At 58.4% G+C, this 94897-nt stretch carries 67 protein-coding genes and 8 pseudogenes; 32 read left to right on the forward strand and 43 right to left on the reverse strand.

What is annotated here, in order from left to right:
* The first annotated feature begins 537 nt into the window (after positions 1–537).
* Positions 538–2361 carry an asparagine synthase (glutamine-hydrolyzing) gene (gene asnB, locus SO140_RS23935; protein WP_498543244.1) on the forward strand — a complete coding sequence of 608 codons (1824 nt, stop codon included), beginning with the start codon at positions 538–540 and terminating at the stop codon, positions 2359–2361.
* A 1495-nt stretch (positions 2362–3856) separates the two neighbouring features.
* Here the strand turns inward: asnB and SO140_RS23940 are convergent.
* The 5 genes and pseudogenes from SO140_RS23940 to SO140_RS23960 form a co-directional block, all read right to left on the reverse strand.
* Entirely contained in the window at positions 3857–4057 is a 201-nt protein-coding gene (locus SO140_RS23940) for a hypothetical protein (protein ID WP_498543245.1), read from the reverse strand.
* A gap of 129 nt (positions 4058–4186) precedes the next feature.
* Positions 4187–4392, reverse strand: a pseudogene (locus tag SO140_RS23945) (transposase); the annotation flags it as partial.
* Between the two features lie 511 nt (positions 4393–4903).
* A complete protein-coding gene (locus tag SO140_RS23950) occupies positions 4904–5767 on the reverse strand; it encodes a TauD/TfdA dioxygenase family protein (protein WP_498543246.1) in 864 nt (287 codons plus the stop codon).
* 571 nt (positions 5768–6338) lie between these two features.
* Positions 6339–7028 (reverse strand): ATP-binding cassette domain-containing protein, encoded by a 690-nt coding sequence (locus SO140_RS23955; protein ID WP_498543247.1) that lies wholly within the window; start codon positions 7026–7028, stop codon positions 6339–6341.
* Between the two features lie 498 nt (positions 7029–7526).
* Positions 7527–7760, reverse strand: a complete 234-nt coding sequence (locus SO140_RS23960) for a group II intron maturase-specific domain-containing protein (RefSeq protein WP_498543248.1) — start codon at positions 7758–7760, stop codon at positions 7527–7529.
* On the opposite strand from SO140_RS23960, the pseudogene SO140_RS23965 reads away from it, so the two are divergent.
* Positions 7669–7917, forward strand: a pseudogene (locus SO140_RS23965) (transposase); the annotation flags it as partial. The gene SO140_RS23960 and the pseudogene SO140_RS23965 sit on opposite strands and share 92 nt — an antisense overlap.
* Positions 7918–8389: 472 nt before the next feature.
* Here the strand turns inward: SO140_RS23965 and SO140_RS23970 are convergent.
* The 5 genes from SO140_RS23970 to SO140_RS23990 form a co-directional block, all read right to left on the reverse strand.
* Complete coding sequence (locus SO140_RS23970) at positions 8390–9202, reverse strand: enoyl-CoA hydratase/isomerase family protein (protein ID WP_498543249.1); 813 nt, start codon at positions 9200–9202, stop codon at positions 8390–8392.
* Between the two features lie 189 nt (positions 9203–9391).
* A complete protein-coding gene (locus SO140_RS23975) occupies positions 9392–9904 on the reverse strand; it encodes a hypothetical protein (RefSeq protein WP_498543250.1) in 513 nt (170 codons plus the stop codon).
* A gap of 496 nt (positions 9905–10400) precedes the next feature.
* Positions 10401–10607 carry a hypothetical protein gene (locus tag SO140_RS23980; protein WP_498543251.1) on the reverse strand — a complete coding sequence of 69 codons (207 nt, stop codon included), beginning with the start codon at positions 10605–10607 and terminating at the stop codon, positions 10401–10403.
* A gap of 226 nt (positions 10608–10833) precedes the next feature.
* A complete protein-coding gene (gene tesB / locus SO140_RS23985; RefSeq protein ID WP_498543252.1) occupies positions 10834–11694 on the reverse strand; it encodes an acyl-CoA thioesterase II in 861 nt (286 codons plus the stop codon).
* Between the two features lie 879 nt (positions 11695–12573).
* Positions 12574–13434 (reverse strand): MaoC/PaaZ C-terminal domain-containing protein, encoded by an 861-nt coding sequence (locus tag SO140_RS23990; protein WP_498543253.1) that lies wholly within the window; start codon positions 13432–13434, stop codon positions 12574–12576.
* Between the two features lie 753 nt (positions 13435–14187).
* Between SO140_RS23990 and SO140_RS23995 the strand changes: the two genes are divergently transcribed.
* Positions 14188–15423 carry an IS701 family transposase gene (locus tag SO140_RS23995; protein ID WP_498543254.1) on the forward strand — a complete coding sequence of 412 codons (1236 nt, stop codon included), beginning with the start codon at positions 14188–14190 and terminating at the stop codon, positions 15421–15423.
* Positions 15424–15975: 552 nt separating this feature from the next.
* On the opposite strand, the pseudogene SO140_RS24000 reads toward SO140_RS23995, so the two are convergent.
* Positions 15976–16356: pseudogene (locus SO140_RS24000) on the reverse strand (IS3 family transposase); the annotation flags it as partial.
* Positions 16357–16644: 288 nt separating this feature from the next.
* Between SO140_RS24000 and SO140_RS24005 the strand changes: the two are divergent.
* From SO140_RS24005 to SO140_RS24020, 4 genes and pseudogenes are all read left to right on the forward strand, one after another.
* Positions 16645–17994, forward strand: a complete 1350-nt coding sequence (locus SO140_RS24005) for an aminotransferase family protein (RefSeq protein ID WP_498543255.1) — start codon at positions 16645–16647, stop codon at positions 17992–17994.
* A gap of 1586 nt (positions 17995–19580) precedes the next feature.
* Positions 19581–20194 (forward strand): annotated as a pseudogene (locus SO140_RS24010) (transposase family protein); the annotation flags it as partial.
* A 1026-nt stretch (positions 20195–21220) separates the two neighbouring features.
* Positions 21221–22237, forward strand: a complete 1017-nt coding sequence (locus SO140_RS24015; RefSeq protein WP_498543256.1) for a D-alanine--D-alanine ligase family protein — start codon at positions 21221–21223, stop codon at positions 22235–22237.
* Between the two features lie 510 nt (positions 22238–22747).
* Complete coding sequence (locus tag SO140_RS24020; RefSeq protein ID WP_498543257.1) at positions 22748–23635, forward strand: MurR/RpiR family transcriptional regulator; 888 nt, start codon at positions 22748–22750, stop codon at positions 23633–23635.
* A 965-nt stretch (positions 23636–24600) separates the two neighbouring features.
* Here SO140_RS24020 and SO140_RS24025 read toward each other — a convergent pair.
* On the reverse strand, positions 24601–25653 hold the full coding sequence (locus tag SO140_RS24025; RefSeq protein WP_498543258.1) for a KamA family radical SAM protein: 1053 nt from the start codon (positions 25651–25653) through the stop codon (positions 24601–24603).
* A 1295-nt stretch (positions 25654–26948) separates the two neighbouring features.
* On the opposite strand from SO140_RS24025, the gene SO140_RS24030 reads away from it, so the two are divergent.
* The 5 genes from SO140_RS24030 (at position 26949) to SO140_RS24050 (ending at position 31287) form a co-directional block, all read left to right on the forward strand.
* The gene (locus SO140_RS24030; RefSeq protein WP_498543259.1) at positions 26949–27140 is read left to right on the forward strand and encodes a hypothetical protein; all 192 of its coding nucleotides are present in this window, start codon (positions 26949–26951) and stop codon (positions 27138–27140) included.
* A gap of 138 nt (positions 27141–27278) precedes the next feature.
* Positions 27279–28625, forward strand: a complete 1347-nt coding sequence (locus SO140_RS24035; RefSeq protein ID WP_498543260.1) for an IS5 family transposase — start codon at positions 27279–27281, stop codon at positions 28623–28625.
* The gene (locus SO140_RS24040; protein WP_498543261.1) at positions 28559–29212 is read left to right on the forward strand and encodes a LuxR family transcriptional regulator; all 654 of its coding nucleotides are present in this window, start codon (positions 28559–28561) and stop codon (positions 29210–29212) included. The genes SO140_RS24035 and SO140_RS24040 overlap by 67 nt, the downstream gene beginning before the upstream one ends.
* A 78-nt stretch (positions 29213–29290) precedes the next feature.
* A complete protein-coding gene (locus tag SO140_RS24045; RefSeq protein ID WP_498543262.1) occupies positions 29291–29953 on the forward strand; it encodes an acyl-homoserine-lactone synthase in 663 nt (220 codons plus the stop codon).
* A gap of 377 nt (positions 29954–30330) precedes the next feature.
* Complete coding sequence (locus SO140_RS24050; protein WP_498543263.1) at positions 30331–31287, forward strand: LysR family transcriptional regulator; 957 nt, start codon at positions 30331–30333, stop codon at positions 31285–31287.
* Here the strand turns inward: SO140_RS24050 and SO140_RS24055 are convergent.
* The 12 genes and pseudogenes from SO140_RS24055 to SO140_RS24110 all read right to left on the reverse strand — a co-directional run bounded on the left by SO140_RS24055 (position 31263) and on the right by SO140_RS24110 (position 41418).
* Entirely contained in the window at positions 31263–31502 is a 240-nt protein-coding gene (locus SO140_RS24055; RefSeq protein ID WP_498543264.1) for a DUF2274 domain-containing protein, read from the reverse strand. The two genes, SO140_RS24050 and SO140_RS24055, sit on opposite strands and share 25 nt — an antisense overlap.
* Position 31503: 1 nt before the next feature.
* Positions 31504–32706 (reverse strand): TraB/TrbI/VirB10 family type IV secretion system protein, encoded by a 1203-nt coding sequence (locus tag SO140_RS24060; RefSeq protein WP_498543265.1) that lies wholly within the window; start codon positions 32704–32706, stop codon positions 31504–31506.
* Positions 32703–33674, reverse strand: a complete 972-nt coding sequence (gene trbG, locus SO140_RS24065) for a P-type conjugative transfer protein TrbG (RefSeq protein ID WP_498543304.1) — start codon at positions 33672–33674, stop codon at positions 32703–32705. Before trbG ends, SO140_RS24060 begins: the two co-directional genes overlap by 4 nt.
* A complete protein-coding gene (gene trbF / locus SO140_RS24070) occupies positions 33674–34357 on the reverse strand; it encodes a conjugal transfer protein TrbF (RefSeq protein ID WP_498543266.1) in 684 nt (227 codons plus the stop codon). The genes trbG and trbF overlap by 1 nt, the downstream gene beginning before the upstream one ends.
* A 79-nt stretch (positions 34358–34436) precedes the next feature.
* Positions 34437–35678, reverse strand: a complete 1242-nt coding sequence (gene trbL / locus SO140_RS24075; protein WP_498543267.1) for a P-type conjugative transfer protein TrbL — start codon at positions 35676–35678, stop codon at positions 34437–34439.
* Between the two features lie 3 nt (positions 35679–35681).
* A complete protein-coding gene (trbK-alt, locus tag SO140_RS24080) occupies positions 35682–36059 on the reverse strand; it encodes a putative entry exclusion protein TrbK-alt (RefSeq protein WP_498543268.1) in 378 nt (125 codons plus the stop codon).
* Positions 36059–36793: a P-type conjugative transfer protein TrbJ gene (gene trbJ, locus SO140_RS24085; protein WP_498543269.1), complete on the reverse strand. Its 735-nt coding sequence runs from the start codon at positions 36791–36793 to the stop codon at positions 36059–36061. Before trbJ ends, trbK-alt begins: the two co-directional genes overlap by 1 nt.
* A pseudogene (gene trbE / locus SO140_RS24090) lies at positions 36793–39230 on the reverse strand (conjugal transfer protein TrbE). The gene trbJ and the pseudogene trbE overlap by 1 nt, the downstream one beginning before the upstream one ends.
* An 8-nt stretch (positions 39231–39238) precedes the next feature.
* Positions 39239–39499: a VirB3 family type IV secretion system protein gene (locus SO140_RS24095; RefSeq protein WP_498543270.1), complete on the reverse strand. Its 261-nt coding sequence runs from the start codon at positions 39497–39499 to the stop codon at positions 39239–39241.
* Positions 39499–39822 (reverse strand): TrbC/VirB2 family type IV secretion system protein, encoded by a 324-nt coding sequence (locus SO140_RS24100; protein WP_498543271.1) that lies wholly within the window; start codon positions 39820–39822, stop codon positions 39499–39501. Before SO140_RS24100 ends, SO140_RS24095 begins: the two co-directional genes overlap by 1 nt.
* Positions 39819–40787, reverse strand: coding sequence for a P-type conjugative transfer ATPase TrbB (gene trbB / locus SO140_RS24105; RefSeq protein ID WP_498543272.1), 969 nt, complete (start codon positions 40785–40787; stop codon positions 39819–39821). The genes SO140_RS24100 and trbB overlap by 4 nt, the downstream gene beginning before the upstream one ends.
* A 346-nt stretch (positions 40788–41133) precedes the next feature.
* A complete protein-coding gene (locus SO140_RS24110; RefSeq protein ID WP_498543273.1) occupies positions 41134–41418 on the reverse strand; it encodes a hypothetical protein in 285 nt (94 codons plus the stop codon).
* 175 nt (positions 41419–41593) lie between these two features.
* Between SO140_RS24110 and SO140_RS24115 the strand changes: the two are divergent.
* Positions 41594–42524: pseudogene (locus tag SO140_RS24115) on the forward strand (transposase family protein).
* Position 42525: 1 nt separating this feature from the next.
* On the opposite strand, the gene aptA reads toward SO140_RS24115, so the two are convergent.
* From aptA to SO140_RS24145, 6 genes are all read right to left on the reverse strand, one after another.
* On the reverse strand, positions 42526–43863 hold the full coding sequence (gene aptA, locus SO140_RS24120) for an omega-aminotransferase AptA (protein ID WP_498543274.1): 1338 nt from the start codon (positions 43861–43863) through the stop codon (positions 42526–42528).
* Positions 43864–43888: 25 nt separating this feature from the next.
* Positions 43889–44095, reverse strand: a complete 207-nt coding sequence (locus SO140_RS24125; RefSeq protein WP_498543275.1) for a hypothetical protein — start codon at positions 44093–44095, stop codon at positions 43889–43891.
* 411 nt (positions 44096–44506) lie between these two features.
* Positions 44507–45823: an MFS transporter gene (locus SO140_RS24130; RefSeq protein WP_498543305.1), complete on the reverse strand. Its 1317-nt coding sequence runs from the start codon at positions 45821–45823 to the stop codon at positions 44507–44509.
* 94 nt (positions 45824–45917) lie between these two features.
* Positions 45918–46571 carry a ribbon-helix-helix domain-containing protein gene (locus tag SO140_RS24135; RefSeq protein ID WP_498543276.1) on the reverse strand — a complete coding sequence of 218 codons (654 nt, stop codon included), beginning with the start codon at positions 46569–46571 and terminating at the stop codon, positions 45918–45920.
* 671 nt (positions 46572–47242) lie between these two features.
* Positions 47243–47545, reverse strand: coding sequence for a hypothetical protein (locus tag SO140_RS24140; RefSeq protein WP_498543277.1), 303 nt, complete (start codon positions 47543–47545; stop codon positions 47243–47245).
* A gap of 286 nt (positions 47546–47831) precedes the next feature.
* Positions 47832–48587 (reverse strand): integrase arm-type DNA-binding domain-containing protein, encoded by a 756-nt coding sequence (locus tag SO140_RS24145; protein WP_498543278.1) that lies wholly within the window; start codon positions 48585–48587, stop codon positions 47832–47834.
* Positions 48588–50024: 1437 nt separating this feature from the next.
* Between SO140_RS24145 and SO140_RS24150 the strand changes: the two genes are divergently transcribed.
* Positions 50025–52448, forward strand: a complete 2424-nt coding sequence (locus SO140_RS24150; protein ID WP_498543279.1) for a DEAD/DEAH box helicase — start codon at positions 50025–50027, stop codon at positions 52446–52448.
* A gap of 1543 nt (positions 52449–53991) precedes the next feature.
* On the opposite strand, the gene SO140_RS24155 is transcribed toward SO140_RS24150, so the two are convergent.
* Entirely contained in the window at positions 53992–55794 is a 1803-nt protein-coding gene (locus SO140_RS24155; RefSeq protein WP_498543280.1) for an ABC transporter ATP-binding protein, read from the reverse strand.
* Positions 55795–56515: 721 nt separating this feature from the next.
* Here SO140_RS24155 and SO140_RS24160 point away from each other — a divergent pair.
* From SO140_RS24160 to SO140_RS24180, 5 genes are all read left to right on the forward strand, one after another.
* Positions 56516–56689, forward strand: coding sequence for a hypothetical protein (locus SO140_RS24160; RefSeq protein WP_498543281.1), 174 nt, complete (start codon positions 56516–56518; stop codon positions 56687–56689).
* A gap of 629 nt (positions 56690–57318) precedes the next feature.
* On the forward strand, positions 57319–58254 hold the full coding sequence (gene cysD, locus SO140_RS24165) for a sulfate adenylyltransferase subunit CysD (protein ID WP_498543282.1): 936 nt from the start codon (positions 57319–57321) through the stop codon (positions 58252–58254).
* Entirely contained in the window at positions 58254–60146 is a 1893-nt protein-coding gene (gene cysN / locus SO140_RS24170) for a sulfate adenylyltransferase subunit CysN (RefSeq protein WP_498543283.1), read from the forward strand. The genes cysD and cysN overlap by 1 nt, the downstream gene beginning before the upstream one ends.
* A gap of 1006 nt (positions 60147–61152) precedes the next feature.
* A complete protein-coding gene (locus tag SO140_RS24175) occupies positions 61153–62544 on the forward strand; it encodes an FAD/NAD(P)-binding protein (protein WP_498543284.1) in 1392 nt (463 codons plus the stop codon).
* A 451-nt stretch (positions 62545–62995) separates the two neighbouring features.
* Positions 62996–63247: a DUF930 domain-containing protein gene (locus SO140_RS24180; protein WP_498543306.1), complete on the forward strand. Its 252-nt coding sequence runs from the start codon at positions 62996–62998 to the stop codon at positions 63245–63247.
* A 393-nt stretch (positions 63248–63640) separates the two neighbouring features.
* Here the strand turns inward: SO140_RS24180 and SO140_RS24185 are convergent, their stop codons facing one another.
* The 4 genes from SO140_RS24185 to SO140_RS24200 form a co-directional block, all read right to left on the reverse strand.
* Positions 63641–64192, reverse strand: coding sequence for a GNAT family N-acetyltransferase (locus tag SO140_RS24185; protein WP_498543285.1), 552 nt, complete (start codon positions 64190–64192; stop codon positions 63641–63643).
* 34 nt (positions 64193–64226) lie between these two features.
* Positions 64227–65339 carry a hypothetical protein gene (locus SO140_RS24190; RefSeq protein ID WP_498543286.1) on the reverse strand — a complete coding sequence of 371 codons (1113 nt, stop codon included), beginning with the start codon at positions 65337–65339 and terminating at the stop codon, positions 64227–64229.
* A gap of 77 nt (positions 65340–65416) precedes the next feature.
* Complete coding sequence (locus SO140_RS24195; RefSeq protein WP_498543287.1) at positions 65417–67114, reverse strand: coproporphyrinogen-III oxidase family protein; 1698 nt, start codon at positions 67112–67114, stop codon at positions 65417–65419.
* Between the two features lie 503 nt (positions 67115–67617).
* A complete protein-coding gene (locus SO140_RS24200) occupies positions 67618–68844 on the reverse strand; it encodes a M15 family metallopeptidase (RefSeq protein WP_498543288.1) in 1227 nt (408 codons plus the stop codon).
* Positions 68845–68923: 79 nt separating this feature from the next.
* Between SO140_RS24200 and SO140_RS24205 the strand changes: the two genes are divergently transcribed.
* Positions 68924–69343, forward strand: a complete 420-nt coding sequence (locus SO140_RS24205) for a hypothetical protein (RefSeq protein WP_498543289.1) — start codon at positions 68924–68926, stop codon at positions 69341–69343.
* Between the two features lie 205 nt (positions 69344–69548).
* On the opposite strand, the gene SO140_RS24210 is transcribed toward SO140_RS24205, so the two are convergent.
* Entirely contained in the window at positions 69549–70637 is a 1089-nt protein-coding gene (locus tag SO140_RS24210) for a DUF3616 domain-containing protein (RefSeq protein ID WP_498543290.1), read from the reverse strand.
* A gap of 620 nt (positions 70638–71257) precedes the next feature.
* Complete coding sequence (locus SO140_RS24215; protein ID WP_498543291.1) at positions 71258–72175, reverse strand: hypothetical protein; 918 nt, start codon at positions 72173–72175, stop codon at positions 71258–71260.
* A 1226-nt stretch (positions 72176–73401) separates the two neighbouring features.
* On the opposite strand from SO140_RS24215, the gene SO140_RS24220 reads away from it, so the two are divergent.
* The 3 genes from SO140_RS24220 (at position 73402) to SO140_RS24230 (ending at position 76342) form a co-directional block, all read left to right on the forward strand.
* Positions 73402–73644 carry a hypothetical protein gene (locus SO140_RS24220; protein WP_498543292.1) on the forward strand — a complete coding sequence of 81 codons (243 nt, stop codon included), beginning with the start codon at positions 73402–73404 and terminating at the stop codon, positions 73642–73644.
* A gap of 258 nt (positions 73645–73902) precedes the next feature.
* On the forward strand, positions 73903–74178 hold the full coding sequence (gene rpsU, locus SO140_RS24225) for a 30S ribosomal protein S21 (RefSeq protein ID WP_498543293.1): 276 nt from the start codon (positions 73903–73905) through the stop codon (positions 74176–74178).
* 1297 nt (positions 74179–75475) lie between these two features.
* Positions 75476–76342 (forward strand): radical SAM/SPASM domain-containing protein, encoded by an 867-nt coding sequence (locus tag SO140_RS24230; RefSeq protein WP_498543294.1) that lies wholly within the window; start codon positions 75476–75478, stop codon positions 76340–76342.
* Between the two features lie 491 nt (positions 76343–76833).
* Here the strand turns inward: SO140_RS24230 and SO140_RS24235 are convergent, their stop codons facing one another.
* Complete coding sequence (locus SO140_RS24235; protein WP_498543295.1) at positions 76834–78597, reverse strand: alpha,alpha-trehalose-phosphate synthase (UDP-forming); 1764 nt, start codon at positions 78595–78597, stop codon at positions 76834–76836.
* Positions 78598–79302: 705 nt separating this feature from the next.
* Between SO140_RS24235 and SO140_RS24240 the strand changes: the two genes are divergently transcribed.
* The 4 genes from SO140_RS24240 to SO140_RS24255 are packed head-to-tail and all read left to right on the forward strand — an operon-like array spanning position 79303 to position 83490.
* Positions 79303–79965: a GMC oxidoreductase gene (locus SO140_RS24240; RefSeq protein ID WP_498543296.1), complete on the forward strand. Its 663-nt coding sequence runs from the start codon at positions 79303–79305 to the stop codon at positions 79963–79965.
* Positions 79965–81275: an aminotransferase class III-fold pyridoxal phosphate-dependent enzyme gene (locus SO140_RS24245; RefSeq protein ID WP_498543297.1), complete on the forward strand. Its 1311-nt coding sequence runs from the start codon at positions 79965–79967 to the stop codon at positions 81273–81275. Before SO140_RS24240 ends, SO140_RS24245 begins: the two co-directional genes overlap by 1 nt.
* A gap of 29 nt (positions 81276–81304) precedes the next feature.
* Positions 81305–82246 carry a sulfotransferase family protein gene (locus SO140_RS24250; RefSeq protein ID WP_498543298.1) on the forward strand — a complete coding sequence of 314 codons (942 nt, stop codon included), beginning with the start codon at positions 81305–81307 and terminating at the stop codon, positions 82244–82246.
* Between the two features lie 47 nt (positions 82247–82293).
* Positions 82294–83490, forward strand: coding sequence for an MFS transporter (locus SO140_RS24255; protein WP_498543299.1), 1197 nt, complete (start codon positions 82294–82296; stop codon positions 83488–83490).
* A gap of 615 nt (positions 83491–84105) precedes the next feature.
* Here the strand turns inward: SO140_RS24255 and SO140_RS24260 are convergent.
* A complete protein-coding gene (locus SO140_RS24260) occupies positions 84106–84615 on the reverse strand; it encodes a hypothetical protein (protein WP_498540601.1) in 510 nt (169 codons plus the stop codon).
* Between the two features lie 1050 nt (positions 84616–85665).
* Between SO140_RS24260 and SO140_RS24265 the strand changes: the two genes are divergently transcribed.
* On the forward strand, positions 85666–85917 hold the full coding sequence (locus tag SO140_RS24265) for a hypothetical protein (RefSeq protein ID WP_498543300.1): 252 nt from the start codon (positions 85666–85668) through the stop codon (positions 85915–85917).
* On the opposite strand, the gene SO140_RS24270 is transcribed toward SO140_RS24265, so the two are convergent.
* Entirely contained in the window at positions 85882–87111 is a 1230-nt protein-coding gene (locus tag SO140_RS24270) for a Fic family protein (protein ID WP_498543301.1), read from the reverse strand. The genes SO140_RS24265 and SO140_RS24270 overlap by 36 nt on opposite strands.
* 810 nt (positions 87112–87921) lie before the next feature.
* Between SO140_RS24270 and SO140_RS24275 the strand changes: the two genes are divergently transcribed.
* The 3 genes from SO140_RS24275 (at position 87922) to SO140_RS24285 (ending at position 90391) form a co-directional block, all read left to right on the forward strand.
* Entirely contained in the window at positions 87922–89469 is a 1548-nt protein-coding gene (locus tag SO140_RS24275; protein WP_498543302.1) for a Fic family protein, read from the forward strand.
* Between the two features lie 200 nt (positions 89470–89669).
* A complete protein-coding gene (locus SO140_RS24280) occupies positions 89670–89954 on the forward strand; it encodes a hypothetical protein (protein WP_498543303.1) in 285 nt (94 codons plus the stop codon).
* A 179-nt stretch (positions 89955–90133) separates the two neighbouring features.
* Entirely contained in the window at positions 90134–90391 is a 258-nt protein-coding gene (locus SO140_RS24285; protein ID WP_498543307.1) for a hypothetical protein, read from the forward strand.
* Between the two features lie 378 nt (positions 90392–90769).
* On the opposite strand, the gene SO140_RS24290 is transcribed toward SO140_RS24285, so the two are convergent.
* The 3 genes and pseudogenes from SO140_RS24290 to SO140_RS24300 form a co-directional block, all read right to left on the reverse strand.
* Entirely contained in the window at positions 90770–91279 is a 510-nt protein-coding gene (locus SO140_RS24290) for a hypothetical protein (RefSeq protein WP_498540595.1), read from the reverse strand.
* Positions 91280–91961: 682 nt separating this feature from the next.
* Positions 91962–92235 (reverse strand): annotated as a pseudogene (locus SO140_RS24295) (GNAT family protein); the annotation flags it as partial.
* Positions 92236–92263: 28 nt separating this feature from the next.
* Positions 92264–92731, reverse strand: coding sequence for a response regulator (locus SO140_RS24300; protein WP_449378463.1), 468 nt, complete (start codon positions 92729–92731; stop codon positions 92264–92266).
* Positions 92732–93204: 473 nt separating this feature from the next.
* Here SO140_RS24300 and SO140_RS24305 point away from each other — a divergent pair.
* Positions 93205–94147, forward strand: a pseudogene (locus tag SO140_RS24305) (LysR family transcriptional regulator).
* The last annotated feature ends 750 nt before the right edge of the window (positions 94148–94897 follow it).

Consider the following 94897-nt stretch of genomic DNA (forward strand, 5'->3'; position numbering starts at 1 on the left):
GGCGATGACAATCCGCAACAGCAAATGATCGCAAAAAATGACAGGCGTTAAAAAATGCACGCGCAGTCTGCGATCGTGTTGATGTAGTCCACACAGAAGTAGTGCCTCATCGCACCGCCGCGGTGCACCGGTCATGGGACTCGCTCGCGTGGCCGAGAGAGTCGCTCAGGACCTATTTAGAATTCACCAAATGCATGAGAAAGCCAAACACATTGGCTTGCTTCCACCTTGCAGCCATGAACGCAGCGTGACGTCCCATGAATGCTGGCTGTGGGCTGGAGCACCTGTTTGACACAGATCGAGTCGCCAGCACAAAAGTTGGGTGTCGCGTGCTACCGTCTTTTTGAAATCGAGCTTCACAACAATTGACGCGACCATCAGAACAGGTCGGTGCGCGTTGCGTGGTGGTGTGCTAGGAGGACAGTATGTGGAAATGAACCGTCCTGATCACCAAGTTTGGAGGCGGCCATTAAGGATTATCACGTTTTCGCGGGGGGCCCTGAAGTTGCGATAGGTACTTAAGGCGGGAACCAAGATATGTGCGGCATTTGTGGATGGATCGACTTCGATCGCGACCTAGGAGCTCCCGGCGCGCGACGAGAGCTTGCCCACATGACGGCCACCATGGCCTACCGCGGTCCGGACGACGAGGGGACTTGGATCGACGGGCCCGCGGCGCTGGGACACCGCCGCTTAGCAATCATCGACATCGGGGGCGGTGGCCAGCCGATGACGCTCCAGCAGGACGGCCGACCAGGGTTGGTGCTCGTCTACAGCGGCGAGACTTACAACTACCGCGAGCTGCGTCAACGGCTCGCTGCCCTGGGCCATCGGTTCGACACGAGCAGTGACACCGAGGTTGTATTGCACGCCCACCGCGAGTGGGGCCGCCGCGACCCCCGCATCGCCGTGACCGAACTCAACGGGATGTTCGCCTACGCACTCTGGGACACCGCCAAGCGCGAACTGCTTCTCGTACGCGACCGGCTCGGCATCAAGCCGCTTTACTATTACCCCACCGGGCACGGAGTGTTGTTCGGCTCCGAGCCAAAGGCGATCCTCGCGAATGGTCTCGCGGAACGGGCCATGGACGCCGACGGACTTCGTCGCACCCTATGCTTCGTCGCCGACCCGTACAACACCGTGTTCCGCGGCATGCGTGAGGTGCGGCCCGGCCACATCGTCCGCGTGACCCGCGACGGCATCCAGCAGATGACCTATTGGCAGCTCACGGAGAGAGAGCACTCCGACGACGTGCCTACCACCGTTCGGCGCGTCCGCGAGCTGCTCGAGGACACGATCCAGCGGCAGCTCATCGCCGATGTGCCGCTGTGCACGCTCTTGTCGGGCGGGCTTGACTCCTCCGCCCTGACCGCACTGGCCGCGCGCTTCAGCGATGAACGAATCCGGTCGGTCGCCCTCGACTTCGTCGGCTACACCGACAACTTTACGCCCGGCCCGATGCGCGCCACACCCGACGGGCCCTACGTGCAGGAGGTCGCAAAGTTCGTTGGTACCGACCACACGGACATCACGTTGTCCGCGGACGAACTCATGGACCCGAACGTGCGGGCCGCCACCCTCCACGCCCGCGACCTGCCGTTGACCTGGGGCAATCTCGATAGCTCGCTCTATCTGCTGTTTCGGGCGATCCGGCAACATTCGACGGTGGCCCTGTCCGGGGAGTCGGCCGACGAGGTTTTCGGTGGCTACCCTTGGTTCCACGATCAAGCGTATGTTCAGGCCGATACGTTTCCCTGGGCGTACCTCGTCGATACCGGCCAGCAGTTCCTAGACCCCGGCCTCGTCGAGAAGCTTGACCTTTCCGGCTACCTCGATGAGCAATACCGCAGAGCACTTGCGGAAGTACCGGCCCTGACCGGGCCGGCCTCGGCTGATCCGCACGAGCGTCGCATGCGCGAGGTCTGCTATCTCTTTCTCACGCGTTATCTGCCGACGTTGCTCGACCGCAAGGATCGGATGAGCATGGCTTTGGGTCTCGAGGTGCGGGTCCCCTTCTGCGACCACCGCCTCGTTGAGTATGTCTTCGGCACCCCATGGGGTCACAAGACTTTCGACAGGCGCGAGAAAAGCCTGCTGCGGGCCGCCACCGCGGACCTGCTGCCGCAGTCGGTGGTGCAGCGAGTCAAGAGCGCGTATCCGGCTATCCAGGACCCGACCTACGACAGAATGCTACGTACCCGGTTCGTCGCACTGCGGAATGACTGCAATGCAGCAGTTGCACCATTGCTGTCCGTCGACGGCTCCCGCGCATTGCTCAACGCGACTAACAGCGGTATGGAGCGTATCCTGACCCTCCAGGATTTCCTGACTGACTACAACGTGAGCCTCAGGGTCTGAGACGGCGGAATGCGCATAAGTTGTCAATGCTGCTGCAAATTTCCTCAGATGTGCCGAAGTAAAATTCCCTAACTGGCGAAGTTTTCGGCGATCGGCCGGTTAGGTGAATCTTGATCTCCTTTTTTGGCTGGCCGTCCGCGGCGCCTGTGCCTGGATTGGCGCGATAATGATAGCCAGTTAGAAGAGCAGATTGCGATCGCCATAACGTGGGATATCCGACGTCATCAACGATCAACGACGAGAAGCGGCACACGAAACTGATCCGTTCGCGCAGCTGGCCCGCCGGTTCGGCTTTGGCGAGTGTGCCGACGATATCGTCAGGGTAGCAAAGTAGTCACTGCGATCAGCCTTCACCGCCTCGGCGCCAAGTGGCGTGGCCTGGCAAGGTGACTGTGGCCCAAGGAAATGGATCATCTCGTTGTGACTGATGAAGTCGGGCTGCGCGAGAGCAAGAACCCGGTTCTTGTCGAGGGAGGGTTGAAGTCAAAGCTGGCGGAGGCGTTTTGATGCTCGAGAGCCGTGCTATCAGCAGCGCCGTCTTCACCGGCGTTCTCACTCATCGCGACGCCCACATCGCAGAAGCTCTCTTTTTGGCAGAGGCGCCATTTTCTTACTGAGTAGCCTAGCTCCCGATGCTGCCGGGCGGACCTGCAACGACTAAGGCGTGGCCGTGGTTGCCGACGGCCGAGCGGGAATTTGGGTTGCGTTTCGCAGCCCACCCGCGCTCGCACCTGCGTTAAGCTTGTTCATTGGGAAAACTAGGCATCAGCGAGTGCGGTTGAATATCGCCTCGTCGGCGGGGTGGACTTTCTGCTAAAGCAATAGACATGGACATGCGGCTGTGCGAGTCGATCCTCCGCGACATTGTTGTGATGGAGAGACCGGACAAACGAGCTTGGCTAGCTAAAGTAAAGTTTCTCGAGGGGCGGCAGCGACGACCCTTGGCCCTCGAGGTCCAGTCGTAAGGGCGGACGGGCATCTTGCGCGCGCGGAATCGGAAATCGTGGCGAGGTGAGGGGCAAGATGTTGGATCGCCCGGGCAAGCCGCTTTACTACTGCCCCACCAAGTACGGAGTGCTGTTCTGCATTTAAAGCATGAGCCGGTTCTGCTCGCCGCAAGATCGATTTGGGACGGGATCGACGGCGAGATCGCACCGCTCTCTAGTGGATCAAATCTAACTGCGTCTGGCGCTGGCAGGAACGTTTCATGCGCTGCGCGACAAGACGCGGCCCTCGCGCATTCAGCCACTCGGAGCTGATGCTGGGACACGAGTGATGGCCCTCACTGGGAAGACCGAAGTTTGTGTACGCGATTTCTGTGAAGGTGGGTTTGGTGTTTAAGACATTGTGGGTAGGTATCGACGGCATGGCCGACAATTCTGCTTGACCGGACCGAGCGGTCAAGTCCCCAAGCGGCGCGTCGTCGGCGCAGGGCTTGACGGCGAAAGTTCGGTCCAAGCGATCAGCGTCGGCGCCGTGATGGCGGTTGTGGTCATCAGCGCGCCGTTCCGGGAAACCGCGCGCCGAAGTGGATGGCGAACTGCCCCATCGCGGCAGTCCATTCGACCGGCCGCCGCCAATGAGCGCAGGCGCTCCCGAGGGCGAAATGCAACAGCTTGAGCGCCGCCTCGTCGATCAGGAAACTGCCCCGGGTCTTGATGATGTGCAGCGAATGATGCAGCGCCTCCACCGGCATTGGACGTGCAGATCATCTTGCCGATGCCCGGCGCGAAGGCGAACAAGGGCACCACGTGCCCCATGCATTGCGCCAGATCTGGCCGATGGCGGGATGGCGCTGACCCTTACGCATCAGCTACGAGGCACCACGGAAATACGGGTCGTAGACCCAGCCCTCGCAGACCTCCTCGTCGGGCAGGCCGTAAATGTATTTGAGCAGCAACAGCCAGGTCACGAACTGGCTTCCGATCCCCGGTCGCCCCTTCTCGCTGTAGACGGCGCGATCTCGCGATCGATCCGATCCCAGTCGATCTTGCCGCCAAGCTGCATCAGCTCGTGCTTCAGGTTAGCCAGCGCGAAACAGGTCACTTCCCTGTCGCATTTGGACTCTGCGGTCGCATCATCTCCTCAGATGCAACAACGGAATCACGCCGGGCGACTCGAGAACTCTTAAAAATGAGATCACAAGCTTCCTAGGCTCTGCACCGCGAAAGCTTGCAATCTAATACCCCTTCGTCAGAGAAATTTAATCTCTTCACGGGCGACCAGGTAGACTCGCCGCGACACGTGCCGCGATGCAGTCATCGACCGTGATCTCGACGTGGCCCTTATAGTTGAGCTCATAGCACGGCACGAGGGCAGGCTTTAAAAAACGCAAGTGGTTGAGGCGATGGCTTCGTGAAGTGCGCACCTTTGGGATGATCGACGTCAACGAGATTGCGTTGTAGAACAGCTTCATACGCGTATTGAGGCTCGGCATTCAAGTTTCAGCCCTGCGATACAAGAAACAGGTCCGAGGGCAGCGTAAGATCAGCCGCCCTCTTCCTTTCCAATGATCTTTATCAGCGTGTGGCAGCGGCGTGCTCTAAGAGACGTTCGCGAGAGGCTGCCTGGCCTTGACGCGCGTTACGCTGGACCGACCGTCGATGCTGACGGGCACTTCCCCATCGATCGTGGCACGACGAACGACGCGATGTTGATTGCCGTAATCGTAGACCGCATAATGTTGCGTGGCACGGTTATCCCAGATCGCGACATCGCCCTTCTTCCAGTTCCAGCGCACGACGTTTTCGGGCGCGGCAATATGAGACTGGAACAGATCGTACAATTTTTGGCTGTCATTTTTGTTTATATCAACAAAACGTTGCACAATATTGCTGAGTAACAGCGCGCGCTCGCCGGTCTCGGGGTGGACACGCACGACGGGGTGCTCCGCCCCAAAGATCATTCTTGAGCCTTCGTGGTCGTAGGCGTGGTTGTGAACGGCCCAGAGCTCGTCAGCAAGCCGTTGCAGTTGCGGTGGCAGGTCGAGATAAGCGGCCGCGGCGTTTGACCAGACCGTGTCGCCGCCGAATGGTGGGATCACAACGCCTCTTAGCACACAAATTTTGGGATAGGCATCGAGGTAGGTCCAGTCGGCGTGCCAATTGTCGGCCCGGTCCCCGCCCCGGGTATAGTCAAACTCTTGGATCGACGCACCGCGTACCGGGTGCGGTACAAGCTTTCCCAAACGACTTGCAAAGCGCTCCTGCTCGGCGTCGTCAAGATGACCCTGGTTACGGAAGAAGATGACCTTGTGCTCGAGCAGCAATTTGTTTATCGCAACGATTGTTTGGTCCGGCAAATCGCCCGATAGCTTTATATTCTTGATTTCAGCGCCGATGCGCGCCGTGCGTTTGACGACGTCCGCACGCGGAATGACATTATCGATCAAGGCCATTTCACTCATGTTGGCATTCTCCAAACTTGCGGTTCCTTCGACAGAAGTAGACAACAGCGCCGAGTTTCAGGCGTCGTTTATGGATGGCTCCTGGCAAGCATCGTGCCAGCCACGAAAAACGGGGCTGAGGCCGTTCATTTACCAAAGGCTAATCGTTGCACGGGCAGCGCAGCCGCGTTCAAAAATGTCAAGCTGTATAGTTGCGGATCGGACAGTGCAGGTCGAGCCGCGATCAGACCGCGGGGCGCTCTCCGTACGAGCGCAACACCCGTGATCTACGCATAAACGTCAGGTCCCGGCGCGATCCAACTGGGTCTCAGCAAACTTAGCCATCGTTCCACCCGACAATTATCGCGAGAAGAAACCGCATGACGCCCGATGAGACACCCAATGCCCGGGCGCCTCGACGGTGACGATCGCCATAGAGCACATCATCCTCAAGCAAATGTTCGAGTTCGGCAGAAAAGCGACCGCTTCATCTTAAGTTTCATCTTGTCAAATCATCCGCGTCCAGTTGATGACGCCGATGTCGCGAACCCGACAAACTATCTTGGCTGTTCCAGCGTGCAGTGAATGTCTGCTAATTCTGGGCGACACGCTCGCACACTAGGTCGGTCTGCTCGGTCCGTTCAGCACGCATGAAAATGATGCGATTCGATGGTGTGAGAGCCTCCTCCCGATTGGACATGACGAAAACGGTGGTTTTGGCGAACTCCCTGTACCGGGTCTTGATCTCGTCCTGCATCTGCTCGCGAGGATTACGATCGAGGGCGTCGAGCGGCGTATCGAACAGGAGAATCGACGACTCGGTGATCAGCGCGCGGGCAAGCGCCCACGCGCTGCTGCTGCCCCGCCCAGTTGCGATGGCAGGCGGTCGCGGAAGTCCTTGAGGTGCACGCGCTCGAGCACACGGTTGAATCGCATGGCCCACTTGGCGGCTTTCATGCCACGTGTTTCGAGCGGAAATTCCTGGTTTCCGCGCACCGTGAGATGCGGAAAACGCGCATCGTTCTGTAAGACGATGCCCTGGCCGGCAAGAAGGCACTGCGGCCACCGACTTACCAGAAATAAGAATGTCTCTCTTACTGGGTGTCACGAACCCGGCGAGCCGCATTAGTGCTGTGGTCTCGCCCGAACCACTTGGACCGAGAATTGTCAGGAGCTCGCCACGATGAAGCGTCAATGACACCTCTTTGATCGCAGCGACCGCCCATACAGCTTTTGTAAAGTCGCAGAATTCGATTTGCGCGGAACTGGTGCTGTTATCCAATACTTCAGCCCCAGCAAGTGGGATTTACTTCTGCGCGTTCTGCGCGTTGCAGCCGCCCTTTGGAATGATCCGGTAGGGTCAGCTTGGCCTGATGTAGCCGAAATTTTGCGCCTGCTCCACTCGACGCAGGCTAGTCAACACCGCAAGCGCGGTGCTCCCTACCAAAGACCGATATAGGTGCTCCCTACCAAGGACCGATACACAGATGTTTGCGATTGGATGGCAGATCGGGAGGATGATCGTGGTCGAGTAGCTCGGCTCTTGGCTTTGCCCTCACAGCTCCGGGCGGACGGCTTTGGCGAGTAGGCCGGTGGAATCTCACCGCCGGCCTCTCATAGATCCCAACGTGAGACTCGCGCCTCACTGGGCTCCCATCAGGCGAACGAGCCGCGTATGCCGATCTTCCAGCGCGCGAACAACCCGGGACGTTCTCGAGATAGTCGTTCGAGAATGCGGCCGGCCTTGGCTTGCGACCCGTAAAGCGTTTGAACTTCCGCATCATCCAGCCTCGATTGTCTGATTGACGTATCGAAGGATTGGCCCCAGAGCCGCCCTCGCGAATCGTCCGTAATACTCAATCCACGCCCGCAGGAGTGGATTGGGCCGCCGAGCGATGTCAGCCATTGACACATGGATCGTCTTCCCGCCCCAACATCGGACCAAGCTGCATTCGATCAATTCGATCGAGCGCCTCAACGGCGAGATCAAGCGCCGCACCGAGGTGGTCGGCATCTTGCCAATGAGGACGCCATCGTTCGCGTCGTCGGCGCGATCCTACTTGAACAGAACGATGAAAGGGCCGTCCAGCGCGCGCCCGCTACTTGACACTGGAAACTATCGCGCCTTTGAGCGATATCCCGCCGTCAGCTTCCCGGCTATCGCCAGCTGACCAATCCGGCTCTTGCCGGCGAACGCGGTGTACCACCGCCGCTTACATCACGCTCACGGACACGATCTGGGAAGATTGGCATCGGGTGCAGAGTCCCTGTATCCAACGCTGCGTCTCAATGCGCTCCATGACATCGTCAATTCCCAAGCACAGAGGCAAGGAGGAACCGGCCGTGCCGTCGGAATAGAGCTCTGTACTTGTCTTTAATACTCTTCGCATCTCTACGATCGACGCCCCCATGTCGGGCCCTGGCATCGGCCGGAAACACGACGCTCTTGGGCTACACCGTTGTATCGACCATGACGTGTATCGACCGTGAGGCCAGTTGACGTCGTCCAGCTTGATGCCTTGGATCTTGGCCGCAGTCGAAAGACTCTCCTGATTGAGCCCTGCAGCAGTTCAGCGTCACTGCGCGTAGACATAGCATTCATCCAGGTGGATTTCTGGGCTGATGCATCATTATCGTAACGAGCTATTCATAGTTCTTGAACTGGTCATCCCTCCAGTGCAGTGCTTCCTTCACGCCTTTTTCCTGGCGAATCCGCTCGAACTCCCTGTATTCTGGGGGATTGATCGCTTGGAGCAGCGCACAGGCCTCGATGCCGTAGGTTGTCGCCGCGCGGAAACCCATAATGTTGTAGGTTTGATTGATCGCCCTCTTGTTCCACTCCAGGCATGCCATGGCGATTAGCGACATGCGTTTGGCTACCTTCATGGTCTCGGCTTGAAGCCGATCCTTTGGAAATACCCGGTTGACGAGTCCCATTTCCTTCGCCTCATTGGCCCCGATCGTGTCGCCGGTATAGATTAGTTCGCGGCAGCGCGCGCCGATGATCCAGGGCATAGCGAGCGTCGGCACGCCGCCCGAGAATCTGCTCTCGACTACGCCGAACTTGGAATCCTCAGAGCAGTACCGGATATCGCACATTTGGGCGAACTCGAGCGCTCCGGCGAGGCAATAGCCTTCGATCTGCGCGATGACAGGCTTGGAGCAGGCCCAGACCGTGTAGGCGAAGTCGAAATGATCGGCGAACCGATTGCGCCAATCCACAATCGACTGTTGGGGGATGTCAGCGGCTCCAAGGTCATAGCCCGTGGAGAACGCCTTTCCGCCAGCCCCGGTTACGACGATGACTCGGATACCCTGGTCGTCACCCGCCCTGGCTATTGCGGTTCTGAACTCCTTCTTCATTGTCGAGTTGATCGCGTTGTAGCGTCCCGGATTGTTGAAGGTGATGGTCGCGACCCGCTCGTCGGTCTCATATTTCAGGAACTGAAAGTTCATGATGGCTGTCTCCTTTGCGTCATCGAAACTCAGACGTCTGATTGATCGTCACGATGGGCTCCAGGAGCACGTGCACGCCGACCGGACGGCGTACGAGCACAATCAGGGGACCGATCTCGATCGCGGCAACACTCTCTTTCGTGGTTTCTCTGAAAACCCGACAGGGCCGAGATGACGGCGGCCGGGCCGTCAACGAAGGCCCGTTAGACGCACGCCGCGCCGGCGCCCGCGCAACGGCTTCCTGCGCACTCGTCGCGACGTGGCAAGGGACCATCTGTCGCGGCGGATCTCCTCGAGCACTGTGCAGGCGATCCGCTCGCGATCGGAGCACTTGGCGGACAGCAATCCTTGCGCTTCGGCCCGGACGTGCACCTTTCGATATCTCAAATGTTCGAAATGCGCGCTCAGCTCTAGCTGCTTGAGATTGCGCTCGGGTTGTCCAGGGTGAATCCGGAGTCTTCGAGCACCCTCCGAGGTCGATCGCAGTGCCGACAAGATCCTTGTGGCTCTTGTTGTCGACGAATAACTGACGCTGCCTCGTTCGATCTCGGTCTGGTCACGCTTCGCACGTTCGGTGAGGCTGGCACAAATTTGAATGCGGCGCACTCGCCCGTTTCGACAGTGATCCGCAGTCTGGTCGTCGGCTCCCGAGGAGATTGCGCTATTCAACGACTTCACCGCGCGGTCGGTCAGGTTGATCATCGTTTGCCTCACTGCTCGGGTCTATTCGAGACGAACACAGCAAGCCCCATGCCAGCCATCATGCAGCCGAAAACGCTGCGCTTTTGCATGCAAGGCCGGTTGGCTTTACGGCGCATGTCGGATTTCGGACATGAGGACTGGCGTCGCCCGGAACAATCGCGCCGACTCTACAGCCGCCAATGCTTCATACTTGTCTGCAATTCGCGCCGAACGACCGTCGCTTTGACGTTCAACAGAGACGCAATCGATCGGCAAACAAAAAGCGCAACATATCCGACCGTCTGGGATGTGCCCGTTAGGTCTCACGGCTTTGTCATTTTGCCCAACCTGCGCCGACGAGGTTTCCACCGGTCGACGGCCGCGTGGGGCTAGCGCCGACCGCGGCAGTGGGGATCGCGGCGGCATGATGCTCCAATGGCTTGCGCCCGAGCGCACCTATGCGACGAGGACCGTCGCGGCCACAAATCGAAAAATCCGCGCCGAGTCCTCACTAAGCTTAGAACGCGGCATCTTCGGTGTAACCAAACGCGAGCTCAGGCGCCGCGAAGCCGTCGAGCCGGTGCTCGGTCACGTGTAGACCGATGGACATCTCGGCCGCTGATATCTCAAGTGCAGGAAGGCGATGCGCGTCGCTCTCTCCGCCCAATGTGCACATGACCAGCTTGGCAGCAGTCGGGAAGGTAATGGCCTTGGCCGAACTCATTGAACGGAAGTCAATTTTTCACGCGAGCGTGAGTTTGATATTGCTGGCTTTCGAGAGTTGAGGAGCACCGACGTCCAAATCATGGCCGAGTGTATACGTCATTTGATGCCCGTGCTCCGCAAAGAAGTAGGATTCGTAGTGATTGTCGTCGGTTATGGCGGGGCACCGAGAGCGGCATTCTCGAAGCGACCGAATCACCGGACGCGGTTGTGCCGACGTGCCTAGCTTAGCGCCGTTCGCGCACCGAGCCTTCCTGGGCTACGGACGCCACTAGCGTGCCGTCAGGCTTGAAGATCAGGCCGCGCGCGAGGCCTCTTCCGCCTTGCGCGCTTGGCGATTCCTTGGCATAGAGTAGCCAGTCGTCGGCGCGGAACGGGCGGTGAAACCACATTGCGTGATCGAGACTTACCGACGTCATCCGACCGTCTAACAGCGTGCGGCCGTAGCGCGCCATCACTGTATCGAGCAGAGAGGAATCCGAGGCATAGGCCAGCGCGCACATATGCAGCGCCGAATCATCAGGCAGCTTCGCGGCGGTCTTAATCCAAATGTGAATCCGGCCATCGTCGATTTTCTGGCCGATATAGCGGTCGATTTCGACTGGGCGCATTTCAACTAGACGATCAGGTTCATAATATTGGCGAATCATTTCCGGCAACTCGGGAAACATCGGTTGCTTGGACACTTCCTCCAGCGTAAACTTTTCTGGGGGCGGCACGTTGGGTATCTCGTTTTGGTGGTCGAAAGCGCCCTGCTCCTCGGCTTGGAAGGACACCATTATGGAGAAGATCGCGTTGCCGTGCTGGATCGCTGTGACGCGCCGGGTTGAGTAGCTCTTGCCGTCGCATAGCCGTTCGACCTGATACAGGATCGGCACCTGCGGCTCGCCGGGTCGCATGAAATAGCAATGCAGCGAATGCGAGAGCCGGCCTTCCACCGTGCGGCAGGCGGCGATCATCGCTTGCCCGATTACCTGACCGCCGAACACACGTTGCGAGCCGATGTTCGGACTCTTACCGCGAAACAGGTTCATTTCGATCGGCTCGAGATCGAGGATGGCAAGGAGGTCAATCTGTTTTTTGGACATTTGGCGTGTCTTCAGTTTCTTCGGGTCAATTCGGACTATGCCACACCATAAACCGACATGTTGATATCCCGGGGGGTGGCTCTTTCTCGCCGTCCTGGAATCACGGTACAGGTCCGTCCCGCTCTTGTTTTGTCTGTTTCTCGCCCATAGAAACGCAGCCAAGCTTCGGTTGGCGGAATTGGACTCAGCAGGGCGCTCCGTCTACGGCATTCCTTTGGATAAAATCGAGACGCTTCATTTGGACTCCTGGGCCGGGACCGCGAGACCGCGATTAGGTCCACCATCGCCCTGAGCAATCGGCGTGCCGCAAAAAGCCGCGGCGCGGGCCGCAGTTGAAAAGGCGAAAATCCATGCGCTTCATGTCGCGCCGACGAATGCTGACATTTTAGTGCCGCGCTCCGGACGTTGACGTTTTAAACTCGACACGAGCGGTCGCCTCGCATAGCGAACGTTTGGCACCGAGGTCCTAGGTCGTTCAGCGGAAGCTATTTATTGGAATAGAAGTTTCGTATGAACTTCGGTTTAGAACAAGGCTTCCGCGCGGCCCCGCCAGTAGCAGCACGATGACGATCACCACCATATTCGCGCCGAGATCAAGATTCTGATTGCGGCGGGCTGGCGCCAATTCCAAGAAGAAGATCCAGCAGGCATGATGGCAATCCAACAGAGGCCGGAAGAACATCCGTCAAGCAGGTGGCCAGATCTGATCTTTCCCTGCGAGAGGAGGCAATCTCCCGGTGGTTGCTCTCAGAATAGATCGTGGAGTGCTCAGGTCTTCGCACTAATGAAGATTCATGATTTTTTTGACCGTTCCGTATAGCGGCTAAAGCAAAAAGGTGTTTTGCCGCTTTTTTTGGGGGTGATGCGCCCCCAAAAGCCTCAGCCCAGCAGCGTCTGGCCATTCTTGGCGACGATAACCTGGCGCTCTCGAACATGAGCTTCGAAAGAAATCGACTCGGCGTCTTTCCAGAGATTAACCGTAATGGTCTCACCCGGGAACACCGGGGCGGAAAAGCGGGCCCGATGACGATGAAAGGCAGAGGGATCGTAGTCGGCGTATGTCTGCAAAACGGCCCTGCAGGTCAATCCATACGTGCACATGCCGTGGAGAATGGGTTTGGGAAAACCAGCCTGGCGCGCCAAGTCCGGATCGCTGTGCAAGGGGTTTCGGTCGCCCAATAGACGATAGAGCAGTGCTTGGTCGGGCCGGATCGGAAATTCGATTGACCTATCCGGCGCTCTGCGGGGTACTTGATGTGGCTGGGGCATCCCCTCTGATGGTCCGCCAAAGCCGCCGTCGGCTCTGGCAAAGGTGGACGAAACCATGGTGACGATCTTATCACCAGCACCATCTCGGACCACAATTTCGTTCTGAATGATCGCGCCTTTCTCCTTACCTTTGTCGTACACGCCGCACACGCGTGCATCCGCCGTAACGCTGGCAGCGACGGGTATCGGCTTGTGGAATGTAATGTCGCGTTCTCCATCAACGACCATGACAGGGTTGAGGTCGATGACTCCCGGGCGTGCCCCCCAGACGCAGACGGAAGCAAATGTCGGAGCCACCTTCAGTGCCTTGGGCATTGCATATGCCTCGTTGACAAACTGCAGCTCCTTGTCGTTTAGAGGATCGGAGCCCATGCCGATGCCGAGCGCATAAAGCATCACCTCACGATCGCTCCACGAATAGGGAGCGGCTTTGACCTTGAGATTGAGTACCGCAGGATAGTCGATCGGCATCAGTCCCTTCCCGTTTGCCCTTGGGTCAGCACCAAGATGTCATCGGACAAGTCCCTGCCATCGCAAAGCGCTCGACAGCCGGAAAGCGGGAGTTGTCGTTCGTCGGATCGAACAGTAGTCCATCGCTCCAGCTGTGCACACCTCTGATTTTTGGTCGATCGCGAACGAACTCGCACATAACCGGCAAGCCGGTCCGCATCGTGCATTGTGTGAAGCAACAGATCCGCAGGAAGCACGCGCAAGTTGGTGTCGTCCGGTCTCACGGAGATCCTCTTCGCGACCGAGGAAACTGTCCTTGCCCAATCCTCGGCCTTCATCGCCGGCGCACGTTTGGCGAAGATCGGCTTGGTCACCGCTCGTTCGCCCGCGCTACGCGTTCGTTTTCGATCAATCTGCTTCGTACCGGCGGCTTTCGCTTCATCGCCGGTGCGCCAGATGCATTGGAGCACTTTCGGCAAACGCTATCGAACCTATTCGGAGGGCCGCTAAAGGCGATGTGGCCGTCACCATCAACCATGAGAGAGGCCGGAATCCCAGAAACAAACAAAACTTTCGTTTCAACTCCACGCTGGAAAGATTTTCCACTCGCTCTAGATATCATTTCGGCTTTTCGCGGCCCAATTTTCCTTTCCCTTAATCGAAAGATCTGAGGATGGATAGTCGACTACCGATGAAGACAAATCGAGACGAATACGGTATCCCCCCTAGCATTACAGTTGCTTTTGTTGCGGGCTTCTGAATCCATGGGCAACCATGATTCGAATGTCGTGGGCGCGGGCCGCGTCGGTTGAGGAGACGCTTGCGTTGTGGGCGGCGTCGCTTCGTGAGATCAAGCAACGGATACGTCCGTTGTTCACGCAAGAGCGTGTTGCGACGAATGCAGGCCTATTCCTGGAAGGTCTGCTCGGAGATGAGCAGCGCAAGACCGGTTGGATGCGCGCAGAGGCGGCTGGCGATCCCGGCCCATGGCGGCAGCAGGCGATTCTGGGTCGTGGAGACTGGGACGCTGATGCCCTGCGCGATATCGTGCGCGACTATGTCATCGAGCATTTGGCGGATGACGATGCGGTGCTGGTGATCGACGAGACTGGTTTTCTCAAACAGGGCAAATCGTCATGCGGAGTGGCGCGGCAATACACTGGTTCGGCAGGGAAGATCACGAACTGCCAGATCGGCGTCTTCGCTACCTACGTTTCGCGTCATGGCCATGCGTTCATCGATCGCGCGTTGTATCTTCCGAAGGAATGGACCGACGATCCAGATCGACTGGAAGCCACTTATGTACCTGCCGACGTCAGCTTTGCGACCAAACCAAAGCTTGCGACGAGAATGATCGCACGCGCAATAGCCGCGTCTGTACCATTCAAGTGGGTTGCCGGTGATGCCGTCTACGGTGTTGGCAACATCGAACAGCAACTACGTCGGGCAGGCAAAGGCTACGTGCTTGGGGTCAGCAGCGCTCATGTGTTTCGATCCTGGGGCAAGCGACCGCCGGTCGCCGGTACGGCTGCAGACCTCGCCCGGACGCGGCACTCATCCGACTGGAAGCGCCTGTCGGCGGGAGCCGGAACCAAAGGACCGCGGCTGCACGATTGGTGCTATCTCGAATTGGCCGATCTCGAGGCCGAGCAGTTCAACAGTGCAAATGACGGTTTGTGGACACGCGGTCTACTGATCCGTCGTCGCATCGCCGATGACGACCTCGCCTTCTTCTCCACCTGGTGCCCAACGGGAACAGCCATTGAAACGCTGGTCGCGGTCGAAGGCCATCGATGGGCGATCGAGGACAGCTTTGAAACCGCGAAAAACGAGTTCGGGCTAGATCACAACGAGAGCAGATCCTGGCATGGCTGGCACCGTCATGTGTCCTTGGTGATGCTCGCCTTCGCCATGATGGCCGCGATCCGACATCGCGCTAATCCGCCACCGCCCAAAAAAACGAAACGGCGCCCCCCGGCAAAAGCCAAAGCACAACTACCCCACCACTGATCCGTTGGTCAATCCAGGAAATCCGCCGCATTGCTATCAGACTTGCTCGAAAGCGGATCCAACCCGCACACATCATCGCATGGTCTTTCTGGCGCAGAGCTCACCAGGCTGCCGCTCAACGCGCCCACTTCAAATCAAAAAAGCAACTGTAATGCTAGATTGAGAACCGTGTCCACTCCCAGATCCCCCAATTCGCGAAAGAAGCTGTCGATGATGCAAGTCTTGAGCATGACCTTGATGATGAATAACACGAGCCGCTGACCTTCGGTTCGATGTATTTTCCGCGTTCACTGAACAATTGGTCGGCCAACGGATCGCGAAAAAGCGCATCTTCGCGCTTCCTTTCGTTGGCACGATGAACCGCGACCCACAATGCCCTGTCCGACCCATCTTGACGACTCCGTCCATCATGCCCAGTTTTTGAGTTAAAGCAGCCGGACGGGAATATCAGGAACTTGCACCCAATAGGAGGCGAGCCACGCGCCGGCACGCGAACTATTTCCCACACGGTGTGATCCCGGCGCGCTGCGGCCATTCGAATTACGATCTCGTCAACTGGTCGTGAATAAAATCCATCGCCCAAGTCTCGTTCGACGTCGTCGTGGATCTGCGATCATTCCGTAAACTTGGGCTTGACCCGCGCTTCGGCGTCTTGTTGCGCAATCTTGAGGGCCAGTTCGCGGTAGGTGCGGAGCGTCCTGTTCTGGCCATGGTGCCAACAGGCCAAGCAGGACGTAAACACGACGACCGCCGTAGCGGACACGGACATGCCAGATCTCCCTGATCCGTTGTTCCAGCGTATGTTCCAGCGTAGCCTGACCGGAGCGACGCGACTTGTAATAGCAAGTCGATCTATCGAACTCGAAAGCCGCGCAGGTCCGGCGGATCACACTTCCACTCACGGGAAACCTCGTCGACGAGCTTGCGCTTCCGGCCAAGCTTGCATCCCATCTGATCTTCGTCGCAGACCGTTACCATCAAATCGCCGAGCCGGGATTCACCGTGAGCAATCGAACCATTGAGTATTTTTAGGTAGCACTCCGGCACTGCATCGAAGACTCGTCGATACCAGTGCAGTGCGTTCTCCACACCTCTAATTGTTAGTAGGGTATCGAGGCGGCGAAGCCCGCGGGTTTGTCTACCCGGGACAGAACTTCTCGGATAAACTTCGTCCCCGAGGTGCAAACTAGGCCATCAGCTTCGACTGGCGCTGGAGGGTGCTTGGCAGAGATCCGTGTTCTCCCTTCACGAACCGCCTATTCGACCCCAGGTGAACTTGGCGCGCGAATAGTGGGCGGCGAAGGTCCTTACCTCGTGGGCGCCGATGGGGCGCGCTATCTAGATGCGTCCTGCGGATCGGGATCTCTCATCTTCGGTCATGGCGACGAAAAGATCATCGAAGCGCTTCACGCCCAGAGTCGCAAGTTGACCCTTTTCCCTTCACGTCATTTTAGCTCCGAAATTGTCGAGCGTTACGCTCGTCAACTGCTGGAATTCGGTCCGCCGAGCATGTCGCGGGCGATTACTTTCAGCAGCGGCTCCGACGCAGTCGAGGCGGCGATCAAATTGGCGCTTCAACATCATTTCGCCGCCGAGCGGCCGCAACGGCGCAAGATCCTGGGACGCGCCGGCTCCTATCATGGAAATACAATCGCTGGGCTCGGCGCGGGAGGGTTCGTCGCACGTCGGAAGCCTTATGAAGGCGTTCTTGCGCCGTGCGCCAAGGCGTCCCACGCGCATTGCGCCGGCTGCGAGTTCGGACTTCGGGCGCAGACTTGCGCGCTAGAGTGTGCGCAATCGATCGAGGATGCGATCCTTGAGGAAGGTCCGGAGAATGTCGCAGCGGTGATCGTTGAGCCGATTGTCGGTGCCGCGCTGAGTGCCGCCCCTCCAGACCCACGGTATCTGCCGCGGGTTTGGGAGATCTGCCGGCGCTACGACATACTGCTCATTGCCGACGAAGTCATGACTTGTTTCGCCCGTACCGGACGGCCATTCGCATGCATGCATTGGAACGTTAAGCCTGACATCGTTGTCTGCGGAAAGGCGATCAGCGCTGGTTATTACCCCTTGTCGGCGCTTCTAGTGAGCGAGCGGGTGGCTCACGGGCCGTTGGCACGCGACAAGTATTTTCAGAACGGTCAGACGTTTGCTTGCAGTCCGGCTGGCGCCGCTGTGGGATTGGCAGTCTTGGACCGGTTGGTGGATGGAAGCGTCGCTGCAAACGCGACGCGCATGGGCGAACTACTGCGAGCCTCACTCCGCAAGGAGTTGCCGGGCGAGCTGATTAACAGAGTCCGCGGCATGGGATTGATGGTTGGTTTCGACATCAATACTTCCGCATTCAAGAATCCGCAAGCCCTTTCGCCCGGTCGCTCCAGCGATCGATTTCAGCGCGCCGCACTCAAACGTGGGCTGGTCATCTACGCCAGTAATGGTGGCGCCGGAAGTGAAGCAGGCGATCATGCGATGCTACTATTGCCTTTGACAATTTCCGAGCGCGAAGTGCAGGAAGTGACAGCATCACTTGTGGCCGCGGCAAACGACTTTCTTGAAACCGAAAACAAGTAGTGGCGAATTGGCCAATCTCCTCGCACGTAGGAGCCTACGAGCCTGCGGGGGGACGAGGGCAACAAACTCTGTAAAACCTACCGACTAAAGGATCAAACTCGCATTCTTCAGGTTGGCTACGCAAACTGTTTGAGATGAAAGTTAGTACCGTCCCTGCCGAACTACGTGAATTCCTATGTCCTATTATCCGCTGGGATCGCGTGCTTATTCCGCATGACGCTTCCTCAACGCGCGATGCTGGACAAAGAAATTTATGCTGCGCTTGTGCGTGACTGCCGCCTTATCGCGTCACGTGGAATCTATGCCATCATCCGCGAACCAGCCGATGCGCTCGCCTAAAGGCGCTTCGGGCGCTTAGCCAAGCCCTGTTTCGAACCGAGTATTCGTTATTTGCACTACAGCCGCCGCAAATAAGGCTAGGCCTGACGCTCAAGCAGAATTTCACCAGCGGGAAGGACAGGCTCGGCCGCATAAGCAGGCAATTCCGATCTCAGGCACTATCATCGGGCACGCAATGTCGTTCGGTACCAATGGCCCGCTCCAGCCTCTGAGGTGGCTCGAGAAGCTCTGCTTGAATGACGTCGCCCCCATGGTCGTCGCTATCGCCGTTGCCGGCAAGATGGCCTGATCATCTGGGCAATGATGACGATTGAGGAATTTATCGGCCTAAGGTCGCGGCTTGAGCTACTGCCTATCCTGGGCACCCCAAGGTAAGAGGACATGACAGCGTGATGGGAAACCGGCGGTGCAGGGGATCGAGAAAGCGAAGAGCTTTGAGCGCAATACGCGCGACCCGTTGAAGCGGCCTCGATCGGACCTTCATCGGAGCCAGCGGCCATGACATAGGTCGCACTAACATGCCGTATACATGAACACTCCCAATCGTTATTCAAAGTGCTGCTAAACCCCTTGCATCCGAGGGGCCGTCTATACATGAAACTCTCGACGAAGGCATTCCGCAGGCGTTGCCGGCGCTATGTAGTGCCATACGAGGCGGTTCTGATCAGGCCATGTTAGAATGGCGTTTCTGGCCAGCTCGCCCCCATTGTCGCTGACACCATCTTCGGCCCGCGACGCTCGGTCACAAGCTGGCCTTGGTCGATTCATATTCGGCACTTTTGTAGGACCAGGCATGGATGACCGGATGGTGGTTGACGTCGATGCCGGCTCCTTCAACTCGCGTTTGAGGCCGCTCGAACGTGGCGCAACAGCGAGTGGGCAAAGCTGGAGAAGCCCTCGATTAGGTTGAGCACGAACCGAGCTTGGGTGTGAAGGTGAGTTCGAAGCTCCGACGGGGCGAGCGTTGAGTCACGCTGTGGTTTCTGTCGAGATGTGCGTGGTTGTTGAGAATAGCTTGATTGCGGTCCTCTCGGATAAGCGGCATCAAGCTACATAAGGAATTCGACGAACTCTCGGTTGCGATGGTGGTCTCTCACGAGAGCCTTGCCTGTCAGCAGATCGATCTCGGCCAACAGACTGAGCGTGCCATGATGTTTGTACACTGCCCCGCGCAAACGCGGCGCGAGCGCGAGGAGCAGGCGACAAATCCGGCGCAGTGGTTGCAATAGCCTAGATACCCAGGCTACCGAGCCAGCCAGATCCGCTCGCAGCAGCAGCGCCAGCGTGGCTGGAAGCTTTATTCCTTTCATGGCCCGGAGGTGGAGTGCATCGGCAAGGGCAAAGCCGCCGCGCACTAACGAGTTCGGCGTGAAGGTTTCAATCGTCACCAACAATCGCCGGGCCCCGGTGGCCTGTTCGTCCTGCACGCTAGCGCAATGCCTGACAACACCTACGAGGGTCACACCGTGCGAGGCGTCATCGATCGCATCGAGACACTCACCGGCTGTCCGATCGAGCGGGCTTATGCTGACAAGGGAGGACACCGCGATCACGACGCGCAGAGTCCCCGTCGCGTCTTCATCTTCGGCCAGAAGCGCGGCGTCTTCGGTGTCATCAAGCGCGAGCTGCGCCGCCGCTCCGCCATCGAGCCCATCAAGGACACATGAGGGCCGAAGGTCACCTCAGCCGCTGCTACCTCAAAGGCCGCGCCGGCGACGCCAACGTCATCCTCTAGGCCGTTGGTCACAATTTCCGCCACATCCTCGCCAGGCTCAGACAATTCTTGGGCCTGTTTCCGGGACCGCTATGGCGAACGCTCGCCTGTCCGGCCCAGCTATCCTGCTTGTTAACGGGCGACTAGGTGATGCTCCGTTGCCGAGCTCCTCGATAATGAGAGCGCCATAGGCAATGTGAGATGTTCGTGTTTCCGCCGACGCAGCGCGGAAAGGTCTCTTGGCGCTCTTCGAGCAGGGCTCGCTCACGTCTTTGTGGCACGCCAATTGCTGGGACACGGTGAAAGGTTCGTTTGACCATAGCAGTCCCAGTCCCCGGAGAGGTGTTCACATGAAGGATGAATGCCATCGATGCTACAGGCGCGGTCCCTCAGCCTCACACAATTTCGACGAAGTTCATCGAGGGAACTCCCGTCCTTACCGAGGTACGTATTCGGGCCGCCGTCGTTCGACGTTCTATATTCAGCCCTGTCTGGCTGAAGACGTCTGTGTCCGAAATCCGACTATTGAGGCGCAGGTATTTCGCCGGCGCGGCGCGCACACGGCTTTTCTCTATCTCGCTCGCATCTCCTCTGTTGGCGCGCGGATTGCTTCAGACCCGGTGACGACTCTTATGACCACAGGCGTCTCGCAGTCTCCGGCCGAGGGGGTCATATGAGACATGTTCGAACGATCCAAGTCGATACGATCGAGGCCGCAGTGTTGAGTGCGGTCCCGTCAGTTGAAGCTTTATCGCGTTCGGCGCGGGTGCCGTGCTCATTGCCCAACAGCCGCTTTGGTTCCTGGTCGCGTCTGCAGGCTGGCAGCGAGGCCTGTCACATTCAGATGGGGCGGCTTAGACTCGGTAGCGGGCTGGACGAGGCAACGGTGCACTCGCGCGGGACAGCGTTGATAGAGCGCCATCAGGTGGTACGCACCGCCTTCGGGGTGAAGGACGGTGAGCCGAGCCAAATTGGAGCCCCTCGCTTCCGGGATCTGCTGTTGGTGCAGACCGGCTGCATGTTGCCACCAAGATCTCGATTTTCGCATGTTGAAGGGAGCATATCCGCCTGGTCGGCCCGATCGGCGGGGCAGGATGCAGACGAGTTGTTCCCGTCGATCAACCAAATCCGAACGAATGAAGTTGATAGTGGCAAACATCCAGGGAGTAGCTCATGCGGGTAGCGGTGGTGTGGAAGGAGATGGACGTGATGAATCTGTCCGGACAGCCCGATCCGGGGTACTACCGCGAGACGGTCGAAAGCGTGGTGGCGGCACTGCAAGAGAGCGGCCACGAGACGCTGCTCTGCGATGGCGATAAAGGACTGCTCGCTACTCTCGAGCGGTTCATGCCACCCGATGCGCAAGCCCGCCCCTCCGGGATCGTCTTCAACATGGCGTACGGAAATTGCCTCCACATTGCGGCCATGCTCGAGATGGCCGGCGTTCCGCACACCGGACCCAGTCCGTTCGGGGTTGGACTGGCGTCCGACAAGGTAGTTACCAAGAAGCTGATCCGCGATGGCGGCGTGCTGACGTCGAAGTTTCGCGTGATGCGTCGCGGCACCGAGAGCAATGGCGACCTGCGATTCCCATTGGTAGTGAAGCCACGTCACGAGTCCAACAGCTTGGGATTGCAACTCGTACATGAGCCCGCCCAATTGAGTCGAGCCGTAGAAGTGATCGTCACGCAGTATGCACAGGATGCGCTCGTCGAAGAATACATCGAAGGACGAGAAATCTGCGTCGCCTTGCTGGGAAACGACGAGCTCGAGGCATTGCCTCCGGTGGAGCACGATTTCGGTGACCGCGAAACTCGTCTTATCACGTGGGAAGACAAATGCCATATGACGGCCCTGGAGCCGCAAAAGATTTGCCCTGCGCAAATCGGCAGTGAGCTTGCGACGATGCTGCGGGATAGTTCGATTGCCACCTTCCGCGCATGCCTTTGTCGGGACTACGCCCGTGTCGACTTCCGGATCGACCGCTCGGGCCAGCCTTTTGTCCTCGAGATCAACTTCAGCCCGTCACTCAATCGTACACACTCTTACTTCCGGGCTGCGATGACCCAGGGATACAGCTTCTCGAACTTGGTCAATCGCATCCTCGACCTCGCCCACATGCGGTATTTCGGAATCGGCATCACCAAGGCCGAACACGACTCGAATCGCGACCGGATTCTTCGGCCGTAGCCTGCCATTGGATGCACCGAGGATCACCCAAGCTTTGACGACGCCAATCTTCGATGAAAGGAGGAGCCGATCATCCCAGTCGTCACTCCTTGCGGCCACTCGCGCGTCCCGCACCATCGCGAGGAAATCAGGTGCCATTGCGCAGCTATTCTCGGCGCAACTATCGTCAACTCCAGCGGCGTCACACATTGCTTGATCGCCTCAAGTACCTGTCCGCGTGATGCAGACGCCCTCAAGGTGGACAAACCGACTGGCGTCGTGCTCCGTCGCGGCGAAGAGTAACCGTGACTTCCTCGGCAAGGACACGCTGGCGGAATCTGGCTGTCAATTGAGCGTCCGTCGTGAGATCCCGAGAATGTTGCCGATTTCCCAAGCAGATTTCGGTGAGAAGGCTTTCGAGACACGCGGGAAGCGACTAGCTATATCGCCGATTTTATCTTTATTGTGAGTGCAAGCGAAGATGCGCATATTCCTGACGCTTCTCGGCTCGATCACGCGAAGTGTATCGCAATGAAATCGCCCATCGCGGGTGTCATTGAGGACAGCTATGAGCTGATGCCGCGGCAGATGAAGGTCGTCGCACGTTGGCTGCTCGATCATCCCACGGAGGTCGCATTGCTGTCCATGAGGGAGCAAGCGCGCCGAGCCGGCGTACCTCCGGCGACGCTAACGCGGCTTGCACAGCGCCTCGGCTTCGATGGTTTTGATAGATTGAAGGAAAAATTCGCGGACACCATTAGAGAACGGCCAGAAAGCTTCGCTGGGCGAGTAGAGGAATTGCTAACACGACGCGAGGCCAAGGGCGATGCAGCCCTCATCGGTGATACGATCGATGCCTTGCATGGCCATTTGAGTGACCTCACCAGTCCATCCGCGATTGCGGCGCTGGCAGCCGCCGCCGATGCGATGGTGAAGGCGCGAAACATTTTTTGTCTCGGCCTTCGCTCAAGTTTTCCTGCAGCTTATCTGGTGCATTATGTCGGCTCAATGCTCGGCTCGCCCATGGTTCTGATCGAGGGAGTGGGCGGAACGCCCAATGATGCGCTTCGGTCTGTCGGTCCAGGAGATGTTTTTCTGGCGGCTACAGTTAGCCCGTACACGCGCTATACCGTGCAGGCTGCAGAGTTCGCGGTTTCGCGCGGTGCAAAACTAGTCGCGTTGACGGACAGCGAGCTATCACCGATCGGCAAGCTTGCCGCAGTCGTAATTCGCATCGGGACCGAAACGCCTTCTTTTTTTCACACCATGACCCCCTCGTTCGCTGCGGCCGAGTGTCTCGTGGAACTCATCGCGGCAAAGCGCGGCAGTCGCGCGATTGAAGCATTGGAGGCCAATGAAGCACATCTCGCAGCATTCGATACACATGTCCTGCCGAGGCCCCCCAGGCGAGAGCTGTGATCGACGGGAACAGAGCCGTTGATGCAGAATACTCATTTCGCCGGTACGAGATGGTAACGTTTAAGGCGCCTATAGGTAGGGTCATGGGCGGGCAGTGCAGCCTGGTGAGCGATGTCGGCTCCCGAACGACCACCAGATCGTCAATAGCCGCTGAAACTGGTCCCGATGCAATTTCGATGAGATCGGCGATCGTGCCGCGTCGATCAGCATTGTCTGCAGAACATCAATCTTGCCACGGGCGCACATTTGTATCGTTTTGCCAACTTCAGGTTGGTGATTGCCCTTCCGTCTGAGTTTTCGACTACAGCTCGGCGATCGCACCGACTGCAGCTCTGTCCCAAGCCATGCAGTTGGCGAACGAGACAGTGAGGCTGGCGCTGGCTTCGGCGAGCTAAGCCAGTGTTCGAAGTCGGCGCGATCTGCTTGCGGATCTTTGAATGGAAGCGGTCGGTCAGGCCGTGCATTTTCGGCAACGCGGGCATGCCGGCTTGCTATGCGGCAAGCTGTCGAAATCGGCTTTACCTCCACACTTGCCAGATCTTTCCTGGTCGCGCGGATCGGCTGCGATGTACGGGGAACTCCCACGAACTCGTCGATGCCGAGATCGGTTCGCTGCCGTAGCGTGGCGGCGCGCTCCGGTCGTCGAAACATGCCGCCGATGTCCGGTAGCTCACTGGATTCAGGAACAGCTCGCCGGCTGGCACCGCGTGCTGACGTTCAGACAGGCCGTGCGTCTATCGGCGCTGCAATGGCGTTGCCGGACATGATGCAGATAAGCGATCAGCCTTCCTGGTTGAGCACGCCACTCGTGCTCGCGCGCTCCGGGGTTGCAGAAGCAGATGGACCAGCCGGTGCCGGTGGCGAGCGAAAGAGACCACAATCGCCTCATACTGCTGCCACATAGAAGGCCGGGCCCTCCCGCTCCAGGCTCTGGGTCCGTTGCCTGCATTGCGCACATTTCGATCTCATCCTTCGGGCAAATCGTCCAACCAACAGGCGCCCTCGACGTACGGCCGGGAAAAGATCTTTCCAATCTTTTCAGGAGTCTTGTTTTGATGATAGCGCATATACACCCGTCCATCGGCTCCGAGATCGAGGATCTCTATCTTTCCTGTGTAATGGGACATAATGTATTTGAATGTTTTTTGTATGCCGCTGAGGCGTTGGTTGATACCGCGTGCAATCTCTAGACCGCGGTGCAGTGGAACCTGAAAATGAGATGCCCCTTTCACTGGCCTGGCCTGAAAAAGATAATAAGGACGCACTCCGATTTGGTGGCATTTGGCGAAGGTCGGAGCCAAGATCTCGGGATCATCGTTGACATTCACTAGGAGCACGGACTGGTTAAGGAATTGAACGCCCTGTGCGCACAAGGAGCGAATGTTACGCTCCGCATCGAGCGAGATTTCACCGACGTGATCGAAGTGTGTGACGATCGCCGCGGTTTTGCCCGCTTCACGGATTCGCCCGAACAAAGCCGGTAGAGCGGAATCCTCAAATCGCTTGGGCTCATAGGCGACCATTTTTGTGCCGAATCGGATTGAATCCAAATGAGTGATCGGCAGTAAATGATCAAGAATCTCATTGAGCTTGCCGGTGCTGAGAACGAACGGATCGCCTCCAGATAGTAGCACGTTCGTCATTTCAGGATGGCGGCCAATATATTGCGCAATCTGCGTGAAGTCAGGTACGACTTCATCGGAATTCTTGCCGACAAGGCGTTTGCGAAAGCAATAACGGCAATATGAAGCGCAACGGTCCGTTACCAACAGCAACCCGGTCTGGGCGTACTTGTGCTGGAGTCCGGGCACGACCGTGTTGTCGTGCTCGCCACTCGTATCCAAACTACCAGGACTCTCGAACTCCTCGACTGAGGGCTCCACAATGTGTTTAAGCTGCTCGTAGTGGCCACTCCTGGTGATTTGTTCGCGATAGAACCTTGTGACATGATAACGTGTGATGTTCTTGACTTGCAGTTCACCGTCGGTAACGACGCGCGTTCCTTCGATGAATTTCATCGTTCGTCCTCTACAATGCAGCGGATTAGCGGCGCTCGTCATTGCACCTTGTCCTATCGTGATGCTCTGCGTCCCAGGCCGTACGACGATTTACTCACTCGTGGTACAGGATAAACATTCGATCGACACCTACCTACTCTGGTGAAGATTCTCGGCAGCGATCTTAGCGAGAGGTGGGCACTTACCGGGACACGACGTGGCGGCAGAGCGTTCCTGAGCGGTAGCGGCATTAATCGCTGTCGGCTTGCGGATTATGAGGTTGCCTCCTCGAATCGGACGCGGCCGGCCTGCTTGTCCCTCACGATTCCGTTCGAGCCAATCAAGGTCAGTTTTCCATTCACTTCGCCTGATGATCTCGTCAATGTGCGCTATCGGATGAGGAGTAGATAGAACCGCTGACGAGCAGCGCCAAGGCCGAAGGACGCCGATAAGTGTTCGCCGCGAACATCATGCTTACTAAGCACTCTGATTGCTTGGGGCTGCCGGTCTGATGAGCCCGCCCCGTCAAGATTAAGGCCGAGGTGAAGTGTGCGGGTTCTGAAAGAGATTCTCCAAGCCTAGCAGATGGACGCAGTTCGAGGATGACTGGGTTTGACCATGCTATTTGAGGATTGGTCTGGTGGGGAGGCTGGCCGAGCGGCGCCTATCGGCACCGACCGTTGTGGCATTCTAATTTTTAGCGGTGAGCAAGAGGCGAGCGCAACGGTTGAGAAATTAAATTTCGTTGACGCGCGCCTTCATCCTTTTGCGACCATCGCGGTTCGCAGCCTCCCCCGAAACGACCGCTCTCAATAGCGCGAGTAAAGCGGCATTCGATCAATTGAAACACTGCAGTCGTTAGCAACCAGCGCTGAGGATCGAGAACGAGCGGAGCATTCGCACGCTACCTCTTGGAAAGTTCAGACACGCCAAACAGGCTGGGACTGTAGGCATGCGACGAAACGGTTGGCAAGCGGACGTGCCATTGATGTAATAATAATGAACCTCGACGCGGAAAATCAACTGCAACAACGCGGGATTCCAAACAACCACCTGGTGGAAGAGCGTCGAGATAACGATTATGCTCGTGGCTGAACCGACGGCCGAAACGATACCTCACCCATCGTTGGCCTCAGCACGATAATTTTGCGCGATCCTGCGCTAGAAATGCGAAGGATCTGTAGGAAGTATAAGATAGTTGACCTAGCCTTTTGATCTTCACACGAATGAGCTCCCGCTCGTCGGGATGGATGTTTCGACCCCGTATCTGCTCAGGAATAATCCGCATTCTTTCGGTGCCGCCGAGCCTATCGCGCATGACCCTGCATCGCATATTTCAAAGATACAATGATCTCCTGCTGGCCGCGAAATGTGCGAATTCCTTTGCAGAAGCGATGGCGATCACAACGAGCGAGCTTGATCTGCCTTGCTTCGCATATCTCGCGATGCCGCAGCGGGCTGACAAAAAGCCATTGGTAGTCGTCCGTGAAGAGCGGCTAAGCGATTGAGCTGGGATCGCATTATTCGTTGTGGCCTGTTTTGGGAATGCAGGGTTTTGATGCTTCGGGCATCGGAACCCTGCAATTTCGTTTTGAGGATTCCATCGAATCGCCAGTCGTGATTCCGTCCTTGCATCGGAGGTGGCGATGCGACCGAAGAAGCCCAAAGCGACGGAATCGGGCGATCTGTTCCGAGCCAGGCTGGACCAGATCATCAACATGAAGCACGAGCTGGTTCAGCTCGCCGGCAGGGTCGACTGGGACTGGATCGACGGCGAGATCGCGCCGCTCTACAGCGAGAACGGTCGGCCGGGGATTGCGACCCGCTTCATGATCGGGCTGCTGCTGCTCAAACACATTTACGGCCTGTCCGACGAGGGGGTGTGCGAGCGCTGGGTCCACGACCCGTATTTCCAGTACTTCACCGGCGAAGAGTTCTTTCAGCACGCGTTCCCGCATGAGCGCTCGGACCTGAGCCACTGGCGCAAGAGGCTTGGCGACAGGCTGGAGCTGTTGCTGGCCGAGAGCCTGCGGGTGGCGCACGAGGCCGGCGCGTTGCGCAGCCAGGACCTCAAGCGGGTCACGGTCGATACCACCGTGCAGCCGAAGGCCATCACCTTCCCGACCGATGCCAAGCTGCTGCACGCGGCAATCAAGGGGCTCAACCGCCTGGCGAGGAAGCACGGGGTCAAGCTGCGGCAGTCCTATCTTCGCATTGCCAAGACCGCGGCGATGATGGCGGGACGCTACGCCCACGCCAAGCAATTCAAGCGGCATCAGCGGCAGTTGCGCATCCTGCGCAGCCGGCTGGGCCGGATCATCCGCGATATCCGCCGCAAGATCGAAGGTCAGTCCGTGCTCGAGAACGCCTTCGCCCTCCCGCTCGGCCGGGCCTCGCAGATCCGCTCGCAGCAGCAGCGCCAGCGCGGCTGGAAGCTTTATTCCTTCCATGCTCCAGAGGTCGAGTGCATCGGCAAGGGCAAGGCCGCCGCGCCCTACGAGTTCGGTGTCAAAGCCTCCATCGTCACCAACAACCGCCGTTCTCCCGGCGGCCTGTTCGTCCTGCACGCCAGGGCGCTACCCGATAACCCGTACGATGGTCACACCTTGCGGGACGTCATCGACCGCACCGAGACACTCACCGGCTGTGCGATCGAGCGGGCCTATGTCGACAAGGGATACCGCGGCCACGATGCGCAAAATCCTCGTCGCGTCTTCATCTCCGGCCAGAAGCGCGGCGTCTTCGGTGTCATCAAGCGCGAGCTGCGCCGCCGCTCCGCCATCGAGCCCATCATCGGACACCTGAAGACAGATGGTCACCTCGGCCGATGCTACCTCAAAGGCCGACCCGGCGATGCGGCTAACGTCATCCTCTCCGCCGTCGGCCACAACTTCCGCCGGGTTCTCGCCTGGCTGAGGGCTCTTTGGTGCCTGATCCTGACCACCCTCATCGCGGCCGCCAGCGACCGCTCACTGCTCAAATCGGTTTCTTAACGGACGACTTGGTAATATCAACATATCCGGACAAGTGGGTCTCGCATTATGTCCGCAGTCACTACGAACGTCTGGATCCGATTATCGCGCGCTCGTCGGAGAATACTGAACCATTTCAATGGGGCTTAGACGTACCTTCGAGACCGATCTCTCCGGCGCAACGAAGATTCTTCGAGGAAGCGAGCGAATTCGGAATCCGGCTAGGTTTCACAGTCCCAGTTCACGATGAAGATGGCTCGGTTGCTGCTCTGACCTTTGCAACTGACCAAAGGCGTCCGCAGTTCGAGAGGTGCATCGATCTGAATGCCTCTGCCCTTCAGCTTATGGCGAGATGCTTCCATTCGCAGGTGCACCGCAAGCTCTTGCATCAACTAACGATCGACGGAATCGTACTGTCTCCCCGCGAAGTCGAATGTTTGAGGTGGGTCGCTAAGGGCAAAAGTGTTTGGGAAGTTAGCCAGATTCTCGGCATATCCCACCATACCGTGGCTTATTACTTAAGGAGCGCGAGAGATAAGCTAGGGGTTCGTAAAGTGGCTCAGGTCCTCATGCGATTGGCCGCTGCCAAACGAGATAGGCAAGATTAAGGCTCTGATCCCGCATAGTTATGGGGGATGATGTCGGCGGGTAACTCCTCCAGAGTCTCCTCTCCAGTGGGAGGGGCCATGATTCAGCTAATCACGGAGTCACCGTACAACGCGTTTTCCTGCACCTTAGCATCCATGTATAAGTTGCGCTATCGCGTTTTTAAGCAACGGTTGGAGTGGAGCGTTCAGAGCTGCGGCGACGTGGAAATCGATGATTTCGATGGGCTGCATCCGGCCTCCCTGATCCAAACGTCTCTTGAAGGCCATGTGGAAGCTTCGGTTCGTCTCTTGCCGATCATGGGACCGGCGACGGTGCGCGATACGTTTCCCATGGTTCTTGGTGGACTTTCTGCTCCGGCAGATCCGTCGCTCTGGGAGAGCAGTAGGTCCGCAAGTGACGCTTCTCCCCATCCTCCAAAGGGCGAACACGGGCTGGCTAAGTCGACTTACGATCTTTTCGCAGCAATGATCGAATTCGGACTGTCGAGACGGCTTAAACGACGTCGTCATGGTTACCAAAGTTCGGATGGAGAGAATAGTGAAGCGAGCGGGCTTGGCCTTCCGCCGGATCGCCGCTCCCTGCAGCATCGAAATCACCCTGGCCGTGGCAGGACATCTCGAAGTTTCTGCGGAGGCTCTTCAGAACGCACGCAACTCTGGCGGTCTCTCCGGGCCGGTTCTCTGTACACCAGTTTTTCTGAAGGCCGCGTGAGCTCCCAAGTCCTTGTCGCTCCAATTTAACCTCGCCAAGCCATTTTCGTATCTCCCACACCCAAGAGCATTCGCGTTGACCGAGAGCAAAGTCCTCGGGCTCGCACGCGTTTCACATTTCCCTCAGAAGATCGTGAGCCAAGCATGGGTATCGCCGGAAGACGGAGCATCATGGGTGCATGTGATCCCCACGACGAGCTCGTCAGTTGGAAGCCGAGAAAAGATTATGTCGACGTGACTGACCGTCTACGCGGATCACCAAACATCATGAGGCAAGCGCGCGACGAAACCGTTCATCCTCCTGAGGATGATCTCACCGGTCGGTGATTGCCATTCACAATTGCAAATAGGTGCAATTGTCTACCCAACCAACTTAGTTCAATTTTCCGGATTTCCGCGGTGCTGCAATGACGCGACACGCAAGCTTTGCCGGTCTATCGGCAGGAATTCGACGCCTTAAATTGGATCTCGGTCAACTTCAGTTGGCAGTTGCTGCAGCGGACTATGGAAGCTTTCGTCGAGCCGCTGACAGTCTTTCAATCACGCAATCAACGCTCAGTCGCTCTATCCGGCTACTGGAGCACTCGCTTGGAGTAACCATTTTCGAGCGATCGACCGTGGGGGTAAGGGCCACACCGGCCGGACATCATGTTCTGCGAACGGCCCGCTCCATCCTCGAACAGATGGATGCGCTCGTCGCGAGGACGAAGACGGCCGGCCGTGGGGAATGCGGCCGCCTAGTTATCGGATTCTGCACGTCGCTTACCGCTGGTCATTTACGTGCAATACTGCTCGAGTTCAAATCTCGATTTCCTAAGGTCGAACTCGGCGCGATCGAGCGATCCAGAACAGGATTGGTCACCGCGCTCCGCAATGGCATGATTGACCTCTATGTCGCAGCAGGAGATCCGATCGAAATTGGGAGCAGAAGCGTTCCCCTCTGGAGCGAGCCGGTCTTGGTTGCCCTTCCTCACGATCATCCCCTGGCTCTGCAGGATGGCATCTCATGGGGCGACTTGAAAAACCAAATCGTTTTGACGAGCCAATACGATCCGGGGTGCGAGCTCGAAGCATTGCTGAGTGCAAAGCTCATCACCTCGACAGAGGGCCCGTGGATCGAGCATCGCGATGTCAGCCGCGGAGAAATCAAAAACCTTGTGAGTATGGGCCTCGGCATCAGTCTCGTGCTGGAATCCGACGTGGACGCCAATGTTTCTGGCCTGGTCTATCGGGAATTGCGCGACGGTGTGGGACCATACCGTATCGACTTTTCCGCGGTCTGGCGCGATGATAACGCAAATCCGCCCCTGGCCAATTTCCTCAAATTGTTGGCCGAACGCTACCCTTCGCCCTCTGTGCGGTGAAGGCGCTTTCGCGCCTTCGCAAAGGCCCGATCGGTTGCCATGAAGCGCGTCACCATCGGCGCGATCAGTTTGTTCGGGTCGCTGATCTTCTGCCCGGTTTCGCGCGAGAGGATCTCAGCATACAAAATTAGATCCCGATGTACGGCACCAGGCAAGTCGATGGCAATCCGAACAGGCTTGTCATCTGCAATCGCTCCAATCTTTAGTCTGGTCATTTCATCCTCTGTAGGGTTCGAGTACGAGATCGCGATTGACGATGACCCTCAGCGGAAACCCCGGCCGGATAGTCAATGTCGGCTGAATATTGAGGTTGCGCCGGACCACCTGTTGTCCGGCCTGATTAAGGGAATCACCTGCGCCACGGCGCAGCGCTGCAATGATGTCACTGTTGGAGCTATTGGCATCCGCCCCAGAGTTCACCTCAGTCCCAACGGCGAGCAATGTCGACAGCGCGGCTGCTCCCAACAGCTCCTTCCAATGGTTGTCGACCTCATCCTCGAGGCCAGCGTAACCGGCTGCGTCCGCTCCCGGCTGTCGTTCGAGCACGATGGAACGTCCATTGGGCATGATCAGACGCGTCCAGACAAGAAGTACGCGCGACTGTCCAAATGAGACCTGGCTGTCGTAAGTCCCGATGAGTCGGGCGCCCTGGGGGATCAGGCGCGCCCGCCCCGTTGGAGAATCGAAGACGCTTTCGGTTACCTGTGCCGTGATCTGGCCGGGCAGATCGGACCTGATCCCGGTGATGAGAGCAGCCGGAATGACCGTGCCTGCCTGGACCACAAAGGGAGATGCCGGTTTGACGAGGCGATCGGGGCTCGTGATTCGGCGATCTACGGCCGCATTGACGAACGCAAGCTTACGATCCTGTCCGTTCTGCGCAAAGGCTTCATCGGAAGACGTCGCCGTGTTGCCTGACGTCTCGCCGGAGGGGGTTGTTGCGGCCAACGGACGGACGTTGGTCGAGGCGAAGACCTTGCTGGTGCGCGCTGCCTCGGTTTCCTGATTGAGGCGCTGCTGTTCGGCGTCTGCCGCGAGCGAGCCCGATTCCGTTCGGCTTTGAGCTGCGAGAATCGGCCGACCCAGATCTCCGGGCAACGGAGGTCCGAGCCGTGGCACGTCTTGGGGAATTCCGGCATAATCCTTTGGCAGGGTCGAAAGTTGGTCGGCAACGGTGTGGTGGTCGGTCGAATAGAGCTCTTCAGAGGTGGGGTTGCGCCTTTCAGGTCTCTGCAGCGCCCAAAAGGCCGCACCGGAAATAGCCGCCAGAGCCAAAGCTGTGCCAACGAGGAGGGCCTTGCGGGAGAGGCGCGTTACTCGCGGCCGTTCAGGTCGCAGCCGCAAGGATTGGGCAATGTCCTCTCGTACATCCTCCCTCGCCGGCTCGCGAGCGGCATGATCTCCTCCGGCATCGGTCATAGCGGCCTCCCGTCACTTCTTGCGATCCGGACTTTCTGCTGGCCTTCACCGCCCAGCCGGAGTTCGGCCGCCGCAAACAGCCGATCGACGATGAGGATATTGCCGTAGACGCGGTAGTTGACGAGCTCGGTCTTGCCGTCCGACCCAATGACAAACAACGGCGGCATCTCGCCCTGAGTGATCCCTACTGAGAATTCAATGTAGACCTTGCGCCCATCGTCATAGGCGTTGACCGGACGCCAGGGTGGGCTGTCTCCGCCGATCGTATAGCGATAGCGACGCTCGGCTGGATCCGGAATATAGGGTGTGGGCGGGATCGCTTGGCCGGGAGCGGATTGAGCTTTGGGATAAAACCAGGTAACCGAAGGCATGTAGGGCTTTTCTCGAGAGCGGAGCTCGATCAGATAGGTGCGGCGGTCAGTGTTGACGACCAGATTGGTCGCAATCGCGGCGCGCGTCGGCTTGACCATGATGTGGACGCGTCGCGTATCGCCGCCGCCACTCTCGGTATCACCTACCACCCAACGCACGGTGTCGCCGGCGGCCACGGGTCCGGACCCGATCAGTTGCTCACCCGGCTCAAGGGCAATGTCGGTGATCTGTCCCGGTGCAGCATAGATCTGGTAAAGCGCGCCCGGGCTATAGGGAAACACCTGCACCGCATTGAAATATCCGGCCTTACGAGGCTCGACGCGCGCAGCGTCATTGGCAGTCTCGATCCGCTTGACCGGTTCCTTGGCTTCGGTCTTCTTGCCGCCGCGCGCCGGCGTCCAGGCCGGCGGGACGTGAAGCGGTTTTGGTCGGTCATCGCCCAATGCCGGCAGATCGGGAAGAGGCGGGATCTCCTCATCATAGCTGATCTTCGGCGGCTTGAATGTGGTGCAGCCACCAAGGATACATGCACTGATCAGGAGCGCGGACACGGCGCTTTGTCGGACGCTCTGGAGGCTCGGTACGAAATGCGGCATCACGATCCGAACTCCTTCGACCAGTTGATCGCGTTGACGTAAATGCCGAGCGGATTCTTACGCAGCCGCTCGATATCGCGGGGAGGTTCAATGACGATGGTGAGGATCGCACTCCAGCGATCGGTGGCCGCGAGCTGCCCGTTGTCGTAGTGCCGCTCGGTCCAGGTTACGCGGAAGCTGTCCGGTGAGGCTCGAATGACGCTCGAGACCTCGACGGCGACTTGCGTTTTCCCGACCTTCGCAAAGGGATCGTTGTTACGGGCATAATCGTTGAGCGCGGCTGCGCCCCGATCGGTGGTGAAGTCATAGGCGCGGAGCCAATCCTGCCGGAGCACGATAGCGTCCAGCGGAAGACCGCGCACATGCTCGATAAAACGCGCCAAGTGAAAGGCAATCTGCGGATCGCTCGCTTGGTAGGCGTCATTGGCCGGCGCGACGGATCTTGCCTCGCCCAGATGATCAACTTCCACGACCCAGGGCGTAATCGTGCCCTGCGCTGACTGCCAAACGAGGGCACCCGCAAATCCTGCGGACAAGAACAGACAGCCAAACGCCATCAAGCGCCAATTTCTGGCCTGCACCCGCGCCGAGCCAATACGGTCGTCCCACACTTGGGCTGCCCGCTGATAGGGCGTGACCGGCCCGGGCATGCGGCCATAGTGAACGGACGATCGTTTGAACATGAAGTGATCTCCTTGAAACTAAAGCGCCGCCTTGAGTGCCGCCGGCCGGAAAGGATGGAAGAGGACTTCGCCGCCATCGCTAGTCTTTCTCCTTGAGATCGACCGATGCGCCACCGCTTGCGTGATCGCCGGCACGAACCGCATTTGTCGCGGCTGTCGCGCCCTGGTGGATCGCTTGTGCGCGCTTTGCACGCCGCGCCCAGGCGGGCACACTCTCAGATGTCGTGCCTGATGCATCTTCGTTAGCGACATCGCGAGCCGCGCCCCCGCTTGCGCCAGCGCGGGCGGCAAACGAGCGCAAAGGACTCGCCACGGCAGAGGCGCCGGCTTGCGCAACACCGGCCAGACCTCCTGCGCGAAAAGCACTAGAGGCTCCGCTCGCAATCGCCGCCCCGCCTCTTGCCGCTGTGCCGATGGCGCCACCCGCAAGTCCAACTCCACCTGCAGCAACGCCGGCTGCGGCAGCAACCATTCCTCCTGCGGCGAGGCCCGTACCAGCGGCTGCCCCTGCACCGAGCTGCGGACCGCCGGAAACGATGCCGTTCGCAATGCCAGGTCCGAAAATCCCGAGCCCCAGCAGCGACAATGCTGCAAGGACCACCGCCATGGCATCTTCGACCGTCGGCTGGTTGCCTCCGAAGCCGGAGGTGAACTGCCCAAACAGCGTCGATCCGATGCCGACGATGACCGCGAGCACCAGGACCTTGACCCCGGACGAGATGACGTTGCCGAGCACACGCTCGGCAGCAAACGCCGTCTTTCCAAAGAGCCCAAATGGAATCAGCACGAAACCTGCGAGCGTCGTCAGCTTGAACTCGATCAGGGTGACGAATAGTTGGATCGCCAGGATAAAGAATGCGAGCAGCACCATGATCCAGGCAAACAGCAGGACCGTGATCTGAACGAAGTTTTCGAACAAGCTGACATAGCCCATCAGCCCCGAGATCGATGCAAGGATCGGCCGCCCGGCATCAAGTCCAACCTGAGCGATCTTTCCTGGCCTTAAAAAATCCGCCGAGGACAGGCCGGTCCCGGACGCCTTCAGTCCAAGACCGGCGAAGCTCTCGAACACGATCCGAGCCAGGCTGTTCCAATTGCCGATGAGATAGGCGAAGACACCGACAAACAGCGTTTTTCGGATAAGGCGGGCGATGATGTCCTCATCGGCGCCCCAGGACCAGAACAGCCCGGCGAGCGTGATGTCGATCGCGGCTAAGGTGGTCGCGACATATCCGACTTCACCCCCAACCAGCCCGAATCCGGAGTCGATGTAGCGGGTGAAGGTTTCGAGGAATTGGTCGATGACGCCAGTACCACCCATCGGTCACTCGTCATTGTCTGGAATGGTGGGATAGCCGGATGGCAGACGGCTCTCGTCCTTGCCGCGCAAAGGCGATGATGCGTCTGGATTAGTTTGGCTAATACTCGCCCCTGAGGATCCGCGGCCAAAGCCTAAGAATTGACGGCGCTTCTCGGCCCAGAGTTTCTGGCACGCGAACAGAGCATCTTTCTGCTCGTATTGGACGGACCGGCATTGCTCAAGCTTTGCGTCGGTCAGGTCAGATGCCCCTTGGGCGATCGACGCCTCAGACGGAGCCTGATCGTGATCGCCGTGCAGCCGGATCGCGCAAGCCACAACAACCAGGACAGCAAGAGTTACCGCCAGTACCATCGGGAGCTTTTCAAGTCTGTTCGTCGACATTAGTGGAACATCTCCACTGTTGTGGATTGGTAGCCACGCCCTTGGTTAAGGAAACGCCTGAGCTGCTCCCTGCCTTGATCCTGGGCGGTCGCGCGCTGTGCCTGCTCCAAAGTCTGAGCCCGCCCCTGTGCGGCAATTGCCGCCGTGAGATCTGTGAGCTGCTGGCTTTGAAGTGCGAGCAGTTGATTGCCGGCTTGGCTGGCCTGGAGCGCACCAGAGGCGCCCTGGCTCGCACTCACGAGAGCCGACATCTGGGTACGGTTGGTGTCGAGATTGCCGACCACGGTCGCCTGCACGCGCATGGCGTCCTGCAAGCCCGCAACAGCGTTCTGCCAGCGGGTTTGCGCATTCGCGATCAGCGCCTGATCGGACTGGCCGCCAGAAGCCGGTGCGTAGGTGGATGAGAAGGCGCGATCGATCTGCCCGACATCATAGGCAATACGCTGGGCCTGGCCGAGCAATTGCTGGGTACGCTGGATCGACTGCTCGAGCTGCTGCAATGAGGAATACGGCAGACTGACCAGGTTTTTGGCCTGGTTGATCAGCATCATCGACTGATTTTGCAGTGATGTGATCTGGTTATTGATCTGCTGCAATTCGCGCGCGGCGGTCAGCACGTTCTGCGCGTAATTGTTGGGGTCGAACACGATCCACTGTGCCGTCGCCTCGCGTGGCATTTGGGCAGCGGCAGCAGCGATCAAGCCCACTGCTATTAGCTGAACTAATCGTCTCATCAGAGGCTCCCCGTCTTTGCAAGTTGCGGAATCAGGTCGCAAGCCCAGGCGAGCTCGCGCGCCTTGAGCCAACCCGTCACGAAATTCTCTTGGCCGTGCTCGGCCAGGACACGGTCAATCAGAGCCTGGTCAGCCTTCGAGGAGCTTGCTGTGAAAGCGAGGGCAACCTCGCCGAGACCCAGCTCGAACAGGCGGTTGCCCCGACGCGACTGGCAGTAGTAGTCCCGCTTCGGTGTCGCGCGAGCCAGGATCTCGATCTGCCGGTCATTCAGTCCAAAGCGGCGGTAAATTGCCGTGATCTGCGGCTCAATGGCGCGGTCGTTAGGCAGCAGGATCCGGGTCGGGCAGCTCTCGATGATGGCCGGCGCAATGGCCGAGCCGTCAATGTCGGCAAGCGACTGGGTCGCAAAGACGACTGAGGCGTTCTTCTTGCGAAGTGTTTTGAGCCATTCGCGCAATTGTCCAGCAAAATGGGCATCATCGAGCGCCAGCCAGCCCTCATCAATGATGAGAAGCGTCGGTCGGCCGTCAAACCGCTCCTCAATCCGATGGAACAGATAGGAGAGGACAGCAGGAGCAGCCGCGGTCCCGATCAACCCGTCGGTCTCAAACACCTGGACTGAGGAGCCACCGAGTGCTCGCTTTCCGCATCGAGCAGGCGATCATATGGACCGCCCAGACAATAAGGCCGCAGCGCGCGCTTTAGAATATTGGACTGAAGAAGCACCGATAGCCCTGTAAGGGTGCGCTCAGGAGCAGGAGCCGAAGCCAAGGAATTGAGCGCGGACCATATGTGCTCTCTGACCTCAGGCGTGAGCTCGATCCGTTCGCGGGCGAGAATCGAGGCAATCCATTCGGCCGCCCAGCCGCGTTCGGAGACTTCATTAATCTTTGCGAGCGGCTGCAGCGCAACGACATCGGAGGATTCTCCGGCGACCGCGCCACCAAGATCATGCCAGTCACCGCCCATTGCGATGGCCGCGGCCCGGATCGAGGCGCCAAAGTCGAAGGCAAAGATCTGTGCCTCCGGATACCGGCGGAACTGCAAGGCCATCAGCGCCAGGAGAACTGACTTCCCGGCGCCGGTCGGCCCTATAATAAGAGTGTGCCCGACATCGCCGACGTGCAGGGAGAACCGGAATGGCGTCGATCCTTCCGTCTTGCCAAAGAACAGAGGTGGCGCCTTGAAGTGATGGTCCCTCACCTCCCCCGCCCACACGGCCGATAGCGGGATCATATGGGCGAGGTTAAGGGTCGAAATCGGCGGCTGGCGGACATTGGCATAGACGTGTCCGGGCAGGCTACCGAGCCAGGCCTCGACTGCATTGACGGTTTCGATCATGCAGGTGAAGTCGCGCCCCTGGATGACCTTTTCGACCAGACGCAGCTTTTCGTCGGCTACGCGCGGATTGGTATCCCACACGGTAACAGTCGCGGTGACAAAGGCCTCTCCGATCTGGTCCGACCCCAATTCCTGGAGGGCAGCATCCGCATCGATCGCCTTGTTGCTCGCATCGGTATCAAGGAGAGCTGAGGCCTCGTTGGTCATCACCTCTTTGAGGATCGCCGCGATCGACTTGCGCTTGGCAAACCACTGACGGCGGATTTTGGTGAGAAGCCTTGCCGCGTCGGCCTTGTCGAGCATGATGGCCCGGGTCGACCAGCGATACGGGAAGGCCAAGCGGTTGAGATCATCGAGGATCCCCGGCGTCGTCGCAGTTGGAAATCCGACCACGGTCAGAACACGGATGTGGGCCAGGCCCAGCGTCGGCTCGAGCCCGCCTGTTAGTGGTTGATCGGCAAGCAAGGCATCGAGATACATGGGAATCTCGGGCACTCGGACCCGATGCCGTTTGGTCGAGATGGTGGAGTGCAGGTAGGTCAGCGTGGCCTCGTCATCGAGCCAGCCGCATTCCGGCATGAACCCTTCGACGAGCTGAAGCACGCGATTGGTGCGATCGAGAAAGCCGCTCAGCACTTCCTTCGCATCTGCATTAGCCGTCCGATGACCGCCCTCATAGAGCAGCCGTTCTGCAACCGCTGCGCTCTCGGCCGGCGGCAGATAGAGCAAGGTCAGATAGTAGCTCGACTCGTAGTGAGCGCCCTCCTCTTCGAACTGGGCCTTTCGCTCGGCATCGACCAGGGCGGATGCTACGTCGGGAAAGGTGTTCGGAGGATAGGCGCCTGCGGCATGGCGCTGCGCTTCGACGAACACCGACCAGCCGGATCCGAGGCGGCGCAGGGCATTGTTCAACCGGCCGGCAACGGCAACAAGCTCGGCCGGCACCGCGCTGTCGAGATCAGGCCCCCGAAACCTTGCCGTACGCTGAAACGAGCCATCCTTGTTGAGGATCACCCCTTCATCGACGAGCGCCGCCCAGGGCAAAAAGTCTGCAAGACGCGCGTTTGAGCGCTGGTATTCAGCGAGATTCATCATGGGACAATTCACGTGTTGAGGTGACCGGGAATGCGGACGTGGCGGCGCACGACTTCGACGAAATCGGGATCGCGCCTGGCGGCCCAGACGGCTGCCATATGGCCAATGAACCAGATCAGGAGACCCGCGATCCAGAGCCGCAAGCCCAACCCAAGCGCCGCCGCCAGGGTCCCGTTGAGGATCGCAACTGAACGCGGCGCACCACCCATCAGGATCGGTTCCGTCAAGGCGCGATGGACGGGTGCGACAAAACCTGGAACTTCATCCATCAGATCACCACTCCGCCGCCGAAGGAGAAGAACGACAGAAAGAAGCTCGAGGCGGCAAAGGCGATCGACAGACCGAACACGATCTGCACCAACCGCCGAAATCCGCCCGAGGTGTCGCCAAATGCCAGCGACAGCCCGGTCACAATGATGATGATGACTGCAAGGATCTTGGCGACGGGCCCCTCAACCGATTGCAGGATCTGGTTGAGCGGCTGCTCCCATGGCATGTTCGAGCCAGCAGCCCAGGCAAGCGCGCTGCTCGAAGCGAAGGCAAATGCTGCGATCGCGAAGATCCCCGCATTGCGAGGCGCTCGAGAACTCATGGTTGATCTCCTATTGCTGAAAGACGGTAGTCACCGGAGGGTCCGAGCCCCGAGACGCGAGCAAGCTCGGCCAGGCGCCGATCGGCGCCGCGGCCAACAAGAACAGCGATGACGTTGATCGTTTCCGCAATGAGCGCACGCGGTACCGTGACCACAGCCTCCTGGATGAGTTGCTCAAGCCGGCGCAACGCACCAAGTGCAGTGCCAGCATGGATGGTCCCGACGCCGCCGGGGTGGCCTGTGCCCCAGGCCTTGAGGAGATCAAGAGCTTCGGCCCCACGCACCTCGCCAATCGGAATACGATCGGGCCGCAGGCGCAGCGAGGCACGGACAAGATCGGACAGCGAGATCACACCGTCTCGGGTGCGCAACGCAACGAGATTCGGCGCCTTGCATTGAAGTTCTCTCGTATCTTCAATGAGAACAACGCGGTCCGACGTCTTGGCGACCTCAGCGAGAAGCGCATTTGTGAGAGTGGTTTTTCCGGTGGAGGTACCGCCTGCGACCAGGATGTTACGGCGAGCGGCGACGGCGATTCGAAGAGCGCCGGCCTGCTCCACGCTCATCGTCCCGGCGGCGACGTAGTCGTCCAGAGTGAACACAGCCACGGCCGGCTTGCGGATCGCGAATGCCGGGGCAGCGACGACCGGCGGCAGCAGTCCTTCAAATCGCTCTCCGGTCTCCGGTAGCTCGGCCGAGACGCGTGGCGCACCCGCATGAACCTCGGCACCGACGTGGTGAGCGACCAGCCGAATGATCCGTTCTCCGTCGGGAGCGGACAGGCCTTCGCCAGTCTCGGTCAGGCCACCCGACAGCCGATCGATCCACAGCCGACCGTCCGGGTTGAGCATCACCTCGACAATCGAGGGATCTTCTAAAAAGCGCGCGATCGCGGGGCCAAGCGCAGTGCGCAGCATGCGTGCTCCGCGCGAGATCACCTCCGGCTGAAACGGCTGGATTGTCATCGATGTCCCAAGAGCTGAGGCACCCCAAAGCGGCCTCAGCTGGTTATGATTAGAAAAGCAGGTCCTTCATTGGCACAACGACCCGCGCGCGGCGGTCGTAGGTTGGCGTAGGAAAAGAAAGATCGACCGGAATGTCTGGATGCACGGAGTTGTCGATGGTCTCAAGGTTAAGCGAGATATGGAAGCGCATGCGGCTCGCGCTACCATTCCTCGTCCTCAGGCTCGAGTACGTCAGCTTCTGCTGACGTCACGGATACCTCAACGGCGCCTCTATTTGTTTCGGGATTGCCGAGAAAGAATTTGGCGAGCCGTCTGCCCACACCAAACCATGGGATCATGAACCAGCCTAGCGCCGCACCGCAACGGCGGATGCGAACGCAACCTGGTAAGCAATGATCGGATAGTAATCTTCCTGAATGGACCATTGGTCAAGGATGAGTCCGGTCCCGTATTGGACGATGAAACACCAGCCGAAGTGAAAAACATTCAAGCCGGCATTTGGTCTGCCGGTGAGCTCTCTTGGGAAATATTCCGCTACGATCGCATCGTTGAGGACCGTCGCTGCACCGACAATCGAGATGACGAGCCATGGCAATAGCGATGGCAACGGCGCCCGCAGGATCAAACGCAACCTCAGCCCCTACAAACAGCACTGTCACCGCCGCGAACAGAGCTTCCGACCCTATGCCACGTCGGCGTAGCCGATCAGCCAACGTACCAAGTAGCAACGCACCGCCGCTGATCCCTAGGTGTTTAGTCTCAAGCTTTGATGGTGCATTCTTGTCGCACGATTCGAAGGATGTGCTATGGGACAGGTTTTACACGGCTACGCCACCACTACGAAGGCAGTCCGTCGAGCGATACAAAATAGTCAAGAGAGCCTGAGGCACTCGCCAAGCGCTACGGGATCAACCAGAAGACTGTCGCGAAGTGGAAGCAGCGCGAGATTGTCGCCGATCGTTCGACAGACTCCAAGGAAGCCGAGTCGACAGTCCTTTCCATCAAGGAGGAGGCGATCATCGTCGCTTTCCGGCGGCATACGCTGCTGCCACTCGACGATTGCCTCTATGCGCTGCAGCCAACCATCCCGCGTCTGACGCGGTCATCCTGCATCGCTGCCACGGCATCAATCGATTGCCGGAAGTGGAAGGCGGCAAGCCTTCGAAGAAGAAGTTCAAGACCTAACCGATCGGCTATTTCCACATCGACATCGCTGAACTCCAGACCGCTGAAGGCAGACTCTACTTCTACGTCGCAATCGATCGCACCAGCAAGTTCGCCTTCGTGCAATGGTAAGAAGACGGAAAGGACCACAGCCTCGGCCTTCCTGGAAGCTCTGATCGCGGCTGTCCCTTACAAGATGGTTCTCACCGACAATGGGATCCAGTTCACCTTCCCGCCGCGCTATGCGGACGGCCCGACGGCAAGATACATGTGTTCGATATGTCGATGCCAGGAAAACGGCATCGAACATCGGCTGACCAAGATCAAAGCATCCTAGACCAATGGCCAGGTCGAGCGCATGAACCGCACGATCAACGACCGTCCAACGCTACCATTACGATCGACACGATCAGCTCGAAGCTCGCCTTGCCGACTTCATCACCGCCTACTACGCTCGGCGGCTGAAGACCCTGAAGGACCTCACACTACGAATACATCTACAAATACTGGACTTCCCAGCCAGAACGATTCAAACTCAACCCCCTCCAGCAAATGCCGGGACTAAACACCTAGATCAGGCAGCTTGTCTTAGAGCATCGGCGAGAATCGAAACCATTGTGTCAATCTGGTCCTTCTTGACAATCAGCGGAGGCGAGAGGGCGATGATGTCGCCGGTGACGCGGATCAACAGGCCCTTTCTGAAGCACTCGACGAAGACGTCATAGGCTCGGGCTCCCGGCGCTCCGACTCGGGGCACTAGTTCAATCGCGCCGACTAGGCCAAGATTGCGAATGTCGACCACATTCGGCAGGCCGTTGAGCGAATGAAGCGCCTCTTGCCAGTAATGGGCAAGCTCCGATGCGCCCGAGAGAAGACCTTCTTCCTCGTGGATATCCAGCGTCGCAATGCCTGCCGCGCAGGCGGCCGGATGCCCGGAGTATGTGTAGCCGTGAAAGAGCTCGATCTGGCTCTCGGGACCGGTCATCAGCCCGTCATGCACCTTCCGGCTGGCGAAGACTGCGCCCATGGGGATTGCGCCGTTAGTGAGACCCTTTGCCGTAGCAACGATGTCCGGCACCACGCCGAAGTAGTCGGTGGCGAAGGGGGCACCGAGGCGTCCGAACCCGGTAATCACCTCGTCGAAGATCAGGAGAATGCCATGCTTGTCCGCAATGGTGCGTAGCCGCTCCAGATAGCCCTTAGGAGGGAGGATGACGCCCGCAGAACCAGCCACGGGCTCGACGATGACCGCTGCGATGGTTTCGGCGCCATGAAGGGCAACCAAGCGTTCCAGATCTTCGGCGAGCTCGATGCCATGCGCCGGCAGGCCCTTAGAGAAGGCATTGCGCTCGATGTCGAGCGTATGGCGCATATGGTCTGCTGGGATTTGCGGAAATATCCGTCGATTGTTGACGAGACCGCCGACGGAAATGCCGCCGAAGCCGACGCCGTGATAGCCCTTCTCCCGACCGATGATGCGGCTTCGCGTTCCCTGGCCGATGGCGCGCTGATAAGCAATCGCGATCTTCAGAGTAGTGTCTACAGACTCCGAGCCCGACCCAGTGAAGAAGACCCGATCGAGCTGAGCCGCAGGCCCGCCTGGAGCGAACCGTCCCAGCTTCTCCGCGAACTCAAACGCGATCGGATGGCCCATCTGAAAGCTCGGGGCATAGTCCAACGAGCGCAGCTGTCTATCCACAGCGTCGGCAATGCGTTTGCGTCCATGACCCGCATTGACGCACCAGAGCCCCGCGGTTCCGTCAAGGACCAGATTGCCGTCGACATCGGTGTAGTGCATGCCTTCGGCGGAGACGAGCATGCGCGGCGCGGCTTTGAACTGGCGGTTCGCCGTGAACGGCATCCAGAAATTGGCAAGTGACGGTGTGTTGCCGGAGCCGACTGGGAGGGCCATCGCGAATTCTCCGTTGAGATGAAAGTTAGTTCCCGGCTAAGGGCGCGGTCGAAACCGCAGGGTCGCCCTGCGTCAGGCGGCTACGATTAATCACGCCCTCTTCCTCCCCGCCTTTAGTCGGCATTGCCGCCGACATAAGATCCGTCTTCCACACATTATCGGCCTGCAAGATCAGAAGTTCGTTGATGAAGCGCTGGAGAAGCCGAAATCCTGCGTCGACTAGGCAGATCATGGGGTTTATCTCCCTCCACGACCGGCAGCTGCCAGCAGCGCCTTAGAATTGGGACCGGCGCCCCCGCCCGAGCTCTTATGACGGCTCGTGCCGTCGCTTGTGGTGGTCGCGAAACACACGTCATAGACTGCGACGCAGAAGTGCCCAGAATGTCGCCTGAAAAAAGTCTCGCACGGAATGTGCAGCTCGCGTCGTCGAATGCGCAAACCGGAGCGCCTTCGGTTCGAGTTGCTGTAATCGAGGCCGCTGGCGTTAGCGGCCTCATCTGGAGACAGGTAGAAAGCAGAACCTGCGCTATCGCAACAATGCGATCACGTCTGTCCTAGTCTGGCACAGCAGAAAAACCTTTCAGAAAGACCATCCGCGAGGCGCCGAACACGACGCCCGATGACATCACGCCGGCGACATGCGTCACCACTCCGCATGTTCATCCGCGCGCAGGACGGCGAGCTCGGCTGGTGGAACCACAGCCTCAGCCGAGCACCGGTCGCCCGCCGTTTCCAGCAAGACCAAAGCTACAACCTTCCCTTTCAGGCTTGTAAGCCACGGGGCGGCAAACCAGGCCAGCGCCACCAATTGCAGCAGAACGTTCACAGCGAATGCGGTCTGGTAGGCAACTAAGGGATAGTGCCCGGCCTCTAACGGCCATTGCTCCAGGATTAGTCCCATTCCGTACTGCACGACGAAAGCCCACCCGAATTGCAGGACGTTCAGACCACCATTCGCGCGCGCGACGAGCTCAGGCGGGAAATAATCCCCTATAATGGCGTAGGCTAGGGCAGTGGCTGATGCGGCTATCGACACCATGCACCATGGCAAGAGCGATGGCCAGGGCGGATGGAGGATCAGCACAATTTCTGCTGCAATCAGCGCCGCAGCGACCAAGCCAAACAGAGCCTCCGTCTTCTTGGCGCGATGGCGCACCCAATTGGCAAGGACGCCCAAGAGCAGTGCGCCGAGACTCAAAGTACTCGCCATCACAAACAACTCTGTTACCAGATCTGCTCGATCGAGCCCCTCAACATCGCTAAGCCACGGCGCCGCCCACAAGGATTGCAGTGCCCAGGCTGACCCGATGCAGGCCGCGGAGAGCGGCGCAATTCTCCAGAACCGGGCATCCGAAAAGACGGTTTTGAGAGTGATCGGCTTGCGGCCGTCCTTTGGGCGCGCGGCCTGCTCGGGAACCACGGCGAAAATCAAGACGGCCGCGAGCGCGCTTGCCGCAGCCAGCACCTCGAACAGACCGCGCCAGCCTATCCAGTCCAACAGCGCTTCCGCAGGTGATGTTGCGGTGACAGCCCCCAATGACCCCAGCATGATCATAATGCCGTTGATGAGGGCCATGCGTTCTCTTGGAAACCAAAGGACGATGATCTTTAACCCCGACATCAGAGCAGCCGCGGTCCCAAGCCCGATCATCGCGCGCGCAAGGAGAAGCGAGAAGAATCCCGTCGACAGTCCAAAGAGCGCGGCACCGCCTGCAGCAATCAGCAGAAGCACGCTCTGAACCCGGCGCGGTCCGAAGCGGTCAAGTAACGTTCCGATCGGAATCTGGACCGCCATGACGATCAGGAAATAGACCGACGTGATGAGCCCGATTTCGGCTGCGTCTAATCCGAGATCGGAGGCGAGACGCCAGGCAATCAGCGTATTGATCGTGCGGAAAAGATAGGACAGGTAGTAGCCGGTACAAAAGGGGAGAAAAACACAACCGATCAGGCGCCAAATTGGAAGTTGGCGCCTACCTGAGGATTGGCAAGGATTGAGATTGGATAGGCCCTTCTCCGCTTCCTGCTTGCGGATTCCGTGATCACCGGCCGGTTTAGCAGAACGCGTTTGGCAGATTGTGAAAGTTACGGTTGCTGCCGCCCTCCCCGGCGGCAGCGCTCGTATCGGCAGTTGCGTCTAGAATGGTGGCCGCGGAGCGTTCCTGGGCAGAATCCGCAGAAACTTGCGAAACATTTTCGGCCGCATGACCGAAAGCATTGGCGACATTGATTTGGTCGACCGTCTCCCGCAGTAAGGGCCGGTTCGAGCGCACGCGCCGGTCAACTTGTTCTGCCAGGGCTTTGAATCGCACTTGGCCGAGTGCACACGCTTCACGCTGCTGTGATTGCGGCATGTGAGGTGTGACGGTCAGGTGATAGCGGGCGTGCAGTGCAACCGTCTCGGCGATGATACGAACCTCGCCGTCCAGACGTTCAAGTTGCCCGTTTATCCGATCGAGCGCCTCATGAATGAGACCTTCGATTGGCGGCGCTGGATCAAGAAAGCGTTCAAGAGCGGCCTCCACGACCACGCTCTTGCCAACTCCGGGCCGACCCGTTGCAACTTCGAGACGGCGGAAAATCTGTTCGGAAAGCTGGACGCTGACCTTTCTCGTTACGACAGGGCTTTGCTGCCCCGTCCCCTCGGTAGTATCGACTTGTTGCAAATTTGGCTCGTTCGCTTCGTCGAGCGCTGTTTCGAAGCTCATGCCCGGCTCCTTCCGGATACAGAAAAGGTCCAGCGCGCCCATGGCTGAGCGCGGCGAAATCGGTTCGAAATGACAGTGATTGCCCCACCGATGATGGGACGACACAAAGGGCAGGACGGCTGCTTGTTTCAATTCCAGGAAAATCGAAAGCGTAGTCTGGCGTAGCCAAAGAAAGGAACGGCGGCTTCGTGGGGTAGGCGTCGCCCGGCTGTTCGCGCCGCCGCCCTCTCCAAGCTAACGTCCTTCATGGAAGGCCGCCCTGCGCGTGCCGCCGAACAAAGATTCGACCGATGCATCGCACGCCGTCACCTTTACGGGGCTTCCGCTCAACGGCATCGGCCTTGCTCAACGAAAGCCGCCGCTGCACCACGATGCGATGTCAATTGGTGCATCAGGACAATGACGAATCGCTAACGTTTTTTCGAGCACGGCAAAACGGCACAAATCGCTTGTCCGTTCACGCCGAGATCATGAAGTGACGGGTTTAGAACCTATTGAAAGCCCAACAAGGAGTAGGGAAACCGCATATGGGTCCAACCGGGGACAAGCCTCTCCGCTCATCATGGGATACCAAAAGCTGGTTGAATCGAAAAAATGGCAAGAAAGTCTGGCGCCGATACCGTCGGCAGTCCCTTCCAGTGCTACAGGAGAGAGGACAGGAAGCAATCCGATCAGGAGGACATTTCGTCCGCGACCTCGCCCACATAGGTCGCTTGCTCAATCCACGTCTTAAAATTTGGACAAAAACGCAATGATGAGTCTTCGATCGACAAACACGATAGAAATCTCGCCTTGACAAATGCGCCAGTCTTTTGATGCTGTCGGTCTTCCATTTCGACGATGCCGCAGAGCTGTTTGAAGCGATCTGCAACCCGTTGCACCGGCTCACGCAATCGCTCGACCTTCATCTGAACATAGCCGGCGGTGACATCACTGCCGAGCGCGTGATTGACCAGCGCCTTGAGCGTATACACCGAAATATCACAGCTCTCGGCTACGTTAATAAAGCCTCTCCGTAGATCGTGAGCGCTGACAAGGACGCCACTTGTCTTGGCCACCGCCTTCAATGCCGCGGTGGCACTGCTGATAAACTTGCCGGCTGATTTGCCCGGAAAGACATAACTAAAGTATTTCCGGCTGCTCGTCGAGCCAACAGCAGATCATAAACGAGATCGCTCATGGGCAATTCAAGTTTGCGGTTAGCCTTGGTAGCTGCGGCCTTTCGCAGGATACGCTTGGCCAGATCGACGTCCTCCCATTTCAGTATGCGCATTCGGTCCGACGCATACCGGTGAACATCAGCAACGTTACAAAATCGCGCTGAACTGGATGCGCCAGACCACGGACCGCATTGTAGAAGTCCGCCATCTTTTCCTCGAGCACCACGCGCTCACCCTTGGGCTCCACAAACCAAAGTCGCCGTAGCCGTCGAACCGGGTTCGGTGGCAGGTCTTCAGTCCGCTCGGCGGCAAAATTGTACAGCGTGCGAAAGGTCCTCATGCAAACATTGGCCGTGACGATGCCGTCCGACCCCTTGCTCTTGCGAATGCTGGCTGCGATGGCGCGGTGACGGTCCTCGATCATATCGCCCTCAATCTGACGAAGCAGTCGATCAAGCCACGCGGTCAGGGTCTTCTCGATCACTTGCCGATACAGGACGCTGGTAGCCGGACTCAGATCGCGGCGGGTGGCCAGATAAAGTTCCAGGGTGCCGCGCAGGGTCGGGTTGTCGATCTTCCGCTTCGGATCGATGCCGCGCCGCAGATCGTGCAGCATATCGGCCGCCAAGGCCCTTGCCTTCGCCAACGACAATTCGTTGACCGCGCCGACTGTGACCCGCCGATTGCGACCATCGGGCAGTGCGCGCTGGACCACAAAAGTTTTGCTGTTGGTGGTGCCTGAGCAGAGCACCGCAAATCCCTTCAGCTCGTTGTCCCAATGTAACACTTGTTTGCCGGAAGGATCGGGGGTGAGCAGCTTCTGGATCGCGCGTTTGGTCAATTTGAGCTTGGGCATGTCGACCTTCGGTAATGGAATTGCAAATGAGGAAAGTCGGGAGCCTTGGCGACTTCAAATATCCCCGCACGCTCTACGATGCAGAAGGTGGCTCTAGTTAAAGATCATGCGGACTGGGATATGACCAGGGATGTCGCGTGCGTATGCTGTGTTGCCTGATCAGTTGCTTCGAGAGCGTAGACGCCGCTGGATTACAAAAAATGATTCTCCCTATCGGTCGCGCGGTCGTACAGTCCTCTTAACCTTGCAACAAGGCTATAATCGGTCGCGTGACTGAGGACGACCTGCCGCTGCGTGCGAAGCGCTTTCTTGGTGGCCAATACCTCCCCGAAACGATGGCGTGTTCAGCCGCAAATGAGCATCTGAACTGGCGAGGCGTCTGCAAGTTGGCGCGCAAGAGGCTATCGCGCCGCGCGAATCTGGCGACGAGGAATCGGGCCGGTGAAGAATGCGGCCTCGCACTATCGCTGAACCACCAACGGCACCAGTAAACCTCGTAAACGGCTTGTCACCACGCCACCTCGGTCATGGAAGAGCTACCTACGTCGACGCTGCGCGCTCCTGCCTGGCAGGCTGTCGATATCCACCTCTTTGCGGGATTTCCTTCACACTGAGGTCCGCGAATCGCTCCGCATGCGATGAATTCGCGTCCACGCCCTTCATTAAAGAGCCAAATCGCCTAAGCCAGCATGAAGGTGAGGCGATCTCCGCGCTGAAGTTCGTCGCGAAAGCAGCAAAGTTCGCCCAATATGCGCGGGTTGATCCAATCTTTGGCCGACTTTCCTCTTCACGACGCTGTAAGATTCGCTCCAGAGAGCCTTATGCCGCAAGCCGCCATACCGCAGTTTTGAACGATCTTAGTTCCTGCCTGTGAAGCAAGACGCACTTTCCTGCGCGGGAGAGCTACTCCAAGTTCAAAGGCTTATTATTGGGGGAATAGCTTGGCCTTTCAAACTTTGTCGCTATCGGTTGGGGGCGTTATGGACCTCTACTGCGTCTATCATAACGGAAATCGAGAACGATATCAGGCGAGCATTCGCGAGCTGATCCAACCTCGTCGTCGGCACCCTAATCGTGGGTATCATTGCGCTTGGGCTAGCAAGAGCGGTTGACGACGAAAAGATACGAGACGCCGTCGTCGAGAGGGCCCCAGAGATCTTCGCGGCAAAGCCATCGCCGCAAAGCACCCTCGATTCCAGTCTGAGGCCCGCGATTGGACGCCCATGAAACACCAGAAACCCTACAGAAACGTGGAGTTTCTTACGCGGGCGGCCTACCACCCTTCCGCCAATCAGCTCAGACCGGCCTAGCACGCTCGCAAGATTAGGCCCCCCGCCGGAGGTATTGCCTTGGTCGACTTCAAGAAATTGCGCGCCGGGAAGGCCAAGCCGAGCCCAATTCCGCCGCGAGAGATTTTCCATTCACTGCCCAAACCTGTTGGCATCAACGACCTCTAACGCCAGTCAGGCAGAAGTCCTGGATCTCTGGCATGCGAGGCGCACCGACTGGGACGTCGTCGTCAAGCTACACACCGGCGGCGGCAAGACGCTCGTGGCTCTGCTGATGGCGCAGTCGATCATGAACGAGACGGGATTGCCGGTCCTCTACCTGGCTCCGACCAACCAGCTCGTCGAACAGGTCCTCGCCAAGAGCTCGCAGTACGGCATTGCCGCAGTTCAGTACGTCAAAAAGCAGCTCTTGCCGACCGAGTTCGAGGAAGGCAAAGCGGTCCTCGTTGGCGCTTACGAGACGCTGTTTTCGGGCCGTAGTCGGTTCGGCGTACGCGGGTCAGGCAATCAGCCCGTAAAGGTGGGTGCCATCATCCTCGACGACGCACACGTCGCGCTTTCGAGCGTCCGAAGGTCCTTCACACTTACGATCGACGCCAAGAACGACAAGAGTGTCTACCAGGAAATCGTCGGACGCTTTCGTCCCGCATTCCGTGAAGTCGGCCGGGTTGGATCATTCGACGACGTGACGAGCGGCAAGGACTTCGGCATAGTCGAAGTTCCCAGCTGGGGATGGCAGACGAAGCTGCACGAAATGCAGGACTATCTCGCCGGGGTCGTCGACAACGTCGATGAATTCGTCTGGCCGCTCCTCCGCGATAACCTGGCCGTCTGCCACTGCCTCATCAGCCGCACGGCGATAACTATCACTCCGCTGTTCCCGGCGGTCGATCTATTGCCGACCTTCACGGATTGCCCGCGCCGGATCTACATGTCGGCTACCATCGCAGACGACAGCGAAATCGTGCGGACTTTCGACGCATCGGTCGCGGCCGCGGGCAAGCCCATCTCTTCCGCTTCCCTCGCTGGCGTGGGCGAACGCATGATCCTCGTCCCGCGGCTAATGAAGCTCGCCGGCATGCCGATCGACAGTCTCGTTAAGGACATTGCCCTGCGGATAGCGAAACAGCAGGCTGGCGTCGCAATCCTGGTCCCTTCGGGCGAAGCAGCGAAGCAGTGGGAAGACATCGCACAGTATCCGAGTACGAGCGATGCAGTCGGCGCTTCCATCAAGGACATGCAGGAGGGCAAATCATTCGGCCCGGTAGTGTTGGCAAATCGGTATGATGGGATCGACCTCGCCGGCAACTCCTGCCGACTGCTCGTCATGAACGGCCTGCCTCATGGAACGTCCGACTATGACATGTACCGCATGAATGTCATGGCCAACTCGTCGGTCAATTCGCTGCTGGCGCAGCGCGTCGAGCAAGGCATCGGGCGAGGAACGCGCGGCGGAGCCGACTACTGCGTCGTGATCCTGACCGGCGAAAAGCTCGTCGGATGGATCGGCCGGCGCGCCAACCTCGACCAATTGACGGCGAGTACCCGCGCCCAGCTGAGGATGGGCCAGGAGATCAGCGAGGAAGTCACGAAATCGACCGAGGTCTTGCTGACCGTGATGAAGTGCCTTCAGCGTGACCACGATTGGGTTGCCTATCACGCCTCCGAGCTCGCGGAAGCCGCGAAGGCCGTGCCCGTCGACAATATCGCACTGCGGATGGCTAGTGCAGAGAGGAAGGCTTTCCGGCAACAGCGCCTGGGCCAGTACGAACTGGCTTTGTCGACGCTCGAGCAGCTTATAGGAGATCCCGAGGTCGCCTCGGATGCAGAGAGGACCGCCTGGTTGTCCGCGTCGGCAGCCCGCATCGCCCACCAAATGGGAGACGACGCGCGGGGACAACGGCTGCAGACTAACGCCTTCTCGGCCAACAACAACCATTGCCCGCCGAAACAGCGCGCGCAGTATCGACCGCGACCGATACCCGGAAAACAGTCTGACGCTATCGTCAAAAATCTTCTGCAGTACGAGCGGCGCGCGGCGCTACTGGCCGATTTCGAGGTAACGCTCGCCGACTTGGTGCCGGGAGCCTCCCCGCGACGTTATGAAGCCGCGCTCGCCGGTCTGGGATCCTATCTCGGGTTTGATTCCGACCGCCCCGAGCAGAATTATCGAGTCGGGCCCGACGTGCTCTGGCGGACCGATGCCAAGTTTGATTTCATAATCGAGGCGAAGAACGAGAAGTTGGAAGACAATCCGCTCTACAAGAAAGATCATGCCCAACTGCTCGAAGCTGAGCACTGGTATCGCACCACTTATCCGGGCCGAGACTCAGTGCGCGTTTCTGCCTTACCCGAGCCTATTGCCGACGCGAAAGCCACTCCAGCAGGCACGTTCGCTCTGCGTCTTGCCGATGCATCGAAGCTCGCAGCTGCTGTGCGCGAGATGCTTGCGGAAATGGTAGCAGCGCCGGGTGACGAGGCGGCACTGCGCGAGCGATGCGAGGAGTTCCTCAGGAAGGCCGATCTGAAGCCCTATGGCATCAAAAAGACATTTCTGAAGCCGTTTACCTGATGGACGCAGCGGAGAGGCAACGGGCTTTTCGCGGCGTTGATCTTGAACCGCAGCCGCTCGACCAGGAATCGCGTGATCGACACCATCATCCACTCACTGGTGCGAGGGGAAGGTTTTGCGGTCTCGTCGTGGCGATTGATGCACTCATTTCCCGCTCTAAGGGCTTCCGGCCGTTGCTCCCGGGAGGGGCATGATGCATCTCAGCGTCATCGTCTACACGTGTTGCCACCATCGACAAACCCGTCTCCGCCTGCACTCGATCTTCAGCCCTTCGCCGGCTTAGTGCCGTTGGCTACTGCGGCGTCTGCTGACTTCTGCCCCCCATGCCGACGCCTTGCGGCACCGGTAATACACCGGTTGCCGGGGCCAGGACGACAGGCCTCCGAGGGTAAGACGTCCGACCCGAGCAATATACCTGTCGCATCTACGGCTGCACCCTCCGGGCGATATCGGGCTTCAGCAATTTCCGCTCCCTCATCCGGATGAGGACGCCTATTATGCGCTACCTGTTCGTCATTGCGGCACTTTGCTTACAGCTTCCAGACTCCACCTCGCGGCGACGCCGTTGCTGCTCGGCTAACGGCTTCATCGGGGCCCGTAGAGGAGGCTCCCCCAAGGCGTCGACCGGACACCGCTCCGGTCAAATCCGCCATGCCCTGCGCGCGAAAAGAGGCCGCCCCAAACATGTGGGGCGGCCAGTGAATGTTCGTCGCGGGAGGAAGAGTACGACGAACGAATTCATCACTTAGCGCATCAGCGTCTTCCAACCGACACAGGTCGATTGAGCCGTCGCTTTCTGGGTTCAGAACACGGCAGCGGCACATCGACCCGCGTGTGTCTGGAAGTACGCGCCTCGAATCAAACGCACGTCCGTTTGCCGCTGCACAATAGCCACTTGGCAATCTTGATTAATGCAATGGCTAGGATATCGACGCCGAATTTCAGCACAGAATACGTATTTCGAGGGATTTTCCGCCCATGGTGGCAGTGCCTCTATCCGCGATTTTTGCGATGCAAGTGACTATTCGCAGAAGCGCCGGACGCGCGGCGCTCATAATGGCAGGCGCCAAAGCTACTCACTTGCAGCCAACGGGGCCGATTGTTTCCGTCTCGTCGAATGGAGCCTCGGCGACTGCTTTGTGTCGACAATCGGCACGGCCTCAGACGTGAAGCACTCGATGAAGTTGAACTTTGTCGCATCACGGCTCTCCTGAAAGCGAGGTGTCGATCTTTGCATTGAGACCCTTCAGCATGCCTCTCTGGGCCTGGCGACGGATCGCTGAGGTTGCGAGCTGCTTAATCGCTAGCTCACGATCTTGATTCCCGTCCAGCGTCATCCTGGCTATGAGACCCCGCTCCTTCTTACGGTTTTCAAATTGATCGGCGACAGTCGCCTCGTCCCTAGAGCCTCGCCTTGCTTGCCCGCCCACTCTGTTTGCGCTTCTGCCGCGTCGAGCCTCTCCTGGCTGTGCTTCTCGCTTTGGCTGAACCTTCGGTTCACGTCCCGGCTCAACGACCTAGGTCTCACCACCATTCCTATTGGCTAGACTGCTGCGGACATTCGACCGACCTCGGTCGCTTGGCTCTCGAGCAGCCGCCGATAGATTCCGCCGGGCCGCTTAGTCAGCGCGGCATGCGTGCCCTGCTCGGCGATGACACCATCGTCAAACACCAGAATGCGGTCGAGGCCGCGCACCGTCGACAGCCGATGTGCGATTACAATCGAGGTGCGACCCTTCATCAGCCGCTCCATCGCCTCCTGGATGAGCGCTTCCGATTCCGAGTCGAGGCTTGAGGTTGCCTCGTCCAAGACCAGCACCGGCGCATCCGCCAGAAAGGCGCGCGCTAGTGCGACGCGCTGCCGTTCACCGCCCGAGAGCTTGACGCCACGCTCACCGACCAGCGTGCCGTAACCCCTGTGCAGCCGCAGGATGAACTCGTGCGCATTGGCAAGTCGCGCCGCCCGTTCGATCGCGCCCATGCCGGACCCGGGCCGGCCATAGGCGATGTTCTCGGCGAGCGAGCGGTGGAACAGGACCGGCTCCTGCTGCACGACCGCTATCTGGCTGCGGAGCGATTGCTGCGTGACTAGAGCAATGTCCTGACCATCGATCAGAATGCGGCCGCCTGAGACATCATAGAGCCGCTGCACAAGCTTGACGAAGGTCGTCTTTCCGGAGCCAGAGCGGCCGACCAGACCAACGCGCTCGCCGGCGCTTATGTCGACCGATAGCCTGTCATAAAGCGGCGCCCCATCGCCACCATACTGGAACGTGACATCGTTAAATACGATCTCACCGCCGCCAATAGCAATCGGCCTTGCATCCGGCGCGTCCACAATCCCAATCGGCGTATCATGGATCGCGACCAGCTCCTCCATGTCGTCGACCGAGCGCTGGAGGTTGTTGATGTACATGCCGACCTCGCGCAGATATGCGTGGATAACGTAGTAGCTGGTCAGCACATAGGTGACGTCGCCAGGCGAGGCGAGCCCCGCCATCCACAGCAGCACCGAGCCGCCGATCACCGACGCCCGCAGGCACAACTGGAGTGAGAGCTGAGACATGGCGGCGTAGTTGTAGCGAAGCCAGGTTCGCCGCAACCGCATCCGCCAGCGGTTGATGGTGCGGGCGAGCCGAGCATCCTCGCGCGCTTCCGCGCCGAAAGATTTCACCACCGCATTGCAAGTTAGCGCGTCGGCCAGCGTGCCGCCGACTTTGGTATCCCAGGCGTTGGAGACCCGTGCGGCAGGTGCAATATAGCGGACTGAGTATGCCGCCGTCATCCCGATATAAATCGCCGCACCTGTCGCGATCACGCCACCCAGCGCAAACCAATGCAGCCCGAGCAGAATCATCGAACCGACCAGTACCGTCAGGGACGGCAACAGGACCATCAGAATGGTATTGTTGAGCAGGTCGAGGGCCCACATGCCTCGCGTGATCTTCCGCACGCTCGAACCGGCGAAGGAGTTGGCGTGCCAGTCGGTTGAGAACCGCTGGATGCGCATGAACGCGTCGCGCGCCACGTCCGACATCGTCTGAAGCGTGAACGGAACGATTGCCTGCAGACCTATGAGTCGCAAGATCATCGAAACCAAGCCGAGGGCGACGATGCCGCCGAAAGCCGCCAGCGCCGCATGTCGCGCCGCCTGGTTGTGAGGTCCTGATGTCAATGCGTCGACCAGACGGCCGGAGTAGATCGGCATGAACAGGTCGGCCGCCGTTGCACCGAGGAAGCCAACCAGCACGAGGGCGGCGCGGTAGGGCTGAAGCAGCCAGTAGCGAAAGACGAACGGGAGTACCGCCCGCATCGCGATAGGACGTTTATCAGCTAGAGCCGTCATGCTGCAATCCGGCCATTGCCAGCGTGAAAATCGGCTCCATCTGAATTGAGCCATGCGTCGCAAGGGCGCGATCGCGCACCGGCATTCGGCCGGCATTCCTTCTTCAAGCGAAGCGTTCGATGCCAACCATCTGAGCCCCTCGGACCGAGCTCCGTCGCTTTCCGCGGAAGCCTGGCGGCCTCATGCGAGTGAGAACGTCTCCCCTCATTCACCATTAGGGACCTTAAGAATTCGCTCACTATGACGTCTGTGCGCGAGGAAGACCTCCGCTTCGAAAGATTACGTTCGCCGCAAAGCAGATCTCGCACGACGACGACGGCCCGCTTGTTTTGTGAAGCTTCTGTGCAGCGTGAACGGTCGGCGACACAAAGAGCGTCCATCATGGTGTTCGAAGAAAAGAAAGGATCGCATTTCATGACAGCAGGCGGGGAGACAGCACACCCATCAGGCGGGGCGAGATTTATGTTGGATCCCGAAGACGCGCGGGATGCTCATGCTGTGCCAGTGTCGGTCATCTCAATCAATTGCTAAGGCTGGTAGTTGACTTGGGCGCAAAGCGTCGCAAGGCGGATCCGTAGATAGCCTGTTACGTAAGTACTGAGTGGATAATTGGCAAAATTGGCCTCTTGCCGGACATCGCTTCACGGCAAGGGACATCGGGTGCAAGCGCGATTGAGACCGACCAACTTGGCGCTCTGCAGATCTGAAACAGATCGACCACATGGCCATCGAGGCTTTGAATTTCCAGGAGCCAGCTGCTCCCGCTAGCGAGTCGAGTGAACACTTTGGTTTGCCGGTCAGAAGACTGCCTGCGGGCCACGAAAGCCTTGCAAAAAGGCGCACCGATGCAAAACGCCTAATCAACGGCCGCCAGCCACCAGAGCTGAAGCCGTGAGACTGCCTTCGGTTATCAGAGTTTCGAGTGCGACCAGAAGATTGAGACCAAGACCTCGGAAGCGTCACTATCCGCGATCTGAATGCGTTGCATCCAAAAAATCGATTTCACCAACTCACCTAATGCCGGGTAGGAAAAACGCCAGCCATTGAGCAAGATGGTAGATTTCCTGTCGGGAAAACTACGATGAGTATGTCATCATGGACGCGGCAACCCACTTATAGGCGCGGTCTTCGACGACCCTGCACCAACAGCCGTATTGGTGGCAAGGGCGCCTGCAAGCGCGAAAAGCGATGTTCATCCCCTCCCTTTGAGCTAGACGGGCCGATCGCGCTGCGCCGGCCCCTGCCCGCAACAGCTTAGCGACACGTTAAACCAGCGTATGTTGAGGCAGCAACCAAGGAATGCATTGACCGTCACGCGGGCTCGCCCCCAGAATTCTATGTTCTTGGCGACGGTGAAGCCAACCTCTATCCCGCTCGGGCCGACCGTGGATGAGATACCGCGGCGGGCCGAGTGATCCTTCTCGCAAGCGCTGCGACCACTGATCTCATGGTTAAGCTCTCAGATGCGGCACGAGTAGCGCAACGGCAATTTCATTGCGCGGGCACTTCTCGAGGATATTCAAGATGAACGTACAGGACTTCACTCGACTCAAAACACACGCGCTGCCACGGCATTTGCGGCGGCTCGAAGCCGAGTCGATCGAAATCATGCGCGAGGTTGTCGCCGAGTTTAAGAAACCGGTGATGCTCTATTCGATCGGCAAGGATTCCAGCGTCATGCTGCACCTTGCCGTGAAGGCCTTCTATCCGGCAAAGCTGCCTTTCCCGCTGATGCACATCGATACGACCTGGAAATTCCGGGAGATGATCGCCTTTCGCGACGAAACGGCCAGACGCATCGGGGGCGATCTGATCGTCCATGTGAACAAGGACGGCATCGCGCGCGGCATCAATCCCATCGAGTCCGGCTCCGCGCTGCATACGCAGGTTATGAAGACCGACGCGCTCAAGCAGGCGCTCGACCTGTACGGATTTGATGCGGCATTTGGCGGCGCACGGCGGGACGAAGAGAAAAGCCGAGCCAAGGAGCGCATATTTTCGTTCCGCTCGACAGGACATGTCTGGGATCCGCGCAACCAGCGGCCCGAACTTTGGAGCCTGTTCAACACCCGCATCCGGCAGGGCGAAACAATGAGGGTGTTTGCGATGTCGAATTGGACGGAGCTCGACATCTGGGAATACATCATGTTTGAACGAATCTCCGTCGTCCCGCTCTATTTTGCGAAACAGCGACCTGTGGTGCATCGGAACGGAACGTTGATCATGATGGACGACGAGCGGCTCCCGCTCCGGCCAAATGAGACCGCCGAGATGCGGACGATCCGCTTCCGCACCCTTGGGTGCTACCCCCTGAGCGGGGCCATTGAGTCGGAAGCCACGACCATCGAGGACATCGTAGCCGAAATGCGCGTTGCGAAAGTATCGGAGCGCCAGGGGCGTCTCATCGACACGGATGAGGCAGCTTCGATGGAGAGGAAGAAGCGGGAAGGATACTTTTGATGGATACGGACGCTGTTCGCTGTATCGGCGAGCCCGTTAGCAAAGATCAATTGCGGTTCATCACCTGTGGCTCGGTCGATGACGGCAAATCGACGCTGATCGGGCGCCTCCTGCACGACAGCAAGATGATCTATGAGGACCATCTGCAGGCGCTCGCGCGCGACAGCGTTAAGCATGGCACGACGGGCGAAGAGATCGACTTTGCCCTGTTGGTCGACGGCCTGGAAGCTGAACGCGAACAAGGTATTACCATCGACGTCGCCTACCGGTTCTTCACCACGTCGCGCCGATCGTTCATGGTCGCCGATACGCCAGGTCACGAACAATATACCCGCAATATGGCGACCGGCGCCTCCAACGCGCAGCTCGCCATCATTCTGATCGATGCGCGCAAGGGAGTACTGGTGCAAACCAGGCGCCACTCGTTCATCTGCTCGCTATTGGGCATCCGGCATGTCCTTGTAGCCGTTAATAAAATTGACCTCGTTGACTACCGGAAGGATGTCTACGACGGCATCGTGAGCGACTACGTCGGCTTTGCTTCGGCGCTCGGCTTCAAGTCGATCGTTCCAATCCCAATCTCAGCCAGACACGGCGACAACATCATCTACCGATCCGGCAACACCGACTGGTATCACGGCCAGTCCCTGCTGGATTACCTCGAGACTATCGACATTCAGCCCGAGACGACCGACCTGCCCTTCCGCTTTCCGGTACAGTGGGTGAATCGTCCCAATCTGGATTTCCGGGGGTATGCGGGCACGATCGCCTCCGGAAACATCGCGGTTGGCGAAGAAATCATCGTGGCGGCATCGGGGCGCAGCTCGCGCGTCACACGGATTGTGACCCATGATGGTGATCTTGCAAGTGCAGAAACTGGCGATGCAGTAACCATCACGCTCGAAGATGAGATCGATATCAGCCGCGGCGATGTCTTGGCGGACCCCACGCAGCGCCCCGACGTCGCCGACCAGTTTGCCGCTCATCTGATCTGGATGGATGAAGAGCCGATGATGCCGGGTCGCTCCTATGCATTTCGGATTGGCACGCAATCGATTGCTTCGGGCAACGTCACGCGTATCAAATACAAGATCGACGTCAATACCCGTGAGCCTCCCCTTGCGGCGGCCACGCTGGGCCTCAACGATATCGGCTTCTGTCACGTCGCGACCACTCGGCCTGTGAGCTTCGATCCGTACCACGTCAATCGGCGCACGGGGTCCTTCATCGTGATCGACCGCTACACCAACCGTACGGTTGGTGCGGGAATGATTGATTTTCCGCTACGCCGCTCGAGCAACGTCGCCTGCCAACCGATGACGATCGGCATGCAAGAACGTGCCGCACTCAAGCGGCAGAAGCCGTGCATCATCTGGCTCACCGGCCTTTCCGGCTCCGGCAAGTCGACGATTGCCAATATCGTCGACCAGAAGCTGTTCGCGTTGTCGCATCACACGATGCTGCTGGACGGCGACAATCTCCGTCACGGCCTCAACCGCGATCTCGCTTTCACTGAAGCAGATCGGATCGAAAACATTCGACGAGCTGGTGAAGTGGCAAAACTGATGGTTCAAAGCGGCCTGATCGTCGTTTGCTCGTTCATCTCGCCCTATAAGGCGGACCGGGACATGGTCCGCAACCTCGTGGGGAAGGGAGAATTCGTCGAGGTCTTTGTGGATACGCCAATAGACGAATGCGTCCGGCGTGATCCGAAGGGCCTTTATGCCAGGGGAAAGTCAGGCAATATCAAGAACTTTACTGGCATCGATGCCCCGTACGAAGCGCCGAACGCGCCGGAGGTGCACTTGAAGACACTGGACGAGCCACCGGAGCAGTTGGCGGATCGGGTTCTGGATGCGCTTGCCACCCAGGGGATCATTTCCCTGACATAGCTGGACAGAGGTACCCAACGCGAAATCAAATGGGGCGAAGTTAGCTTCGCCCCTCAACTGCGCAACTCTTCGGCTGGAATCTAATCACGGGTCATGGCGGAGATCGCAATTCGGCTGACCAGTCCAGATTTGCGAAAAGCGCTCCAAAGTAAGCGTCGCTAACAGGTCTAGCCAAGCTGACAACAAGCTGACGATCTGATGTTGCATTTGTTCGCAGGCCGCTGTTGAGCCACGGTCGCCTTACCCCGAAGTGTGGACCGCCGATCTGTAGTCCGAGCCTTTGGACTTGCTGACTGACTTGCATGTGGTGCAAGTGCAGGGCAGCTAGAGACGCTCTTGAGACCGGCGAGCATGATGAAATGGACTGAATGACCAAAAGAGCATTAGCCAGAAGCGCAGGTCAGTCGATCAGGTGAAGCGCTTCATCCTCGTCGGCCAGCCACTCCTCTTAAGAGTTCACTGCACTGTTAGCGCCCAGCTCCAGGCAGACAGTAGCCCACCCACATGAAACGCGTTTCCGTTTGCGAGCTTGAATGGAGAATTCCATGGCCTCAAAGGATGTCCACGCACGTGAAACCTTTCGAAATTCTCATAGCACCATCCTTTCTCTCTCGATCAGAGCAAAGACATGCTATCATTCGCGCGAACTAGAAGAAGGAGGTTCATACGGCCCAAGTCTCCTTGACTTTGCATTTTTGGCCGGATGGGCGTGATTAACGGAGATGCGCGCGGCAACCACGATCTGTAGCTCGCGGCGCGACTGACGATCTCCAAGACATTTTTTCATGACATCTTCCTGTTGGACTGAAAACCGCGGTTACCGCCTAGTCTTAAGGCGAAAGCACAATTTTGAGGCGCGGGCGATATCCGCGGCGTCATATTGAAGTGATAGCGCATATCGACGGAACTTCAGAAGGATAAGCTTCGTTCAAAACAGTGAGCTTGTTCAATGATGAGCCTTGGCAACCGCACATGTGCTCCAGGCCTTGATCGATAGAGTGGTAGCATGACGATTTCAAGCGCACGGCACGTGATGATCATCGGTGGCGGCGCCAGCGGTGTCCTGCTCACCTATCAATTGCTGCATCAGCCAACCAGCGATCTACGCGTCACGCTGATCGAACAGCGTTCCGACATCGGACGCGGCATTGCTTATCACACGGGCAATCCTGATCACCTGCTCAACGTACGCGCCTCAAACATGAGCGCGCTGCCCGACCAACCGGATCACTTCTGGCGTTGGCTGACCTCGCGTGACGCGGACGCGTCGCTGTACCGCGATCCTTATTGCTTTGTGCCACGACGCGTCTATGGCGACTACATCGCCAGTTTGCTCGAGCAGCAGACATCTGAGCCGACGGACGCACCGCGTTTGTCGATCGTGCACGGGACTTGCGTCGATATCAACGAAGGTCCTGCCTTCGTGTCGGTCAAGCTGGCTGACGGGCGATTGCTGATGGCCGACACAGTCGTTCTCGCAACCGGACATGATACGAGAGCTAACCGGCCGGCTCATGCGAATCCCTGGGCACCACCGTCGACTGCTGGCGTCGACACCGATGCCACCGTACTGATCCTGGGCACGGGGCTTACCATGGTCGACTACGTTCTGTCGCTATTGCGCGACGGCCATCGCGGGCCGATCATCGCGATGTCACGGCGCGGCCTGCTCGCAAAACCCCACCGCCACATCGATGCTTTGCGAATTGAAGAGGGGGATGTTCCTTTCGGCGCCAGCATTAGCAACCTGCTGCGCTGGCTTCGTGATCGCATAGACCAGAATGCGGCCCAAGGCGGCGACTGGCGCAGCGTCATCGACGGCCTTCGACCCTATACCCAACGGCTGTGGCATGAGCTTCCGCTGGCATCGAAACGCCGCTTTCTCGAACATGCGCGCGCTTGGTGGGACGTGCATCGTCATCGGATGGCTCCGGAAGTCGGAGCACGCATCACCCAGACGCTTGACAGAGGTCAGCTCGCCCTGATGGCAGCAAAGGTGATCAGCGTCGAGCCCAACACGACCGGCGCCAGAGTGAAGTACCGCAGGCGGGGCGATGCCAATCCTGTCGACATACAGGTCGGCGCCGTCGTCGATTGCACCGGCATCGTCAAAGATCCGCGCGCTACGCTCAATCCGGCCGTGCGCAGTCTATTCGATCGTGGCCTTTGCCGCGTCGATCCGCTCTGCATTGGCATCGAGACTGATCGCAATTGTGCGGTCATCAGCCGCGCCGGCACGGCTTCGCACCGCCTATTCGCGGTGGGTCCGCTCACGCGCGCGGCCTTTTGGGAGATCATCGCGATACCTGACATTCGCAACCAGTGCGCGGCACTCGCGGCGCTCCTCGCCGATACCGCCGGAAAGCATCAACCCGTCGCGCACCTCGAACGCGTCTGACTGCTGACGCTCCCGCGAACGGTTGCTTCGGCCCCTGCTGGGGTCGTGCCAGCATGGGCGGCCCTATTCCCCTTACCTGAACTGCTCTCCTGCGTTCAAAACAGACCGTCCAGCTCTCGGATACTGCCAAGATTTCAAAATCCGTCAGGTACGGCCGTAATGTTGCCGAACACAAGCATTGTATGGGCGACTGCTGTCTACCTTCAAAAGGTGCAGCCCGCACAGACATTCATGAGAGCGGCACGACTTCCCGCGGCGAGCACGCCGTTCCAGATTGAGGTGACAGCCGTCGACCTCGATAACAAAGTTGAACATGAGACGATACCTCCTATCGGCCTACCTCGTCCTTCTCGCCCTGCCTCGGATTGCCCATGCGGCCAAATCCACCGAAGAGCAGATGCTGAAGCTCTCTCCGGAAACGCGACTTGAGCAGCGTTGCGATGCACGCGCGATGGGAGCGATCGGCCGCGAGCACCAGGGCTTTCGGCCCGATGAATTCGTCGCCTATGCTTTCGCGGATCCGGTCATTCGCGGCCATGCCATAGCCGCGGGCGGCGCCGCATTGCGAAGCCGCGGCGTGTGGTACCACGTCGCGTATCGCTGCGAAACGAGCGACGACGGCCTAACAATTCGGTCATTTAGCTATACCCTCGGGACGCCAGTCCCCAGACCCGAATGGGATCAGCACTATTTGGTGCCTTAAGATGACAAGCGCAGAGGGTTCAGAGCTGCGAAGCACACTCCGCGCGGTGTTCGCATTGTCTCACCCATCAGCAGCCTTTCCCTGCCTGCATCGCCGCGTCCGGCTCATCCGTTGCTCCAAGTGATGTTTAGACAAGCAGACGTGCAGGTGGGCTTGGCTTAGAGGGCATGACGAAGGGGACCGCTAACCAGCATCTGATGGAAGTGAGCAGCAAGTAGGGGAGGTGCGACATGCGTGGACGGACATGAGTGGACGGATAAGCGTGCGCGCGGCTTGCGCGGCGGCGCGTTATCTGTTGATAGGCCCGCGCCACAAACGCAGCATCTCACGTTGCTTCAATGCGTCATGAAGCTGATCTACAGCGCTGGAATGGAACGTTCCAGCCTCGCAAACTTACTTGGTCAAACGGCGAGCCTCATCCTGGTCTGCCAGCCGCTTCACGTAGAAAATGACTGAATATCCGTGCAGCATCCCTTGCCTGCGGCGAACATAGCCGGCGGTCTCATAGAGTTTTTGAGCCGCTACTTGGATCGTTGTCGTATCGAGCACGATGCACTTGAACCCCAGAGCAACGGCTCTCAATTCCAATTCACGAAGGAGGCGCCTTCCAAACCCTCGTCGTCGAAAGGCCGGATCGACCCGCATACGCTTCAGCTGTGCAACGTCAACATCAACAGGCTTCAATCCTCCCATGGCGACGAGTCGGGAACCAATATAGGCAGTTAGGAAGTAGCCGCCCGACCTGATATATACTTCGCCTACATTGCTTAAATCATCCTCCCACGCGCCTTCTGGGCCACGTGCACCACCATGTTCGGATGCAGCTCTATGCAGATGCCACACATCATCGGCATCCCCTGACTCAAAGCGACGAAAGATCACCTCGTCGTGAGACATCGACATCCGCTGCTGACTGGCATCAGAGGCCTGCCCTTTTCCCGTCATTATCCTTTTGTCCACGCAGATAGCACCCTCAAGCTTATTGACGCGCCGTCGGCAAGAGCCGCTGCAAAAGGACAGCGTCAATACTTTCAGATGCCTCAACTCCGACAAGTGGTCGACCAGGCTCGACCGTATATTTCAAAGCCGTGGTATGGTGCATCAGGGTAAACCGATCCAACGCTGGAACACAGGAGTCGCACAGCCTTCGGACTTCATTGTCGCCGTGCTCAATGACGGGTGAAATGGTTGCACCCCCAGGAAAGACTGCTTTTCCTTCCAGCCAACCTGGCTTGAGACACGCGCCTTCCTTGTCCTGCGCCAACCAGCGGAATACTTCGTGAATGTACGCCTGCGGATAGTATTCGGACAGTCGATATACATCCGTGAAGAATTGCGGTTTCTGAAGGAAAAGCTCTTTGCCGATCAGCAGCACTGAGACAGCCACAATACGGGCAGAGAATCTGCCGCTTGGGCCAAGCCTATTCTTGTAAGGATTCTTTGCGTAAAACACGCGGAATTGGCCAAATAGATCCGGCGACATATGTTCAAAGCGCCTCAGGACATGATTGGCTGCCTCAAGGTGCTCCACGCACAGCGCAAGACATTGACGCGCGTCAGCGGCATCTCGCAACGCGAGCGGAGCATCGATCGCCAACTGTAATTCGCTTTCGATGAATTGATGGCCTAAGCAAAAATCTCGTTCCTCGACGCCGGCCACTCCGAGGCAGTATACACGCGGATCGTTCTGCACCGGATTCGTAAGTATCATATCCTCATAGGAGAGGACATCAATGCCAGGCTGCCGCTGACGGGTTAAGCGGGCAAGACGACCTAGCGCTTCCCCTACCGTCAATTCGGCGTCTTCGGGATGGAGGCCGGCAAACGCGGACAAGTGATAGGCACAATTGGTGAGATACTGGATGTCTGTCTTAGCGATCTCGAAATCGGACTGCGGTAGCCGGCGCAACAGCGCATCATAGTCCGTGTCAGCCACAATCGCGCTGATAGCGCGACCGAGTGCCCTAACCGCTTCATCCGGCCGCTCGCTGCCTTTGATCTCCGCAATACGATGTGGCAATTCATCGACGACAAAGTTGCTGAATCGCCCAAGCGGTCGTTTTCGTTGTCGAGGATCAACGCTATCGGTCACATGAGAAATATGTCTTGCGCGCAGTAGCGAAGCGGTTCTTGGGCGGAAGGGGAAATACTGCCGACCATAGCAAGCACTCACCGGCCCTGGCTAAAAACAGCTTGCATTTCGGCAGTCGCCCCGTATCGGGCGGCCGGTGAGTAGTCGTGCTTCTCGATAAGATCTTTTCGTTTGTCTAAGATCCTGCTGTCGGTGCGCGCGACTCGATCAAGCACATGGTTGGAGAAAAATTGCAGCGATACCGCGCCCGAATTGATGATGCCCGAGGTGGTTAGCGTAAGCACGCCTTCGTTTGAAATACTGACGAGTCCCGCTTCATTTAGTTTTTTAAGCTCGCGACGAAAATATTCTTCCATGGACACGCCAAATTCCTTCTCGAAACGAAAAAGCGACACTCCGCTACTTCGCAACGCGAGCATCACCGTTCTGCGCATCAGATCGTCTTGCGACAGGACGACGCCCTTCCACACCGGCTTCGCGCCAAACTCAACCCGTTGTAAGTAGCGATCTAAGTCTGCCTCGTTGTAGAACTGGCACTGACTCATGTAGCCAAATCCGCCAGCCCCAAATGGGATCAGGTTGTTGTCGTTCCAGGAATCGTATTTGCGGCGCTGCTGGACAGAGTGCGGCTGAGACTTCTTGGTCCAACAGAAGATTGGGCCATGACGATAGCCAAGCCGCGTAAGGATGTGCTCCGCCATGAAATGCATGATGATGCGTTCCTTTGCCCCAGCGAATTGGTAGCGCCCTTTGCTCAAATGGCGGGCTACGGGGTCCGTCGATTTGAACAACAATGGGAAGATGTTGAACTTCTCCGCTCCCATATCCAGGAGACCGATGAGCGAATCATACCAACTCCGGAGCGTTTGCTGCGGCAGCCCATAGATAAGGTCCAGCGATAGATTCTGAACGCCCAGCTCATCCAGCAATTTTACGAGTTGTCTCACCTCGTCCACACGGTGCCCGCGGTTCAATATGCGCAGAATGTTTTCATCGAGACTTTGAACACCCAACACGAAGCGGTTTACGCCGCCTGTTAGCATTGTGGATATGCGATCTGCGGCGTCCGCTTGCTTCCCAAGAGAAGGGTGTAATTCGAAACTTACTTCGGACTTCGATAGATCAAAGCGCTGTCTGATCATGTCAAATAGCGTCTTGAGTTGTGGGTTGGTCAAGATTGAGGGGGTGCCACCTCCAAAGAATGCTGTCTCAATTTCCCTACCGGCAAGCGCCGCGTCCGACCAACTCATTTCCTTATTGAGAGCCGCCAGATAACGTTCCACTCGCCCGGAACGCGGGTTGATTTCCTTGGCGAAGTGACAAAAGGTGCAATACTGATTGCAGAAGGGGATGTGAAAATAGAGATCAATTGACGAGGTAATCTCACTCAACAATTTTTCGGCATTCAGCTCTCCCATTGCTTTGAGGGGTGGATATGTGCTGACGAGATAATCGTTGTAGGTGTCAAGGTGCAGTTTGCGCGCCCTCAGCATGTCGAGGTTGATTTCGTACGAGCGGTCAATCGCAAACTCCAGTGCCTCGGAATAGCTTGGCGCGCGCATTATGGAGAATCCTTTAGCGTTCGTGTGAAGGACGCGACGACACGCTGGCGTCAGAGGGATGACATTCTGTTCGGGTTCGATATGGGCGCCGTGCACCTTAATCAGCACCCGGATTCGCTGCCCCCGGCCCCACGCAGTCACATCCTGCGTTGCCATCGGCTCGGCGACACCGACGCGACTTTGATAGTTCGGCACGGATAACGACAGCAGCACCTACATGCCGCAGCGAACCTCCAGGCGCCGCACCGGGCGGTGCAGCGTCCATCGCATTCACTTAGATCAGTCGAGCACGCGTAATTCAAATCCTGGACAATGAGACCACCACATGTTGCGCATCCTTCTTCAATTCCAGCAATTGGCGTGCCATCGAAGACGGCCCGCCAGTCTTGCTTGGGGATGAGCGAAACTATCTGCTTCGCACCGCACCGACGAAATACTTGCGCGCAAGCGTTCGGTTCAGGACAAGCGTCTAAAATCGAACACGGTCTGAACACGACAACGCGAAAATATCGAGTGACGGCGGTTTCCCTCAATTCGGTTACCCGCTCATGAGCTTGGCCAGAGATCGCGTTAATATTCAAAGAAATGCGTTTTGACCGAGCGAGGCGACTGGCAGATCAGTGCGTCCAAGCAGCACTCGATGGAAAATTCCGCCTCGCCCCAAGAAACCGACCTTATCGCAAGTTCGAAGCCGGTTTCATTTGTCGTGTTAGGCGTCATCTGAACACGTGGTCGTTCGACCATTTCCGGATACGCTCTTCTGAGACTTCGAAATGCATGGTGTCGCGGAAGCCTACCCCGGAGTACCATCCCGCGGCATTGAGCAAGGGGATTAGGATCGCAATGAACCGCGGCACCGTCCTGCCGGTATTGGCCGGGGCTTCGAACCCGACAATCTTGAAATCAACTGCCGTTCCCCACGCGTGATTGGAGATTTTCGTGCTGACGGAGCCGTCGGTCGGCTTGCGCATACGCACGCAGAGCATGCCCTCGGTCGACAATACGCTCTCAAGGTCCGGCTCCGCGGCGAAAGCTTGCGCTAGAACGATCTTCAGGTCGGCTATCGCCGGCTCTAGGCCCTGCAATCGAAAGAGCGGCGACATGCGTTCGATGACGAGGTTTCGCTTGACGAGGTCCGATGCCCGCTCGTTCTGGCAATTGGTCGTCAGCGGGAGGTGCGGAGCGCCGAGCAGGGAGATCATGGTCTCCTCTTTCGCGCTTGAAAGATGCTTGTTGATAGGCAACAAGTCGGCTAGATCGACGCGCTGCGAATAGAACCGGGCGATCTCCGGGCGGCTACGACCGTCTTCCATGACGGCTGCACCCAAAGCCGTAATCACGCTCTCTGTTGCTGCGGTCATCGGCGCGTCAATGATCCCCTCCACGGTCAGCAACAACTCCTTGCTCGCAGATCGCACCTCGGCGGCATGATTGATGATCGGCCCCCAGTGCCCCGCCTCTTCCCGCAGTCCCAGGGCGGCGATCTCCACTGTCATCGCCGGACATTCCTTGCTGAGCTTCTGGAGCGCAAAGCCGGGCGAGGTGGAGAGACCGAAATTCTCGAGGTCCTTTGCTCGTGGACGCGGCGACATTTCTTCGTCAAAAATCTCGCGCAATCCTGCTTCCGGATTGCTCTGATAGTGGTGAAAGATGTCAAGCAGCTCCGCACGTGCGGCGAGCAAATCGAAGCTTATCTGAAACAGACCCGCCTCGGCCGTGTCGGCACTTCTATTCTGTGCGCTACGATCTCGGCCCTCGCAGTAGCGCCCGCTGCTTTCACGCATTCCAAGGCCAAGCAACAGCACGAATAGCCGCCGCAGCCGCTCCAGCGACGTCGCAGCGCCCATGCCAATTGTCTTAAACTGGTCATCGTACCACGTCAGCGCATCGCCCTTCAGATGCCCGCGAGGGTCACGAAAAGCCGGCTCCAGCGCGCGCGACATCCGGTCTGCAACCGGATCATGCGCCTGTAACCTGGCCTACGCTGCCGCGTAGGCGACCGCCATCCCGGCCGTGTAACCGATGCAAGCCGGACCGCGGTTCTTCCAGTCGTATCGAGCGATCGCCGAGGCCTTTGCGGTTGCAATGATGCGAGGCGTGATGGCGGCTAACGCCGACGCAGCATCGAACTGCGGGGCGATGAGGTCGAGCGGTTGGGCTTCTCCGTCCAACGCCCTGCTCAATATCGGCGACGTACCCGTCGGGGTCAAATTTGGCGATGGCATCTGCAGCGTTCTTGATGTCTTTGTCGAGTTGGGCCTCGCCCTGACACCAACCCCAAACAAGGACTTTGATATCAGCTTTACGCAAGGCCCCAACCAGGCCGAGATTATCTTTAACCTCGAACAGACCATCCTTGCCGTGCCCTCTGATCCAGGCATGATTCATTTTCATCTTGAGAAGGGCGCTCGCTACACCATCCCAATTGCGATATTTCTTTGATGCTGCAGCAGGTTCGAAAATAAAAGCTTCGTGCCCATACATGACGGTCACCTATCAATTTTTGGAATCAAAGATTAGAAATCGGCCTCCACTGAGCTTTAGTCACCACCGTTGCGGCTCCGCTTCTGCTGCGGGAGCGACCGCGGCCGTCCCAAGCATTCCCCGCGATGACGACGGTCCGGTAACTCCAGCGTCGGAAATCACTTCAATTGATGTTGTATCGCCTCGGCGCGCCGCTCTTCGGTCCGTCGAACATGATCATGAGCTCTAGACCGGACTGGTCTTGTCCAAGCACGTGAAGTCCTTCTGCCTTCCAATCGAGTGGGATATCATCGATGATCGCGACAGGGCTGAATGAACTATTCTTTGGGTCTATTGCATGCAGCGCAAACGAAATGCCCTCGGCCTGGGCCGGTCCACTCAAAATAAGGAGCCGACCGTCTGCCAGAACTGCAAGATCCCTGATGCCGCGCCCCTCAAGAAAATCGAGTTCGATCTCACGAACTTCTTTTCCAAGCGACATTGAGCGACCCGCATCGAAAAGTGCATCCAGATCCACTTCGACCAGATACGCTTTCGTCCCGATCACCGGCGCTCGCAGTCCCGCGTAAAGCTTGCCAGCGACCACGGCGAGGCCTTCGACGTTAAGGCCGTTGCCCGTCATCAGATCCCGCGTGAAGAATGCTTTCGCATGAGGTGCGATCAGAAGCGCCTCCGACAAGCGATAGCTCGTGGCGACCCGGCCCTTCTCGATCGGGCCTTTCGGACCGGCGGCCGCCGCCTTCGCAACCATGTCGCCTGGAACTCGCGCCAATATGAAGGACGAGGCACGGAATTTGTTGCTTTTGCGCGAGCCTCCGTGTGATCCGACAACGTAGAAGTCATTTTGATAATGCGCGACGGCTTCGCCGTCCAAATCCTTGAACTTGTCGACCTTGTTCGAGCACTCGTGTACGTGCGGTTCTTTTCCCACAATGTCGGCGGGCGCGGCGTCCTTGTCGATGATCCGGATCTTGCCCGCACCCGTGAGCCTCGATCCCTCGATCGTCGAAGCCTGGGCCAGCCGTCCTTGATCATCGATCGTGAGGCAAACGTGCTTTGCGCCGACGGGCGGCAGGCAGCTCACGCCGCTGATGTTGGTGGCTTCCTCTCCATCGTCATCGGTCAGCGGCCCGATGACCTCCATTATTGTCGATTTTATTGACGCTGCGTGAGCGGCGTACGGCGCTGAGACGACCAGAAAGGCCGACGCGAAGAGGTAAGCGACTTCACCAAGATTGGTTTGACGGGGCACAATCTACCTCCCCAGAATCTGAAATCGAAAACTTCAAAAAATGTTGTGTAACTATGGACGCAATTCTAAATCGCGTAAACGAGCCATTCCGCCTCACGTCTTGTTATCGCTGAAGACGCTCGCGACCTTTCCTTGACCTTTGCCTGCGACGACGATTTTTCCTGCGTCGCAATCGCTCCGCAAGCCGCGATCCGACCGAATTTTGTCGTCACAAGTGCAATCTCAGCAAAGTCTCAAATCAGCCGTCGAAAATGACGACGGCCCTCGTGACAGAAAAAAGTGCCCGCCGCCTCTCTCCTGCCATGCCACGAGGCAAGGTCTGAAACAGCGGGATTTCTCCGCGAGATGGTAGGGCACGGGCACCTCAGTCGACTTAAGCAAAGCCATTAGCCATCCTCCGGCTTTGGCCTCTCGCGCCGTTTCCTTTCGACGAAATCGTGCGGGCTCTCGTCCTCCGGGGGCGTATCAGCGCTCGTTCTATTCTCGACTTGCTCGATCAAATCTCGTAGCTCGCGCTCCCGGTCCGCATGCTCTGCCTTTTTGCTGGGCTTTCGTGTCGTCCGCTTATTCATTGCGATCTCATGCTCGCATGACAATTCCAGCAAGCGGCACGCACAGCATCACGCGGCTTTGGGGGCTCGCGGTGGGCGGCGGACCGCTTCGAGGGGACGTTCCTCACGTCGGCTGTCTCCCCTACCCGACAGTCTCTCCAGAAGCTCCTCCCAAACTTGCGCTTGCGAGTTCGTTGCATGGTCGAGTTTTTCCGGACTGAGGTTCGACGCCATGGAGGCCGACTTTCGTCCGACACCGATCGCTTCGTTCGTGAACTTGTCCGTCATTCTGTCTATGTACTCACGCGGCGTCATCCTGGCGTCCGTCGGCATACCCAAGTCCTCGAATTCCGGTTCGTCCGTGTCAATTCTTCGCTCTTGGAAAAAATGGTTCGAAGTCGGGTCTTGCCAGGACAGATATCCGCCCTCAAGTACCTGCCTTGGCTCGGTTATCGCTCCAGTGAACGAATATCTCACGCCGCTCGACTGCACCGGATCGAAATAGTGCGGCGTGTAGAAGTCTGACACGAGTAGGTTATTGACCGTGTATCCGAACTGCGCTGCTTCGGAGGGATCGCAAGCCTCAAGGAGGAAGTTCACCCGCCCCTGATCCGGCATCGGAGAGTCGCCCGGAACGAACCGGCTCCCGAACGGATCGACCAGCATTTCGATCATTTCGTGGCTACACGTTTGGCAGAGCACGTCGATATCGGGATTTGCGCGCACGAGCGATAACGGCTGGCCGTTTTTGTCCGTGTGAAAGCCGCCAGCACCGGGAGGGACTCTGCCCCCTATGACGATCGGCCATGTCCCGACCGGGACCTGGCCCAACTGCTCGAAGGCGTCGACGGTCGCCGAAATCCCCCACACAGGACCAAGATCTCGCGTAGCCTGCTTTTGCAGGGCGGCTGATATCTGCATCACAGCGCGCGCGGGTACAGTGTGGGATAAAGAAACCAGAGCTACCTGTCTAATCAACGCGGACATGCAATCCTCCTTGCCAGTTTCCCAAGGAGCGCCCAGCACTCAGAATAGCTCACGCGGTTAGGTTGTCAAAGGTCTCTTACACGTCGAGCGTCAAAGATTCACTTTGCATGAAGCGCAACGAGACTTCGTTGAAGTAAGTCTGAGTATGTCAGCTGGACTTACTCTTGGAGCTCAAACACGGGAGTATCTTCTCTTCGCGGGTTAAAATTCAAAGCGGCAGAATTAAGGACGGCTCTTCGATTAGGAGTATGAGAAGCTCTCATCCACCTACCGGAGAGAGGGCAATGCTCCGCGCGTTTCTGGTCGACCTGGGTCTCGCATGCATGCTGACGAGTCCTAAACGAGCGGTGCGCATCCGCGTCCGCTTGGGTCTCATGGAGACGGGCACGGCGCTGGAGGCCGCCAAGAGGCCGCTGGCTGCGCTCGACGCACACCACCGATCACACCTGAGGCGCTGGATCGGCTTTCAAGGGTGATGCGATGGCATGGTGAGAAGCACACCATGCTCGTGATACGGACAATCATCGAGTCTGAGGGCAATGAGTCAGCCCTGATCGCCCCCGTGATTAGTGCCGTCTCACAGGTGATTGTCTGGGGCCCCAACTGGGCGAATAAGGGACTACCTGGATCGAGGCTTTCGACTCGCTTCCACTACATCTTGGACACCATGCGGAGCATCAGCCTCTTCAACGATAGCTCGCTAGGCGGATATCTCGGGAACATCTTGCATAACAATCTGCTGCCCGTGTTTGAGCCGCCGCCCGCACCACCCAAGCCTAAGTGACCGTATCGGCGCCGTCGGCTCGGCGAGCCGCTCGCGGTTAAGATAGCCTGAAGGTGCCTCCGAGCGCATAATTCGGTCCAATGGGCGCCTTGCCTATTGAGGACATTCACAATGTGGGTGATGGGAATCTAATCCGACTTCTCGGGAACGTTCTCGCGCGTGCTGGGTTTCTGAATACCCTTCTCGAAGGGTACTTTGACGGCCCCAGCTCTCCCCCTGCCCCCTAAGAGCTGGGGCCTTTTTATGTGCCAACACTCGCAACACGAGACCAGAACGCTGACAACGATTTTACCGTCTCGGGTATGGCCCCTTTCAAACTTTGAAAGGCTCCCGCGGGACATGGAAGCTGGTAGTCAGGAGCCGATTGGCGCGCATCTGGTGACGGGAACCTTGGGGACCGCGGGCAGTTGATTAGGAGTCCCCGACAAGCGGAGTTTTTCCCATGCGCGAGAAGCGCAGGCTGGCGGCGCCAGTAGCGTCCGCCCGCACCACCAAGGCATCGATTGAGCCCCTGAGGACTGGTTATGCCTTAATCGTCGACGGCCATGTCAAGGCGACCTTCACCGCGAAACTGAGCGCCCTGGAAGCTGGCACACAGTTGAAGAACCGATTCCCTCGGCTTCAAGTCAAGATCTACGACGCCGAAAACAAGCTCAGCGAGGTCGTTGAGATCGGCCGCGCTTGACGCGCCGATCGGCGGCCGTTTGGAGTTGGCACTATCATGAGGCGAAGCACAATGGAGACCGGATGCTGGTCATCCGGCAGGACAAGCGCGTGCGACGTGCAAGCAGGCTTTATCGATTGACAGGGCTGCAAGACGGTGGTTGTTCGAAGCTGGCGACGAACGTCAACGCCACCATCCTCGAAATCGCAACGAAGCTCCTGCGCAATTGGCTGCCGTGCAGGATGTGTCGCAATTCGCAGCCCCATCGAGGAGGATTAATTGCAGGTACTTGTCCGAGACAACAATGTCGAGCAGGCACTCCGTGTTCTTAAGAAGAAGATGCAGCGAGAGGGCGTCTTTCGGGAAATGAAGCAGCGGCGGTCCTATGAAAAGCCGTCGGAAAAAAAGGTCCGCGAGAAATCTGAAGCTGTTCGGAGGGCCCGCAAGCTCGCTCGGAAGCAGGCGATCCGAGAAGGATTGCTGCCCGCGCCGCCTAAAAAGAAGCCTTTTGAGCGCAAGCCGCCCCTGCCGGAGATCAAAGCACGCGCGGACTAGGAATTTCAGTCCGCCGCGAAACGAGTACTTGAAGGTAAAACTCGGCCACTGAACAGCGGGAACGTCGATGGGCTTGCGAGATTAAACCCGGTCCTGGAGTGAAGACGCAAATGTTTGGCCATGAGGATCGACAAGGGCAGGAAGAACGGCAGATCTCTTTGGCGACCTGGCTAGCCGCACCCCTGAGGCCGCAGGACGGGCCTCCACCTTTATGCTGGCGCTTGCCTGGTCGTCTTATGGGCGGTAACTGGCCCCCTAGCCGCCAACGACGAACAAACGTCAACTCTGCATCGGCATCCAGGCCACCTAGCTGACCAAGACCGTTGGTACGGCAGCCTCTGCTCATCTCTACTCACAATGACCAGCGGCCCGCGACAAGCGTGCGCAATTGGATGCTTTCAGAAAATGTCATTTGCGGGCTATGCTTCAAAGTGCAGGCGCCTCGACTTGTTTACATCGAAAAATCTCCAACAGAATCAACGCTTGCCTAGCGAGCGTTGTATGGGCCCGCTTTTCAGCTTGTCGCCGATTTGAAGCGCATCATCCGCCGTTTCGCCGGCGAGCAACTTAGCTGGAGCCGGAAGATCGACGAGGCACCTTCGACACGAGCGAGCTCTCGCAATTGCGCCGCGCTGATAAGCTTTTGCATGAAGTCTTACACGTCAAGGGTCGTCTCGTTCTGCACTCACCGGTTTGAGCCGTCAGTCCAGAGGACGGATCAGGCACTGCACGGTCCTTTCATTACCATCGAGTGCTCATTCCCACGGCGAAGCAGTCAGGTTCAATGGATAAAGTGCACTTTCCCTTCCGTTCGTTTCCGAGAGAGCTTGAATCGTACGTGGCGTCATATTGTACGATCTCGATCGTATGAAGCGGCCCGACGCCGGTTGTGACAATCCTCGGGATCGTATTTGACTGCCCATTGTTGCGCAGCTGCCAAGGCTCAACGTCAAGGCCTAACGTCTATCGCAAGAGGTTAGAACAATGACCAATGTCGGCGAACTGAGGAGTGGATCTTGCGCCGGCGGTTACCGAACTCGCCGAAATACCGACGATGATTAGGTCCCGGCCTTGGCGCGCTTACTCCCGCACATCCGCACCCCTTGGCATTTCAACTGGATGCAGCGAGAGACCCCTAGAACGTGGAATAACCTCGATCCAGCTGCGTTTTGGCCCCAGCTGTGTCGCCTTTATCGACCATCGTCCGAGAACATGCATGAGTAAGCCCCTATGAAGGACGCAAGTCGGCTGCGTCGGGACGCTCGATGTTCCGGACATTTGGGAGACCACCCTACAAATGGTTGATTCATATCCGACGAATTTACAGGACCTGCGCGCTGCAATTCCTCCTGGCGGCCGGGTTTTGGAGATAACGACGACCACGGGCTGCGTCGTCGGATGCTCCTATTGTCCACAGGCCAAGTTCGCCGAACGGCAGAGAGCCGTGTCTCATGCAAAGCATCTTCGTCTCGACGATTTCAAGAAATGCCTGGCGCACGTACCAGCAGCTGTCGATATCAGCTTTTCCGGGTACTCGGAGCCCTGGCTCAACCCGGCTTGCACCGAAATGGTTGAGCATGCTTACGAAGCTGGCCATGGCATTCGGATTTCCACGACACTCGTAGGAATGAACGAGCGGAATCTACGACGCTTGCAAGCGCTGCAATTCCGGATTTTCCTGGTGCACGTCTTCGATGACGGCACGCACATGAACAGCCGCCTCGTCAGGCGCAAATTTGTCGATTTGATACGTCAATTGGTCGACGCAGACATTTCATCCATGCTTTTCGTCGTCATGGGAGAAGTCCATCCCGAGCTTGTCGAGATAATCCCCGAGGAAGCGCTGATTCGCTCGCGTCCGCTGAGCAGCAGGGGCGGAAGTGTCGATCCAAAGATCGTTGAGGCACGACAGCCGATCGCCGGAGCACTGACATGTCCCGACGAACGAGAACATCGTAATCTTCTTCTCCCAAACGGCGACGTTACGCTCTGCTGCATGGATTTTGAACGACGCCACATCTTGGGCAATCTTCTTCGCGATGAATATCAAGATCTCTTCAAAGGACCGACGTTCCGCGAAGTTGTCGATCGTATGCACGGAATGGACGGCTTTTTGCTTTGCCGAACCTGCGAATTCGCCAAACCAATAGCATCGGCCGCCTGATTTGTAAGAAGTCGACGCCTGCCCAGTCCAACACGAAGCTGGGCATGCATTGTTTAGTTCAATAATGGTTTAGTTCTACTCTGCCCGGCTGATCTGCAAGACCCGCAGGTCTAGCAAGCTCAGTACCGGTGGGGCGTTTACACCTGATCCGGCGCCCGGAGAACACGCGGTTCACAGACAGCGGCTTGTCGGCGCCGCTGCAGTCGGGATCGCCCACCTTGTCAGGCGGCAACGGCGCGATCGGACAGTGCACAGCGTTTCACACCCATCCACGCAGCCCGAACAATAATCCGGAAGTCATTGATTCTGGACTCAATGCAGACATTCCTGAATGTGGATTGTCCTAGAGCATGATCCGGAAAAGGTGAAGCGGGTTTGCTTCGTGGCAAAATGCGGAACGCGTTTGGGCGGAGATCACGCTCAAATAACCTAAGGCGCGATGATGATTCACCCCAATCTCATTGCGCCTTAATGAACCGGACCTTGGTTGATCAGATGGGCCCGCCTCCCCTCTGGTCTGCGCGCATTCTCGAAGACAAGACCCAACGCATATCCTGCACATGATTCACCGCGACATTCAACTCCTCAGCCGTCGCGTAGATGGGCATTTGGGCATCGTTGATCCAACCGAACCCGAGATATCGAAACTGATCAGCTGGCACTCTCACCAGACTGTGGCCGAGCTCGCGAAGAAAGTCCTTCGACCAGCCGTGGATCGTATACGCCTCGAGTTTGTCGCTCATCGCTCGCCAGCGTTCGATGCGCTCCTCGCGTGGCATCTCCATGGCTGTTGAAATCGCGGCCGCGATGTTCTCAGGAGAAGTTGGATCCACGTGCAGCGCCTCATCTTCGTTGAGGTCTTCTGCCGCGCCTGCGAACTTCGATAATACCAGCACGCCAGGATCGTCCGGATCTTGCGCAGCAACGTATTCTTTCGCCACCAGGTTCATGCCGTCACGCAGCGGCGTCACCACACCAACCTCCGCGGTGCGGTAAAGGCCCGCGAGCTCCACCTGCGAGACGTGGTCCTTCTCATAGAGAATCGGCCTCCAGCCGTCGCCCGTTCCATGCTTACGATTGACGTCGTCGACGAGGCCGTCGATATCGCCCTGATATTCACTGTATGCTGGAATATCGCTGCGCGAAGGGGGCGCGATCTGCAACAGCGAGATGCTGTGCGGCTTATCTGTCTGCAACTGATCGAAAGCTTTGATCCGGTTGTCGATACCCTTCGTATAGTCGAGCCGGTCGACGCCAATTGCTAGCCTCGTGCCATCGAGTTTGGACTGCACCGACGAAATCCTCTCTCGATGCTTGGTCAGCGATTCCACAACATAGTCTGCGAACTGCTTCGGATCGACACCAATCGGAAACACTTGGCACCGGGTCAAGCCGCGGGCCGAGATCACAACATCGCTCCTGCTCTCGAGCCCAAGATGCGATTGGAGGCAAGAAAGGAAATTATCGAGATCCCAGCTGGTCTGAAAGCCGACAAGGTCGTAGGCCAGCATCGATTCCATCAGTTCGTCATGATGGGGCACCTCTTCTATCACATCAGGCTTCGGCCATGGCGTGTGTAGGAAAAAGCCGATCGGCTGCTCAATCTTGAGCTCGCGCAGCTCGCTGCCGAGGGGAAGGAAATGATAATCATGCACCCAGATCGCGCTTCGACTTTCAAGGCGCGACAGCGCGCGCGCCACGGCGCAGTTGACGTCGCGATAACTCTTATAACTTTCCTCCGATGCGGGGGACATCCGCTCGGTCAGCGAATGAAATGCCGGCCACAGAGTAGAATTTGAAAATCCATAATAGAATCCGGCATAGTCGTCGGCCGGCACCTCTATCTTTGCAACTTGACCCTTGCCGTGCTGTTCAAAGGCAGTTACCTGCTCGCTGCCCTCGCTTAGGGTCGGCGAAACCCCAATCCAAATAGCGCCAGAACGTTCAACGACGGGTTCAAGGGCCGCGGCAAGACCACCCGTCTTGGGTTTGTTAGGGTCGAAAGTCGAAACACGGTTGGAAACAACGATCAGTTTCTCATCTGGCTGCTGAGACGCTGTGCCGATCTCGGCCGCGTTCAGGGCAGACGCAATATGAGGGGAGAGCTCCGCATCGGCTTGCCTTGGCCGCCCCTGTGCGGCTTTCCTCAGGCGCGGCTCAAGGGCGGCTTGGTTCACTTGCAGCCGTTCTGGCCTTGCGCGCGACATGCCAGAAGAAGCCGTACTTGAAGCCTTCATGACGTTAAACGGGTCCATTCCACACCTCCGATTGAGCAATCAGAACGGCTAGCTCCGGACTCCCCCGCTTCTCATGTTAGGAGCTAAATCTTTCGAGAAGCCGACGAGACTTAGATCGAATCATGGCGGCCGCACAGAAGGCTCGATGCGGCGGCAAGCTCGATCATGTCCTCGATGCCGGGAGGGCAGTCGAGGCATCCTATGACGACCTTTCTTGCAGCAAGGCCAATGCAAATCGCGCTTCGAACTCAAAAGCCGGCGTATGGAACGAAAGGTATTGTCGGCGGCCACCCTGCAGCAGGTGCCTTTTGGCATAGCTGCTGGTGGCATAGCTGCTGGTCTATGGTTCACAAGACCCAACCGTAATAATCATGGCGTGCGCACAACAACAAGGCGGTCTCTCGGGGGCGGATATGCTTCAGCAACTCGCTGCCGCTGCTCCATCGCCGCGCAAGCCGTCAGTTGCCTTGAGCATACCGGTCATATTTTTCATATCTTTTCGTTTGAGCCGATCTTGAACGTATTCACCCGCCCCCCGCGCTCAAGGCACTTGAATCGCACGGAGCGTCATATTGTACGAGTTTCAAAGTAGGTCGCGACGGTCTGACGCGTGCGCAAGTTCAAAGCTGTCGCTGACAGTTCTCGTTAGCCGTCTTGACTTAAGTCTTTTTGTGGGCATGTCGCCATGACGCATGGCCGATGTCCCTTGCCACAGGTGGGACAATGACGTCCAACGCCGTTGACGTATGCGTAGTCGGCAGCGGTGCCAGTGGCTCGATCGCTGCCCATGAGATCGCCCGAGCCGGATTCCGGGGGCTCGTCGTCCAAGCGGACTACATGCTTCCCACCGGCGCCTCACTGTCAACTGTCCAAAATGGCAGGGATGACGCGGTCCGGGTGCGCTCTTCGGCCGGCACATTGACGCCGTTCGGACAGCCATGGACCGTTTCGGCGCCTGGCGGCGGAATGACATTGTACGCCGCCATCGCCTTCCGATATCGCACCGGTGATTTCGACGCGAAAACCCATGTCGCGGGCGACGCGCTCGACCTGATCTCGCCCATCGATTACGCCGACCTCCGCCCTGATTGCGAGGAGCTCGAACTTCGGATCGGGATGGCCCGGCTGGCCGGCGCAGATCCACTCGAGCCACCCAGCGGTCCAGCCGTTCTGCCGCCGCGCGGCTGTCGAGCGAGGATTGATCCGAAGGCCTGCGTGGTCGACCGCTGGGACCGTGTGCACGATATCGACAATGTCTACGGCGCTGACGGCCGGTTCTTCCCGTATCCCGGGGGCGTCAATCCAACCTTCACCATTCAGGTGAATGCGGTGGGATTGCTCGGAGAACGCAGCTGGTCTGACCGGCCGCGAGCGGAGAATCGTTGATGTTCACCAGCACACCCAGTGGCACGTTGGTCGCGACGGATAGGCACAAATCCGCGCTACGCCGCGCCTTGCGGATCACGGCGTCGGAGAAATGGGATCTCAATCGGCGTTTTCCGGTCGTCATGAGCCGTGCCTGCGGTGCGCATGTCTGGGATGTCGACGGAAGACAATATGTGGATCTGACCTCCTGTAGCGGGGCTGCGCCGCTTGGAGCCGGATATGAACCGGTCGTCGATCACGTGACTGCAGAAATGCGCCGCACCGGCGGCATTCTGCCCGGACCGTTGTCCGTGCATCGAACCGAGGTGGCCGAGCGGTTGGCGGAGATATTCCCCCTCGCGCAACGCTCGATATTTTTCCGCACTGGCTCCTGCGCCACGACCGCTGCAGTCCGCCTTGCTCGCGCGCATACCGGTCTGAATCTGGTGCTTACCAGCGGATATCACGGCTGGCACGACTGGCACTTACAGGACCGTCCCGGGATGGGACTACCCGACCGGGACCTTGACAGTATCGACTTCCATTACGACCTCGACCTGCTCAAGAGACTGACCAAAGGGCAGCTTGTCGCTGCTGTGATCATCACCCCCGAGGTCAACTTCTTCCCGCCCGAATATCACCGGGAATTGCAGAATCTCGTGCACCGGTACGGCGCCCTGCTGATCCTGGACGAGGTGATGACGGGATTCCGCTACGGCCTCGGCGGCTATCACACCGCGATCGACCTTACGCCCGACCTGATCACACGTAGCAAGGGACTGGCCAATGGCATGGCACTGTCGGCGATGGCAGGTCGCGCAGACGTGCTCGACGCCGCCGAAAAGACCTACATGGGGAACACTTGTCAAGGCGAGATCAGCCCCTTCGCGGCAGCGCTCAGCACCCTCGAAGCGCTTGCCGATGGCACCGCGCTCGCGCGGATGCGACAGGTTGGCGAGCAACTCATGAGCGGTCTCAACGAGATCTTCGTTCGTCAAAAGGTTCAGGCGCGCGCGTTCTCATGGCCCACGATGTTTGACGTGATGTTTGCCAATGCCGACCTTGGTCATGCCTTCTTTCAGGAAATGTCGTCGCGCGGCTTTCTCATGCAGTACGGCGGCCGTTTTATGCCGTCCGCGGCGCTCTCCGATGCCGACGTGCGAGCCACGATTGAAGCCGCCGCTCACGCCGTGCCGGCGGTACTGACTCAGGTAGAGGCTACGTCCGACGATCCGGATCCGACTGCCGCTGCCGTGCGGTTCGCCGGTGATCACTTCATTGCCACTGCAGATTCGATCCGGCGTTGGTTTTCCGCGCCGAGCCGCGCGTGAGCACCAACCGTCGAACAGGGAACATTGCCATGCCCGAGGCCGACCCGTTCTCCACCTCACCAGTGCTGCTCGGTGGCGATAACCGTTCCGGCATCACCTTGCTGAGCGCCATGCTGGACTCGCATGCCGACCTGGTGGTGGGGCCGGAGATCGACTTCCTAGAACCGCCCAATCTCGGCCCGCACATTTTGGGAGCGATCGACCTGCTCGCAGCTAGCGATCCGCGGATCACCGGCACCACCGAACGTGTGATCGACCCGTTCTGGTATGACGGCGCGCACTTCGTGGTGCAATGCCAGCGGTTTGGCCTCCACTTCGACGACGTACGCAAGCTCGTCATCAAGGTGATGGACGAGACAACCGGCGACGTCGTTTCATTCGCCGACAGATGCAGGCTGATGAACGAGATCGGGGAACTCCGTAAGGCACGAAAGGGCGCGCGGCGCTGGGGACTGAAGCTGCAACGCAAGATCACCCAAATCGACGTCTTCGCCCAGCTATGGCCGGATGCGCATTTCGTGCACATCGTACGGGATGGTCGGGACCTTGCCGCCTCGCATGTAAAAACCGTGCCAGACTGGGGTTACCAGACCATACCCGAAGCCGCGCGCGGATGGCTTGAATTGGTATCTCGGCCTCATTTGGTCGCACCGCCTGAGCGCTATCTCGAGGTGCGCTATGAGGATCTGGTGACTTGTCCCCGTGTCTGCCTGATGCAGATCCTAAATCACCTGCACCTGCCCTGGGACGAGGCGGTTCTGCGGCATGCCGAACATGAGCACGCGCCGTTCGAACGGCCGTACGGCAACCCAGCGGTCAAGCCCGCAGGGAAGCCGCCGCATGCCAGCCGTCTCGGACGTTACACGCAGGATCTCACACGCGCGGAGATCGAGGAGTTCGAGCGTATCGCCGGCGGTGAATTAACCCGGTTGGGTTATCTATCGGCCGCGAGCCCTGCCGTCGACGCATGAATCCCACCGAGATCTCCAGCCCATCTCGCGGGCTACCGGGTGGCTACTTGGGGCTGCTCGTCGGACGCACGGTCTCTGAATTGGGATCCGAAGTGACGCTGCTGGCGCTACCGCTGACGGCGATCACTCTGCTGGGAGCGGGCCCGGCGCAGACCGGGCTGCTACTCGCCTGCGGCCGGGCGCCGTACCTCATTATTGGCCTGTTCGCCGCGGTGATCGTGGACCGCCTCCCGCACCGATGCATCCTATTGACTGCCAATTTAGTGATGGCAGCAACGCTCGCAACGATTCCGCTGCTCGCCAGCCTTGGCCAACTCGGAATGGGCCAACTGTGTATGGCAACCACCCTGGTCGGGACGGCTGCAGTGATCGGCGACGTCGCCTATCTGGCGTACGTGCCAACGGTCGTCGATCGGGCTCTACTCGTCAGAGCGCAGAGTTCCTGGCAACTCAGTAGGTCTTGCGTGGTGACAGTCGGTCCGTTCCTGGCAGGCTTGCTGGTCAGCGCGTTCTCCGCGCCAACCGCGATTCTCGCCGACTCGGCCTCCTTCGTGCTGGCCACTGTCCTGCTGTCGCTAGTGCCGGCACGCACGGCCGAGCTGCCGACAAGTGGATCGAGCTCGGTCGTCGTTCAGATCGCGGAAGGACTGACGGCCGTGTTTGGCAATCCTTTTCTGCGAGCGGTTACATTTGCGACCGCCAGCTTCATCTTCTGCTACAACGCTTACTCTGCGGTTTTTCTGCTTTACTTGACCCAACAGCTTGGTTTGGACGGTTGGACCACGGGCTTGGTTCTCAGCGTCGGCGCACTTGGTGGTATTGGGGGCGCGGTCACCTCAGGGTGGGCCGCCCGCGTGATCGGCCTCGGTCCGGTATTGATGGTCACCTTGGCGCTCAGCGGGGCAGGCATGACTCTGGCAGCGCTGATCACGCAGCCGCGGTCGGCGGCCGTCATTTGCGTGGCGCTGTCCCAGTTCGTGCTGTCGTTTGGTCAAGAGATCTACAACGTGCACCAGGTCTCCGTTCGATACGCCCTGTCCCCGCCTCGGCTGCTGGGCCGCGTCAATGCGAGCATCCGGAGCCTGGTGTGGGGGCTTGCGCCACTCGGCGCGGTGCTTGGCGGTGCGGTCGGTGCCGGATCTGGCCTGCGGGCTGCGTTACTGGCCAGCAGCGCGCTGGGCGCGGCCTCCCTGCTATGGATTTGGCGATCGCCCCTGCGCCACACCCGCAGCTTGCATCTGTGAACCTACGAACTGGCTGGCAGGACTGCGTATTAAGATCAAGAGCTCGGGACCTCGAGCTGCGGCCGCGCCGGCTGACCTTGGGGCGCATCAGGGTGCCCGGCCCTGTTCAACACGGCTCGCTCAGCGCGACATCGACGATCATGCAATCTTGTGAGCGGCGAAATCACGGTGCCGCTCCGTGGAATTGGCCGGGGTTCTTGTCGGCGCCGCACTCGCCGAAAAAGTTGGCATGCAGTGGTCACGCATTCAGCCGCATTGTCGCCGTCAGGCTTTTGGCGCGGACGATCGTGGGATCGGCAAGTTGATGGAACGGTGCACGCTCGCCGGCGGCCGTCTGCCCGCGCGCGAGCTTCCAGCCTCTCGATCGAGGCGCCAGGGCTCCTCGCCATCCGGACGCAATGAGTGCGCGTCTCGATTTGGTCCCCGCTATAAGGTCTAGACGTCGCTGCGAGCCTGAGCCTTGGACAGTCCGCGTCGGCAGAGGCGTTGAGCAGATTCTCACAGTCAACTTAGCAACATGACCAGCATCATAAGAGACGTTCGAGCTGCGATTTCCGGCCCAGACCACACTGGTTTGACCTACCCCGAAAGCCAACCGGCCAGCGCGACGCCTATTCATTTCGGACCAGCGGCTTCAGGCCAATCTGCGAATTCCATCTCGAATCGACCAAATCCGGCCGGCTTGGTCGTGAAATTGACGGTCTTTCCCGACAGAGCCGCCAATGAGCCGGATGCGAATTTAAAGACCATCTTACCGGACGCGGCTATGCCAAGAGATCTCTCGTCCCGCATGACAAGGAAGGCGATCCCCTCCAGGAGCTGTCCAACCGCAAATCCGTCGATCGTACGGTGAAGATCGAGAGACGCTAAAGATGTCCCTTTCTCACCGTTCAACTCGCTGACCGAAATCGCCGTAATGCCCGCATCTCGCAATGTCCCGTCGGCCACGTGACAGGTATATTGAAGGCTGACAATGACGTGCTCATCTCGATCACCTATTGGCTCTCGGTCAACCCCGTCTATCGAGCAGTCGTAGCGCCGGATCGTATCCGCAAGCGCTCCCCCGCCGAGCTCAAGCAAACTCAAAGCGGAACATAGCACGATCGCGAGAAAGGACGTCTTCATCTGCCTATGCCTTCGTGGGATATCCTCCGTTTGATGCGTACAACTTGACGCAGCGGCCGATTCAAGCGCCTTCGGCGGCTTGCGGCCCGGACGGTCGTCATGTGCCCTCGGTCTCCGGCAGCGCCGCAGGATCGGAACGCGCCCAAGCGAACAGCTACGGTGAAAGCTCGCGTTCGGCCTGCGCACTTATGGGGGTTTCCCGAGCTAGGCGTAGCACAGTGTTTTCGCATCGGACGCCAGACAACAAATGGCGGAGCGCGCCGCTTCCGCTGGCGTCACAACCCGGATGAGGCGCAGCGATGCCGGTCTCCACGCGCTGACTTCCTCCATCGAGGCTGAAGTCCGCGCCATCGCTGCGGAAGAGCGGCGGCCAGCCGTTTTGGAAGGTCTCGCCAGTCTCGGTTATGAGGTCTCGGAAGGCTGATGACAGCATAGGTCACGGACGGTCGGGTTGTTCTCCGAAAGCCCGCCAGTCCGAGATATGGGGTCCGAGCTTTCGGGCGGATCCCAAGCGGACAACACGGAGGTAGCCGTCGGCATCGGAAATCCCACAGAGAGGCGCGATCCGGTCCGAGATGGGGACATGGAAACGACTTGGTACGTTGAGTTCGAACGCCTGCAGTCACTGGTCGCAAAAACGGGAGAAAACGTCTCCATCGAATCTGCCGGGCCCTTTGGCCAATATCCTCACAAGGTCGTTGCCGACCTCGCAACGCATCCGGCGGATAGTGACGCTATCGCGACGCGACAGCGTACGCGCTGAGCGGTTCATCGCTGATCTTGACCGTCGTGGGCGCGCGCGTAGTGTATGAAGCTGCTCGGGCCGCTCGATAGCGTGCTGCGATGTTGGCAATCTCCTCGTTTCCGTCATCGGTCGTGCCCGACCATGCTTGACTTTCGAGAATTAGGCTCCTCCTTTGCGGTCCGCCTCAAACGCTTGCTTCCCCTTTGCGGCCATTCAGAGGAACGACGGTCTCCAGCATGGCCTCATCACAGCGCGCGCCGCCTTCCATGAAGAGGTCTGCCATTGGGCTCGCCCAGCCGCCGACGATGAGTAAACAAGTCTACCTGCAGTCCAACGGCTTCGCGCTGATCATGCTTTGGTACGCGCCCGCGGACGATCCTGACTTCGACGCGGACGGCAAACGGATGGCCGAAGAACGCCTGCAGTATCGTCGCGCGGTTCTCCTGAATGCCGTCAGCGTCTTTGGTCTAGGATGCGACGCGCCGGAGCGCGCATTCCGCAGCGATCGACTCTCGCGCGGGTCACGGCCCCCTGAGTCCGACTGGCTCTTCTTCTAGATCCAACTGATTGGGAAGTAGAGGCTGTTCGCCGAACGGACGATTGATGATACTGAGCGCTTCGGTGGCGACATAAACGCGATTGCGCGAGTAACCGGTACGCTCTTTCAGAATACCCGCTTCTTCCAATTGCGCGATCGCTTGATGGACCTGCGGCGGACTGATGTCCAGCAATTCGCCAAGCCGCTTGGCGGTCACGACCGGATAGTTGTGAAGTTCGTCGAGAGCGCGCGCGGCCGCCGACGCCTTGCGGAATTTGCGGCGCTCCCGCCAGACATTGGATAATTGGGACAACGCCTCACGGGTCCGAATGAGTTCTTCAACCGTGCCGGTGACGGCGTCGGCCATGAAAGTGATGATCGGCTGCCAGTCCAACCGTTGTTGGGCATCCTTGAGCGAGGCGTAGTACATACCCTTTTTGCTCTCGATATATGGCGACAGGTACAACGGCACATGCTTCTCGGCCGCCATCATGAGCGGAAGGAGGAGACGACCGACACGGCCATTGCCGTCGCGGAATGGATGGACCGCTTCGAAATGAGTATGCGCTATCGCCATTCGCGTGACGAATCCTTGTGTCATCTGCTGCATTCCCTCGTTCCGCAGAAAGTCGACGGTTTGAGCGAGGCAGCCGGAGACGTCTTCAGGAGGCGGAGGATTCACGCTCGAATACGCGATGTCCTTATTTCCACCGATCCATACGACGCGCGTGCGAAGGTCGCCCGGAACGTCCTTATAATCCCGATCGTCCTTCATCACGGCGCGGTGGAGATCGCTGATCAGATCCATCGTGAAGACGCCGTAACCGTCCTTTGCCGCCAGCGGAATGAATCCCTCGAGTGCCACGGCGTAGTTGCGTACTTGACGCGCTTCATCCCTGGCGCCGTCGTCCCCCGTCTCCTCGACTGACAGCAATTCGTCGAGAGTGCTCTGGGTACCTTCGATTGACGACGAGCTCACCGCCTCACGTCTGGTAAGCACGCGGCTGACGATGTAGGGGTCTTTCATCTGGGTGGCGATGGCATCGACCTTACCGAAGGCCACTTGGGCGGCATCCAAAGCTTTCGCCGCAGCGGCTACCGATACGCCCTCCTCCGGGGGTGCCGGTGGAATGATTCCGTAATGGGAATCGTACGGCGGCGGCAACCGTTTCAAGGTTTCCCGGATGGTATGGCTGAGGTCGCTACGCTTCATGGGAAACCCAAATTAAGGAATAGATTTCTCTTTTTATAATAAGGGTTCTTCCTTTTTATAATTAGGGTTCTTGAAAAAAGCCATACCATGTTACGATCTCAGGCCGCGAATGTAGGGGTCGGTTATAAGGTCTTCATTTTTTTTCTGAAGATTGCCGCCGTTATAGTAGCAACCCCGCGGTCAATCGGGATGACGACCGATTGGAGTGACGCGTTACCCGCTCCCTTAAACGCCACGGTCGTACTTTGGCTGCCCTTCTGGGTTCCGCCTGATCCCGTCCATTGGAATCGGATATCGTACGTGCACTTGCCGTTGACGTGCGCGTCAACCGCCGCATGGCGGAACTGTCAGGCAAGCTAAAGATAGCAGGCAGGAAGGCGGCTTAAGCTTGACCGCCGGAAACAGGAGATCGACACCGAGCATGCGAGTGGAGCGGATGGCGGCTGCATGCCGCCCACAAGTCGGAAGCGCAAAAGCCGTTTATCCGCGCTGCAGGCGCGATATGTGCTTTATTCGACCGTGTGCCAGGGCTGCGGTCGATGATCGCGCCGCTGCGCAGGAACCCCAAGATCAATCCTGCTGAGCCGCGAGGCGCTTTTTCGTCCAGCGCAGACAACGCGATGCCCGGTCATTGGCGGGATCCATACGCTTGGCCGGAGTGGCCCTATGACCAGATTCTGACCAATTGAACGTTTTTCACGAAATCCTGCGTTGAGAAATTGTTTTTCATGAGGTATGATAGAAATTCGACCGGTGAGGGTTTCCGCGAAGGAAATTCGAGGTCAGAGATCGTTTTTCAGGAAACTTCAGGTGAGCGTGCAATTTTCAGGGGCGGTGAGCGTTTTTCATGACCGGCGGCTGCCTGAAACGGCGGTCCCAGCGGGTTACGCTGCCCTGATCGACGCTTACAAGCTGCCCGTTCCCGTCCCTAGGACCCTCTCGGGGATTGGCACCAAGCACCGTATCATCGAGCAGGGCGGCTGGCGCATCTACACGCCGCGACACGCCCCAGAGGCATCCCTTGAGGGGCATCTGACTTTTGCCCTCAAAAACGAGGGGTTGGACCTGGCCGTTCTGAAGCGGCTTTTCCTCGCCGTGAAGGAAGGAGAGGTCGCGGAGCTCGTACGGCAAAAGCCTACCGGCCTCTACAGCCGCCGCATCTGGTTCCTGTACGAGTGGCTGCTTGGCCGTGAGCTGAAGCTGCCGCCCGCCGACAAAGTCTCATATGTGGACGCGGTCGATACCGAACTCCAGTTCGCAGGGACCGGCGAGAATTCGGCCCGGCATCGTGTCCGTAACAACCTTCCCGGTACGCCGGAATTCTGTCCGCTCGTGTTCAAGTCTGCTGCGCTGAATGAGTTTATTGCGCAGGACTGGAAGGAGCGCGCGCGCGCGGTCGTCAGCGCAGTTCCGAAGGACCTGCTCGCGCGGACGGCTGCGTTTCTTTTGTTGAAGGATTCGAAGTCCAGCTACGTGATCGAGGGAGAAAGGCCGCCACAGGATCGTATTCAGCGGTGGGGCCGTGCCATCGGCGAGGCGGGCCGTGCGCCGCTCAATGAGCAGGAATTTCTGCGCTTGCAGACCATCGTCATCGGCGATGAGCGCTTTGTGAAGATGGGCTTCCGCCAAGAAGGCGGCTCTGTCGGTGAGCACGACCGAGACACGCAGCGGCCCATTCCCGACCATATTGACGCCCGGCATGAAGACATTCCGTCCCTCATGGCGGGTTTGATTGCCTTCGATCATAGCGCCGAGAACGATCTTGATTGCATCATAGCCGCAGCGGTACTGGCATTCGGATTCGTCTACATCCATCCGTTCGAGGATGGCAACGGACGCATCCACCGTTACCTGATGCATCACGTTCTCGCGCGTCGAGGGTTTAATCCTGCTGGACTACTTTTTCCGGTATCGTCGGCAATCCTGGACAGGATCACCGAATACAAGGGCGTGCTGGAGAGCTATTCCGCACGACTGCTTCCCTGCGTCCAATGGGAAGCTACGCAGAAGGGCAATGTAAAGGTCCTCAACGATACAGCCGACTTTTATCGGTTTTTCGATGCAACGCCGCACGCTGAGTTTTTGTACGAATGCGTGCGCCAGACGATTGAGCAGGATCTGCCGAACGAGACGAGCTTTCTCCGTAACTTCGACGCTTTTCGTGCAGGCATCGAGAGCATGATCGACATGCCGGAGCGAACGCTCAATAACTTGTTCGGCTTTCTGCGACAGAATGATGGAAGGTTGTCGAAGCGGGCACGAGAGAACGAATTCGCCGAGCTCACTCGGGACGAAGTCTCTACGATTGAGCAACTATACACGGACTCATTCGGTCAAAGCGGAGCCGCAAGTGGCTGACGGCGCATCTGATTCAGATCCAGGAAAGCCCACTCTTTCCAGCGGTGGCACGTCCCTTGAAGGGGATGGTTCGTCATTGGAGGGTTGATGAAGCGCATCAAGATCGACGCCGTAGAGCCAGGGCACATTCTCTTTACAGCGCGCCCTGGAAAGATCAGCAAGACCATTCGGGTCACGACGGTGGTGTAGTATCTCACGCAATGACCTCCGTGCAGCATGGTTCCTTTATCGACTCGACTTTGAGCGGAGTGCAGGCACGTAATCTGCAGCGTGAGTTATTTGAAAACGATGAAAAGGCGTTTCACTTCCGTCTGAAGAATCCACCTGATCGCAAGGTGCTTGAGCAGATTGTTGACTATGCTCGATCTGAAATCGGTGCGCGCTATTCCATAAGCGAAGCGGCACGGTCAGTCGCCGCAGCCATCACCGGACGTATGAACTCCCGGATTTCGGACTTCGATGCGGGCGTGGCCGCAGCTTTATGAGCATGGCATTGCTGGCACAGATGCGGGACGCTCAAAATGAGCTGGGCAAGCGCGTTGATCAGCGGCTGGAAAGCCAGCGATGACCGTCGTGCCGGTGCAAAGCGACTGGGCCGCCTTTGTCCGAGAGCTCGGCGATGACTGGAAACAAGGTGAGCAGCGGGGCATTCATCGGCGCCGCTATGTGCGGCGCAAACCTGTGCCACGTCGGCCATCGATGCTCGATCCTTACATTCCCATCATCGAGGCTCGCCGCGGCCCCGCACTTGTCCGCGGTCGATCTTCTCTCCCGGCTGGAAGCGCATGCGCCCGGTCAGTTCAGCGGCCATCAGCGGCGTACGGTGCAGCGGTTGGTGAAGAATTCGCGATCAAAGGCCAGTCGACAGCTCAGCAGCACAGAAACCATACTATCGGTCCAAGCTTCGTGCCTCGGTGTCTAATCCCACGGGTTGCTTCGCCGAATCACCGCAAGCCGCTCGCTCGCTACGGCGCTTTGGAGGGCGCGCTTCGCGAGCGGCTTGCTCGGACTCGCGGCGTCCAATTCGGGCGACGGCAGGGGGCACTTCGGTAACATTGTCATCTGAGGCAATATGAGGGGGCAGTTCCGGGTGACGTTTGACACGCAGAAGTGGACGTTGCCTTTCAGTTTGTGGGGCAAAAGAATCTTTTCATCCCTTTGGCCTTCACCAACAAGTTGCTTTGGATTGACGGAACATCAAACACCTGCTCGCGATTGCTAGCATCGTCGAGCAAGGCGTAATGCCCATTCACGTCGCAGCCGGTTCTTCGGAAATGGCGTGATGGGAGCCGCCGCGGCGTCACTTCGGTCGAGCAGCGTCAGGCCAATCTGTGAACTCCAACTCGAATCGACGGGAACCGACGGGCTTGGTCGTGAATTTGACGGTCTTCCCTAAAAGAGCCGCCAATGAGCCGGATGCGAACTTAAACACTGTCTTACCTGAAGCCGCGATGCCCGCGGCTCTCTTGTCCTGCATGACAGAGGAGCCGCTCCCCTCCAAGAGCTGTCCAACTGCAAATCCTTCGAGCGCTCGGTGAACGTCGAGAGAAGCCAAATACCTCCCTTTCTCGCTATCCCACTCGCTGACCGATATTGCTGTAATACCGGCGTCCTTCAACGGCCCATCCTCGACGCGGCAGGTATATTGAAGGCTGACGACGACATGCTCGATCCGATCGCCGATTGGCTCCCGATCAGTCCCGTCGATAGTGCAATCGTAGCGCCGGATTGTGTCCGCGAGCGCACAGCGCTTCACCTCGAGCAGACCGAAAATGAAAAGCACTACAATCGCAGAAAAGAGCTCCTTCATTTGCCTATGCCTTCGCGGGTAGCCATACTTTATATGTACAACTTGACGCCACGACCGATTCAAGCTCGTTCCAATGGCTCCTCGCGTGTGGACATCTCGCCCAACCTCGAAATCCTCGGCGCTGCGGCAATCGAGACGCTCGAGGGCTTTGCATAGTGAGAATGAGAGGTTAGTGGGGCTGGCCTGCAATAGTGCCGACATAGCTTTCGCAGATGTACTGACCATGCTGTCACCGCGTAGTCGGCGAATGAAGCATGCTGGATTTCATAGCAATACGACGCAAAGGCCGGCGCCACATTGTAAATCGTGACGGCGCGTTCAAACCATTCGAGCTGCTGGGTCAGCCGGTCCAAGCACCGGCTGAGCACTGCCTCCATTCCTCCGAAATGTCCGGCGACAAGAATCTTCGGGATGTCGCCTCAACAACGAATGCCTGGGAACTCGCTTGCGGCAGTACTTAACCTCAATTGTCCTAGCTTTGGGTGTGGCAATTCCCTAATTCGTCCTGAACGGCCTAAGTCTGTTCCTTGTCCTCTTCACGGTTGCCGGCGTTCGGCCAACTTCAGTTCATGTCCGAACAGACTAGCCCGTTATACCTAAGCACTCACGAACTTTTAGCGAACGCGAGGGTCCGCCAAACGTACAGTCTAATTATTTCCGGCGTATGGTAACTCGAGCGGCGCAGACCCGAGCTCAGCCCCAAGAGATCGACGTCCCCGACTTTGATGAAGCGTCGCAATGCGCCGAGATGAGCTGCTACCCCCTGCGAATCGTAGGCGGTTGCTCGAATCTCGGGCCTCGCGCCGGCCCAGCTTCGACCATCTTTGAACGGGTCTGCGTTGCACGCGCCGGTTGGCCCGTAACTCTTTCGAAGAATTCGGACAGTTCGATGTGGTCGGCGAGCACCACTCGTTCTCCCAGCGCAAACTCCACCGCACCTGAGAGGAGGTGGACAGCCCCCTATCGCACTCGACATCGGGATGTTCATAGCTGGTTCCTGACCACTGCTGGGCGTCCAAGGGCAGATTTGACGAACGCGAGCAGTTCCCGCGGAAGCGGGCCCACCGCGTGCGCGGCCGCGAAAGCAGTGGGCACAGCGCGCGAGTTGTCGCTGAATGGCTTGCTGCGTAAATGTGTGGTGCAACCTCGCAGCGCCCGCGCACGCTGATGATCAAGAAAACGATCCACGAGCAGAATGGTCGGGATGGCTTTTCCAGATGCCACCAGATGCTTGTAGAGCTGGAGCCCGCTCATTTCGGGCAGTTGCATGTCCGCGATCAAACAGGACGTTCTAAGACGGCATTCTGATTCCAAGAACTCCTTCGCCCCCTTGAAAGGCTCTGCGACATAGCCTGCCGAAAAACAAAGCGCCGTCAACTCTTCGCGCAGCTCTGGGACGGCATGCACGATAGAGACGACCTCCAGCGAGTGTGCCCTTCGCACCAGATCCATGAGGGACTTCCCGGGCATTTTACACTCGGCCCTACTGCACAACCCACGAAGCAATTGACAGGGCCGGCGCATATGGTACGCGCGATCGGCTCCGGACTGGTCGCGAACCTGCGTCACGAGGGAGCGGTGCCTCAATCGTACGGACGTGAGTGGGTTTTATAAAAAGGGTTGTGAAAATCATACCTTCGTTTGGTCGGTAGCGCCTATCAGAGCAAGCGCACCGTCGTCGCATTGCGCGGGCGGCATTCAGGCTACGTCGGAGCCAGATGGGAGTGAATGAAGTGGAGCTGCGCCTCCGGCCATACTCGGCGCGCCACCGAGAGCTTGCCCCCGAACCAGAGCAACGATCGACAATCATTGGAATATGCCCCAGTTCAAGTTCTCTAAACTGGCGTTTGCTATCTCCTTTTGGTTGAATTGGTAAAATCGATTGTTTGGATGGAGCACATCCAGCTAACGGATAAACCAAAACAATGCGTTTCAACGGCCTCGATCTCAACCTTCCCGTCGCGCTCGATGCTCTGATGACTGAGCGCAATCTCACGGCTGCGGCCCGCAGCATCAACCTCAGTCAACCCGCAATGAGCGCCGCAGTCGCAAGACTGAGCGCTCATTTTGGCGATGAACTATTCACGATGAGGGGGCATGAACTTGTCACGACCGCGCGAACTGAAGGGCTTACTGCTCCCATTCGCGAGGCCCTGGTGCACATTCGGCTGTGCATTATTTCGCCTGATGCATTCAATCCAGCGAAGTCGAATCGCCGCTTTCGAGTCGTTCTCTCTGATTTCATGACTGTCGTATTCTTTCGTACGGTCGTGGATCGTGTGCGAGAGAGGTTCCCTTCGTCAGCTTCGAATTGCTAGCACTCACTGATGAACCCAACGAGCTACTCCGGCGAAGTGACGTCGATTTTCTTGTCATGCCGGAAGTATTCATGGCGAATGTGCCCCCTAAAGCGGCCCTATTCGAGGAGACGCTAGTGTGCGTGGGCTGTCATACAAACAAGCAGCTATCCGGCCAGCTCTCATTTGACCGATACGTGTCGATGGGACACGTTGCGGCGAGATTCGGGCGGACACTGAAGCCTTCGATTGAGGAATGGTTCGTGCTCGAGCACGGCATCAAGAGCCGCATCGAGCTAGCCGTACAAGGCTTCAGCATGATCCGCCCATGCTGTCGGGGAACAGAGCGTATAGCAACCATGCCATCTCGGCTGGCCACCATCTTGCGAAGACGATGCCTATAAAGATCGTCTCACTTCCGCTTCCCCTTCCCGCATTCACCGAGGCTGTCCAATGGCCAGTGATTCACAACAGCGTTCCGGCCAGCATTTGGACGCGCCGGGTTTTGTTGGATGAGGCATCTAAGATGACCGCGCCGCTCGAGCCCGTCAGACCTCGCAGGCGGCGCTGATTCGGAAAATACTTTCGTCCCTGGCAAGGCTCGAGCTGCTCTTGAGTGCACGAGGGGTCGTCTGCACCCTGCTGGTTGGAATGCATTTTCGTCGACAGCAGAAAGCTACAATTCGCCGCGGCAGCAGCGGAGCAGTCGGTCCTGCGTAAAGTGATGATCGATTCGGTCGTGCTGCCCAACGAACCGGTCGCAGCCCGAACAGTTTTGTCGCATGAGATTAGTCAAGCCGCGACAGTGATCCGATTCTCTTTAATTCATGCGAACGGTCTTTTGGCGTTATCGTGCCACAGCTGGCGCAAACTGTTTTCGGACCCGGCGAGATCGAAAAATGACAAGGCTCCGAGGATTTGGCGGACGGTCATGTCCGCCTAGCTCTGCCGGCGAATGAGGACACTTCATGTCAAGCGGCCATAGATTAGGATAAAGTCGGGCCACTCGAACAAAATCCCTTGAATCGGACGCTGCGTCAGGTTGTAGGACAGCCCGGCATTCGCGATGATCAAAGCTACAATGGCGCAGACGAAGACAACTTCGAGAGGCTGCCGGCACACTATTCCTAGCGGATCAGCGCCGACGTTCATGAGTGATCATGAATCGAGCAATCGCACCGTTAAGGGCGCACTCAAGACTAAGAAGCAGCCTGTCTTGTGGTCGCGCGCTGCTGCGAATCGGGCCGGTCTGACTAAAGCTGTCGGCGAGATGGCGCATGCGACGACAGTGGTCCGCCAGGAACCAACCTCTGTCCTACGC

It is taken from the genome of Bradyrhizobium sp. UFLA05-108, assembly GCF_059803455.1.

Coding starts and splice junctions, on each gene's coding strand:
- SO140_RS24020 (WP_498543257.1), top strand. CDS start 22,748: ATGAAATCGCCCATCGCGGGTGTCATTGAGGACAGCTATGAGCTGATG.
- SO140_RS24025 (WP_498543258.1), bottom strand. CDS start 25,653: ATGAAATTCATCGAAGGAACGCGCGTCGTTACCGACGGTGAACTGCAA.
- tesB (WP_498543252.1), bottom strand. CDS start 11,694: ATGTCCAAAAAACAGATTGACCTCCTTGCCATCCTCGATCTCGAGCCG.
- SO140_RS23990 (WP_498543253.1), bottom strand. CDS start 13,434: ATGCCGATCGACTATCCTGCGGTACTCAATCTCAAGGTCAAAGCCGCT.
- trbK-alt (WP_498543268.1), bottom strand. CDS start 36,059: ATGTCGACGAACAGACTTGAAAAGCTCCCGATGGTACTGGCGGTAACT.
- SO140_RS24205 (WP_498543289.1), top strand. CDS start 68,924: ATGCAAGCCGGACCGCGGTTCTTCCAGTCGTATCGAGCGATCGCCGAG.
- SO140_RS24185 (WP_498543285.1), bottom strand. CDS start 64,192: ATGACGGGAAAAGGGCAGGCCTCTGATGCCAGTCAGCAGCGGATGTCG.
- SO140_RS23950 (WP_498543246.1), bottom strand. CDS start 5,767: ATGAGTGAAATGGCCTTGATCGATAATGTCATTCCGCGTGCGGACGTC.
- cysD (WP_498543282.1), top strand. CDS start 57,319: ATGAACGTACAGGACTTCACTCGACTCAAAACACACGCGCTGCCACGG.
- SO140_RS24100 (WP_498543271.1), bottom strand. CDS start 39,822: ATGAGTTCTCGAGCGCCTCGCAATGCGGGGATCTTCGCGATCGCAGCA.
- SO140_RS24280 (WP_498543303.1), top strand. CDS start 89,670: ATGACCTCCGTGCAGCATGGTTCCTTTATCGACTCGACTTTGAGCGGA.
- SO140_RS24060 (WP_498543265.1), bottom strand. CDS start 32,706: ATGACCGATGCCGGAGGAGATCATGCCGCTCGCGAGCCGGCGAGGGAG.
- SO140_RS24235 (WP_498543295.1), bottom strand. CDS start 78,597: ATGGACCCGTTTAACGTCATGAAGGCTTCAAGTACGGCTTCTTCTGGC.
- SO140_RS24220 (WP_498543292.1), top strand. CDS start 73,402: ATGCGCGAGAAGCGCAGGCTGGCGGCGCCAGTAGCGTCCGCCCGCACC.
- trbB (WP_498543272.1), bottom strand. CDS start 40,787: ATGACAATCCAGCCGTTTCAGCCGGAGGTGATCTCGCGCGGAGCACGC.
- aptA (WP_498543274.1), bottom strand. CDS start 43,863: ATGGCCCTCCCAGTCGGCTCCGGCAACACACCGTCACTTGCCAATTTC.
- SO140_RS23995 (WP_498543254.1), top strand. CDS start 14,188: ATGATTCGAATGTCGTGGGCGCGGGCCGCGTCGGTTGAGGAGACGCTT.
- trbJ (WP_498543269.1), bottom strand. CDS start 36,793: ATGAGACGATTAGTTCAGCTAATAGCAGTGGGCTTGATCGCTGCTGCC.
- SO140_RS24160 (WP_498543281.1), top strand. CDS start 56,516: ATGGCCATCGAGGCTTTGAATTTCCAGGAGCCAGCTGCTCCCGCTAGC.
- SO140_RS24290 (WP_498540595.1), bottom strand. CDS start 91,279: ATGAAGGAGCTCTTTTCTGCGATTGTAGTGCTTTTCATTTTCGGTCTG.
- SO140_RS24015 (WP_498543256.1), top strand. CDS start 21,221: ATGCGGGTAGCGGTGGTGTGGAAGGAGATGGACGTGATGAATCTGTCC.
- SO140_RS24145 (WP_498543278.1), bottom strand. CDS start 48,587: ATGCCCAAGCTCAAATTGACCAAACGCGCGATCCAGAAGCTGCTCACC.
- SO140_RS24035 (WP_498543260.1), top strand. CDS start 27,279: ATGCGACCGAAGAAGCCCAAAGCGACGGAATCGGGCGATCTGTTCCGA.
- SO140_RS24135 (WP_498543276.1), bottom strand. CDS start 46,571: ATGAGCTTCGAAACAGCGCTCGACGAAGCGAACGAGCCAAATTTGCAA.
- SO140_RS24155 (WP_498543280.1), bottom strand. CDS start 55,794: ATGACGGCTCTAGCTGATAAACGTCCTATCGCGATGCGGGCGGTACTC.
- SO140_RS23960 (WP_498543248.1), bottom strand. CDS start 7,760: ATGCCGACCACCTCGGTGCGGCGCTTGATCTCGCCGTTGAGGCGCTCG.
- trbF (WP_498543266.1), bottom strand. CDS start 34,357: ATGTTCAAACGATCGTCCGTTCACTATGGCCGCATGCCCGGGCCGGTC.
- SO140_RS24050 (WP_498543263.1), top strand. CDS start 30,331: ATGACGCGACACGCAAGCTTTGCCGGTCTATCGGCAGGAATTCGACGC.
- SO140_RS23940 (WP_498543245.1), bottom strand. CDS start 4,057: ATGCCGGTGGAGGCGCTGCATCATTCGCTGCACATCATCAAGACCCGG.
- SO140_RS24300 (WP_449378463.1), bottom strand. CDS start 92,731: ATGGATCTGGTGCGAAGGGCACACTCGCTGGAGGTCGTCTCTATCGTG.
- SO140_RS24095 (WP_498543270.1), bottom strand. CDS start 39,499: ATGGATGAAGTTCCAGGTTTTGTCGCACCCGTCCATCGCGCCTTGACG.
- SO140_RS24260 (WP_498540601.1), bottom strand. CDS start 84,615: ATGAAGACGTCCTTTCTCGCGATCGTGCTATGTTCCGCTTTGAGTTTG.
- trbG (WP_498543304.1), bottom strand. CDS start 33,674: ATGCCGCATTTCGTACCGAGCCTCCAGAGCGTCCGACAAAGCGCCGTG.
- SO140_RS24265 (WP_498543300.1), top strand. CDS start 85,666: ATGAGTAAACAAGTCTACCTGCAGTCCAACGGCTTCGCGCTGATCATG.
- SO140_RS24175 (WP_498543284.1), top strand. CDS start 61,153: ATGACGATTTCAAGCGCACGGCACGTGATGATCATCGGTGGCGGCGCC.
- SO140_RS24215 (WP_498543291.1), bottom strand. CDS start 72,175: ATGTCCGCGTTGATTAGACAGGTAGCTCTGGTTTCTTTATCCCACACT.
- SO140_RS24250 (WP_498543298.1), top strand. CDS start 81,305: ATGCCCGAGGCCGACCCGTTCTCCACCTCACCAGTGCTGCTCGGTGGC.
- SO140_RS24180 (WP_498543306.1), top strand. CDS start 62,996: ATGGGAGCGATCGGCCGCGAGCACCAGGGCTTTCGGCCCGATGAATTC.
- SO140_RS23975 (WP_498543250.1), bottom strand. CDS start 9,904: ATGATCAACCTGACCGACCGCGCGGTGAAGTCGTTGAATAGCGCAATC.
- asnB (WP_498543244.1), top strand. CDS start 538: ATGTGCGGCATTTGTGGATGGATCGACTTCGATCGCGACCTAGGAGCT.
- SO140_RS24270 (WP_498543301.1), bottom strand. CDS start 87,111: ATGAAGCGTAGCGACCTCAGCCATACCATCCGGGAAACCTTGAAACGG.
- SO140_RS24200 (WP_498543288.1), bottom strand. CDS start 68,844: ATGTCGCGCGCGCTGGAGCCGGCTTTTCGTGACCCTCGCGGGCATCTG.
- SO140_RS24030 (WP_498543259.1), top strand. CDS start 26,949: ATGACCCTGCATCGCATATTTCAAAGATACAATGATCTCCTGCTGGCC.
- SO140_RS24125 (WP_498543275.1), bottom strand. CDS start 44,095: ATGATCTGCCTAGTCGACGCAGGATTTCGGCTTCTCCAGCGCTTCATC.
- cysN (WP_498543283.1), top strand. CDS start 58,254: ATGGATACGGACGCTGTTCGCTGTATCGGCGAGCCCGTTAGCAAAGAT.
- SO140_RS24230 (WP_498543294.1), top strand. CDS start 75,476: ATGGTTGATTCATATCCGACGAATTTACAGGACCTGCGCGCTGCAATT.
- SO140_RS24045 (WP_498543262.1), top strand. CDS start 29,291: ATGATTCAGCTAATCACGGAGTCACCGTACAACGCGTTTTCCTGCACC.
- SO140_RS24285 (WP_498543307.1), top strand. CDS start 90,134: ATGTGCGGCGCAAACCTGTGCCACGTCGGCCATCGATGCTCGATCCTT.
- SO140_RS24055 (WP_498543264.1), bottom strand. CDS start 31,502: ATGACCAGACTAAAGATTGGAGCGATTGCAGATGACAAGCCTGTTCGG.
- SO140_RS23970 (WP_498543249.1), bottom strand. CDS start 9,202: ATGAACTTTCAGTTCCTGAAATATGAGACCGACGAGCGGGTCGCGACC.
- SO140_RS24245 (WP_498543297.1), top strand. CDS start 79,965: ATGTTCACCAGCACACCCAGTGGCACGTTGGTCGCGACGGATAGGCAC.
- SO140_RS23980 (WP_498543251.1), bottom strand. CDS start 10,607: ATGAGTTCGGCCAAGGCCATTACCTTCCCGACTGCTGCCAAGCTGGTC.
- trbL (WP_498543267.1), bottom strand. CDS start 35,678: ATGGGTGGTACTGGCGTCATCGACCAATTCCTCGAAACCTTCACCCGC.
- SO140_RS24240 (WP_498543296.1), top strand. CDS start 79,303: ATGACGTCCAACGCCGTTGACGTATGCGTAGTCGGCAGCGGTGCCAGT.